The 94,629-nt window shown below is 65.2% G+C and carries 84 protein-coding genes and 3 tRNA genes (1 of these 87 running past the window's edge); 28 read left to right on the plus strand and 59 right to left on the minus strand.

The genetic code is table 11. From position 1 onward, the window contains the following. From ACZBJS_RS14255 to ACZBJS_RS14265, 3 genes are all read right to left on the minus strand, one after another. Positions 1 to 81 carry the 5' portion of a TRAP transporter substrate-binding protein gene (locus tag ACZBJS_RS14255; RefSeq protein WP_018271684.1) on the minus strand. The gene continues 939 nt to the left of window position 1, outside the view, so the window shows 81 of its 1,020 coding nt (coding positions 1-81); its start codon is at positions 79 to 81; its stop codon lies off the left edge, out of view. A gap of 559 nt (positions 82 to 640) precedes the next feature. Then, positions 641 to 1,249: a cysteine hydrolase family protein gene (locus ACZBJS_RS14260; RefSeq protein WP_316398951.1), complete on the minus strand. Its 609-nt coding sequence runs from the start codon at positions 1,247 to 1,249 to the stop codon at positions 641 to 643. A gap of 101 nt (positions 1,250 to 1,350) precedes the next feature. Further along, on the minus strand, positions 1,351 to 1,554 hold the full coding sequence (locus ACZBJS_RS14265; protein ID WP_028331989.1) for a CsbD family protein: 204 nt from the start codon (positions 1,552 to 1,554) through the stop codon (positions 1,351 to 1,353). 238 nt (positions 1,555 to 1,792) lie between these two features. On the opposite strand from ACZBJS_RS14265, the gene ACZBJS_RS14270 reads away from it, so the two are divergent. The 5 genes from ACZBJS_RS14270 to ACZBJS_RS14290 all read left to right on the plus strand — a co-directional run bounded on the left by ACZBJS_RS14270 (position 1,793) and on the right by ACZBJS_RS14290 (position 5,204). After that, positions 1,793 to 2,281: a YciE/YciF ferroxidase family protein gene (locus ACZBJS_RS14270; RefSeq protein WP_028344048.1), complete on the plus strand. Its 489-nt coding sequence runs from the start codon at positions 1,793 to 1,795 to the stop codon at positions 2,279 to 2,281. A gap of 88 nt (positions 2,282 to 2,369) precedes the next feature. Continuing rightward, positions 2,370 to 3,617: a DUF763 domain-containing protein gene (locus ACZBJS_RS14275; protein WP_168856393.1), complete on the plus strand. Its 1,248-nt coding sequence runs from the start codon at positions 2,370 to 2,372 to the stop codon at positions 3,615 to 3,617. Positions 3,618 to 3,650: 33 nt separating this feature from the next. Beyond that, entirely contained in the window at positions 3,651 to 4,403 is a 753-nt protein-coding gene (locus ACZBJS_RS14280) for a DUF72 domain-containing protein (protein ID WP_316398950.1), read from the plus strand. A gap of 64 nt (positions 4,404 to 4,467) precedes the next feature. Next, on the plus strand, positions 4,468 to 4,644 hold the full coding sequence (locus ACZBJS_RS14285; protein WP_158074202.1) for a hypothetical protein: 177 nt from the start codon (positions 4,468 to 4,470) through the stop codon (positions 4,642 to 4,644). 128 nt (positions 4,645 to 4,772) lie between these two features. Further along, complete coding sequence (locus tag ACZBJS_RS14290; protein ID WP_316398949.1) at positions 4,773 to 5,204, plus strand: CBS domain-containing protein; 432 nt, start codon at positions 4,773 to 4,775, stop codon at positions 5,202 to 5,204. A gap of 192 nt (positions 5,205 to 5,396) precedes the next feature. On the opposite strand, the gene ACZBJS_RS14295 is transcribed toward ACZBJS_RS14290, so the two are convergent. The 13 genes from ACZBJS_RS14295 to ACZBJS_RS14355 form a co-directional block, all read right to left on the minus strand. After that, on the minus strand, positions 5,397 to 5,726 hold the full coding sequence (locus ACZBJS_RS14295) for a four-helix bundle copper-binding protein (protein WP_316398948.1): 330 nt from the start codon (positions 5,724 to 5,726) through the stop codon (positions 5,397 to 5,399). Between the two features lie 9 nt (positions 5,727 to 5,735). Continuing rightward, entirely contained in the window at positions 5,736 to 5,960 is a 225-nt protein-coding gene (locus ACZBJS_RS14300; protein WP_028331984.1) for a hypothetical protein, read from the minus strand. Between the two features lie 53 nt (positions 5,961 to 6,013). Beyond that, positions 6,014 to 7,099: a YihY/virulence factor BrkB family protein gene (locus tag ACZBJS_RS14305; RefSeq protein WP_168856395.1), complete on the minus strand. Its 1,086-nt coding sequence runs from the start codon at positions 7,097 to 7,099 to the stop codon at positions 6,014 to 6,016. A gap of 2 nt (positions 7,100 to 7,101) precedes the next feature. Continuing rightward, on the minus strand, positions 7,102 to 7,674 hold the full coding sequence (locus ACZBJS_RS14310; RefSeq protein ID WP_463438840.1) for a hypothetical protein: 573 nt from the start codon (positions 7,672 to 7,674) through the stop codon (positions 7,102 to 7,104). A gap of 35 nt (positions 7,675 to 7,709) precedes the next feature. Further along, positions 7,710 to 8,153: a hypothetical protein gene (locus tag ACZBJS_RS14315; RefSeq protein WP_233475468.1), complete on the minus strand. Its 444-nt coding sequence runs from the start codon at positions 8,151 to 8,153 to the stop codon at positions 7,710 to 7,712. A gap of 5 nt (positions 8,154 to 8,158) precedes the next feature. Continuing rightward, positions 8,159 to 8,380 (minus strand): hypothetical protein, encoded by a 222-nt coding sequence (locus tag ACZBJS_RS14320; protein WP_050385371.1) that lies wholly within the window; start codon positions 8,378 to 8,380, stop codon positions 8,159 to 8,161. Positions 8,381 to 8,413: 33 nt separating this feature from the next. Then, positions 8,414 to 9,262 (minus strand): hypothetical protein, encoded by an 849-nt coding sequence (locus ACZBJS_RS14325; protein ID WP_168856398.1) that lies wholly within the window; start codon positions 9,260 to 9,262, stop codon positions 8,414 to 8,416. Positions 9,263 to 9,507: 245 nt separating this feature from the next. Then, positions 9,508 to 9,762, minus strand: a complete 255-nt coding sequence (locus ACZBJS_RS14330) for a hypothetical protein (RefSeq protein WP_168856399.1) — start codon at positions 9,760 to 9,762, stop codon at positions 9,508 to 9,510. A 356-nt stretch (positions 9,763 to 10,118) separates the two neighbouring features. Further along, positions 10,119 to 10,319, minus strand: coding sequence for a hypothetical protein (locus ACZBJS_RS14335; protein ID WP_028331978.1), 201 nt, complete (start codon positions 10,317 to 10,319; stop codon positions 10,119 to 10,121). 303 nt (positions 10,320 to 10,622) lie between these two features. Continuing rightward, a complete protein-coding gene (locus tag ACZBJS_RS14340; RefSeq protein ID WP_076828811.1) occupies positions 10,623 to 11,369 on the minus strand; it encodes a Crp/Fnr family transcriptional regulator in 747 nt (248 codons plus the stop codon). Next, on the minus strand, positions 11,370 to 14,540 hold the full coding sequence (locus ACZBJS_RS14345) for a CheR family methyltransferase (RefSeq protein ID WP_316394370.1): 3,171 nt from the start codon (positions 14,538 to 14,540) through the stop codon (positions 11,370 to 11,372). A gap of 364 nt (positions 14,541 to 14,904) precedes the next feature. After that, the gene (locus tag ACZBJS_RS14350; RefSeq protein ID WP_076828806.1) at positions 14,905 to 15,174 is read right to left on the minus strand and encodes a hypothetical protein; all 270 of its coding nucleotides are present in this window, start codon (positions 15,172 to 15,174) and stop codon (positions 14,905 to 14,907) included. Beyond that, entirely contained in the window at positions 15,174 to 16,184 is a 1,011-nt protein-coding gene (locus ACZBJS_RS14355; RefSeq protein WP_316394366.1) for a chemotaxis protein CheB, read from the minus strand. The genes ACZBJS_RS14350 and ACZBJS_RS14355 overlap by 1 nt, the downstream gene beginning before the upstream one ends. On the opposite strand from ACZBJS_RS14355, the gene ACZBJS_RS14360 reads away from it, so the two are divergent. Together ACZBJS_RS14360 and ACZBJS_RS14365 are read left to right on the plus strand one after the other, a co-directional pair. Then, the gene (locus tag ACZBJS_RS14360) at positions 16,078 to 16,698 is read left to right on the plus strand and encodes a response regulator (RefSeq protein ID WP_316394384.1); all 621 of its coding nucleotides are present in this window, start codon (positions 16,078 to 16,080) and stop codon (positions 16,696 to 16,698) included. The two genes, ACZBJS_RS14355 and ACZBJS_RS14360, sit on opposite strands and share 107 nt — an antisense overlap. A gap of 87 nt (positions 16,699 to 16,785) precedes the next feature. Beyond that, positions 16,786 to 16,965: a hypothetical protein gene (locus ACZBJS_RS14365; RefSeq protein ID WP_244558852.1), complete on the plus strand. Its 180-nt coding sequence runs from the start codon at positions 16,786 to 16,788 to the stop codon at positions 16,963 to 16,965. Between the two features lie 310 nt (positions 16,966 to 17,275). Here the strand turns inward: ACZBJS_RS14365 and ACZBJS_RS14370 are convergent, their stop codons facing one another. The 3 genes from ACZBJS_RS14370 to ACZBJS_RS14380 all read right to left on the minus strand — a co-directional run bounded on the left by ACZBJS_RS14370 (position 17,276) and on the right by ACZBJS_RS14380 (position 18,531). Beyond that, positions 17,276 to 17,455 carry a hypothetical protein gene (locus tag ACZBJS_RS14370; RefSeq protein WP_076828803.1) on the minus strand — a complete coding sequence of 60 codons (180 nt, stop codon included), beginning with the start codon at positions 17,453 to 17,455 and terminating at the stop codon, positions 17,276 to 17,278. Positions 17,456 to 17,679: 224 nt separating this feature from the next. Then, positions 17,680 to 17,877, minus strand: coding sequence for a hypothetical protein (locus ACZBJS_RS14375; RefSeq protein ID WP_076828802.1), 198 nt, complete (start codon positions 17,875 to 17,877; stop codon positions 17,680 to 17,682). A 306-nt stretch (positions 17,878 to 18,183) separates the two neighbouring features. Beyond that, positions 18,184 to 18,531: a response regulator gene (locus ACZBJS_RS14380; protein WP_076828800.1), complete on the minus strand. Its 348-nt coding sequence runs from the start codon at positions 18,529 to 18,531 to the stop codon at positions 18,184 to 18,186. Between the two features lie 662 nt (positions 18,532 to 19,193). Here ACZBJS_RS14380 and ACZBJS_RS14385 point away from each other — a divergent pair. From ACZBJS_RS14385 to ACZBJS_RS14395, 3 genes are all read left to right on the plus strand, one after another. After that, positions 19,194 to 21,599 (plus strand): phosphoketolase family protein, encoded by a 2,406-nt coding sequence (locus tag ACZBJS_RS14385; protein ID WP_168856403.1) that lies wholly within the window; start codon positions 19,194 to 19,196, stop codon positions 21,597 to 21,599. A gap of 3 nt (positions 21,600 to 21,602) precedes the next feature. Beyond that, positions 21,603 to 22,787, plus strand: a complete 1,185-nt coding sequence (locus ACZBJS_RS14390) for an acetate/propionate family kinase (protein WP_316394363.1) — start codon at positions 21,603 to 21,605, stop codon at positions 22,785 to 22,787. A gap of 112 nt (positions 22,788 to 22,899) precedes the next feature. After that, complete coding sequence (locus tag ACZBJS_RS14395; protein ID WP_076828795.1) at positions 22,900 to 23,403, plus strand: DUF6496 domain-containing protein; 504 nt, start codon at positions 22,900 to 22,902, stop codon at positions 23,401 to 23,403. Between the two features lie 233 nt (positions 23,404 to 23,636). Here the strand turns inward: ACZBJS_RS14395 and ACZBJS_RS14400 are convergent, their stop codons facing one another. After that, a complete protein-coding gene (locus tag ACZBJS_RS14400; protein WP_076828793.1) occupies positions 23,637 to 24,443 on the minus strand; it encodes an enoyl-CoA hydratase/isomerase family protein in 807 nt (268 codons plus the stop codon). 74 nt (positions 24,444 to 24,517) lie between these two features. On the opposite strand from ACZBJS_RS14400, the gene nthA reads away from it, so the two are divergent. Genes nthA through ACZBJS_RS14415 form a run of 3 tightly spaced genes read left to right on the plus strand, consistent with a single transcriptional unit; the run spans position 24,518 to position 26,180 of the window. Next, complete coding sequence (gene nthA / locus ACZBJS_RS14405) at positions 24,518 to 25,147, plus strand: nitrile hydratase subunit alpha (protein ID WP_316394359.1); 630 nt, start codon at positions 24,518 to 24,520, stop codon at positions 25,145 to 25,147. After that, the gene (gene nthB / locus ACZBJS_RS14410; protein ID WP_076828791.1) at positions 25,144 to 25,803 is read left to right on the plus strand and encodes a nitrile hydratase subunit beta; all 660 of its coding nucleotides are present in this window, start codon (positions 25,144 to 25,146) and stop codon (positions 25,801 to 25,803) included. Before nthA ends, nthB begins: the two co-directional genes overlap by 4 nt. After that, positions 25,803 to 26,180 (plus strand): nitrile hydratase accessory protein, encoded by a 378-nt coding sequence (locus tag ACZBJS_RS14415; RefSeq protein ID WP_050419707.1) that lies wholly within the window; start codon positions 25,803 to 25,805, stop codon positions 26,178 to 26,180. The genes nthB and ACZBJS_RS14415 overlap by 1 nt, the downstream gene beginning before the upstream one ends. 462 nt (positions 26,181 to 26,642) lie before the next feature. Here ACZBJS_RS14415 and queC read toward each other — a convergent pair whose 3' ends face one another. Next, positions 26,643 to 27,362 (minus strand): 7-cyano-7-deazaguanine synthase QueC, encoded by a 720-nt coding sequence (gene queC, locus ACZBJS_RS14420; RefSeq protein WP_316394356.1) that lies wholly within the window; start codon positions 27,360 to 27,362, stop codon positions 26,643 to 26,645. A 128-nt stretch (positions 27,363 to 27,490) separates the two neighbouring features. Between queC and mazG the strand changes: the two genes are divergently transcribed. Further along, on the plus strand, positions 27,491 to 28,336 hold the full coding sequence (mazG, locus tag ACZBJS_RS14425) for a nucleoside triphosphate pyrophosphohydrolase (protein WP_057016581.1): 846 nt from the start codon (positions 27,491 to 27,493) through the stop codon (positions 28,334 to 28,336). 168 nt (positions 28,337 to 28,504) lie between these two features. Here mazG and mgtE read toward each other — a convergent pair whose 3' ends face one another. From mgtE to dusB, 8 genes are all read right to left on the minus strand, one after another. Next, positions 28,505 to 29,875, minus strand: a complete 1,371-nt coding sequence (gene mgtE / locus ACZBJS_RS14430; RefSeq protein ID WP_463438841.1) for a magnesium transporter — start codon at positions 29,873 to 29,875, stop codon at positions 28,505 to 28,507. Positions 29,876 to 30,030: 155 nt separating this feature from the next. Then, the gene (gene hflX / locus ACZBJS_RS14435) at positions 30,031 to 31,413 is read right to left on the minus strand and encodes a GTPase HflX (RefSeq protein WP_229191859.1); all 1,383 of its coding nucleotides are present in this window, start codon (positions 31,411 to 31,413) and stop codon (positions 30,031 to 30,033) included. Between the two features lie 11 nt (positions 31,414 to 31,424). Next, positions 31,425 to 31,673: an RNA chaperone Hfq gene (gene hfq, locus ACZBJS_RS14440; protein ID WP_006020546.1), complete on the minus strand. Its 249-nt coding sequence runs from the start codon at positions 31,671 to 31,673 to the stop codon at positions 31,425 to 31,427. Positions 31,674 to 32,047: 374 nt separating this feature from the next. Then, on the minus strand, positions 32,048 to 33,418 hold the full coding sequence (gene ntrX / locus ACZBJS_RS14445; protein WP_028331957.1) for a nitrogen assimilation response regulator NtrX: 1,371 nt from the start codon (positions 33,416 to 33,418) through the stop codon (positions 32,048 to 32,050). 17 nt (positions 33,419 to 33,435) lie between these two features. After that, complete coding sequence (locus tag ACZBJS_RS14450; protein ID WP_057016578.1) at positions 33,436 to 35,922, minus strand: sensor histidine kinase NtrY-like; 2,487 nt, start codon at positions 35,920 to 35,922, stop codon at positions 33,436 to 33,438. Positions 35,923 to 36,110: 188 nt separating this feature from the next. Next, positions 36,111 to 37,553 carry a nitrogen regulation protein NR(I) gene (gene ntrC, locus ACZBJS_RS14455; RefSeq protein ID WP_463438842.1) on the minus strand — a complete coding sequence of 481 codons (1,443 nt, stop codon included), beginning with the start codon at positions 37,551 to 37,553 and terminating at the stop codon, positions 36,111 to 36,113. 9 nt (positions 37,554 to 37,562) lie between these two features. Then, on the minus strand, positions 37,563 to 38,738 hold the full coding sequence (locus ACZBJS_RS14460; RefSeq protein ID WP_026192783.1) for a two-component system sensor histidine kinase NtrB: 1,176 nt from the start codon (positions 38,736 to 38,738) through the stop codon (positions 37,563 to 37,565). Next, positions 38,735 to 39,688, minus strand: a complete 954-nt coding sequence (dusB, locus tag ACZBJS_RS14465; RefSeq protein ID WP_233475472.1) for a tRNA dihydrouridine synthase DusB — start codon at positions 39,686 to 39,688, stop codon at positions 38,735 to 38,737. Before dusB ends, ACZBJS_RS14460 begins: the two co-directional genes overlap by 4 nt. A 333-nt stretch (positions 39,689 to 40,021) precedes the next feature. Between dusB and ACZBJS_RS14470 the strand changes: the two genes are divergently transcribed. From ACZBJS_RS14470 to ACZBJS_RS14480, 3 genes are all read left to right on the plus strand, one after another. Beyond that, a complete protein-coding gene (locus tag ACZBJS_RS14470; RefSeq protein ID WP_316394311.1) occupies positions 40,022 to 41,233 on the plus strand; it encodes a bifunctional 2-C-methyl-D-erythritol 4-phosphate cytidylyltransferase/2-C-methyl-D-erythritol 2,4-cyclodiphosphate synthase in 1,212 nt (403 codons plus the stop codon). A gap of 1 nt (position 41,234) precedes the next feature. Next, positions 41,235 to 41,834: a CinA family protein gene (locus tag ACZBJS_RS14475; RefSeq protein WP_316394310.1), complete on the plus strand. Its 600-nt coding sequence runs from the start codon at positions 41,235 to 41,237 to the stop codon at positions 41,832 to 41,834. A gap of 165 nt (positions 41,835 to 41,999) precedes the next feature. After that, the gene (locus ACZBJS_RS14480) at positions 42,000 to 42,395 is read left to right on the plus strand and encodes a BA14K family protein (RefSeq protein ID WP_168856409.1); all 396 of its coding nucleotides are present in this window, start codon (positions 42,000 to 42,002) and stop codon (positions 42,393 to 42,395) included. Positions 42,396 to 42,480: 85 nt separating this feature from the next. Here ACZBJS_RS14480 and ACZBJS_RS14485 read toward each other — a convergent pair whose 3' ends face one another. The 3 genes from ACZBJS_RS14485 to lipA all read right to left on the minus strand — a co-directional run bounded on the left by ACZBJS_RS14485 (position 42,481) and on the right by lipA (position 44,537). Beyond that, entirely contained in the window at positions 42,481 to 42,948 is a 468-nt protein-coding gene (locus ACZBJS_RS14485; protein ID WP_076828775.1) for a type II toxin-antitoxin system RatA family toxin, read from the minus strand. Beyond that, positions 42,948 to 43,487 carry a P-loop NTPase family protein gene (locus ACZBJS_RS14490; RefSeq protein ID WP_253623861.1) on the minus strand — a complete coding sequence of 180 codons (540 nt, stop codon included), beginning with the start codon at positions 43,485 to 43,487 and terminating at the stop codon, positions 42,948 to 42,950. Before ACZBJS_RS14490 ends, ACZBJS_RS14485 begins: the two co-directional genes overlap by 1 nt. A gap of 90 nt (positions 43,488 to 43,577) precedes the next feature. Continuing rightward, complete coding sequence (gene lipA / locus ACZBJS_RS14495; protein WP_316394306.1) at positions 43,578 to 44,537, minus strand: lipoyl synthase; 960 nt, start codon at positions 44,535 to 44,537, stop codon at positions 43,578 to 43,580. Between the two features lie 165 nt (positions 44,538 to 44,702). Here lipA and ACZBJS_RS14500 point away from each other — a divergent pair, with 165 nt between their 5' ends. Then, positions 44,703 to 45,308 (plus strand): DNA-3-methyladenine glycosylase, encoded by a 606-nt coding sequence (locus ACZBJS_RS14500; RefSeq protein WP_076828770.1) that lies wholly within the window; start codon positions 44,703 to 44,705, stop codon positions 45,306 to 45,308. Positions 45,309 to 45,326: 18 nt separating this feature from the next. On the opposite strand, the gene ACZBJS_RS14505 is transcribed toward ACZBJS_RS14500, so the two are convergent. From ACZBJS_RS14505 to ACZBJS_RS14535, 7 genes are all read right to left on the minus strand, one after another. Continuing rightward, positions 45,327 to 48,194: a valine--tRNA ligase gene (locus tag ACZBJS_RS14505; protein WP_463438843.1), complete on the minus strand. Its 2,868-nt coding sequence runs from the start codon at positions 48,192 to 48,194 to the stop codon at positions 45,327 to 45,329. 192 nt (positions 48,195 to 48,386) lie between these two features. After that, positions 48,387 to 49,124, minus strand: coding sequence for a PopZ family protein (locus tag ACZBJS_RS14510; protein WP_168856413.1), 738 nt, complete (start codon positions 49,122 to 49,124; stop codon positions 48,387 to 48,389). Between the two features lie 333 nt (positions 49,125 to 49,457). Beyond that, a complete protein-coding gene (locus tag ACZBJS_RS14515; RefSeq protein ID WP_050385334.1) occupies positions 49,458 to 50,861 on the minus strand; it encodes a TolC family outer membrane protein in 1,404 nt (467 codons plus the stop codon). 215 nt (positions 50,862 to 51,076) lie between these two features. After that, on the minus strand, positions 51,077 to 51,742 hold the full coding sequence (locus ACZBJS_RS14520) for a protein-L-isoaspartate O-methyltransferase family protein (protein ID WP_076828767.1): 666 nt from the start codon (positions 51,740 to 51,742) through the stop codon (positions 51,077 to 51,079). 136 nt (positions 51,743 to 51,878) lie between these two features. Then, complete coding sequence (locus ACZBJS_RS14525; protein WP_050404540.1) at positions 51,879 to 52,058, minus strand: hypothetical protein; 180 nt, start codon at positions 52,056 to 52,058, stop codon at positions 51,879 to 51,881. A 135-nt stretch (positions 52,059 to 52,193) separates the two neighbouring features. Next, positions 52,194 to 52,268 (minus strand) — tRNA-Asn (locus tag ACZBJS_RS14530). A 271-nt stretch (positions 52,269 to 52,539) separates the two neighbouring features. Further along, on the minus strand, positions 52,540 to 53,022 hold the full coding sequence (locus ACZBJS_RS14535) for an anthrone oxygenase family protein (RefSeq protein WP_463438844.1): 483 nt from the start codon (positions 53,020 to 53,022) through the stop codon (positions 52,540 to 52,542). Positions 53,023 to 53,116: 94 nt separating this feature from the next. Between ACZBJS_RS14535 and ACZBJS_RS14540 the strand changes: the two genes are divergently transcribed. After that, the gene (locus tag ACZBJS_RS14540; RefSeq protein ID WP_168856415.1) at positions 53,117 to 53,761 is read left to right on the plus strand and encodes a TetR/AcrR family transcriptional regulator; all 645 of its coding nucleotides are present in this window, start codon (positions 53,117 to 53,119) and stop codon (positions 53,759 to 53,761) included. A 396-nt stretch (positions 53,762 to 54,157) separates the two neighbouring features. Next, complete coding sequence (locus ACZBJS_RS14545) at positions 54,158 to 54,340, plus strand: hypothetical protein (protein ID WP_024584196.1); 183 nt, start codon at positions 54,158 to 54,160, stop codon at positions 54,338 to 54,340. 43 nt (positions 54,341 to 54,383) lie between these two features. On the opposite strand, the gene ACZBJS_RS14550 is transcribed toward ACZBJS_RS14545, so the two are convergent. From ACZBJS_RS14550 to ACZBJS_RS14575, 6 genes are all read right to left on the minus strand, one after another. After that, positions 54,384 to 54,457, minus strand: a tRNA-Cys gene (locus ACZBJS_RS14550). 55 nt (positions 54,458 to 54,512) lie between these two features. Continuing rightward, a complete protein-coding gene (locus ACZBJS_RS14555) occupies positions 54,513 to 55,238 on the minus strand; it encodes a tRNA-uridine aminocarboxypropyltransferase (RefSeq protein WP_253608541.1) in 726 nt (241 codons plus the stop codon). A gap of 35 nt (positions 55,239 to 55,273) precedes the next feature. Continuing rightward, positions 55,274 to 58,378: an efflux RND transporter permease subunit gene (locus tag ACZBJS_RS14560; RefSeq protein WP_076828759.1), complete on the minus strand. Its 3,105-nt coding sequence runs from the start codon at positions 58,376 to 58,378 to the stop codon at positions 55,274 to 55,276. After that, positions 58,375 to 61,503 (minus strand): efflux RND transporter permease subunit, encoded by a 3,129-nt coding sequence (locus tag ACZBJS_RS14565; RefSeq protein WP_463438845.1) that lies wholly within the window; start codon positions 61,501 to 61,503, stop codon positions 58,375 to 58,377. The genes ACZBJS_RS14560 and ACZBJS_RS14565 overlap by 4 nt, the downstream gene beginning before the upstream one ends. 48 nt (positions 61,504 to 61,551) lie before the next feature. Beyond that, complete coding sequence (locus ACZBJS_RS14570) at positions 61,552 to 62,997, minus strand: efflux RND transporter periplasmic adaptor subunit (RefSeq protein ID WP_141340595.1); 1,446 nt, start codon at positions 62,995 to 62,997, stop codon at positions 61,552 to 61,554. Next, positions 62,987 to 64,456, minus strand: coding sequence for an efflux transporter outer membrane subunit (locus ACZBJS_RS14575; protein ID WP_316394383.1), 1,470 nt, complete (start codon positions 64,454 to 64,456; stop codon positions 62,987 to 62,989). The genes ACZBJS_RS14570 and ACZBJS_RS14575 overlap by 11 nt, the downstream gene beginning before the upstream one ends. Positions 64,457 to 65,070: 614 nt before the next feature. Here ACZBJS_RS14575 and ACZBJS_RS14580 point away from each other — a divergent pair. Further along, on the plus strand, positions 65,071 to 66,105 hold the full coding sequence (locus ACZBJS_RS14580; RefSeq protein ID WP_076828754.1) for a cysteine synthase A: 1,035 nt from the start codon (positions 65,071 to 65,073) through the stop codon (positions 66,103 to 66,105). 149 nt (positions 66,106 to 66,254) lie between these two features. On the opposite strand, the gene ACZBJS_RS14585 is transcribed toward ACZBJS_RS14580, so the two are convergent. Genes ACZBJS_RS14585 through ACZBJS_RS14605 form a run of 5 tightly spaced genes read right to left on the minus strand, consistent with a single transcriptional unit; the run spans position 66,255 to position 70,986 of the window. After that, positions 66,255 to 66,995, minus strand: coding sequence for an amino acid ABC transporter ATP-binding protein (locus ACZBJS_RS14585; protein ID WP_028331915.1), 741 nt, complete (start codon positions 66,993 to 66,995; stop codon positions 66,255 to 66,257). A gap of 11 nt (positions 66,996 to 67,006) precedes the next feature. Continuing rightward, on the minus strand, positions 67,007 to 68,527 hold the full coding sequence (locus tag ACZBJS_RS14590) for an amino acid ABC transporter permease (RefSeq protein WP_456835094.1): 1,521 nt from the start codon (positions 68,525 to 68,527) through the stop codon (positions 67,007 to 67,009). After that, a complete protein-coding gene (locus ACZBJS_RS14595; RefSeq protein ID WP_463438846.1) occupies positions 68,524 to 69,729 on the minus strand; it encodes an amino acid ABC transporter permease in 1,206 nt (401 codons plus the stop codon). Before ACZBJS_RS14595 ends, ACZBJS_RS14590 begins: the two co-directional genes overlap by 4 nt. 23 nt (positions 69,730 to 69,752) lie before the next feature. Beyond that, positions 69,753 to 70,769, minus strand: coding sequence for an amino acid ABC transporter substrate-binding protein (locus ACZBJS_RS14600; RefSeq protein ID WP_316394279.1), 1,017 nt, complete (start codon positions 70,767 to 70,769; stop codon positions 69,753 to 69,755). Between the two features lie 55 nt (positions 70,770 to 70,824). Next, positions 70,825 to 70,986 carry a hypothetical protein gene (locus ACZBJS_RS14605; protein ID WP_316394277.1) on the minus strand — a complete coding sequence of 54 codons (162 nt, stop codon included), beginning with the start codon at positions 70,984 to 70,986 and terminating at the stop codon, positions 70,825 to 70,827. A 111-nt stretch (positions 70,987 to 71,097) separates the two neighbouring features. Here ACZBJS_RS14605 and metC point away from each other — a divergent pair, with 111 nt between their 5' ends. From metC to ACZBJS_RS14630, 5 genes are all read left to right on the plus strand, one after another. Beyond that, positions 71,098 to 72,294 carry a cystathionine beta-lyase gene (gene metC / locus ACZBJS_RS14610; RefSeq protein WP_316394275.1) on the plus strand — a complete coding sequence of 399 codons (1,197 nt, stop codon included), beginning with the start codon at positions 71,098 to 71,100 and terminating at the stop codon, positions 72,292 to 72,294. 281 nt (positions 72,295 to 72,575) lie between these two features. Next, positions 72,576 to 73,376, plus strand: a complete 801-nt coding sequence (cpaB, locus tag ACZBJS_RS14615; RefSeq protein ID WP_057016555.1) for a Flp pilus assembly protein CpaB — start codon at positions 72,576 to 72,578, stop codon at positions 73,374 to 73,376. 34 nt (positions 73,377 to 73,410) lie between these two features. Then, entirely contained in the window at positions 73,411 to 74,859 is a 1,449-nt protein-coding gene (locus ACZBJS_RS14620) for a type II and III secretion system protein family protein (protein ID WP_038377148.1), read from the plus strand. 33 nt (positions 74,860 to 74,892) lie between these two features. Then, positions 74,893 to 75,633 carry a CpaD family pilus assembly protein gene (locus tag ACZBJS_RS14625; protein ID WP_253590199.1) on the plus strand — a complete coding sequence of 247 codons (741 nt, stop codon included), beginning with the start codon at positions 74,893 to 74,895 and terminating at the stop codon, positions 75,631 to 75,633. Beyond that, on the plus strand, positions 75,630 to 76,898 hold the full coding sequence (locus ACZBJS_RS14630; RefSeq protein ID WP_057016553.1) for a CpaE/TadZ family protein: 1,269 nt from the start codon (positions 75,630 to 75,632) through the stop codon (positions 76,896 to 76,898). The genes ACZBJS_RS14625 and ACZBJS_RS14630 overlap by 4 nt, the downstream gene beginning before the upstream one ends. Before the next feature lie 15 nt (positions 76,899 to 76,913). Here the strand turns inward: ACZBJS_RS14630 and ACZBJS_RS14635 are convergent, their stop codons facing one another. Then, positions 76,914 to 77,738 carry a tetratricopeptide repeat protein gene (locus tag ACZBJS_RS14635; RefSeq protein WP_316394272.1) on the minus strand — a complete coding sequence of 275 codons (825 nt, stop codon included), beginning with the start codon at positions 77,736 to 77,738 and terminating at the stop codon, positions 76,914 to 76,916. Positions 77,739 to 77,878: 140 nt separating this feature from the next. Beyond that, positions 77,879 to 78,124 carry a PilZ domain-containing protein gene (locus ACZBJS_RS14640; protein WP_076828746.1) on the minus strand — a complete coding sequence of 82 codons (246 nt, stop codon included), beginning with the start codon at positions 78,122 to 78,124 and terminating at the stop codon, positions 77,879 to 77,881. Between the two features lie 337 nt (positions 78,125 to 78,461). Between ACZBJS_RS14640 and ACZBJS_RS14645 the strand changes: the two genes are divergently transcribed. Then, on the plus strand, positions 78,462 to 80,162 hold the full coding sequence (locus ACZBJS_RS14645; RefSeq protein ID WP_316394269.1) for a Na/Pi cotransporter family protein: 1,701 nt from the start codon (positions 78,462 to 78,464) through the stop codon (positions 80,160 to 80,162). A 49-nt stretch (positions 80,163 to 80,211) separates the two neighbouring features. On the opposite strand, the gene ACZBJS_RS14650 is transcribed toward ACZBJS_RS14645, so the two are convergent. From ACZBJS_RS14650 to ACZBJS_RS14680, 7 genes are all read right to left on the minus strand, one after another. Beyond that, complete coding sequence (locus tag ACZBJS_RS14650; protein WP_463438847.1) at positions 80,212 to 82,011, minus strand: peptidoglycan DD-metalloendopeptidase family protein; 1,800 nt, start codon at positions 82,009 to 82,011, stop codon at positions 80,212 to 80,214. A 203-nt stretch (positions 82,012 to 82,214) separates the two neighbouring features. Beyond that, a complete protein-coding gene (locus ACZBJS_RS14655) occupies positions 82,215 to 82,553 on the minus strand; it encodes a lipid-A-disaccharide synthase N-terminal domain-containing protein (RefSeq protein ID WP_016845896.1) in 339 nt (112 codons plus the stop codon). Beyond that, positions 82,553 to 83,344 (minus strand): glycosyltransferase family 2 protein, encoded by a 792-nt coding sequence (locus ACZBJS_RS14660; RefSeq protein ID WP_316394265.1) that lies wholly within the window; start codon positions 83,342 to 83,344, stop codon positions 82,553 to 82,555. The genes ACZBJS_RS14655 and ACZBJS_RS14660 overlap by 1 nt, the downstream gene beginning before the upstream one ends. A 66-nt stretch (positions 83,345 to 83,410) precedes the next feature. Beyond that, positions 83,411 to 84,256 carry a phosphatase PAP2 family protein gene (locus ACZBJS_RS14665; RefSeq protein ID WP_316394264.1) on the minus strand — a complete coding sequence of 282 codons (846 nt, stop codon included), beginning with the start codon at positions 84,254 to 84,256 and terminating at the stop codon, positions 83,411 to 83,413. Position 84,257: 1 nt separating this feature from the next. Next, positions 84,258 to 86,003 carry an ArnT family glycosyltransferase gene (locus tag ACZBJS_RS14670; protein ID WP_375166482.1) on the minus strand — a complete coding sequence of 582 codons (1,746 nt, stop codon included), beginning with the start codon at positions 86,001 to 86,003 and terminating at the stop codon, positions 84,258 to 84,260. 82 nt (positions 86,004 to 86,085) lie between these two features. After that, positions 86,086 to 88,212 carry a penicillin-binding protein 1C gene (pbpC, locus tag ACZBJS_RS14675; protein WP_316394262.1) on the minus strand — a complete coding sequence of 709 codons (2,127 nt, stop codon included), beginning with the start codon at positions 88,210 to 88,212 and terminating at the stop codon, positions 86,086 to 86,088. 68 nt (positions 88,213 to 88,280) lie between these two features. Next, positions 88,281 to 93,488 (minus strand): alpha-2-macroglobulin family protein, encoded by a 5,208-nt coding sequence (locus ACZBJS_RS14680; RefSeq protein WP_463438848.1) that lies wholly within the window; start codon positions 93,486 to 93,488, stop codon positions 88,281 to 88,283. Positions 93,489 to 93,776: 288 nt separating this feature from the next. On the opposite strand from ACZBJS_RS14680, the gene ACZBJS_RS14685 reads away from it, so the two are divergent. After that, a tRNA-Arg gene (locus ACZBJS_RS14685) sits at positions 93,777 to 93,853 on the plus strand. Positions 93,854 to 94,629: the final 776 nt, after the last annotated feature.

Consider the following 94,629-nt stretch of genomic DNA (forward strand, 5'->3'; position numbering starts at 1 on the left):
CGCGACATAGGGCGCGCCGATCCCGCCGAGGACGGCGGAAGCGGCGGAAACCTTCAGCAGCGTGCGTCGTGAAAAGCTCATTGGTTGCTCCCTCAAGAGGCTTGTTGTTGTTCTGAGATGCCATCCTATACGGACCTGATGCCGCGGGGTCACCAGCGATCTCTGCACAGCTGGGGCTTATTGCAGCGTCCGTACGCGGCGGCAATATCGGCTTTCAGACGAGATGCGCGCGCGTGCATCGCTGCGGCACCAGCACCGGCTAGGCGACCGTTCAGGACACATCAGCATACACGCCAACTTGCGGACCAGTGCGAAGATTTCCCACTAAATATCTGATCTAATTGTAGATATAAATATTCCATAATATACCTTATGCGAATTATGGATATGGGCGTGGCTACGATCACCGGCAGCTATCCCATAGCTCCGCTCACCTTCGCCGTGACGCCGAGAATCAGGAACCTTGGCTCCGTCTGACAGATCGACGGCCCAGTCCTACCTTCCAGCGGTTGAGCGATGAGCCGGCACGCCTGCCTCGCAGCTACGCATCGCCAGCGTCAGCTCAGCCCCAGGAAGTAGGTATTGCCACCCCTGCTCCGATTGCCCTGATACCGGTACCTCGTTTCGGCCCGTTGTCGCTTCAGTCGTCGAGGGTCCACATCCGGAGGATATCGGCCGTGGATGCCACCTCGATCTGGATGCTGAAGCGTTCGGCATAGAGCTGCAGCAGCGCGTCATGGCTTTGATCGGAAGAGCTGCACAAGGCGTCCTCGGCCACGATCACCCGGTAGCCGATATCGATCGCGGCCAGCACGGTGGCGAGCACGCACACGTCGGTCTCGCCGCCCGACACGATCACCGTATCGATCCCATGCGCATCCAGATGAGCTTGCAGGCGCCCGTTGCCGAACGCGTTGTAGATCGGCCGGTCGACGATGGCGGCCGGCGGCACACAGGCGGCGAGCGCCGGCACGAGCTCGATCAACTCCGGATCGAGCCGCTCGCGGGTCACGCATTCCCATTTCTCATAATAAGCCCGCCAAATCCCTCGCGCGTCGTGCTTCGAGCGCGGCGGAATGAAGCGGGTGAACACGGTACGTTCAGGCGCATGCCGTGCCAGCTCGATGATGCGCGGCAGCACGCGGTCCATCCAGGGCGTCGCCCAGGGCGCTCCGGGCTCGAACAGCCGCTGCATATCGATGCAAAGGTGCGCCGCGCGCGGACCTGGCGGGCTCAGAAGCTGTCCCATCGCTCACTCCTGCGCGCGCCGACCGGATGCCGTCACACGCAAGCTCAGCCGCCCAGGCCGCGAAAGGCCCCGCCGAAGCGGGGCCCGGAACGCGGTCCCGTTCACCATTTCTGGCGGCCGTACCAGTCGTTCACTTCCTTGGCGGCTTGATCCTTGGCATAGCCGTAGCGCTGCTGCAGACGGCCCTCGAGCTGGTCCTGCTTGCCGTCGATCACATCGAGATCGTCATCGGTGAGCTTGCCCCACTGCTCCTTGACCTTGCCCTTGACCTGCTTCCAGTTGCCTTCGACACGATTCCAATCCATTGCGGTTCTCCCTTGAACGATGAGACCGACCAACGGGCCGGCCGAGGCTTCGTTCCGAAGGCACGTTGCGGCAAGACTTCGCAATCCAGACTTCGCAATCCGACCAAGCTCCATCGTGACCCGCTCGAATGTGCGACGGCCGACGAGGCGCTTTGCCACGCATCGATCAAGGATAGGAACTTGCTTTCCGCACTCGTGTTGGCACTCCGGACTATTCACCCAACACACGGAGCGACCAATGCCGGACAAGGATCTCAGCGCCCTCTTCCTCGATACCCTCAAGGACATTTATTACGCGGAAAAGCAGATACTGAAGGCGTTGCCGCGGATGGCCAAGGCCGCCGAGTCCGACGATCTGCGTGCGGCGTTCGAGAAGCATCATGACGAGACCGAAGGACAGATCGAGCGGCTCGAGCAGATCTTCGACCTGATGGGCAAGCCGGCGCGCGGCAAGAAGTGCGACGCCATCGAGGGGATCATCGACGAGGGTAAGGAGATCATGGAGGAGTATGCCGACACGCCGGCGCTCGACGCGGGCCTGCTCTCGGCAGCCCAGGCGGTCGAACATTACGAGATCGCCCGCTACGGCACCTTGAAGGCTTGGGCCAACCGGCTCAGCATGAAGGATGCGGTCAAGCTCATCGACCAGACCCTGGCCGAGGAAAAGAAGACGGATGAAGCGCTCACCAAGCTTGCCGTCAGCGGCATCAACGCCGAAGCCGCCTGACCAGACGCGCGATGAAGCGACGTCCGCTTTGTACACATGCTCGCATTTGCTGGTAGATTGGACGCCGATTCAGCAATCTGGGAGCCCGATGGCCCGACGCACCGGCAGCGCCGATCTTCCGCTCCATGGCGGCCGCGTGCCGCCATGGCTGGCGGCGCGCATGGCGACGCTGGGTGGCATCATCACGCAGGCCGTCGTCCACCATTACGGCCGCGATGCCTTTTTGCAGCGACTGTCGCATCCGTTCTGGTTCCAGTCGTTCGGCGCCGTGATGGGCATGGACTGGCACTCGTCCGGCATCACCACCAGCGTCATCGGTGCGCTGAAGCGAGGTCTGGCGCCGCTGCAGGGCGAGCTCGGAATCCACGTCTGCGGCGGGCGCGGCAAGCACTCGCGCCGCACGCCCGATGAACTGTCCGCCCTCGGCGACCGCGTCGGATTCGACGGTGCCGCCCTAACCCGCGCGAGCCGGCTGGTGGCCAAGGTCGACAGCGCCGCGGTGCAGGACGGATTCGAGCTCTACCTGCATGGTTTCTTCGTCACCGACGACGGCAAATGGACCGTCGTCCAGCAAGGCATGAACGGCGACAAGCGGCAGGCCCGCCGCTATCACTGGCACTCCGAAGGCCTGCGTAGCTTCGTCGACGAGCCGCACAGCGCGATCGACGGCCCGACGCAGGGCGAGATCGTCAATCTCACCGATCACCGCGCCGAAGGCTCGCGCCAGGCGCAGCTCGATCTGCTCGCTGCGCTGGGGCCGGACGGCATCACGCGCGAATATGCCGAGCTGACGGAGAGCGCGACCGCGCAACCGGATCTCCTCCACCTGATCATGCCCGCGCATCACGACGTGCGCTCGAGCGACGTGTTCGTGCGCCGCCTGCACGGCACCCTGGCCGCGGCTGCCGATCGCGGGCCGCTGGATTTTCCCGAGCTGCTGCTGACGCCCGGCGTCGGCGCCCGCACGGTGCAGTCGCTCGCGATGGTCGCCGAGGTCGTTCACGGGACGCCCTATCGCTTCCGCGACCCGGCGCGCTTCTCGCTCGCCCATGGCGGCAAGGACCGTCATCCCTTCCCGGTGCCGATCAAGGTCTATGACGAGACCATCCGCGTGCTGAAGTCGGCCGTGCAGCAGGCAAAGCTCGGCCGCGATGAGGAGATGCAGGCGCTGAAGCGGCTCGACGATCAGGCCCGCAGATTGGAACGAACCGCCACCGGCCCCTCCTTCGAGGCGTTTGTCGCGAACGAGCGGGCCCGTTCTCCTTCGCTCGACGGCCGCTCGGTGTTCGGTTGGGAAGCCGACCTTGCCGAGCGCGACGGGATCACCAAGCCTTAAAGCGAAGGCTTGATCCACCGCTTGGACCATCGCATGGCGCTCGTATTGATTGGCACCTCCGGCTGGCACTATTCGTCCTGGCGCGGTCCGTTCTTTCCCAAGGGCTTGCCGCTCAAGCGGCAACTCGACTACTACGCGACGCAGTTTCCGACGACTGAGCTGAACGGCGTCTTCTACCGCACGCCGACCGAACAGGCGGTGACAGGCTGGCGCGATGCGACCGATGCGGATTTCGTCTTCGCCTGGAAGGCGTCGAAATTCATCACGCACTGGAAGCGCCTCTCCGCGAACTCGGTCAACAGTCTCCAATTGCTGGAAGAGCGTCTGTCGTTGCTGCGCAACAAGGCCGGCCCGGTCCTGTTTCAGCTGCCGCCGAACTTCACGATCGATGCCGATCGGCTAGCCTCGTTCCTGAAGCTGTTGAAGCGGCGGCGGCGCTATGCGTTCGAATTCCGCCACCCCAGCTGGTACGAGCCGCATATCCTGAAGCTGCTGGCGGATCGCAATATCGCGCTCTGCATTTCCGATCACCACGACGCGCCGGCGCCGTGGAAACGGACCGCGGATTTCGTCTACGTCCGCGGCCACGGCCCGGGCGGCCGATATCGCGGGCACTACAAGCCGGCCGAGCTTTCCGACTGGGCCAAACGCATCCGCGGCTGGAAGCGGCAGGGATGCGACATCTATGTCTATTTCGACAACGACCAGAAGAGCGCAGCGCCGGCGGATGCCAAACGGCTTTGCGCGCTACTCGGCGCCACCGTTCCTCGGCGGCGTTCGCAATAGGAACGAACGGTTCCAGCCTGCATTGGCTGCCAAAGAGACGAGCCGACGCGATGCCATCCGATCGTTGAAAGCCATTGCGCTGAACTACACGCTGAAGCGGGGCAAGGATCCCTCCCCGACCCACTACAAGGACCTCAAAAAGCCCTACGACAAGACTGTGCAGACCACCACCATGCTTGCGGCCAACGCGGCACATCCTGCACGCCTGCTGAAGTCGGCGACCTATCCCGGCGTAGCCTAGGCACGGAGCGGGACATGCCGCTTCATCCGACCTGGACCAACATTGCCATCCGCCTCGCCTTGTTAGGAACGCCGTTCCGGGCGGCATCGTTAGGCCGTTGACGCAACCAGCCAAATGGAGAGGCTATCATGAAGGTTTGCGACGCGATGACACCTGACGTCCAGCTGTGCACCCCCGACGATACGCTCCGCGATGCTGCAGAAGCGATGGCAGCGCTTGGCGTCGGCCTGCTGCCGGTTACCGATAGCGAGCGCCTGGTCGGCATGATCACGGACCGCGAGATCGCGCTTCGCGGCATCGGAATGGGGCGCGGCCCCGACTCGCGGGTCGGCGACGCCATGACGGCCGAGGTGAAGTATTGTTTCGAGGATCAGGAGCTCGACGACATCGCGCAGAACATGGGTGCGATCCAGGTTCGGCGCCTGCCGGTGCTGAGCCGGGACAAGCGCCTGGTCGGAATCATCGCCCTCGGGGATATCGCCCTGATCCAGGCCAGCGATGGTACGGGCATGGCGCTCAGCCAGACCTCACGCCCGACCACCCAACACGCGCAACTCTAGACTTACACGGCTCCGCTTCGCGGCCCTGGCTCGCAAAGGCCCGGCTCGCGAAGCGGAGCGTCAGGTGCGCCAATGGCCGACTATGTACCGTGGATCGTGATTGCCGCCGGGGTCATCGCCCTGATCGTCACGGCGCTGCTCTGGCGCGCCCATTACGTCAGCTCCGATTGACCGAACGGGGAGCTCGCGCCGTCAGGCCGCCATCTTGCGGCAGGATTCCGCGCACGCACGGCACATCGCCACGCATTCGTCCATGCCGGCGACGCGCTCGCAATCCTCGGCGCATTCACCACAGATCTCCGCGCATTCCCGGCAGGTGTGCTTGTGGTGCGGGGTGTTGATCAGCATGAAATGGGCCGCCGTCCGGCACATTTCCGCACAAGCCATCATCAATCGGAAATGCGCCGGCTCGACATGCTTGCCGCCGGTGACGAGACAATGGTTCATGGCCGTGCCGAGGCAGGTCCTATAGCAGGACAGACAGGTCTCGACGCATCGGTTCATTTCCTCAGAGAATGCCATGTCGATACCTCACGCCTGCGCCAGCAGCTGGCGCAGGTAGCAAAGTCCATCAAGGGTCAGCTTCGACTCGCGGACTTCGCCCTGCGCGATCTCGGCTTCGAGGAAGGTCTCGAGTTCGGGAAGCGCGCGGTCGAACCTGTCCGCGATGCCCATCAGCTCGCAGGTTTGCTTGATCCGCTCGATCGGTTTTTCCAGCACGTTGATCTCAACCATTTTGGCATAAGCGCGGGTCATGCCGTTGGTTCCTATGCTCATTGCCGGGTGCGCTGCTGCGGGGTCTGCGCCGGCTAAGACGCCCTGCCGACCGTGTCGGCCATGGTTGCGCCACGCGCTCCGAGCGGCTTGCGGCGGCCCTCGGTCGAATCGAGCATGGTCTGATGCTCGATCTCTGAATTCAGCTCTGCCCCGCACAGCACGATGATGGCGGACATCCACATCCACGTCATCAGACCGATGGCCGCCCCCAGCGAGCCATAGGTCGCGTTGTAATCGCCGAAGTTCGCCAGATACCAGGAGAGCAGCACCGAACCGGCCAGCCACAGCACGGCCGCTGCGACGGCGCCGACGCTGAGCCACTGCCAGCGCGGCCTGGTTCGGCTCGGACCATAGCGGTACAGCACCGCGAGCGCGGTGAGGAGCAGGAGCACCAGGATCGGCCACCGTCCGAACCGGATGACGAGCTCGGCGGTCGTGCCCAGTCCGACCTGCTGTAGCAGAAGCGGGACGACGACCACCGCTCCGACCATCAGCATGATGGAAATCAGCCCGGCGATCGTGAACGAGAGGGACATCAGATTCAGTTTGACGAAGCTGCGCTTTTCCTTCTCGTCATAGACGACGTTGAGCGCATCGAAGATCGCCTTCATGCCGGCATTGGCGCTCCAGATCGCGATCAGCAGGCCGGCGGCAAAGGTCAGGCCGAGCGTCGAGGTCCCCTTCGCGAGCACGCGCGCGATCTGGTCCTGGACGATCGCAAACGAGCCTTCCGGCAGCATCAGCGCCAGGCTCTGCAGGTTCGATGAGATCGTGGACGGATCGGCGAACAGGCCGTAGCTCGAGACCAGCGCGGTGATCGCCGGGAAGATCGCGAGCAGGCCATAGAACACGACGCCGGCCGCGGTTGCCAGCAGACGGTCCTCGTCGATCTGCTGATAGGTGCGCAGCAGAATGTCCTTCCAGCCGGCAGTCGGAATCTCGAGCGGCGTGTCGGCGAGCCGTCCACGATCTTGCGTTTCGGCCAGCGCGGGTTCGACGCCCTGCTCCCGAGCGGACGGCCGCTCCGATCGGGACAGCTGGCGAGCGATCGCCAACGTCGCCAGAGCCGTTGCACCGGCGAGCATCAGGTCGTTCGGCCAATTGCGCAGCGTACCCATCGCTAGTCCTGGATCGCATCGCGCTGACGCCGGGCGCGCGATGCAGCAAACCAGCCGACAAGCATGATTGCAGCTCCGGCGGCCAGTGCGCGGGTGGTGGGATCTACGCTCGCCCCTGCTCCCGTCCGCGTGGTGGCGATCAGCCGCGCGGCGACGGGCACTGCGATCGCGCGCTTGAGCATGTCGGCCTGTCGGCCCGGGCGCGGCACGGCCGGCGCAGGACGCGCGAGCAGCACGCGGCCCATGACGAGCCCCAGGATCCCGAGGAGGACAAAGGCGCCGCCGATCGCGGCATATGCGATCCAGATGCCGTAATGCATTTCAAGGGCGTGGAAAGCCGCGCCAACCCCGATCCCGGTCGCGATCAGAAGCGAGACCGCACCCGCCAGCATGAAGCTGCACGCAAATGCGTAGCCGGTCACGAGGCGCGTCATCCATTGTCGCAAGTCCGCAAGGTAGGAGCGGAAGATCAGGCTCAGCGAAGACGACGTGTTGACGCGCATGACGAGGTCCATTGCAAGTCGGCATCCGACAACCCGGCGGGAAGATCGACGTTCCTCCCCGGCAACGCGCAACAGTTTGCGCCATGCGGGACAGCGCGAACCGAGCGCTAACTGACCGGAGGGAGATTTGCGCGTGGCGGCATGGAGCTCGGGAATGGCTTCGCGACCATGAGCGTCCCGCGCTCGTCGGTTTCGAGCGCGATCTTCTGGGCAAGCATCACGTCGCCCGCCGCCAGCGCGCCGACGGGCCGGAAGCACCAGCCCAGCACGATACGATCGCCGCCGTCCATCTCATAGACGTTGGTCGAGGTGCCGTAGCAAATCCGGTATCGCTTGCCGGAGTCCGAGCCGATGACGTCGAAGCGCTTATACTTTTCGAACTGCGCCCGCTGCTCGGGTGACAGCCACGCGGACAGCAGCGCAAGTCCGCGCGCCTCAATTCGCTCATAGGCCTGCCAGCGATCCCAGATCGCGGCCAGCGTCGCACCCAGCGTGCCGGCGGCGCGCCGGAGCACGGACCGCAGGGACATCTCGCGCAGACGGGCGAGCATTGGCGTCAGCCGCCGACCAGCCTCGGATAGAACAGGGTTTCCTCGGCGGTCGGATCGAGCGCGCGGACCAACTTCGCCTCTCCGGTCGCTTGCCGGATTGCGGCGGTGTAGCCGTCCGACGTGAGCTGGGTGAAGCGAGCATTCGCCCAGGCCAGCTGCTCACTGTTGTCGGGGTCGAACTGCTGTCTCGTGTCGCCGGAGTGGTCCATCACCAAGATCGTTGCCATCATCGTCTCCCTTGAAGGACATTCACAACTGCATCAGACAATCGGCACGGCCGTCGTCGGCCTGCCGCCCATCCACTCCGGCAGCGCGGCGCCGTCGCGGTGACGGCCACCCGCGCCGGCCGCGGCCCACGCGGCGACCGCACCGAACAGCAACGCCGCCGCAACCGAGAAAGCCAAGATCACTGCGCTGCGTCGCGACCGCTGGATGGCGGTCCTGGCATCGCCCATCACGCTGTCGACGCGTTTCTCCGCCTCCGCAGCAGGCAGACCGGTCGCGGCCGCCACCTGCTGGATCAGATAGCTGCGATCGTCGGAGCTGACGCCACTGCGGCTGGAGCTCGTCAGCAGGATGCGACCGGCCTCTGCCCGCTCATAGCCGATATCGAGATTGGCCGGACGCCGCACTGACCGGTACAGGCGGTCGAGCTCGGCGCTCAGCAGCGGCTCCGCGGCCGTCGCAGATGGCCGGTTCTGAACCACCGGACGCGCGGTTGACAGGCCAACCAGCGCGACGATCGTAGCACCGAGGATGACGGCGAGCGCCCAGGCGGTCAGGCCGTGAAGCCCGTCGCGGCTGTCGATCTCGTCGGATGGCGTCGCGCCGATCACGCGCTGGGCCCGGCCGGCGATGTAGCCGCCGACGCCGAAGCTCACCAATGCCTGCAGGATCAGATACAGCCCCGACAGCAACGCGAGCGCGGCTGATGCGTCGCGCCATGACGGCGAGCTTGAACTGACACCCAACCCGACCGCCGCGCCGAAGCCGATCAGGATCACCGACAGCGCCGCCGCAGCCAGCGCGCCGGCGATGACCGGACTCCATTGCAGCCGAAGCCCGGTCCTGTTGGCGGCGGACACGGCAAGCCCTCGCTCGTTATCCATGACGCGCCTACCGCAGCCCGAAGAACGACAATATCGCCAAAATGACCACGATCAGTCCGACCAGATAAATCAACTGGTTCATGAAAACCTCCTCCGTCCTTCCCGTCCTGACAATCTGGTGGAGAAGCCAAGGTTCCTACGCGGACGAACCGGCGCGATGCGGCAGGCCAATAAAAAGGGCCCCGCCGAAGCGAGGCCCTCATTGGTCGTCGCGATCTGCTGATCGCGACGTGCGACCAACACCGTTAGTCGTCGTCCCAGTCATGACCACGGATCACGAAGCCGCGGTCGCGGTAGTAGTCGCGATGATGGTTGTACCAGCCGTGGTGCCAGCCCCGGTCATGCCGGTATACGTCGACGCGCGGACCACCATAATATCGATCGCTGTAGTAGCCGTGGTCCCCGCCGACATAGATGCCCACACCCTGCGCGCTCGCAACGGTCGGTGCCGCTATCGAGAGTGCCGCAACCGCGGCAAGAGCGTAAGTAAGCTTCGTCATGGCATCCTCCTTTCTAGTACGCCGTGATAACGACTGGCGTCCGCGCATGTTGCAGGAACAGGACCGGAACTTTCCTGAACGTTCCTTCACCATCATGGCGGCTGGACGTGACCGGAGGACGAGATCGAGGAGCCCTCGACGCTCTACTCGATCGCTGTGGCTCCACTCCCTGTTCGACACAAGTGACCCCAGCTCAGGGATGGAGAGCTGGGGTCGTAGCGGGGTTCTCCTGGTTGCGCTGACGGCCGGTCGGCGCGTCAGCTCGCGAGAGCATGCGCGTCGAAGTCAGTTCCGGCACTAACGTCTGCAAATGTGCGACGCACAATCGTGCCGCTGCGATTGCCCGATCAGACCGCCTAGCGCCACATGCTCGGGGCGGTGCGCAACGCGGCCTGGCCTGCGATGCGCAGCTCATCGATTGACGAGCGTCCCTCGCGAATGGCCTGCAGCAATCCAGAGGCGACGTTGGTCCGCTTCGTCGTATCCGAGCGCGGCACGCCTCCGCAGACCTCGTCGAGCACCGCGCGAAGCACTGCGGCCGTCTCTCCATCGAGCATGATTGCCTCCCTGCCCTCGTGGATCGAACTGCATCGTAGCGCGACACCGCGCGAGAGGAGTTCAAGTATGTTAACAGCCGTATCCAAATCTTGCGCGGCCGACCGTCGCGCTGTCTTCGTCGCGACAAATCACTGTCATGTTCAGATCGTCAGTGCGCTCTGCAAAATGACGCGCCTCCGCGTCAGTCCCGCTGCGACATTTCAAGGATCGCATCAGCGAACGCCTGCGGCGCCTCGCGCGCCCGCCGCACCGGCATCCGTCGCGATTTCAGGGGGAGCAGCATAGAGCCGCCTTGCCGCGTCTCAGCCGCGCCGCTTGGTGTGCAGATAGTCGGCCGAAAACAACGCCGTGTCCTTGAGCAGCTTCAGGTCGTTGATCGTCAGCATGCGGTCGCGCAGCACGATCAGGCCGGAGCCGCGCAGCTCCTGCAGCGTCCTGTTGACGTGGACCACCGACAGGCCGGTGGCATCGGCGAGATCCATCTGCGTGACCGGGAACAGGCAGGAATCGCCGTCGATCATTCCAACCGGCAGCAGGCGCTCATGGAGTTCGCACAACAGATGCGCGACCCGCTCCAGCGCCACGCGCCGTCCGATATTGACCGTCCATTCCCGCTGGATCGCGCTGTTCACCATGGTTTCGCACCACAGCGCCTCCTCCAGCGAACGGTCGCTCGCCAGCAGTTGCTCGAACGCTGGCCGCTTGATGTCGGCATAAGTGACCGGGGTCAGCGCGCCGATCGAATGATCCATCACCGACAAAAGATAAACGCAGGCGTCGCAGCTGTCGCCCGGCAGGATGAAATTGACGATCTGGCGGCGGCCGTCCGGCAGCGTCTTGTAGCGGCAGAGCCAGCCCGACAGGATGATCCTGACGCTCTCGACCGGATCGCCCTCGGTGGCGAGGTCTTCGCCCGGGCGGGCCCGATGCAGCCCTTCCTGGATCGCCTGTTGCAGCAACGCGATCCCGCGTTCGGACAATTGCCGCAGGGCATTGAGCCGCCGGATCACCGGCTGCGCCAGATTTCCCTCGAGGATCGGGGGATGCATCTAGCTCCCCATGCTCGGCGTATGGATGGCTTGCGGGTTCATCGGTATGGCGATCGTGCAGTGCAGTCCCGACGGATTGAACTCGAGCGTGCTCTTGCCCTTGAACTCGAACGCCAGCGTCCGCTCCAGGAGATCGGATCCAAATCCCCTGCGGCGCGGCGGCGCCACCGCGGGCCCGTTGCGCTCGCGCCAGTCGAACAGCAGTTGCCGCGGATCGGCCGCATCATCGATGCGCCATGAGACGTCGATGCGCCCGGCCGTATCGCTCAGCGCGCCATACTTCAAGGCATTGGTTGCGAGCTCGTGGAGTGCCAGCGCGAAGGTCTCCGCGGCCTTGGGCTGGAGCCGGATCCCGGGACCTGCGACCTTCAGTTGCTCGCCTTCCTTCGCGTTGTACGCAAGCAATTCCTCGACCACGAGATATTCGAGGTCGACGCCGCCTTCCGGATCGCGGGTCACCAGCGACTGGGTCCGCGCGAAGGCGTTGAGCCGGCCGTCGAGATGCGATGCGTAGTCCTCGACGTTCGCGCTGGTCTCGGCCGAGCGGCGCGCGATCGAGCGGACCACGCCGAGCGTGTTGCGCACGCGATGCTGCAGCTCGGCAAGTAGCAGCCGCTGCCGCTCCTCGGCCCGCGTGATCGCGGTGACGTCGATGAAGGTGATCACGACGCCGGCGATGAAATTGTCGATGCTGCGGTACGGCAGGATGCGCACGATATAGCGCGTGCCGCTGTCGGGCGCGGTCAGCTCGCGCTCGGCGCTGGCCAGCGTCCGCAGCACGCGCCGCACATCGTCGTAGAGCTCCTCGATCGGGATGCGCGCCTTGATATGCGCGATCGGGCGGCCGACATCGGTCTCGACCAGATGCAGCAAATGCGTGATCGCCGGCGTGAAGTTCATCACCTTCAGATCGTTGTCCAGGAACACGGTCGCGATCTGCGTGCTCTCGAGGAAATTCTTCAGGTCGCTGGTGGCGCGGGTCAATTCCTGCACGCGATGCGCCAGCTCGCCGTTGACGGTCGTCAGCTCCTCGTTGACCGACTGCAATTCCTCGCGCGAGGTCTCCAGTTCCTCGTTGGCGGATTGCAGCTCCTCATTGAGCGATTGATACTCCTCGTTGGAGGATTTCAGTTCCTCATTGGTGCTTTCGAGCTCCTCGATCGTGGCCTGCAACCGCTCGCGGGTGGCGCGCAGCTCGCTTTCCAGCCGCTCGACATGCTCGGTCCTGACCAGAACGTTGGGATTGGTTTCGGCGCGATCCACAGGGCGGATCGGCCCATCCTTGAACAGCACGACGAAATTGCGGTGACCCGCAGGGCCGTCGAGAATTGGTTCGGCCGTGATGTCGACCAGCACGCGATGCCCGTTGACGCCGAGTTGCACCTGCTCGGCATGCGCGGCCTCGTTGGTTTCCGCGGCACGGCTGAGCGCCGTGCGCAGCTCAAGTCTGAGGTCGCGGTGCACGAGTTGCAGCAGGTCGAGGGTCGCCGTGCCTGCGGTCGGCTCGATATAGCGGCCGGTGCGGCCGGAGAAATGCAGGATGTGAAAGTGGTCGTCGGTGATCACATAGGCCGGCGCATAGCGCTCGGCGATGCGCTGGGCGCGGCGCTCGAGGCCGACATCGGGGCCGATGGAGCGGACCGGTGGTATGTCGATCGCGGCTCGCCCGGCCGCCGTCGTGATCGGGAATTCCGGCGGCAGCCGCGTCCCGGTCTCGAGCTTCTTGAAGATGCGTGCGCGCCGGTCGACCGGCGCGAACAGCTTCGGATGCCGGGTGACGTTCTCGGAATTGCCGAGAAACAGGTACCGGTCCGGCAGCAGCGCAAAATGGAACAGCGGGATGACGCGGTTCTGCAGCTCGGCATTGAGATAGATCAGCAGGTTGCGGCACGAGATCAAATCGAGCTTGGAGAACGGCGCGTCCTTGATGACGTTGTGCTGCGAGAAAATGCACATCTCGCGCAGCTCCTTGACGACGCAGTAGGTGTCGCCTTCGCGTACGAACCAGCGCGCCAGCCGTTCCGGCGTCATATCGTTCTCGATGCTGGTGCGATAGCGCCCGACGCGCGCGGCGGCGAGCGCGCGCCCGTCGATGTCAGTCGCGAAGATCTGCACCTGCGGCACCGAGTCGAGACCGGCCATATGCTCGCGCAGCAGAATGCCGATCGAATAGGCCTCTTCGCCGGTCGCGCAGCCAAGCACCCAGACACGCACCTGCTGGCCGACGCCCTTCCCTTCGAATATCTTCGGAATGATCTGGGTTTCCAGGACATCGAACTCCTTCTTGTCGCGGAAGAATTCCGTGACGCCGATCAGGAGGTCGTTGAACAGATGTTGCGCCTCGTCCTTGTCGTTTCTCAGGAAATCGACATAGGCAGAGATATCGTCGATCTGCACCACCTGCATGCGGCGCTGGACGCGGCGCAGGAAGGTGTTCTGCTTGTAGCCGTGGAAATCGTTGCCGGTCTTGTTGCGAAGGATATCCGCAATGCGCGCAAGCGAGGTTGCCGCCGCGGCCAGCACCTCGTCGAACCCCTGCTTCTCCTCGAGCCGGCGCAGGTGGCGGGCATAGACGTCGATATGCTCGGGAATGGCCTCGGGCGGCAGCACAAAATCCGCGATCGCGACGGCCGAATTGCCTTCGGCGTGCGGATCGGGTTCGCCATCCCCGATGCGCTCGGCGATCGCCAGGCCGCCATGATCCTTCAGGGTCGCGACCCCGAGCGTGCCGTCGCCACCGGTGCCGGCCAGCACCACGCCGATCGATTCCTCGGCGCGCTCCTCCGCCAGCGACACCAGGAAACTGTCGATGGTGGCCCGCTCGGCGCGCGCCTGCTCGGCGCGCCGGACCGCGAAACGGTCGCCATGAACGGTGGTGATCATGTCGGACGGACACAGATGGATCGTGCCACCCTCGACGAGCTGTCCGTCGCTGATCTCGGACAGCCGGGCGCCTTCCGATCGCTGCAACGCTTCGCGCAACCGGGTGTCCTCGATGGCATCCCGGTACTGCAACACGAGCACGACGGCCTGGTCCGGATTGAGCCTCAGCTTCGAGAAGAACCGCTCGATGCTGTCGAGGGTGCCGGCGGACGCGCCCACACCTATGATCAGCGGCGCCTTGGACTGGCGCTCTTCGTCTCCGCTCTGGGATTGGCCAACATCATCCATGATTGCAGCGGCTCTCATTCTCCTGCTGGCGTCTCGCCCGCGTCTTTTGATAGCAGAGTTTAGTCCTATCCCAACGGGATAGGTAGGAATTCTCCAACCTCCCGGGAACCTCGACTCCGGGATCGATTGCCCTCCAAAACCGGAAGGGTCATAGTTAGGTGATGGAAGGCGACCCGACGATAGATGGATCCGGAGAGCTCACAGCCCTGATCAGGCGTGCGGAACGGGCGACTGCAGAAGCCCATCGCCTCATCGACGAGAACGACCTCTGGCGCCAGCGCGTCCTGCAGCAGTTTGACCACATGTTCGAACTTGGAGCGGAGTTCAGGGCACTGAGGCGCATCCCCGATCCTCCTCCCAGGCGCTAGTGCGATGTCACCCGCTCCTCGAGATATGCGACCCGCTGCACGATCAGGGTTCGATGCCGCTCCCACTCGATCAAGGTCTGCTTGAGCAAGCCGACCAGCCGCTCGGCTTGCACAGTGTCGTGACCGGCCCGTTGCAGCCAATCCAGCAGATCCTGCTGGCTGCGCAGCCGCCTCCAGCCCTCCTCGATATCGACGTCCGCCTTGACCAGCAGCGCACGTTCGGACCGCAGCTGTTCGGCCCAGTTCGCATGCTCAGCGCTGGCCATCACGGTTCCTTCCGCGCCGGTCGCTTCGGATCGAGCGATTGTAGCATGACTCGCCGGATCATATCGGCGTATTCGCGATATTCAGCGGCGCGCGCGTCATACATTTGCGCGACCGCCGGGCGACCGCTCTGGCGGCCGTCCTCGGCCATCCGGTGCACCAGTTCGGCGCGCTCCTCGATGATGCGGAGTGCGACCCGGAGCGCCTCGTCAACCCGGCCCTCCTGCTCCTTGGCAAGCGCGTCGGCCGTATAGGCGTGACCGACCTGACAGCGAAATCGCAGCGGGTGCCCGACCTTGAGCTCGGAAAGGACGCCACCGCATCCCGGACAAGTCAGCGGTGCCGGATCGGCAATCTCGACCAGCGTATCGCTGCCGACGCGCTCGCCCGCCGCAATTTTCACCTCCAGCACGATCTCCGGCGGAATCGGCAGGATCGCGCCGGGCCGCTCCCGAACCAGATCGGACAGCACATCGCCAAGCCGTGCGCCCGGGATACAGAGATCGACGGTGGTCGCTTCCAATGCCCTGAGCGGCATTTCATCGGACATCGCGTCCTGGGGCTCCTGAACCAGCGCGACCCCACCGCACCGCTTGATCGCGTTCAGGCCTGCCGCGCCGTCGGACAGCAGGCCGCTGAGCACAACGCCAATCACGCGCGGTCCATAGTGCAGTGCGGCCGAGCGAAACAGCGCGTCGATCGCCGGCCGCACCAGATTTTCGCGTGGCCCGCGGCCGAGCATCAGGTGGCCATCCTGGATCAGCAGATGGTGGTCCGGCGCCGCCAGATAGACGTGACCATTTTCGATGACCATGCCGCTTTCCGCCTGCCGGACCGGCAGCTTGCCGGCGGCGTTCGCGACCGTGGAGAGAATGCCGATGCCGTGAGACGGTATGTGCAATACGATGAAGACCGCGGCCGGCAGATCCACCGGCAGCCGGCCCAGAATCTCCTTCAACGGTGCAGTCGCCCCAGCCGAACCGCCGATGACGATGATGTCCCGATTGGACATGGAACCTGCCTTTTCCGATATTGTTTACAACAAGGCGAGCATTCGGCTTATGTTCCAATTTTGCGACGACATCACACCGGGTACGGCCCGAATCGACATGTCTGAATTTGCACCTTTGCGCGAACGCCCTCTCCTGACCGGACGGCGCGTCCTGATTGTCGAAGACGAATATTTCCTTGCCGACGACATGCGCAGCGCGCTGCGTGCGCTCGGTGCCGATATCGCCGGGCCGGCCGGTGACATCGACGATGCGCTTCGTATCCTTCAAGACGGCGGCGTGATCGATGGAGCGGTGCTCGATGTAAACATCCGCAAGCAGATGATCTATCCGGTCGCGCGCGAGCTGCAGGCGCGCGGCGTGCCGATGGTGTTCACCTCGGGATACGACAAGATCGTGCTGAGCAGCGAATTCGCGGACGTTCCGTTGTGGGAGAAGCCGTTCGATCATCGCGCCATGGCGCACGGGCTCGCCGGCATGATCCTGCGCGGCAATGACGCTGCCGGACACGAATAATCCGCTCGAGCATTTGCAAATGTTAGTGCGGAGGTTTGCAGACGGCCTCACGATACTCCGGTCACGATATCGGACCGGGGGTGTGTAATGACCGAGATCGAAAGACGTATCGAGCTGCTGGAGCAGACGGCCGCAGAACGCGCGCTGGTCGCCGACCTCTCAACCGTCACGGAAACCCGCATCCGTAACGCCCAATTGGCAAACGAGTTGCGCCTCGTCGTCGCGCAGCTCAGGACCTTGAGGCCGGGTGACGCTCATACTGTCTGATTGTCTCGGTCCACGATCTCGGGTGAACCGGCGGCGCGATACATCCTCCCATCGTTTTCAGGAAGGACAACGACACTGCACGATTCAACGGATCGGATCGCGGAATGCCGGCAACTGGCCGACGAGGCCGACCGTCTGGCCGCGACGTCCGGCGTCGAAAGGACGCGCAAGGATTACGAGTTGCTGGCCAGGTCCTGGCGACAATTGGCGCTGAGCTACGAATTCTCCATGCATCTCGAACGCTTCATCAACGCCCGCTAGTCGGCCTGCCGACCGATAGGGATATTGCCCGCCCCCACCAGCGAAAGCCTTACGTACTGTTGTCGCGGTGGGCTTTGATCTCCATGCGCGTGCTCGCGGAATTACGCACCGATTGCCGCAACTCGGCGAGCTGATCGTCTCGCTGATCCGCGAGCGATCGCTTCTGTGCGCGCAAAGTGAGACTTTCTTCGATGGCAAGCTGAGCGCGGGCGAACAGGGGATCGATCATCGACGAAACATGTCACCCGATCGCTGCCGCCGCCCTGTCATGTGATAAGTCCGAAGCGGGTTTGCTCCGAGGCATCGCGACAAACGTATCTCATGAGACATCGAAGATTGTTCGAACGCGGTCGTCGCCAGCGTCGGTGCGCCGCTTCATGCTCTGCTCCCTGGCGGGGGTGACACAGTAATCACCCCAACCAGCATGGTTCCGCCTCCGCAGGGTGCGAAAGCTCAACACAGGTCAGGATTCAGGATTCCATATTGGCTTTCCGCCTGCGGGAAGGGTTCCTGCGTCTTGCGGCCCAGAAACGTGCTGGCGCGGCTTTCGGCGAGGAGCTTGCGCGCGTGCTCGACGACCCGGATCATCCGCTCGGTATCGTTGAGATCACGGTAATTGGAAAGACGATAGATTTGCCGCTCGATGGGCATGGTGTACTCCCTGTTATGCAGGCGGGAGCACAATCGGTCTCTCAGCCACCGACGCCTACGGCAGAGCCTTGGCCGGTGATGAGGAGACAACAAACCTCGACCAGGAAAGTTGCCAACAAAGTGCTGTGTTGGGAATCACAGCGCAATACATACGGTGTCGTCCCTGCTTTCGCATGCTTTCGCAGGGACGACGTGTGGAAAGAGCAGCGAACGCTCATTCTCTTTGGTGTCATTGGCACGGGGGCCGGACCCATATCCACCGCTGCGCATCCCGGCGCGCGCACCGATCTGCGTTCAGTTCGCCGGCTATTCGGCGACGCTCATCTGCTTGCACAAGATCCCGAGAGCCTCCGCACACCCGCGCGGCTTGGTCACCACGGGGAGATGCGCATACTTCTCGGGCAGCGCGCTGGGGTCGTAGCCGGTATACAGGGTGACCGGTGTTCCCATCGCAAGCAGGGTATCGATCAACTTGTAGGACGAGGTTCCATTGACGTTGATGTCGATCAGCGCGCCGGACGCTCCGGACGCGTGCGGGCGGGCTTCGTCGATCGAAGCGAACGGGCCGACGACGTGATAGCCGGCCTGTCGTGCCAGCGTGGCACAGTCATCGGCAATGAAATACTCGTCCTCCACGATCAAGATCGTACGCATAGCAGTACCTCTGCCAGTTGATCTTCGCGGATGATCGAGGCGTTAACGTTCTCCCGCCGGTTGGGTTTCCCAGGCGCGTCGTTCCGCGCACCGTTAGGACAGCGGTCATGGCCCATTCAAAGAGCGGGAATTCAAGACGGAGGGTGGTCCCGATTTTCCAGGCGCGCGCCGTCAGCTACCGGCCACCAGCAACCCGAGGTACAGCCAGAGTACAATTGTCACAGTGATCGTTGCGGCGAAAAAGTAGCGGTCGATGAGATTCATCAACTGCACCCTTCGGATGACTATGGCGGATATCGAATCGCGGTCGAAACATCAGTCGCTGCCGCTTGTCATCTCTCTGCCTGGTTCCGGCATTTACATATGAGAGATCGGTGGTCCCGCCCGGAGATGCCTTGTTTGCCGATGTCGAAGAACAAACCAGTCGCCGTCACCGCTAGGGTGTGCGGGTGCGCGGCTCCAAGGCGGCAAACTAAGGAACGAGGGTCGGCGCCTGCGGTTGGAGCCAGCGAACGCAATGCATCAGCCAAGAACCGCAGCCAAGAACCGCCGCCGCTATCGCTGCCCGACGTCCCGCCCGGCCCCGCCATCAGTCGAGCGCGATCATCACCGGCCGGATCAACCTGTAGCTGTTGTGATAGTTTTGGGGAGGAGTTGGCTCCATGAAAGCAACCATCGAACAAAGAACGACCGCCGGCAATCTCGACCTGCTCGACCGCTACTGGCGCGCCGCCAATTACCTTTCGGTCGGCCAGATCTATCTTCTCGACAATCCGCTGCTTAGCGAGCCGCTGCGCAAGGAACACATCAAGCCCCGCCTGCTCGGTCATTGGGGCACCACACCGGGCCTGAATTTCGTCTATGCCCATCTCAACCGTGTCATTCGCGCGCTCGATCTCAACGTCATCTACATTTGCGGTCCCGGACATGGCGGTCCGGGCATGGTGGCGAACACATATCTCGAAGGCTCCTACAGCGAGATATATCCCGACATCGGCCGAGACGCGGATGGTCTGCGAAAGTTGTTCCGGCAGTTTTCCTTCCCCGGCGGTATTCCAAGCCACGCGGCACCGGAAACGCCCGGCTCCATTCATGAGGGTGGCGAGCTCGGCTATTCGCTGGTCCACGCCTATGGCGCGGCGTTCGACAATCCCGATCTGATCGTGGCCTGCGTCGTCGGCGATGGCGAGGCGGAAACCGGTCCGCTGGCTGCATCGTGGCACTCGAACAAGTTCTTAAATCCCGCGCGTGATGGCGCGGTGCTGCCGATCCTGCATCTCAACGGCTACAAGATCGCCAATCCGACGGTGCTCGGGCGGATGGGCGACGAGGAAATCCGCAACCTGTTTCGCGGCTACGGACATGAGCCGCTTTTCGTCGAGGGCGACAATCCGATGCCGATGCATCGCGCCATGGCCGCTGCCCTGGATGAGGCGCTTGCAGCCATTCACAAGATCCAAACCGAGGCGCGCGGCGGCAAACGATCGGAGCGGCCGCGCTGGCCGATGATCGTGCTGCGCAGTCCGAAGGGCTGGACCGGTCCGAAGGAGGTCGACGGGCTGAAAGTCGAGGGCTTTTGGCGCGCGCACCAGGTGCCGATCGCGCAAGTCCGCGACAACCCCGCGCATCTCAGGCTGCTTGAAGACTGGATGCGAAGCTATCATCCAGAGCAACTGTTCGACAAGGATGGTGCGCTGATCCCGGAGCTCCAGGCCCTCGCCCCGACCGCGAACCGCCGGATGGGCGCCAATCCGCACGCCAATGGCGGCCTTCTGAAACGCGAGCTCCGGTTGCCGGATTACCGCGCATTTGCCGTCGACGTGAAGCATCCGGGTCAGACGGTCGCCGCAGCGACCCACGAGCTCGGAAAATACCTGCGCGATGTCCTCAAGCTGAATGCCAATGCCGGCAATTTCCGCATCATGGGGCCTGACGAAACCGCCTCGAACCGGCTGGATGCCGTATTCGAAGCCACAGACCGGGTCTGGATGGAGCCGACCGAGCCGTACGATGTCCATCTCGCTCAAGACGGCCGCGTCATGGAAGTCCTCAGCGAACACCTCTGCCAGGGCTGGCTGGAGGGCTATCTATTGACCGGACGCCACGGCTTCTTCTCCTGCTATGAAGCATTCATCCACATCGTGGATTCGATGTTCAACCAGCACGCCAAATGGCTGAAGGTCTCGCGCCAATTGGCGTGGCGGCGTCCGATCGCCTCGCTCAATTATCTGCTGACGTCGCATGTCTGGCGACAGGATCACAACGGTTTCAGCCACCAGGATCCCGGCTTTGTCGATCTGGTCACCAACAAGAAGGCCGACATCGTCCGTGTCTATTTCCCGCCCGACGCCAACACGCTGCTATGGATCGCCGATCACTGCCTGCAGACCTACGATCGGATCAATGTCATCGTCGCCGGCAAACAACCGTCCGCGCAATGGCTTTCGATGCAGGACGCCGCCACCCATTGCGATGCCGGCATTGGCATCTGGACGTGGGCCGGAACCGGAGATGCCACAAGCGAGCCCGATGTCGTGATGGCTTGCGCGGGTGACGTTCCGACGCTGGAGACGCTCGCCGCCGTTGATCTGCTGCACAAGGCCCTCCCCGACCTCAAGATCCGCGTGGTCAACGTCGTCGACCTGATGACGCTGCAGCCGAGGCAACAGCACCCTCATGGCCTCAGCGATCGCGACTTCGACAGCCTGTTCACGCGCGATCGCCCCGTCATCTTTGCCTACCACGGCTACCCTTATCTCATCCACCGACTCACCTATGGCCGGGCCAATCACGACAACATGCATGTGCGCGGCTTTGTGGAGGAAGGCACGACGACCACACCTTTCGACATGGTCGTTCTCAATGGATTAGACCGCTATCATCTCGCGATCGAGGTGATCGAGCGCGTGCCGGGGCTCGCCACCAAGGCCGCACAGATCAAGCAAGAATACCGGAACGCCTTGATCGCGCATGCGCGATATGTGCGCGAACATGGCGAGGACATGCCGGAGGTTCGAGACTGGGTCTGGCCAAACGGCACTGGCGGCGCCACACCTGCGGGCGGTTGAGCCATGCCGACGTCCGATGCGGTTCTGGTCGTCAACTCCGGCTCGTCGAGCATCAAGTTCGGCGTTTTCGATGCTTCGCATACCGATCCCGCGCTGCTCTGCAAGGCACAGGTCGACGAGCACGAGGGCGCGTCGCGATTGGTCTTCACCGACCCGGCCGGCCGCGCGTCGTTCGCGTTGGAGCAAGCCGAACCAGATGCGTCGCCCGATCGGCTGTTCGCCGACGTCCTGGCACGGATCGAACATCATCTTGGCCAGCGGCTGCGTGCCGTCGGGCATCGCGTCGTACATGGCGGCCGCGAATTTTCGCGACCGGTCGAAGTCAATCGGACGGTGCTTGCCGTCCTCGACGCCCTCACCCCGCTGGCGCCGTTGCATCAGCCTCGCTGCCTGACGCCAATCCGGGCAATCAGCGCGATCCGGCCGGAACTGATGCAGGTCGCATGCTTCGACACGTCGTTCCATCATGGCCTCGCGCCGCCCGTCAATCGGTTTGCGATCCCGAGACATCTCGAACGCGCCGGCATTCGGCGCTACGGCTTTCATGGGCTCTCCTTTGAATATGTCGCAGGCCGCCTTGCCGACATCTCGCCGGAGTTTTCCGCAAAGCGCACCGTGGTGGCGCATCTCGGCAATGGCGCGAGCCTCTGCGCCATGCGCAACGGCCGGAGCATCGACACCACGATGGGTCTGACGCCGCTCGACGGCCTGGTCATGGGGACCCGTTGCGGCACGATCGATCCGGGCGTTCTGCTTTACCTCCAGCAGCAGAACGGCATGTCGGTCGACGACCTTGAGCAACTGCTTTATCACCAATCGGGGCTGCTCGGCGTTTCGGGCATCTCCTCCGACATGCGTGTCTTGCTCGCCAGCCAGGAGCCAGCCGCGAAGGAAGCGGTTGATCTCTTCACGTTCCGCATCGCGCAGCAGGTCGTCGCGATGGCTGGCACGCTGGGCGGACTGGAATGCCTGGTGTTCACCGGCGGTATCGGCGAGCACGCGGGCGAGGTTCGCAGCCAGGTCTGCGAACGCCTGCGATGGCTGGGTGTTGAGCTCGATCCATGCGCCAACGCCGCGGCAGAGCTGCACATTGCTGGCACGGACAGTTCGGTGGACGTGCTCGTCATGGCGACAAACGAGGAAGCAACGATTGCTCGCCACTGCGCAGCCTTGATCTCGGGAACCTAGGATCGCCGAGAGGCGCTCCTGCGGCAGTGGGCTAAATCGATGCTTGAAGGACCGTTTCCTTGAGCCGGACGTTGACGTCCCGGAAACCGAAATCGGCAACGGGAGAACGATAATGCCGGAACGAAAGACGATGCAAAAGGCCAGACAGGACCGGCGCGCGGGAAAGTCGACGACCACCCAGGCGGGCGAGTTCGTGCACGAGGAAATTCGCAAGGTTCGCCGTGGCAAGCACGGCGCGCGATCTTCCAAACAGGCCATTGCAATCGGCCTGTCGAAGGCGAGGCGCGCGGGCGTTCCGCTCCGTCCCCCCAAGAAAGGCGCAGCCAAGGCGACCACCCGCAAGAGCGCGGAGTACGCCTATGAGGCGGGCCAGGGCAAGCGAAAGACCAGACGCAGGCCGCGCGTCTCGCGAGCGGTGTCCAACGTCCTGAAACGGGAACCGCGCAGCGCGGCGTCGCACACGGCGCTGTCGAAACAAACGCGGCGCGCGGCCTCGCGGCGTTCTGCATCGGCCCGCTCGGCCGCGGCACGCAAGGCGGCAAAAACCAAGGGATCGGCCGTTCGTTCGGCCGCAGCAAAGAAAGCAGCCCGCACCAGAGCGCGGCGGCGAAAGTAAGCTCGAGGACGGGGATGGCGATTCACATAGGCAAATGCGGACGCTGTGATGGGCGCATCATACCCGTTACCTGCTTAGTCTCGACAACGGTGCAGGCGGATGACCCCAGCGTCGGCCCCAGGGCCCGCAAAGGTGCTGGGGTCGTCTCCGCACCGCAAAGGCCCTGACGCACCGGCCCGGGCGTCAGGGCCTTCGCCATTCCGAAGCCTGGAAAGGCTCTTGAACGACAAGCATCAGCGCCCCTTAAAGCCCGGCTTCCGCCGTCCGAGGAAGGCCGCGACGCCTTCCTTGTGATCCTCGGTCAGGCTCGCCAGCGCGAACTGGTCGAGGTCCATGTGGCTGGCGAGATCGTCGAGCGCATGTGCGAGCCGGTTGACCGTCAGCTTGGTCATCGCGACCGAGATCGGCGGCTGGGCAGCGACCTTGGCCGCGAGCGCCATCGCGATGTCATATGACTTTCCAGGATCGGTCACCTGCTCCACCAGGCCCCACTCGTAGGCCTCCTCGGCCGAGATCCGGTCGTCGGCCAGGATCACCGCCTGCTTGGTGCGCGCCGGTCCCATCAGATGCAGCATGCGCGGCACGCTCTGCCAGCTCATGTTCATGCCGAGCGCGATTTCCGGCACCCGCATATGCGCGTCGCGCGCCATGACGCGGAAATCCAGCGCGACCGCGAGTGCCACGCCGCCGCCGACGCAAAAGCCCTCGATCGCGCCGATCGTGACCTGCTCCATGTCCTGCCAGGCGCGCGTCAGCCGCGGCCCGAGCTTCAGGTGCCGGCGCAGCGTGCCCATGTCCATGGTCTGGCGAGAACGCCCCTCGGCGTCCTTGAGGTCGAAGCCGGCGCTGAACGATTTGGCGCCGCCGGTCAGCACCACCACCGAGGTCTCGCTATCGTCCTCGAAACTGCGCGCCGCGTCGGTCAGCTGCCGCAGCGCCTCCGGCGACAGCGCGTTGATACCGTCGCCGCGGTCGAACCGCACCACGGCGATGCGGCCCTCCGGCCCGAGGCCTTTCTCGATCGTCACATAGTCAACCACGCATACCTCCCCGCTCGCATTCTTGTGTACTGCCTGCCTCGACATAGCACGACGGTTTCGCCTATTCTGTGGGCATGAGCGAACATGATCATCACCACCACGATCACGACCATTCCGAACTGTCGGAGACCGAACTGCGCGTCCGTGCGCTGGAATCGATCCTGACCGAGAAGGGCTATGTCGAGGCTGCCGCGCTCGACGCCATCGTGCAGGCCTATGAGACCAAGATCGGCCCGCATAACGGCGCCCGGGTCGTCGCCAAGGCCTGGACCGATCCCGCCTTCAAGAAGGCGCTGCTCGAGGACGCCAGCAAGGCGGTCGGCACCCTCGGCCATGTCAGCCGGGTCGGCGACCATCTGGTCGCGATGGAGAATACACCCGGCCGCCACAACATGGTCGTCTGCACATTGTGCTCCTGTTATCCCTGGGAAATGCTCGGGCTGCCGCCGGTCTGGTACAAGGCCTCGCCGTATCGCTCGCGCGCGGTCAAGGATCCGCGCGGCGTGCTCGCCGATTTCGGCGTCAGCCTGCCGAAGGAGACGGAAATCCGGGTCTGGGATTCGACCGCGGAGACGCGCTTTCTGGTGCTGCCGATGCGGCCCGAAGGCACCGAGGGCTGGAGCGAAGACCAGCTCGCCGAGCTGGTGACGCGCGATTCCATGATCGGCACCGGCTTTCCCAAGAAACCGGGGGCGCCGTCATGAACGGCGTCCACGACATGGGCGGCATGGACGGGTTCGGCAAGGTCGAGCCCGAGCCGAACGAACCGATGTTCCATGAGGAATGGGAATCCCGGGTGCTCGCCATGGTCCGTGCGATGGGCGCAGCCGGCGCCTTCAACATCGACGCCTCGCGCTTCTATCGCGAGACCCTGCCCCCGCAGGTCTATCTGTCGAGCTCCTACTACAGGAAATGGCTGCTTGGGCTGGAAGCCCTGCTGCTCGACAAGGGCTATATCTCCAAGGACGACGTCGCCGCCGGGCATTCCGTCGCGCCGGCGAAATCGCTCAAGCACGGCAAGTTCTCCGTCGCCGACATCGAGCGCATCATGGTGCGCGGCAAGTTCGGCCGCGCCGCGCCGGGGCCTGCGAAATTCAAGGCCGGCGATCGGGTGCGGGCGAAGAACATCCATCCCGCGACGCACACACGGCTGCCACGCTACGTGCGCGGTCACGTCGGGGTGGTCGAGCGCGATCATGGCTGTCACGTATTTCCCGATACCGTGGCCAACGACGCCGGCGAACATCCGCAGTGGCTGTACACCGTCGTGTTCGACGGACGCGAGCTGTGGGGCCCGGACTCCGATCCGACCATCAAGGTCTCGATCGACGCGTTCGAGCCGTATCTGGAGGCCGTGTGATGGATGCAGGTGCCGCCGCGCGCGCCACCAGCGCAGTGTCCAGCATTCCCCGCGACCAGGACGGCCCGGTGTTCCGTGCACCGTGGGAGGCGCAGGCGTTCGCCATGGCCTTGACGCTGCATGACCGCGGCGTGTTCACCTGGCCCGAATGGGCTGCGGCGCTTGCCGACCAGATCAAGCGCGCGCAGGCCGCCGGCGATCCCGACACCGGCGAGACCTATTACCAGCACTGGCTCGCGACGCTCGAACATCTCGTCGCCGCCAAGGGCGTCACGACGCATGAGACACTGCACCGCTACCGCGACGCCTGGGACCACGCCGCCGACCGCACCCCGCACGGCCAGCCGATCGTGCTGACGGCCGCGGATTTCGAGTAGCCTCGAATGCCATGATTACCTACATGCGCATGCGCGGGTGATGTCATCGCGTGGTGGGTCGCCTTGAATCGCGAACTCATCCTCATCGTCGTCCCGGCGAAGGCCGGGACCCATAACCCCAAATGCAAATTGTTACGCGATGCTGGAACGACGAGTCCCACCCACAACGCCTGCCGCGGCGTATGGGTCCCGGCCTTCGCCGGGACGACGACGGGGAGAGACCGCGCGCACGGATTCCAGAGACGGGAGTGCTGGAGCCGAGAAGCCGCAGCATACCGGATCGCCCGGTCGAGCCGGGCCTGGGACGATTTCTGGATAATAGAAGAATACCGCTGAGTTGCCCGACGTGTCAAGTTGCCGTGTCGAACGTTGCCGTGTCGAACGCCGGCAGCCGCCGACTCCTTTGCATGGGGTTGTTTTCGATATTTTGGCCGTGCGCCCTGCGGGGCCATCAGTCCACGGTTACGCGCCACCCTGCGCGACGTACTCCCGCCAGCCCTTGGCCCGCAGGCTGCAGGCCGGGCATTCGCCGCAGCCATAGCCCCAATCGTGCTGCGCGCCGCGTTCGCCGAGATAGCAGGTGTGCGAGTGCTCGCGGATCAGGTCGACCAGCCCTGCTCCGCCGAGCTCGTGCGCGAGCCGCCAGGTCGCGGCCTTGTCGAGCCACATCAGCGGCGTGTGCAGCTCGAAATCCCTGGCCATGCCGAGATTGAGCGCGGATTGCAATGCCTTAATGGTCTCGTCGCGGCAATCCGGGTAGCCGGAATAGTCGGTCTCGCACATGCCGCCGATGATGTGGCGGATCCCCCGCCGATAGGCCAGCGCCCCAGCGAAGGTGAGGAACACGAGGTTGCGGCCGGGCACGAAGGTGTTCGGCAAGCCGTCCGCGCCCATTTCGATCGCGACGTCGCGGGTCAGCGCGGTGTCGGAAATCTCGGACAGCGTCGGGATATCAAGCGTGTGGCTGTCGCCGAGTTTCGCAGACCATTCCGGCCGGACCCGCCTGATCCCGGCCAGCAGCTGGTCCCGGCAATCGAGCTCGATCGCGTGGCGCTGGCCGTAGGTGAAGCCGAGCATCTCGACGCGGGCAAAGCGCGACAAGGCCCAGGCAAGGCACGTGGTGGAATCCTGGCCGCCGGAAAACAGCACCAGCGCGGTGTCGGAAGCATTCTGATCGGTCATGAAACGCGATTTAGCATCTGACGGCGCCGTGGCCAATCCGTGGACAGCGTCGCGATTCCGGCGTGTTTTACTGGGATCGGGAGGGGTGTTTTGGCATAAAGCCAATACCTCTTTGATGCCGGTGCCCCATGACCCCATCCCGCGACATTTCCCGCCTGATCGAGATCATGGCTGCGCTGCGCACGCCGGTGACCGGCTGCCCATGGGACCTCGTGCAGAATTTCGAGACCATCGCGCCCTACACGATCGAGGAGGCCTATGAGGTTGCGGATGCGATCACGCGCGGCGATCTCGACGATTTGCGCGAGGAGCTCGGCGACCTGCTGTTGCAGGTGGTCTATCACGCCAGGATGGCCGAGGAGCAGAACGCGTTCGCGTTCGGCGATGTGGTCGAGGCGATCACCAGGAAGATGATCCGCCGTCATCCGCACGTCTTCGCCGACAAGGACGGCAATATCCAGCCGGCCGGCGTCAAGAGCGCCTGGGAACGGATCAAGGCCGAGGAGAAGGCCGAGCGCGCCGCGCGGCGGCCGCCCGAAGAGACTGCGCACAAATCGCTGCTGGCTAGCGTGAAGGCGGGCCTGCCTGCCCTGACGCGCGCGATGGAGCTGCAGCGCAAGGCGTCCACCGTCGGCTTCGACTGGAACGACCCGCGCGCGGTGCTCGCCAAGATCCGCGAGGAGGCCGACGAGATCGAGGCCGCGCTCGACCGCAACGACAAGGCGGAGATCGCGGAGGAAACCGGCGACCTGATGTTCGCGCTGGTCAACCTCGCCCGCCACGTCGACGCCGATCCGGAAGCGGCGCTGCGTGCGACCAACGCCAAGTTCGAGCGGCGCTTTGCCTATATCGAGAAGGCGCTGGCGGCGCAGGGGCGTTCGCTGGAGGGGGCATCGCTGGAGGAGATGGACGCGTTGTGGAATGAAGCCAAAACCGCCGTCGTCCCGGCGAACGCCGGGACCCATACCGCGTGATCTAACGGATAGTCGACGGTATCAATCCCACGCATCGCCAGAGATTCAGCGAGGCGAGCAAGATGCAGAACTTCCGCTGCACTCAACAACGATGGCCGGTGGTCATGGGTCCCTGCTTTCGCATTGCTTTCGCAGGGACGACACCGAGGTTGAGGGCGCAGGCTCAGCCTACAACAGCGTCCCGCGCAGGATCACCGCGGCGACGCCGAAATAGATCACGAGGCCGGTGACGTCGACCAGTGTCGCGACGAATGGCGCGGAGGCGCTGGCCGGGTCGAAGCCGATGCGTTTGAGGATGAAGGGCAGCATCGAGCCGCACAGCGATCCGAAGGTGACGATGCCGATCAGTGCGGTGCCGACGGTCGCTGCGACGAGCACCCAATGCGGGCCGTAGTCGAACAGGCCGAGCGTCTGCCAGAGCGTGATCCTGACGACGCCGATCAGGCCAAGAATGGCGCCGAGCACGATGCCTGTCGGCAATTCCCGCGCGGCGACACGCCACCAGTCGCGCAGCCGCACCTCGTGCAGCGCCAGCGAGCGGATCAACAGCGAGGTTGCCTGGGAGCCGGAATTGCCGCCCGAGCTCATGATCAACGGGATGAAGAGCGTCAGGACGATCGCCTTCTCGAGCTCGCTCTGGTACGACTGCATTGCGGTCGCGGTCAGCATTTCCGACAGGAACAGCGCGCACAGCCAGCCGGCGCGCTTCTTGATCATCTCGCCGAAACCGATCCGCAAATACGGCTCGTCGATCGCTTCCATGCCGCCGAACTTCTGGGCGTCCTCGGTCGATTCCTCGACGATGGCGTCGATGACGTCGTCGACCGTGACGATGCCGAGGATATGGCCGGGGCCGTCGACGACGGCGACGGCGAGCAGGTCGTAGCGCGAGATCAGCCGCGCCGCCTCCATGCGGTCGGCCTCCGGCGAGATCATCAACGGCTTCCGCGCCGGCGCCGCGGTCAGCACATTGGCGTGCGGATCGCCCGAGATCAGGCGGCGCAGCGGCACGGCCTGGATCAGCGTCTTCTTGACCGGGTCGATCACGAAGATCGAGTAGACGGTCTCACGGGTGCGCTCGACCATCCGGATGTGATGCAGGACCTCGGCGATGGTCCAGCTCGAGGGCACGCTGACGAACTCGGTCGTCATGATGCTGCCGGCGCTGCGCTCGGGATAGGCCAACAGGCCCGAGATGACGTTGCGGGTCTCCGGATTGAGCCCGTTCAGCAGCGTGGCGCGCAGCGGCTCGACCAGCTCCTTGAAGATATCGGCGGCACGGTCGTCGGAGACGCCCGACAGCAGCGAGACCGCGGTATCCTTCGGCAGCTCGGCGAGGATCTCGCAGGTGTTGTCGAGTCCGGGCAGGTCAAGCACCTCGATCGCCTTCTCGGCCGGCAGCGATCGCAGCAGCTTCGCGGCATCCGCGGGCTCCCGGGCGTTGAGCGCATCGACGATCTCGGGAGCCCGGACATGGGCAAGGTCACCGCTCTGGCCGGCGAGCGCCTCTTTCGTGATGGTTTCGCTGGTGTCCTGCATCGATCCGCCTCGGCTTTGCGTTCTGCAGCGCAATGAACCAAGGCGGCGCGGATTTCAAACAGAAAGTGCGACGCCGCGTCGCAGGCGCATCGGCGCCCTGCAACGTCACGGCATCGTCATATTTCGGAAGATTGCAGGGCCCGTCTTCGACGGGCTTACGCCTCGTGGGGGACGGCGGCGAACCGGCTCATCACGATGTCGCGCTTGGTCTCGTCGACGCGCACCGTCATGTCGAAACGCTCGCCATGCAGCTCCTTGTTCAGGACCTCGGCATTGCGGTGCAGCCAGCTGATGCCGGCGCCATCGGAGGCGTCGATCGAGAGATTGAGCGTCGAGCGCTTGGCCGCGAGGCGATCCTCGATTGCGGCGAGCAGCGCATCGATCCCCTCGCCTGTTGCGGCCGAAACCAGGAAGCATGGCCGCTCCGGCGGACGGCGCGCGGCGATATTGCGCAAATTGTCCCGCTCCTCGGGATCGAAGCGGTCGATCTTGTTCCAGACCTCGATGATGCGCTGGCCACCGTCGGCATCGGGATCGATGCCGAGCTGGCGCAACACCGCCTCGACGTCGCGCTCCTGCGCCTCCGCGTCCTCATGGGAGATGTCGCGGACATGCAGGATGATGTCGGCTTCCAGCACCTCTTCCAGCGTGGCGCGGAACGCGGCCACCAGCTGGGTCGGCAAATTGGAGATGAAGCCGACCGTGTCCGACAGCATCGCCTTGCCGCCATGCGGCAGGTTGAGCGCGCGCAGGGTCGGGTCGAGCGTCGCAAACAGCATGTCCGCGGCCTGCACGTCGGCGCGGGTCAGGCGGTTGAACAGCGTCGATTTGCCGGCATTGGTGTAGCCGACCAGCGCCACCACGCGATACGGCACGCGCTGGCGGCCGGCCCGATGCAGCCGCCGCGTCGCCTGCACCTTCTTCAACTCGCCTTCGAGCTTGGTGATGCGCTCGCTGATCAGGCGGCGGTCGGCCTCGATCTGGGTTTCGCCGGGGCCGCCCATGAAGCCGAAGCCGCCACGCTGGCGCTCGAGATGGGTCCAGGACCGCACCAGACGGCTGCGCTGATAGTTGAGATGGGCGAGCTCGACCTGCAGCGCGCCTTCCTTGGTCTTGGCGCGGCGGCCGAAGATTTCCAGGATCAGGCCGGTGCGGTCGAGCACCTTGGTGCTCCAGGCCTTCTCGAGATTGCGCTGCTGGATCGGCGACAGCGCGCAATCCATCACCACGAGCTCGACCTGGTTGCTGGCGACGAGGCCGTTGATCTCCTCGACCTTGCCCTTGCCGAGGTAGGTTGCGGGCCGGATCTGGCTGATCGGCGCGATCACGGAGTCCACCACCGTGAGGTCGATCGCACCAGCGAGGCCGGCGGCTTCCTCGATCCGCGCTTCATAGTCGCGGACAGACGAATCTGTTTGCGCATCGCCGTCGCCACGGCGCGTGCGCAGGTACGGGCCGATGACGATCACCCGCCCGGTGCTGCCGTCCCCCGCCGACCGTGCGCGGTCGGCGCCCCCTTCACGATTGAAGGGTTCCAATCAGTTCACTCTCAAGCCGGTGCGTCCTCACCACCTTCGAACAACTGAATCGGAGCTCCGGGCATGATGGTCGAGATCGCGTGCTTGTAGACCAGCTGCGAGTGACCATCGCGCCGCAGCAGCAAGCAGAAATTGTCGAACCATGTGACAATGCCCTGCAGCTTTACTCCGTTGACCAGAAATATCGTCAGTGGCGTCTTGGTTTTACGAACGTGATTAAGGAAGGTGTCTTGTAGATTTTGTGCGCGGTCTGCCGCCATTGTTTTTGTCCCGCAAGCTTGTGCTTCTTTTTATTGAACCGGTTGTTGCTCTCTGACGGAGCCTCCTCCGGCTGCCCACCTGCCACGAGATCCCCCTCCGGCAGGCATAGCGGTAGGATTAGAGGCTACGCGCGGTTTTTAGGCAAGCCAGTTCGCGGTGCAGTCGGTAGGAACACGGTGGCAATTCTAAGAAAGTGCGGGGAAAGAGACGAATATTCTCGTGGAGCGTGGATAAATCCCCGGTTGTACCGGCCCCGCCCTCGCCCCGCCGATCGATCCAAACCGCCCCGAGAGCCGCCTGTCGGCTCCCCGGCGGGTGACCGCCGGGGCTTCGCTTCGAGCCGCCAGCGGACTGCCGGCCTGCCGCGCCGGGGTCAGCCGACCCCGAGCGCCTTCAGCTTGCGATGCAGCGCTGAGCGCTCCATGCCGACGAACTCCGCGGTGCGCGAGATATTGCCGGAGAAGCGGCTGATCTGGGCGATCAGATAGTCGCGCTCGAACACCTCGCGCGCCTCGCGCAACGGCAGGCCCATGATGTGCTCGCCATTGTTGGAGGTCGGCATCGCCGGCACCATCGAGCCGACGTCCTGCGGCAGCATGTCGGCGGTGATGATCGCCTCCGGCCCGCCGCCGGCCAGGATCATCACGCGCTCGACATTGTTGCGGAGCTGGCGGACGTTGCCCGGCCAGACGTGCGACTGCAGGACCGCCATCGCGTCCTGCCCGATCTGCCGCTTCGGCAGGCCGGTGGCGGCCGAGATCTGGTCCATGAAATAGTCGATCAGCTCGGGGATGTCCTCGCGTCGCTCCGACAGCGGCGGCACCCGGATCGGCACCACCGAGAGGCGATGATAGAGGTCCTCGCGGAAGCGGCCTGCGGCGATCTCCTCCTCGAGATTGCGCGCGGTCGAGGAGATGATGCGGACGTCGACATGGACTTTGCCGGTGCCGCCCTGGCGCTGGAAGGTCTGATCGACCAGCACGCGCAGAATCTTGTTCTGGGTCTCGCGCGGCATGTCCGCGATCTCGTCGATGAACAGCGTGCCGCCATGCGCCTCCTCGAGCGCGCCGGCCTTGCGCTGCTGCTCGCCGTTCGATCCCTCGATGCCGAACAGCTCGATCTCCATGCGCTCCGGCGTGATCGCGGCCGCATTGATCACCACGAACGGCCCCTCGGCGCGCCCGGAGGCATGGTGCAGCGTGCGCGCGGCAAGCTCCTTGCCGGCGCCGGAGGGACCGACGATCAGGATGCGGCTGTTGGCCTTGGCGGCGCGGTCGATGGTCTGGCGCAGCTGGTTCATGCAGGCCGAGCGGCCGGTCAGGACGCTCGCCGCCGGAGCCAGCTGCTTGAGCTCCTTCACCTCGCGCTTGAGCCGCGAGGTTTCCAGCGCCCGGGTCGCGACCAGGATCAGCCGGTCCGACTTGAACGGCTTCTCGATGAAGTCGTAGGCACCGCGCTTGATCGCGGCGACCGCGGTCTCGATGTTGCCGTGGCCCGAGATCATCACGACGGGCAGATCGGCATTGTCCTTCTTGATCTGCTCGAGCAGCTGCAGGCCGTCGAGCTTGGAGCCCTGCAGCCAGATGTCGAGGAAGACCAGATTGGGCCGGCGATTGGCGATCTCGGCGAGCGCCGAGTCGCTGTCGCGCGCGGTGCGCGTGGAAAAGCCCTCATCGTCCAGAATACCCGCAACGAGGTCGCGAATGTCAGCTTCGTCGTCGACAATCAGAATGTCACTTGCCATGGGTTACACCTGCCTTGTCAGTCGCTCGTCGCGGCTTTGAATTTTGGCTTTTGCGCATTTGGCTCTTGATTGTTTGGCCCCTGATCAGCGGGATCTCGGATAGGTTCTTGGATTGGTTCTTGGGTCGGTTCTTGGATTTTTGGTTCATTGTTGGTCGCTTGTGCCGGGCCGTTGGTCGGCTCCTCCGGCGGATTTTTTTCACTTTCCGGTTCGGCCTTGTCCGGTTTGACGTCCGGTTTTTGGTCCTTGCTTTCGGGCTTGTTCTCCGGCTTGGCCGCGTGTCCCGTGACGGCAAAGCGCAGCCGCATCCAGGCACCGCGCTGGCCGTCGCGGAAATCGGAGGCATCCTTGAGCTCGATGCGGCCGCCATGGTCCTCCAGAACGCGGCCGACGATCGCCAGGCCGAGGCCGGTGCCCTTCGCCCGGGTCGTGACATAGGGCTCGAGCAGGCGCGCGCGGGCGACCTTGGGCAGGCCGATGCCGTTGTCGACCACGTCGATCAGGATGTCGTCGTTCTCGCGCTGCGCCACGACGTCGATGCGGCCCTTGCCGAGTTCCTCGCGCGGCACCTGCTCGATCGCCTCGGTGGCGTTCTTGATGATGTTGGTCAGCGCCTGCGAGATCAGCCGGCGGTCGAACTGCGCGGGCAGCGGCGACTGCTTGATGTCGGCCTCGATGTCGAGATCGGGATGCGCGACCTTCATCAGGAACACCGCCTGGCGCACCACGTCGGCGACGTCCTCCCCTTCCATCACCGGCTTCGGCATCCGCGCAAAGCGCGAGAACTCGTCGACCATCCGCCTGATGTCGTCGACCTGGCGCACGATGGTATCGGTGCACTGCTCAAAGATCGACTTGTCCTTCTCCTCGGTGATGGTCTTGCCGAACTTGCGGCGGATGCGCTCGGCGGAGAGCTGGATCGGGGTCAGCGGGTTCTTGATCTCGTGGGCGATGCGGCGGGCGACGTCGCCCCAGGCCGAGGTGCGCTGCGCCGACACCAGCTCGGTGATGTCGTCGAGTGTGATGATGTAGCTGTCGCGCGACTGGCTGGTCTGCTCGGCCGAGACGCGGACCGACAGATTGCGCTCATGGCCGTCGCGCAGGATCGTGACCTGCCCCTGCACCAGGCGCTGCGTTCCCTCGCGCGCGGTTTTCATCATCTCGTCGAGCTCGGGCAGCACGTCCGAGAGCGGATGGCCGAGCGTCTCCGATTCGGCGTGCCCGATCAGCTTCTCCGCCGAGCGGTTGAGGACGCCGATGGTGCCTGAGGCGTCGACCCCGATGATGCCGGCAGAGGCCGACGACAGCACCGCTTCGATGAAACGGCGGCGGCTGTCGATGGTCTCGCTGGCGTCGACCAGCTCGTTGCGCTGGGTGCGCAGCTCCTGGGTCATCTTGTTGAAGATTTCGCCGAGCAGCGCGAGGTCGCTTTCCGACTTGTTGACCGGCACCTGGACATTGAGATTGCCGGTCGAGACCTCGCTCGCCGCACCCATCAGCTGGCGAATCGGCGACACCAGCCCGTTGGCGAAGTTCAGCCCGATCAGCACCGAGGCCATCAGGATGGTCAGCGCGATCACCGCGAACATCAGCGCGAACGCGACCTGGATGCCGAGCCTGCGGGTCTCGAGCTGGGCATATTCGGCCGCGCTGGTCTGGGTCTGCTTGAGCTGGGCAACCACCGCCGGATCGAGCAGCCGCGCCACATACAGGAACATGTCGTCATAGGCCCGCAGGCGGACCACGGAGGCGACGTAGTTTTCCGGAAAGACCGAGATCTTCGGCTCGGTCTCGTTGATGTCCTTCAGGATGTCGGGCGGCGGCGCCTCGTAGTTCAGGCGAACGCCGGTCTCGGCGCTGGCGACGATCTTGCCGTCCTTGTCCATCAGCACCGCGACCGGAAGATTGCGCGACTCGGCGCCGGCCGTCATCAGCTGCAGGAACGTCATGCGATCCTGGTCGTAGAGCGGCCGGGCATGGGCGAGGTCATTGGCCATCGCCAGCGTGTCGCCGTTGATGAGCTGGGCGTGCTCCTGCATGTAGGCACTGGCGATGGTCAGCGAATTCTGGATCACCTGCTTGGTGGGACCCGAGAACAGCCGGTCGAGGCCGCGCTCGATGGTGACGTTGGCGACGATCGACACCAGCACGGCGGGCAGCACCGCGATCACCGAGAACAGGCCGACAATCTGCACATGCAGCCGCGCCGCGGCCCGGCCGCGCCGCCTCGCCTGCACCATCTGCCAGACTTCCCGGACGATGATGCCGACCAGCAGCAGGATGGTGCCGGCATTGATCATCAGGAAGGAGCGGACCACCTCGGACGTGGGCTCGATCGGGGTCAGCCCGGTCAGCACCACGAAGGTCAGGAAGGCGGACAGCAGCGCGATGGCCACGGCAAACGGCGCCAGCCAGCGCCGCAGCGGGAAGCCCCGCGCCTCTGCATTGGGCTGCTCGGCCGACGGGGCGCGTAATGTTGAAGCGGTGGTCTCTGCGCTGGTCATACCGGCAATTGAGCTGAGAGCGATCGCCCGCGGGAATTGCGAACTGATGCAATCATATCACAATGTTGCCGAATTGCGACATTTCCGCGGCGCAAACCCCTGGTGCGGCGCCGTGTCCCCAAAACCATTTGTGACTACTCAATACGGTAGCGAGCTTGAAGCGAGGCTTGCGCCCCGCCCTGGCAGCCCTAGCCGCCGCTCCGGTAGACTTGGATGTCGAGGTCGCGGATCTTCTTGCGTAGCGTATTGCGGTTCAACCCGAGCAGGTCGGCGGCCCGGATCTGGTTGCCGCGGGTCGCCGCCAGCGCGGCGGTCAGCAGCGGGATCTCGATCTCCTTGAGGATACGGTGGTAGAGGCCCGGCGGCGGCACGCCGTTCGGGAAGCCGGAGAAGTGCGAGGACAGATAGGCCTCGACCGCGCCGCCGAGATTGTCGACGCCGACGGTCGCCGTGCTGCCCGAGGTGACCGCGGGCGGCGCCAGCTCGCCGTCGATGACGGAAGACGTGATGACGTCCTGCGGATAGAGGGCGGCGAGCCGCCGCGCGAGGTTTTCCAGCTCGCGGACGTTGCCCGGCCAGCGGTGCTGCTTGAGCCGCTCGAGTGCCTGGGCGTCGAGCTTCTTCGGCGGCAGGCCGTCCTTCTCGGCGAGCGAGAAGAAGTGTCTGATCAGGTCGGGCAGATCCTCGATGCGCTCGCGCAGCGGCGGCAGCCGCAGCGGCACCACGTTGAGGCGGAAGAACAGGTCCTCGCGGAACAGGCCCTGCTGGATCAGGATGCGCAGGTCCTTGTTGGAGGCGGCGACGATGCGGACGTCGGTCTTGATCGGGGTGCGGCCGCCGACCGTGGTGTACTCGCCCTGCTGCAGCACGCGGAGCAGCCGGGTCTGCGCCTCCATCGGCATGTCGCCGATCTCGTCGAGGAACAGCGTGCCGCCCTCGGCCTGCTCGAAGCGGCCGGAGGCGCGGGTGTTGGCGCCGGTGAAGGCGCCGCGCTCATGGCCGAACAGCTCCGATTCGATCAGGTCGCGCGGGATCGCCGCCATGTTGACCGCGACGAACGGGCCGTTGCGGCGCCGTCCGTAGTCGTGCAGCGCGCGCGCGACCAGCTCCTTGCCGGTGCCCGATTCGCCCGAGATCATCACGGTGAGGTCGGTCTGCATCAGCCGCGCCAGCAAGCGGTAGATTTCCTGCATCGCCGGCGAACGGCCGACCAGCGGGATCGAGTCGAACTCGCCGTCATCGGCGGGACTGGAGACCCGCTCCTTCGGCTCGGCCAGCGCGCGGCCGACGATGGTGATCAGCTCCTTCAGGTCGAATGGCTTCGGCAGATATTCGTAGGCGCCGCGCTCGGAGGCGCGGATCGCGGTCATGAAGGTGTTCTGCGCGCTCATCACGATGACAGGCAAATTCGGCCGCATCTTCTTGATCCGCGGCAAGAGATCGAATGCGTTCTCGTCGGGCATCACCACGTCGGTGATGACGAGATCGCCCTCGCCCTGGCTGACCCAGCGCCACAGCGTGGCGGCGTTGCCGGTGAGGCGAACCTCATAGCCGGCGCGCGACAGCGCCTGGTTCAGGACGGTCCGGATGGCGGTGTCGTCGTCAGCGACAAGTATGCTACCTGCAGGCATTGGTGTTCCTCATCGTGCATCCTGAGAGGCAGGCGAGGACGTACCCGGAACGTCATCGCGGTTGCTTTGGTCAAGTTGCTTGGCGGCGCTGTACATCGGCATCAGCACGCGGAAAGTGGTTTTGCGCGGCTGCGACTCGCATTCGATGATGCCGCCGTGATCGCCGACGATCTTGGCGACCAGCGCGAGGCCGAGCCCGCTGCCGGTCTGCTTGGTGGTGACGAAGGGATCGAACAGGTTCGGCAGCAGGTCTTCCGGCACGCCAGAGCCGTTGTCCTTGACGCAGAATTCCAGCGGCAGCGAGACCCGCGATTTCTTGCCGGGCACCGACAGCCGCACGCCTGGCCGGAACGCAGTGGTGAGCTGGATCTCAGCATCGGTGCCGAGATCGGCCACCGCTTCGGCCGCGTTCTTCACGAGGTTGAGGAACACCTGGATCAGCTGGTCCTGGTTGGCCAGCACCGGCGGCAACGACGGATCGTAGTCCTCGATGAAGCGGACATTGCGGGCAAAGCCGGACTGCGCCAGGCGCTTCACATGATCGAGCACGGAATGGATGTTGACCGGACCGCGCGCCACCGGGCGGTCGTCGCCGAACACCTCCATGCGGTCGACCAGCGTCACGATGCGGTCCGCCTCGTCGCAGATCAGTCGTGTCAGCAGCCGGTCCTCGGAGGACGCCTGCTGCTCCAAAAGCTGCGCCGCGCCGCGGATGCCCGACAGCGGGTTCTTGATCTCGTGGGCGAGCATCGCCGCCAGCGCGATCACCGAGCGCGCCGCGCTGCGGTGGGTGAGCTGCCGATCCATCTTGTCGGCGATGGTGCGCTCCTGCAGCATCACCACGATATGCCCGGGCCGCTCGGTCAGCGGCGCGACGTGCAGATCGACCTGGCGATCGCCGCCGATCCGCGGCGTGCCGAGATCGACCTTGTATTCGTTGACCGGCGAGCCGCTCGTCCGCACCTGCTCGATCAGCGCCAGCAGCGGGCTGCCGAACGGCACCAGTTCCTTCAGCGATTGCCGGCGCAGGAACTGGGTCGATATCTCGAAGAATGATTCGGCTGCGATATTGGCGTCGACGATCCGCCCGTCGGGTGCGACCAGCAGCACCGGATTGGGCAGCGCATTGAGGATGGCCTCCCCGTCAGTCGGCACCGGCCGGCGGAATTCCATGGCTGACGTCATGCGGCAGCACTCCAGGCAAAATCGTCGTAGGCGTCGGCGAGCGAGCGATGCACGCTGGACGGCTCTTCCGCGGTCAGGATCGCCTGCCGCCAGGTCTTCAAGGTCGCGGCCGGCGCGCAGCTATAGGCCGCAGCAGCCTCCAGCGCCCAGCCCAGATGCTTGCGTGCATGCTTGAGCCCGATGCGCAGGCCATAGTGGCTGCAAACCTCGTCATAGAGCGCGCGAACGTGCTTGAGCTGCTCGGCGAGCGACGGCGCGGCCTCGGCGATCCCGGTCTCGAGGCGACGGCCGATCTGTCCCGGCAGCCAGGGCTGCCCCTGCGCGCCGCGGCCGATCATGACGGCGTCGGCGCCCGACATCTCGAGCGCACTGACGGCCTTGTCGAACGAGGTGATATCGCCGTTGACCACGACCGGGACGGTGACGGCGTCCTTGACCGCGCGCACCGCGTTCCAGTTCGCCTCGCCCTTGTAGAACTGGCAGCGGGTCCGGCCATGCACGGTGATCATCTGCACGCCGGCGGCCTCGGCGCGGCGCGCCAGTTCCGGTGCATTGAGCGAGCGATCATCCCAGCCGAGCCGCATCTTCAGCGTGACCGGCACCCTGACCGCCGACAGCGTCGCCTCGATCAGCGTGACCGCGTGGTCGAGGTCGCGCATCAGGGCCGAGCCGGACTGGCCCCCGGTCACGTGGCGGGCCGGACAGCCCATGTTGATGTCGATGACGTCGGCGCCGGCGCCTTCGGCGATCCGTGCGCCCTCCGCCATCCAGTGGGTCTCGCAGCCCGCCAGCTGGACCACATGCGGCCCGACCCCGGCTGCCTCGCAACGCAGCTTCGACATCGGCTTGCCGTTCACCAGATCGTTGCTGGCGGTCATCTCGGAGACCACCAGGCCGGCGCCCAAAGTGGCAGCGAGTCGCCGGAAGGGCGCATCGGTGATGCCGGACATGGGCGCGAGGAGAACCCGGTTGGCGACAGCAATATCGCCGATCTTCAATGGGTTACGAGGAGTACTTTGCACGCCGGTCACAGCCGTCTCGTCGTTCTGTCAGCCACGCCATTGCAGCTGACGTCGCCTATTCTGCGCACAATTCTTGTGCAGTCAAGGCTCATGCCTACGGTTTAGACATTCCTATCATCAGTGCAGGTGCACCGCAACAAAATCTGCTTTTCCCACAGTCATCGGCAAACGCTCTGTTTTTGCGCAGCGGTCATGCTAAGGGCTGTGCGCGGCGATCCTCGCCGTCCCCCTCATCCCCGATTCGTCTGTCACTGGTTCAAAATGCCGAAGCCTGAGCGTACCGCAGCCATCCTTGTCGCAGCCGGCCGTGGACTGCGCGCCGGCGCAGGCGGGCCGAAGCAATACCGGACGATCGGCGGACAGACGGTGATCTACCGCGCCATGGAGGCGTTCTCCGGACATCCGGACGTGTTTGCGGTGCAGCCTGTGGTCAATCCTGACGACACCGCGCTGTTCGATGAAGCCGTCGCAGGCCTCCGCCATCGGCCGCCGACGCCGGGCGGCGCGACCCGGCAGGCCTCGGTCCATGCCGGGCTCGAGGCGCTCGCAAGCGAAAAGCCGGACATCGTGCTGATCCACGATGCCGCGCGCCCCTTCGTCACATCAGCCGTGATCTCGCGCGCGATCGCCGCGGCCGGCCGGACCGGCGCTGCGATCCCCGTGATTCCCGTCACCGACACCATCAAGCTCACCGGCGATGCCGGCGACGTCGAGGCGACGCCGGAGCGCGCGCGCCTGCGGATCGCGCAGACGCCACAGGCTTTTCGTTTCGACGTAATATTGGAGGCGCATCGTCGCGCAGCGCGCGATGGCCGCTCCGATTTCACCGACGATGCGGCGCTTGCCGAGTGGGCGGGATTGACGGTTGCGACGTTTGAAGGTGATGCTGCCAACATGAAACTCACCACACCCGAGGACTTCGTGCGCGAGGAAGCGCGGCTCGCAAGCCAGCTCGGCGACATCAGAACCGGCACCGGCTACGACGTGCATGCCTTTGGCGACGGTGACCATGTCATGATCTGCGGCGTGCGCGTGCCGCACACGAAGGGATTCCTGGCCCATTCCGACGGCGATGTCGGGCTGCATGCGCTGGTCGACGCGATCCTCGGCGCGCTGGCCGACGGCGATATCGGCTCGCATTTCCCGCCGAGCGACGCCAAGTGGAAGGGCGCCTCCTCCGACCAGTTCCTGAAATACGCGGTCGAGCGCGTCACCGCGCGTGGCGGACGGATCGCCAATCTCGAGGTGACGCTGATCTGCGAGCGGCCGAAGATCGGGCCGTTGCGCGACACCATGCGGGCGAAGATCGCGGAGATCTCCGGCGTCCACGTCTCGCGCGTGGCGGTCAAGGCCACCACCAGCGAGCGGCTCGGCTTCACCGGCCGCGAGGAAGGCATCGCGGCAACCGCGAGCGCCACGGTCCGTCTCCCGTGGGATGATAAAGGCTGGGACGATAAAGGCCGGAGTGCCTGACATGGGCGACAGCGACGCTCGTGCCCTCTCCCGCTCGCTGCTCGACCTGTGCCGGATGCGCAAGCTGACCATCGCGACCGCCGAATCCTGCACCGGCGGCCTGGTCGCGGGTGCGCTCACCGACATCCCCGGCTCTTCCGACGTGATCGACCGCGGCTTCGTGACCTATTCGAACGAGGCCAAGCGGGTCATGCTCGGCGTCAAGGCGGCCACGCTCGAAACGTTCGGCGCGGTGAGCAAGGAAACCGCGACTGCGATGGCGATCGGCGCGCTGGAAAAGGCCGGCGTCGACCTTGCGGTCTCGATCACCGGCATCGCGGGCCCGGGCGGTGCGACACCGGGCAAGCCGGTCGGCCTGGTGCATTTCGCCGTCGCCGCGCGCGACGGCCGCATCATTCATCGTGAGCAGCGATTTGGCGCGATCGGCCGCAGCACGGTGCGGCAGCGCTCCGTGGTCGAAGCATTGCGCATGCTGATGGAGCTTGCGCGCCCGCCGCAGGCCGCCAAGCCGCGTCGCGAGGCGGCCAGCCGGTTGCGGCCAAGGGTGGCCCGGTCGCCGCGGAGCCACGCTGCGAAACGCCGCCGGCCGCCGCGCGGATAGGCCCAACAAGTCGCGCCACGGCCCGCCTTACACGGGCTTGTGTCAACTGCGGCCCGGTGACGCTTAGCTGAAATGGAACTTTGACGCGGCTTCGCCGCTTTATGTTGTTCCAACTCTGCTGTTTCGATTGTTCGTCCAACAGCAAAATCCCACAACAAGGAGAAAATGATGAAGTTGGGAACTTTGGTCGTGGCCGCCATCAGCGCTGGCGCCATGACGCTGTCGACTGTTGTGCCTTCGTCCGCCGCACCACTCGCTCCCGCGCGATTGCAGGATCAGCCTACCTCCGTCGAGCATGTGCAGTATCGTCACTGGCACGGTGGTCCGCGTTACGGCTATCGCGGCGGATACGGCTACCGCGGTGGTTACTATCGCGATCGCGGCAGTAACGGCGCGGCGATCATCGGCGGGCTGGCGGCCGGCGCGATCATCGGCGGCGCGATTGCGGCGAGCCAGGCCAAGGCCAACAACGACGCTTATTGCTCCCAGCGTTTCCGTACCTACGACCCCGCTTCGGGCACCTACATCGCATCCGGCGGCGTGCGGCGATCCTGCCCGTAAGTCGGCGAACGCTCTCCCGCACCATCCGTCGTGCCCGGCCTCGTGCGGGCATTTGCGTTCCAGAGATGTAGACGAGACGGCTTCGCTACGTCGACAGCTGCGGCTTGCCGTAGACCTGATCCGCGCGCTTCTCGAACGCCGCGGCAAAGCGCGAGAATGCGGCGTCGAACATCGAGCCCATCAGCATCGCCAGCATCCGGCTCTTGAATTCGTAGTTCAGGAAGAAGCCGACATCGCATTCGGTTTCTGACTTCGGCTCAAAACTCCAGCGATTCTCCAGATTGCTGAACGGGCCGCGCAGATATTCGACCAGGATATTCAGATTGGCCCGGTCGAGCGTCACCTTGCTGGTGAAGGTTTCCCGCACCAGCTTGAAGGACACCGTCATGTCCGCCACCACGACCTCGGTGCCGTCGTCCTTGGGCGTGCGCTGGCGGATCTTGAGCGACTGGCATAGCGGCACGAATTCGGGATAGCGCTCGACGTCGGCAACCAGATCGAACATTTGGGGTGCGGTGTGCCGGACCCGCCGCTTGCTTGAGAATCGTGGCATCAGTGGATACTCGCACGGTTTTGCCCGAGTGCGAGGCGCTTCAGATAATCATCCGCCTGCGCCCGATCGGTGAAACAGACCAGCGATTGATCGGGCCGCAAGCCGGCAAAATACTCGATCAGCTTCGGCCGCTGCTGCCGGCGATAGGTCCAGACGTAGCGGAAGAATTCGAGATCGATCTTCTCAGGGCAGCCTTCCGCCATCTCCGGGCGGACCTCGCCATAGCTCCCGGCTATCCGCCTGAAGATACCGAGCATACAGGTCGACCGCGGCAGGTCGAACCAGATGATCGTGTCGGAGAGCTCCCGGCGCAATTCCCCTGCACCATGCCTCATGTAGTTCCCATCCATGATCCAGCGCGGCTCCTGGGCTGCTTCGGTCACGCGGCGCTCGAATTCGTCCCTGCCCGACTCGACCCAGCCCGGTTTCCAGAACAGCGCATCGATCGACACGGTCGGAATCCCTGTCATCGCGGACAGCCGCCGCGCAAAGGTCGACTTGCCGGATCCCGACGATCCCATCACCAGAACGCGCTGCATTGGTCCAGTCCAAGATTCGGTCAAGGTTCGGTCAAGGCCCGATCAAGCAACGGCGCGTGACGGCGCCGGCCTACCGCCGTTTGCAAAAATCTAGCGGCCGCGGGCCGTGCGCGCCGCCTGCAGTTTGGCGAAATCCTCGCCGGCGTGATGCGACGAGCGCGTCAACGGGCTCGCCGACACCATCAAAAAGCCCTTGGTATAGGCGACGCGCTCGTAGCCTGCGAACTCGTCCGGCGTCACGTAGCGCATCACGGCGTGATGCTTGCGGGTCGGCTGCAAATACTGGCCGATGGTCAGGAAATCGACGTCGGCCGAGCGCAGATCGTCCATCACCTGCAGCACCTCGTGCCGCTCCTCGCCGAGTCCGACCATGATGCCTGATTTGGTAAAGATGGTCGGATCCATCTCCTTGACCCGCTGCAGCAGCCGGATGGAATGGAAATAGCGGGCGCCGGGACGGACCGTCAGATAGCGCGACGGCACGGTTTCCAGATTGTGGTTGAAGACGTCGGGCTTGGCCACGACCACGCGCTCCAGCGCGCCGTCCTTGCGCAGGAAGTCCGGTGTCAGGATCTCGATCGTGGTGCTCGGGCAGCGCGCGCGGATGGCGCGGATGGTCTCGGCAAAATGCTCGGCGCCGCCGTCGGCGAGATCGTCGCGGTCGACCGAAGTGACCACGACATGACTGAGCCCGAGCTTGGCGGTGGCCTCCGCGACGTATTCCGGCTCGCTCGCCTCGAGCGCGCCGGGCATGCCGGTCTTGACGTTGCAGAACGCGCAGGCGCGCGTGCAGGTGTCGCCCATGATCATGAAGGTGGCGTGCTTCTTGTCCCAGCACTCACCGATATTGGGGCAGCCCGCCTCCTCGCACACCGTGACGAGGCCGTTCTCCTTCACGATCCGGCGCGTATCTGCATAGCCGCGCGTGTTCGGCGCACGAACCCGGATCCAGTCCGGCTTCGGCGGCGACACGGCATCCGGCCGGTTGACCTTTTCGGGGTGCCGCGGGCGGAGCTGAGTGATGGAGATGGTATCGACGATGGTGACCATGGATGCCTGCAAGTCGCGGGAGCATGATCCAGGCAGATCAATGCTCCGAACCAACGGCTTAGCTAATCGGTGTTGACGCGGCTCGCAACCCGCCCCGCGACCCTAGCAGACCTGCCCATATATTGGCAGTCTTGCGGCCCGTTCCATGCCGATTCCCACCTCAAAATGGCTCAAAAACCCCTACCCATCAGCGCGACCGCGCCGCGCCTCGGCAAGGCGCTGAAACGCTCCTTCTTCGATCGCAGCGTCCACGAGGTCGCCCCCGACCTGATCGGCGCGACCTTCCTGGTCGGCGGCGCCGGCGGCATCATCACCGAGGTCGAGGCCTATCATCACACCGACCCGGCGGCGCATTCCTACCGCGGGCCGACCCCGCGCAACCAGGTGATGTTCGGCCCGCCGGGCTTCTCCTACGTCTACCGCTCCTACGGCATCCATTGGTGCGTCAACTTCGTCTGCGAGGAAGCGGGCTCGGCCAGCGCCGTGCTGATCCGCGCGATCGAGCCGACCCATGGGCTCGCGGCGATGCGCCGGCGGCGCGGGCTGGAAGACGAGCGCGCGCTGTGCTCGGGGCCCGGCAAGCTCTGCGAGGCGCTCGGCATCACCATCGCGCACAGCGAATTGCCACTCGACCGCGCCCCGATCGCGCTCCATGCGCGGACCGAAGCCCCCGACATCATCACCGGGGTGCGGATCGGCATCACCAAGGCCGTCGACCTGCCTTGGCGCTACGGGCTGAAGGGATCAAAATTCCTCAGCAAGCGGTTTTGAGCACCACGGCGTTATCAGCTATGACGCCTTCTTCAACCGCTCGATCGCCTCGAGAATCTTGGCGCGGCGCTCCGCTGCTGCCGCGCGCTTTTCCTTCTCTTCCTCGACGAGCTCGTCCGGCGCGTTGGCGACGAACTTGTCGTTGGCGAGCTTGGCATCGACCCGCTTGATGTCGGCGTCGGCCTTGCCGAGCTCCTTCTCCAGCCGCGTGCGTTCGGCCGCGAGATCGATCACGCCCTTCAGCGGCAGCGCGACCGCCTCGCCGCGGACAAGGAGCTGCACCGCGCCTTCCGGCGGGTGATCGGCGAACGAGATATCCGACAATCGCGCGAGCCGCTTGATGGTGTCGTTCCAGCGCCGCGCGCGGTCCCGCGTCTCGTCGGAGGCGCCCGCGATCACCAGCGGCGTCAGTGTCGACGGCGGGATGTTCATTTCCGCCTTCACCGACCGCATCGCAGTGACGAGATCGACCACCCAGCCGATCTCGGCCTCGGCCGCGGGATCGCTGAACTCGTCGGCGTCGAGCGCGGCAATCACCGGCGGAATGATCGGATCGACCACCGGACCGGCGGTCGCGATCGCGGCCAGCTGCTCGCCGGTCACGCCCGACTTGCGCGGCCAGGACGCCAAGACCAACAGGCCGTCGCGCTGTGCGGTCACCGCCCACAGCTCCTCGGTGATGAAGGGCATGAACGGATGCAGCAGCTTGAGGATCTCGTCGCGGGTCCAGGCGATCATGGCGCGGGTCTCGGCCTTGGCCGCGCCCTCCTCGCCCATCAGCACGGGTTTCGCGAGCTCAAGATACCAGTCGCAGAACACGTTCCAGACGTAGCGGTAGATCGCGCCCGCGGCATCGTTGAAGCGATGATCCTCGATCGTCTCGGTCACCTCGCGGGTGACGCGCGAGGTTTCGTGCGCGATCCAGCGGTTCAACGTCTCCTTTGCGCCCTTCGGATCGAAACCGTCCGGCTTGACGCACTCGTTCATCTCGGCGAACCGACAGGCGTTCCAGAACTTGGTCGCGAAATTGCGGTTGGTCTCGACCAGATGCGGCGACAGGCGGATGTCATGGCCTTGGGCCGCCTCGCGGGTCAGCGCGAAGCGCAGCGCGTCGGCGCCGTATTCGTCGATCACGCCGAGCGGGTCGATGACGTTGCCCTTCGACTTCGACATCTTGGCGCCCTTCTCGTCGCGGACGAGGCGGTGGATGTAGACGGTCGAGAACGGCGCCTCCTTCATGAAATGGAGGCCCATCATCATCATGCGGGCGACCCAGAAGAAGATGATGTCGAAGCCGGTAACCAGCGTATTGGTCGGGTAGTAGCGCGCGACCTCCGGCGTGTCGTCCGGCCAGCCCAGCGTCGAGAACGGCCACAGGGCCGACGAGAACCAGGTGTCGAGCACGTCCTCGTCACGCGTGATGAAGCCCTCGCGCTTGGCGGGGTCGACCGCCATGTCGTGGCCCTGCTCCGGCGTGATGACTTCCTGCTCGACGTAATAGCCGAGCGCGTGGCCGACCGCCTCTTCCTCGGTCTCGGCGACGAACACCTTGCCGTCGGGTCCGTACCACGCCGGGATCTGATGGCCCCACCAGAGCTGGCGCGAGATGCACCAGGGCTGGATGTTCTCCATCCACTCGAAATAGGTCTTTTCCCAGTTCTTCGGCACGAACGTGGTTTCGCCGGAGCGCACCGCCGCGATCGCCGGCTGCGCCAGCGTCTTGGCGTCGACATACCACTGGTCGGTCAGATACGGCTCGATCACGACACCGGAGCGGTCGCCATGCGGCACCATGTGGGTGTTGGGCTCGATCCGCTCGAGGAAGCCGAACTCCTCCAGCCTTGCGACGATCTTCTTGCGCGCCGCGAAGCGCTCGATCTTGTCAAACTCGGCGGCGAACTCGTCGGCGCCGACAGGCAGGCCGCGCAGATAGTCCTCGTTGCCCACCAGGCTGAGGCTGCCTTCCTGGTCGAGCACGCTGATCTGCGGCAGGCCGTGACGCTTGCCGATCTCGAAGTCGTTGAAGTCGTGCGCAGGCGTCACCTTGACCGCGCCCGAGCCCTTCTCCGGATCGGAATAGTCGTCGGCGACGATCGGAATCCTGCGGCCGACCAGCGGCAGGATGACGTGCTGGCCGACCAGATCGGCGTAGCGCTCGTCGTCCGGATGCACCGCGACCGCGGTGTCGCCGAGCATCGTCTCGGGGCGCGTCGTCGCGACCACGATGAACGATTTCGGATCCTCGGGGCTGAAGCTGCGGCCCTCGATCGGGTAGCGCAGGTACCAGAGATGGCCCCTGACCTCGACCTGCTGCACTTCGAGATCGGAGATCGCGGTGAGCAGCTTCGGGTCCCAATTGACCAGGCGCTTGTCCTTGTAGATCAGGCCATCGCGGTGCAGCTCGACGAACACCTTGACGACGGCGCGCGACAGGCCCTCGTCCATGGTGAAGCGCTCGCGCGACCAGTCGCAGGAGGCGCCGAGACGCTTGAGCTGGTTGACGATGGTGCCGCCGCTCTCGGCCTTCCACTGCCAGACTCGCTCGAGGAACTTGGCGCGGCCCATGTCGCGCCGGCCCGGCTCCTGCCGTTCCATCAGCTGACGCTCGACCACCATCTGGGTGGCGATGCCGGCGTGATCAGTGCCGGGCTGCCACAGCACGTCGCGGCCGCGCATCCGCTCGAAGCGGCACAGGATGTCCTGCAGCGTATTGTTGAGCGCGTGGCCCATGTGCAGCGAGCCGGTCACGTTCGGCGGCGGGATCACAATGGTAAAAGGCGCGGCGTCCTTGCGTTCAGGCCGGCCGGCCTTGAACGCACCGCTCTCCTCCCAGATCCGGGCCATCCGGTGCTCGATATCGGCGGGCTGGTAGTTTTTCTCGATCATGACAATGCGCTGTGGACCATGGAAAGCGTTAGAAAGCCGCCGGAGCGCACCAAGTCAACCGGACCAGTACGTCAAATCGACGTTTAGGGCATTTGGGGAGCTGATTGAGGGCCGCCAGGCCCAACGGCGGGAGTCAGCCTCGCGCCGGTTGCGTTGCTAGCGCCCACGGCGGAGCTAGCGCCCGCGGCGGAGCTAGCGCCCGCGGGATACCCGCTCGATCTCGGCCTTGACGATCCGCTCGACCAGCCCGGGCAGATTGTCGTCCAGCCAGGACTTCAGCATCGGCCGCAGCATCTCCTTGACCAGATCCTCGAGCGTCCGCGCATTGTTGCTCAGCACGGTGTTGGCCAAAGAGTTGAAGGCCGACTCGACGGCCCGCATCGTGGTTCCCGAGATGATCTGCTGCATGGGCGCGGTCTCGATCGCCGGCGGCTCCCGGGCCGGTTCCGGCGCCCGGCTCCGCGCTTCCGTGAACTCGAGGTCGTCCTGCGGCTCGACCTTGCGGAACGACGGCGCGGCGGCCGGGTCCGGCAGCGCCATCTCGTCGGTGAGTTCGAACACGTCGGCTTCGGGCTGGGCCGCGGGCTGCGGCGACGGCCTGATCTCGGCTGCGGGCGTCGCCTCATCGAGGCTGGCGAGCAGCGAGTCGATATCGTCCTGACTGTTGCTGGCCGCCGGTGCCGGCGCCGCAGGCGGCGGTGATTTCGGCGCCGGCGCGGCGGCCTTCGCGGCCGGTGGCGCTGCGGACGGCGGGCTCTTCATCGCGGGCTTGGCTGCTGGTGCTGGCTCGACCTTCGGCGCCGGGGCTGCAGCGGCGGCCGCAGGCTTCTCGGCCGCGGCCGGCTTCGCCTCGTCGTCGGCAATGATGCGACGGATCGACGCCAGGATCTCCTCCATCGAGGGCTCTTGGACCTTCGCAGGTTGCGTCATCTCCGACTCCACATCGAAACGATTTTACATCAAGCCCGAGAGGATTCGCCGGTTCCGATGATGCGGGCGGAGTTTTGACTGCTCCCGCCCGACTTGTCCCCAGATCAAGCCCGCCCGAGGCTTTGTGCAAGCTTCGTGTCGCCCAATGCAGCGTGCTCACAGGGGGCGTCGCACCTGTCATCACGCTACGCCGGCGCGCCGCGAATCGCCTTGCTGCCCGACAAAACGGTATGTCAGGCCAATTATCGAATGCAAGCAAACGCGCCTGTTTGTGGTCCTGATTAACTCAGAACCACAAACATGACGCGATAAGCGATGACGATGCGAAGGTGTTTAGCGGCCGTCGGGCGTGCGTACGCCGGCCCAGTTGTCACGAACCTGCTGGTAATGCACGCTCGGATCGTAGACGTTGGTCGAAAGCCCGAGCACCTGCGGCGACAAGCGGCCAACCGCGCTCAGCACGTTATAGGACGCGACGACGCGGTCGTGCTGCGCGGTGACCAGCGCGTTGCGCGCGTTGACGAGCGCCTGCTGCGCGTTGAGCACGTCGAGCGTGGTGCGTTGACCGGCCTTGGCCTCTTCGCGCACGCCGTTCAGGGCGATCTCCGACGCAGTCACCTGCGCCTGTGCCGATGCCACCTGCGACTTGCCGGCGACCAGCTGGCCCCACGCGGTGACGACGTTGGCGCGCGCCTGATCGCGGGTCTGTTCGAGCACGAGGCGCTGCTGCGCCAGCGATTCCTTGGACTGGCGGATCAGCGAGTATTCCGCACCGCCCTGGTAGAGTGGCACCGACAGCTGGACCGCCGTTCCCGCGCTGAATGCGCGCTGGCTGATCAGGGTCTGTTCGTATTGCTGCTGCACCGACGTTTGCAGGTTGACCGACGGGAACAGCGCACCCTCGCTGACCTTGACCTGCAGGAAGTTGACGTCGACGCCGTACATCGCCGAGGTGACGTTCGGATTCTGGGTCAGGCTGAGATCGACGGCGGCCGCAAGCGTCGTCGGCAGGAAGCGGTCGACCGGCGAGCCCGGCGCGAGATTCTGCGGCTCGTTGCCGATGATGCGGCGGAAATTCGATCGCGTCGTCGTCAGGTTCGATTCGGCGGTGAGCTGCTGGGTTTTACCTGCCGCGAGCTGCGCTTCGGATTGCGCGACGTCGGTCCGCGTCACTTCGCCGACATTGAAGCGGTCCTGGGTCTGCTTCAGCGTCTGTTCCAGCACGCGCGTGTTGCTGCGCTGAACTTCGACGATGGCGGAGTCGCGGAGATAGTCCATGTAGATCGTAGCCGCGCTCAGGATCACGGTTTGCTCGAGCACACGCAGGCCCTCGCGCGCCGCCGAGACCTGGCTTTCGGCCGCGCGCACCCTGGGCGCGGTCTGCGCGTTGAACAGCGATTGGTTGACCGTGAGGCCTGCGCTGCGCGGCGCGTTGGCGCCATGGATTTGGGTGCGGACAAGATTGTTCGCGTCGCCGCCCTGTGTCGTCAGCGTATCGGTGTATTGGTACCCCGCGCTTGCCGTCAGTGCGACTTTCGGGCGGTAGCCCGACAGTGCCTGCGGAACGTTCTCATCAGTTGACCGCACCTGCGCGCGTTGCGCGTTCAGCTGGGGATTGTTTTGGTAGGACCGCACCAGCGCGGCCTCGATTGTATCGGCGAGTGCGGGCACAGGGCCCATCTCCGCCAACAGAAGGACGGCAGTCGCAGCCGCGGTGACAACCTTCACCCCACGCATCCCCGGAAATCCAATCATTGTAGTCGCCGTCTCCCACACGCAAATCAGTCCGGCGGTCGCTTCAGTCGAAGTGAGTCCCGCCTCACCTTAGTCCGCAGCTAGGGCCAACGGAACTACCCCGCAACGGAACACGGTCGAAACTCTTCACATGGGGCAAACGGGCCACACTTCTGATTCGGAACGGGATTTTATCAGCCGGTGCGCCGCCATCGCGGTCAGAAGACGAAGGCGGGAACTCGCTCGAATCCGGGTAAAACGGGGGCCGAGGCGTCGAACAGCTCGCGATGGCCGAAATCCCCGTGGGAGTGCGTCACCAGGGTGGCGCGCGGCGGCGGCAACAGGCCGAACACCCCGACCAGCCGGCCCCCCTCCTTGAGTTGGCCGAACAGCCCGGTCGGGACGATTTCCGTCGCACCATTGAGGATAATGACGTCAAACGGGGCGCCCGCGGCATCGCCATCGGCGGCCGCGGCCGCTTTGACCGTGATATTCTGGATCCCGAGCTCGGCGAACGCCGTGGTCGCCTTTGCGGCAAGGGCCGGATCGCTTTCGGTCGCGCTGACCTCTGCGGCAAAGCGCGCCACGACGGCGGCGGCGTAGCCGGTCGCGCAGCCGACCACGAGGACGCGGTCGGTGGCCTTGATCTCGGCGGCCTGGAGCATCCGGGCGAGCAGCGCCGGCGTGATCAGGCAGCGCCTCGTCGCACCGCCCTCGGCGACATCGAGGTCGAGGTCGAGATAGGCCAGCGCCTGCTTGCTGGCCGGCACGAAGACCTCGCGCGGCACGGTCAGCATGGCATCGAGAATGCGATCATCGGTCACGTCGCTCGGACGCACCTGACCATCGACCATATACTGGCGCGCGGTCGAAAAACCGGTCATTGGCGGAGACCCTGCAAGTCGCGGCATTGCCGCTGGAGAAGCTAGAACAGGGCCATCTTTTGGAACAAGCTCCGCCAAAACGCAACACGCCGCTGGCGTGCAAAACGCGCTCCCAAAACGCGCTCCAAGGCGCAGTCTATTCGATCGTGACGGCGAGCCGGCCGATCAGGCGGGCAACTTCATCGAGATGCTCGGAATCGTGCTCCTCGACGGCCCTCGCGAGCCGGCGGACGCACTCGTCGTCACTGATGTCGGGGGCATCGCTCGGAACGAGCGTCGGCTGCGGCATCGACAGGTCGATCAGGTTAATGGCCATCAAAATCACCTCTCAAGACCCGGCGGGAGCAAGTGTCGACGGCTATTGAGTCGATTTGACGACGTTTTCGGCCTGTCCGCTGCGGACCACGGGCTTGTGATGGCGATTTGGGGGATCGATGGGGCCAGACCAAACTGGCTCCCCGGGCTGGATTCGAACCAGCGACCATTCGATTAACAGTCGAATGCTCTACCGCTGAGCTACCGAGGAATAGGCGAACATCTGTTCGCGAGCGGGCAGCGTATAACAAAGCCTTTCGGCCTTGCAAAGAACCAAATGGCCCCTCCGGCGAAACTTTAGCGCGCACGGTAAGCCTCTGCGATACAAGGGCTTACCTATCGCCCGGCGTGCAACATGCCCAGCCCGCCGGCCCGGCCGCGCTCCCGCGGGCGCCTGGAAACACCGCCAGCGCGGCGGTCGCACCGCGCCCGCGATTCTGTCAGGGGCGCCACGGCCCAGTTCCTCTCGCAAACGGGGTTGGCTACCGCCTGGCGATGGCAACGATGAACAGCGCGGTCGCGGCCAGCGATGCAATGGTCCGCACGTGGTTCCAGAAGGTCCAGTCGGTCAGATAGCGCGCCCAAACCGACGCCGCCGACGTGCCCGCCGGGTCAGAGGCCGCAAGCTGATCATTCAGCGGCACATTGAAGACGACGGTGACGACGAACATGCCGACCACGTAGAGGCCGCCGCAAATCATCGCAACCGCGCCCGGCTCCTGCCATCTGAGCCCGCCGAGCACGGCCAGCACGGCGCAGGACAGCGTGGTGCCGAGGAACACCAGCATGAACGGCGAGCGGACGATATCGACATTGATCGCGTTCATCGCCGAGATGCCGGCGGCCTGATCGATGCGGCCGAGCGCGGTCATGACGAAAGCCGAGAACGCGAAATAGAGCCCAGCGAGCAGGCCGCAGCCGAGCGCGGAAAACCAAAGCAAGCCCGAGGTCAGGATCTGGCGCATCGTTCCGCCTCCAAATGCGAGATATACTCGTATTTGTGAAATGCGATAAACTCTCGTATTAGAGCCGTCAACCCCGATCGCAGGGAAGCGAAAGATGTCGAGACGAAAGGCCGCATCCGTGGAAGTCGCCCTGCCCGGGCTGGCGCGGCTTGCCCCGACCCAGCAGCGCAGCCGCGAGCGCTTCGAGCGCATCCTCGCCTGTGCGACCGAGATCATGGCGGAAAAGGGCAGCGAGGCTTTCCGCATGAGCGACGTCGTCGCGCGCAGCGGCGTCGCATTCGGCTCGCTCTATCAATATTTCCCGGACAAGGCCGCGATCATCGGCACGCTGGCCGAACGCCATAACGCGGTCGGGCGCGATTGCGTCAGGCGCGATCTGGCCGCGGTGACGACCGCGCGCGACCTGCACCCGGCGCTGTGCAGGATCGTCGACAGCTACTACGAGATGTTCATGCGCGAGCCTGTCATGCGCGACATCTGGCAGGCGACGCAAGCCGACCGCGCCCTGCAGAAGCTCGATGCGGACGACATGGCCGTGCTCTCCGGCCTGTTGTCCGACGCGATCAGGCGGATTGCGCCCGACATGCCGACTGCCGCTCTCGCCACCTTTTCCGCCCTGACCATGACACTGATCGCAGCCGCCGTGCGTCACACGATCACGCTGCCACCGAGGAAGGCGCGGCAGGCGCTGACGCAGTTCAAGACCATGCTGCCGCACGACCTCGCCAGTCTGGCATGACGGCTCCGGCACGAGCGTTGGGAATATTCCCTGTACAGAAACGATAGATACGGGCGCATACGGCTTACGCCGTTCGCGTCAGCAGGAGCCGAGGATCGTGCGGCATGCGACTGGTCCCCACCGTGCGATACTTGCCTCCATTGTCACGTCTCCCTAAAATTCCTGCGATATTTGACGGCTATGAATACCGCCGGGAATCCCGGCAAGAGTTTTTAGAAAGTTGTGATTTGTTTCACACGAGGTGCGGCCATGCCGACCTAGGTTCCCGAAGGGATCACCAACGATTCATTAACCAAAGCGGGCGCCATCGTTCTTTTCATAAAATTCGAACGAATCGCTCAATCCGGACCGAAGACTGTTTTGCGACCATGGCGCTCTCGAACCTCGGAGAGCGTGATGAGCGAAGTCGAATTTGATCTGCTGCTGGACGCCGTGCGAACGGCGATCGCGCCCATTGCTCAGGAGGATTTCGTGGCTCAGCCCTCGCCCCGCATTCAGCCGCCACCGCGCGCGGCCAATGACAACCAGGCGCCGTGGCCGCTGATTCCGTTTCCTGAAGGTTGGTACGCCGCGAGCTAATGCGGCTTCTCATTGACTGGCTGCAAGCCATTGATGAGATGAGTGGAGGCCACGACCAGAATTGAACTGGTGTACACGGTTTTGCAGACCGTTGCGTAACCACTCCGCCACGTGGCCCCTTGCGGCGCACTTCATATACGCCCTCCCCGAGATAGGCAACCAAGCCGGACGGCTAACGCCGGCGTCTGCGAAAGTCCCGCTTCTTCGGTTTTGGCGCCAATTCCGGCATTTTGGCCTGCACTTCGCGGAATCTCGCCAGCATCCGCTCGAAACTATTAGTTAACGTTGCGGCAATATCCGGCCGCTTCTCCAGCCCCGCCAGCAGGATCGCGGCCGCCTCAATGGTGGACAGGCCGTCGCGGCGCGGTTCCCGCCGCAGTCTGCCGTAGAGCGAGGGCCGTTTCGGCCCGAGAATCACCCGCTGACACTTCAGCATCCAGGCATTGCGCCACCACAGCGCCTTGGCCTGGCTCCAGGTGCCGTCGAGCAGCACGATGCCCTCGATGTCGGAGAGGATGGCGCGCTGATGCGGCTCGAGCTCGCCCTTGCGGTTGATCGCAACGATCTCGGCATCGGTATCGAGGTCTTCGACCTTGGCGGAGCCGAGATAGAGCGCCGCCCAGCGTGACGGATCGGGTACCGGCCGGCCGAGCGCCTTGGCCAGGCTCGGCCAGGACAGCCCGATCCGCACCACGGCGTTTTCGAAATGCTGTGCCAACAGTCGCGCGGTGCCGAGCGCCCTGTCCTGCTCCTGCGGATGGATCAGGATCAGGAGCTGGATGCGGCTCTCGATCGGCGTGACGCTGTCGCAGATGCACAGCGGCAACGGCTTGCCGCAATGCGCGCACTCCTCGATCTCGGCGACAATATCGGTTTTTGCTTCGGTCGGTTCGGACATCGCTCCGCTATACGCTTGCAATCGTGCAATTCAAACTATTCCGCGGGTGCGTGCACGCCTGACGGCTCGCGGCGCTGGCGCAGCCGGTCGATCAAGAGATAGATCACCGGTGTCGTGTAGAGCGTCAGGATCTGCGACACGAACAGGCCGCCGATGATGGTGATGCCGAGCGGCCGGCGCAGCTCGGTGCCCGGGCCGGTCGCAATGACCAGCGGAATGCCGGCGAACAGCGCGGCCATCGTCGTCATCAGGATGGGACGGAAGCGCGCGCGGCAGGCCTCGAAGATCGCGTCCCGCGACGACAGGCCCTGATGCCGCTCGGCCTCGAGCGCGAAATCGACCATCATGATGCCGTTCTTCTTGACGATGCCGATCAAGAGGATGATGCCGACGAAGGCGATCACGGTCAGCGGCGTGTTCGTCACCTGCAGTGCGAGCAACGCGCCGAGGCCGGCCGAAGGCAGGGTCGAGATGATCGTGATCGGATGCGCCAGGCTCTCATAGAGCACGCCGAGCACGATATACATCGCGACCAGCGCGCCGAGGATCAGGAGCGGCTGCCGCCCGCTGGTCTTGTTGAAGTCGCCGGCATTGCCGTCGAAGCTGCCGCGAATGCCCTCGGGCATGTGCAGCTCGTCGACCGCCTGCTGGATGTTCGTCGTCGCGACCTCCAGCGGCACGTCCGGCAGCAGGTTGAACGACACCGTGGTCGAGGGGAAGCCGCCGGAGTGATAGACCGCGAGCGCCGACAATCCACGCTGGTAGTGCACCAGCGCCGACAGCGGCACCTGCACGTCGTTGGCGCCGGCAACGTAGATGCGCTCGAGGTTCGACGGATCGCTCTGGAATTTCGGATCGATCTCGAGCACTACCATGTACTGGTTGCGTTGGGTGTAGATGTACGAGATCTGCCGCTGCGAGAAGGCGTTGTTGAGCGCATTGTCGATGTCCTGCACGCGGACGCCGAGGCTGGAGGCGGTCTTGCGGTTGATCACGAGGTTGAGCTGTAGCCCGCCGGGATCGCGGTCGGAGGAGACGTCCGTGATGCCCTCCACCGTCTCCATGCGCTTGGCCACGATCGGCGCCCATTTCTGCAACAGCTCGAGATCGGTCGAGGCGAGCGTGTATTGGTAGTCGGAATCGCTCTGCCGGCCGCCGGTTCGGATATCCTGGGCGGCGAACATGAACAGGCGGATGCCCGGCACCATGTACAGGTTGCGGCGCAGCCGGTCGATCACCTGGGCGGTCGACAGGCCGCCCCGCTCCTCCGGCGGCTTCAGACTGATGTACATGATGCCGCGGTTGGAGGTGGCGCCGCCCGGGCCGCCGCCGGAACCGACTGACGAGCCGATGCCGGCGACAGCGGGGTCGGCCATCACGATGTCGGCGAGCCGCTGCTGCAGCTGAAGCATCGCCTGGAACGAGATATCCGCCGACGCCCGCGTCGAGCCGATCACGAAGCCGCTGTCGTCGGTCGGAAAATAGCCCTTCGGCGTCTTGATGTAGAGCGTCACCGTCAGCGCGACGGTGGCGAAGAACACCACCAGGGTCAGGAAGGGATAGCCGAGCACGATTCGCAGCGTCGCTGCGTAGAACGCCACGACACGGGACAGCGTGCCCTCGATGACGCGATCGTACCAGGTGGCATGATCGGAGGTCGCCTCCCTGATGTAATGCGCGCAGATCATCGGTGTGATGGTCAGCGACACCACGGTCGAAACCGCGATCGCGAACACCAGCGTCAGCGAGAATTCGCGCAGCAGGCGCCCGACGATGCCATCCATGAAGATCAGCGGCGTGAAGGCCGCGATCAGCGACAGCGAGATCGACAGCACCGTGAAGCCGATCTGCTTGGCGCCTTCGACCGCGGCCGGATACGGCGCCATGCCCTGCTCGAGATTGCGGTACATGTTCTCGATCATCACGATGGCGTCGTCGACCACGAAGCCGACGGAGATCGCCAGCGCCATCAGCGACAGATTGTCGATCGAGAAGCCGGCGAGCCACATCCCGGCGCAGGTGCCCGCCAGCGCCAGCGGCACCGACACGCCGGCGGCGATCGTCGGCACCACCCGGCGCAGGAACACGAACACCACGATCATCACAAGCACTGCGGTCGCCAGCAGCGTGAACTGCATGTCCTCGACGCTGGCGCGGATCGTTCCGGTGCGATCGACCAGGGTGGAGATCTCGACGCCCGCCGGAATCCATTTCTTCAGTTCCGGCAGCATCCTGCGAACGCCGTCGACGGTGTCGATGACGTTGGCGTCGCCCTGCTTGGTGATCTGGATCAGCACCGCCGGCTGCTTGTTGAACCAGGCGATCGAGCGCGAGTTGCGCACGGAATCCTCGACCTCGGCGACGTCGGCGAGGCGGACGTAATTGCCGTTCGAGCTTTTGATGACAATGTCGCGGAATTCGGCGGCGGTGCGCATCTGCTTGTTGATCGAGAGCGTCTCGCTCAGCCGGCCGCCATTGAAGATGCCGACCGGCCCCAGCGGGTTGGCATTGATGATCGCGAGCCGGACGTCGTCGGTCGCGATCCCGGCGTTCGCCAGGGACACCGGGTTGAGCGCGATGCGCACCGCTGGCTGGTCGGCCCCGCTGACGGTCACCTCGCCCACTCCCGGCACCTGCGAGATGCGCTGCGCCAGCACCGTGTCGGCGACGTCGTACATCGCGCTAGTCGAGATCGTCTTCGAGGTCAGCGCCAGCACGAATACCGGCGACGCGGCCGGGTTGGCCTTGCGGAACCTGGGCAGCGACGGCAGGTCGCTCGGCAAATCGGCGAGCGAGGCGTTGATCGCGGCCTGCACGTCGCGCGCGGCGCGGTCGATATTGCGGCCGATCGAGAACTGCACCTGGATGCTGGTGGTGCCGAGCGAGCTCGTCGAGGTGATCTGGTCGACGCCCGAAATGGTGCCGAGCTTGCGCTCCAGCGGTGCGGCGACGGTCGCGGCCATTACGGAGGGATCGGCCCCTGGCCTGGACGCCGACACCCGGATGGTCGGGAAATCGACATTCGGAACCGACGACACCGGCAGGAACTGGTAGGCGACGATCCCGACCAGGAACAGCCCGATCGCAAGCAGTGTGGTGCCCACCGGCCTGCGGATGAAGGGCTCCGAGATCGAGATCACTGCATGCCCTCGGTGGCGCCCGCGATCGGCGGGCCGCTGGGACCCGGCTCCGGCACGGCCCGCTCGATCCGGCGGTTGAGGCGGTCGAGCGCCAGATAGATCACCGGCGTGGTGTAGAGCGTCAGCAGCTGGCTCAGCAGCAGGCCGCCGATGATCGAGATGCCGAGCGGGAAGCGCAGTTCGGCGCCGGTGCCGCTTTCGATCGCGAGCGGCAGCGCGCCGAACAACGCCGCCAGCGTCGTCATCATGATCGGGCGGAAGCGCAGCAGGCAGGCCTGCACGATGGCGTCATAGGACGACATGCCCTGGCGACGCTCGGCCTCCAGCGCGAAGTCGATCATCATGATCGCGTTCTTCTTGACGATACCCATCAACAGGATGATGCCGATCAGGCCGATCACCGAGAGGTCCTGCCCGCACAGCATCAAGGCGAGGATGGCGCCGACGCCGGCCGAGGGCAGCGTCGAGAGGATGGTGATCGGATGGATATAGCTCTCATAGAGCACGCCGAGCACGATATAGATCGTGATGATCGCCGCCAGGATCAGCCAGGGCTGGCCGGCGAGCGAGCGCGAGAATTCGGCGGCGTCGCCGGAATAGATCCCGACGATGCTGCCGGGCATTCCGATCCTGCTCTCGATCGCCTTCACGGCCGCGACCGCGTCGCCCAGCGCTTCGCCCGGCGCCAGGTTGAAGCTGAGCGAGACCGACGGGAATTGCGCCTGGTGCGAGATCGCGAGCGGCGCCGTGGTCCGGACCAGCGTCGCCACCGCCGACAGCGGCACCTGCGCGCCGTTGGCGCCGGGCAGATAGAGCTTGTCGAGAATCGACGGGTCGCGCTGATACATCGGCAGCGCTTCGAGCACGACGCGGTACTGGTTGGCCTGGCCGTAGATCGTCGATATCTGCCGCTGCGCGAAGGCATCGTTCAGCGTGTCGGTGACGCCCTGCAGACTGACGCCGAGCTGGCCGGCACGCTGGCGATTGACGTCGAGCGCCGCGCGCAGGCCGCCCTCCTGCGCCTCCGAGGAGACATCGCGGAAGATCGGGTCGCGCCGCATCTCGGCGACGAGCTTTTGCGCCCATTGCGAGACCTCGGCGGCGTCGGTCGCGGTCAGCGTGTACTGGTATTGCGAGCGGCTCGACTGGGTCGAGATCTGCACATCCTGCACCGGCTGGAAGTACACCGTCATGCCGGGCACCGTCGCGATCTTCTCCTTCAGCCGCTCGATCACCTTGACGACGCCCTCGCGCCGCTGGTCGAGCGGCTTCAGCGTCATCACCAGACGGCCGACATTGGTGGTCGGATTGACCGAGCCCGAACCGATCACCGAGACAACGCCGACCACATCAGGATCGGCCTTGATGATGTTTGAGACCGCGCTCTGCCGCCGCTGCATCTCGGCGAACGAGACGTCGGGTCCGGCCTCGGTCACCGCCGTGATCGATGAGGTGTCCTGCAGCGGCAGAAAACCCTTCGGTGCCAGCACATACATGATCAGCGTCAGCGCGATGGTCGCGAACGTCACCAGCAGCGTCGCGCGCTGGCGCCGCAGCACCCAGAGCAGCGTCCGATGGTAGAACTCCACCATGCGGTCGATGAAACGGCTGACCGCGGCAAGGCCCGGGACCGCCATCTCCTCATGGATGTTCTTGAGCAGCCGCGAGCACATCATCGGCGTCAATGTCAGCGAGACGATCGCCGAGGTCACGACCGCGATCGTCAAGGTGAGCGCGAATTCGCGGAACATGCGGCCAACCAGGCCGGACATGAACAGCAGCGGGATGAACACCGCGATCAGCGACACCGTCAGCGAGATCACGGTGAAGCCGATCTCGCTGGCCCCCTTCAGCGAGGCCTCCATCACCGTTTCGCCGTCTTCCATGTGGCGGACGATGTTCTCGATCATGACGATGGCGTCGTCGACCACAAACCCGGTTCCGATGGTCAGCGCCATCAGCGACAGATTGTCGAGGCTGAAGCCCGCGAAATACATGATGCCGAAGCTCGTGATCAGCGACAGCGGCAGCGCAACGCCGGCGATCAGGGTCGCGCGCAGCGACCGCAGGAACAGGAGCACCACCAGCGTCACAAGCACGACGCTCAGGATCAGCGTGAACTGCACGTCGCGCACCGAGGCGCGGATCGTCACGGTACGGTCGGAGACGATGGTCAGCTTGACGCCGGCCGGGACCGCCCGCTGCAGCCGCGGGATTTCGGCGCGGATCTGCTTGACGACGTCGATGACATTGGCGCCCGGCTGGCGCTGGATGTCGATGATGACGGCCGGCGTGCCCTGGTACCAGCCGCCGGTGCGGTCGTTCTCCAGGCCATCGACGATCTGGGCGACGTCGCCGATCGTGACCGGCGAGCCGTTGCGATAGGCGATGATGATCGGCCGGTAGGCGTCGGCGGCGGCGATCTGATCGTTGGCGGCGATGGTGTAGGATTGCTGGGCACCGTCGAGCGATCCCTTCGGCCCCGACACGTTGGCACCGGCGATCGCGTTGCGGAGATCCTCCATCGCGATGCCGTAGGCCGCGAGCCGGGCCAGATCGGCCTGCACGCGCACCGCCGGCTTCAATCCACCGAGGATCGAGACCCGGCCGACGCCGGAAATCTGGCTCAGCCGTTGACCCAGGATGGTGTCGGCGAGATCGCTCATCGCCCGCAGCGAGATCGTCTCCGAGGTCAGCGCCAGCGTCATCACCGGCGCGTCCGCCGGGTTCACCTTGGCGTAGACAGGCGGATACGGCAGCGTCTTCGGCAAGATGCCGGCGGCCGCATTGATCGCGGCCTGCACATCCTGCGTGGCGCCGTCGATGTCGCGGTTGAGGTCGAACTGCAGCGAGATCTGGCTGACGCCGAACGAGCTCGTCGAGTTCATCGACGACAGCGACGGGATCTGCCCGAGCTGCCGCTCGAGCGGCGCCGTGATCAGCGAGGCAACCACGTCGGGGCTCGCGCCGGGCAGTTGCGTCGTCACCTGTACGGTCGGGAAGTCGACCTGCGGCAGCGCCGAGACCGGCAGCGCCCAATAGCCGAGCGTACCGCCGATCATCAGGGCGATGCCGAGCAGCGAGGTGGCGATCGGCCGGCGGATGAACGGTTCGGAGACGCTCATGGCTGCGTGCTCGCTGTAAGATCGGACATTACGAAGTCAGGATAACGGTCATGGCTGCGCCTTCGGCGCGCCGCCCGACTGTTCGCCCCCTGCCGCCGGCGCGGGCGCCGGTCCGGTCTGCCCCTTCTGATCGCCTTCGCTATGCTCGTGCCGGCCGCGATGCTCGCCGTCCTTGCCCTGCCAGTCTTTCTTACCGTCCTTGCCTTGACCTTCGCCTTGCGCCCCGCGCTTGCCGTCAGGGTTGCGGCTGCGCTTGCGCGGCGCGAGATCGGCGGCCGGCGGCCCGTCGTCCTTGCCGACCACGACCTTCGCGCCATCGGCGAGATTGGCAAAGCCGGTCGTCACGACGCGGTCCGACGTGGTCAGGCCGCTGGCGATCACGGCGTCATGCTCGTTCTGCTGCGTGACCGTGACCGGCTTGGCGGTGACGATATCGCCCTCACCGATCACGTAGCTGAACGTGCCGGCGGGACCGCGCTGCACCGCGGAGGTCGGCACCACGATCGCCTGCGGCAGGGTCTCGACCTTGAGGCGGACATTGACGAACTGGCCGGGCCAGAGCTGGTAGCTGGCATTGGGGAATTCCGCCTTCAGCTTCAGCGTGCCGGTGGTCGGATCGACCTGGTTGTCGATGCCGGTCAGCTTGCCGGTATCGATCACGGTGACGCCGTCATTGCCGAACACGTCGACCGCGAGTTGGCCCTTCGCGGCCGCGGCGTTGACCCGCATGATCTGCTGCTGCGGCAGGCTGAACCATACTGCGATCGGTTGCAGCTGGGTCAGGATGACGAGCCCCGTGGTATCGGCGGCGTGGATGATGTTGCCCTGGTCGACCTGGCGAAGGCCGGCGCGCCCCGCGATCGGCGCGACGATCTTGGTATAGCCGAGCGTGGCGCGCGCATTGTCGATCTGGGCCTGGTCGGCCTTGATGATGGCCTGCTGCTGCGCGACCAGCGCTCGCTGCGTATCGGCCTGCTGCTTCGAGCCCGCGTTGGTGGCAGCGAGCTGCTCATAGCGGGCAAGATCGATCTTCTGATTGGCGAGCAGCGCTTCGTCCTTGGCCTTCGTGGCCACCGCCTGGTCGTATTGCGCCTGATAGATCGCCGGATCGATCTCGCCCAGAACGTCGTCCTTCTTGACGTCCTGGCCCTCGACGAAATTCACCTTGAGCAGCTTGCCGTCGACCTGCGAGCGCACGGTCACGGTATTCAGCGCCCTCACCGAACCGACGCCGTCGAGATAGACCGGCACGTCATGCACCTGCGGCGTGGCCGCCAGCACCGGCACCGGCAGGTCAGGCCGCCCGCCCGCGCCGCGCCCGCCGCCGCCATTTTGCTTGGGCTGGAAGGCGAGCCAGCCGAGATAGCCGAGCCCGCCGAGGATCACGAGCGTGATGAGCAAGGACACCATGCGCCCCAGCACGCGCGAGAGAAGGCTCCGCTTGCGCGGCGCCGTGCGTTTCTCGTCGTCCGTCGAGTCGGGCTTAAAGAGCATCGACCGGTCTTTCCATCTTCGGTTCCCAGCCGCCCCCTAATGCTTGATATAGGCTCACGATCGCCAATAGCCGGGCCAGTTGGGCCTGCGAATAGGCATCTTCCGCCTGGAACAGGGTCAGCTGCGTGTTTAGCACAGTTACGATATCGGCGGTGCCGGCCTTGAGCTGCTGCTCGGCGAGGTCGAAGGCGCGCCGCGACGACGACAGCACGTCGCGCTGCAGCTGCAGCCGGCGCGTGGTCTCGCGGATCGCGACCAGCGCATTGTCGACGTCGGTGAACGACTGCACCACCGTCTTGCGGTAGGTCTGCAGCAACTCGTCCTGCTTGGCCTTGGTGTATTCGAAATTGCCGAGGATCCGGCCGCCGTCGAAGATCGGCTGGGTCATGCTGCCGACCAGGTTGAAGAAGGCGGCATGCGGCTGGAATAGCGAGACCAGCGCCTGGCTCTGGTAGCCGCCCGTTCCGGTCAGCTGGATGCTCGGGAAGAACTGCGCCCGCGCGCTGCCGACATTGGCGGTGGCGGATGCAAGCTGCGCCTCCTGCCGGCGGATGTCGGGACGCTGGGTCAGCAATTCAGACGGCAGGCCCGGCGTAACGCGCGGGATCGCAACGGCGTTGAGCGAGCCGCCGGAGACGCGCACGCTTTCCGGCGGTCGCGACACCAGCACCGCGAGCGCATTGATGCTCTGGTCGAGCGTCTGCCGCAGCGGCGGCACCAGCGCGCGCTGGTTGGCGAGCACGGTCTCCTGCTGCGCGACGTCGAGATCGGAGCCGGTGCCGGCCTTGAAGCGCTCCTTGATCGCATTGAGGATGCGCTCGGCGCTGGCGATGTTGCGCTGCGCGGTGCGCAGCCGGTCCTGCGTCGCGAGCACGCTGAAATAAGCATTGGCGACGCTCGCCAGCGTGGTCAGCGCCACCACCTCGCGGTCGAACCGGTTGGCAACGGCGGTCTCCTCCGCCGCCTGCGCGGCGTCGCGGTTCTGGCCCCAGAAGTCGAGCTGATAGCTGGCGCTCAGCGAGGCGTTGTAGTTCACCACCTCGCGCCCGCCATTGGTGAGGCCGCTGGCGCTGGAGCCGGAGGTGCGCGAGTAGGTTTCCGATCCGTTGAGATTGAGGGTCGGCAGCAGCGCCGCGCCGGCCTGCCGCGCCAGCGCGTCGGCCTGGCGGAAGCGCGCAACCGCAGCGGCGATGTCGAGGTTGACGGTCTGCGCCTCCTCCATCAGCTGCGTCAGCTCCCTGGAGCGGAAGCCCCGCCACCAATCGAGCGTCGGAAGCGCGTCGCCCGGCCGGCCGAGACGCACGGCCTTGTAGCCCTGCGGCACGTCGAGCGCTGGGTCAGGGATGTCCTGGGTCAGAATGCAGCCGGCAGAACCAACGACCAGGCCGAGCGCAACGAGCGAACGTGCCGCGAGCCGGCGCGCGCGGGCGGCGAGGCCGAACCGGCCTCCAGGCACCATCACGGACACCGGCTGGGTCACACCCGTTCTCCGCCGAAGCCAGACTTCGCCCGTGGCGCACGAATGACGCGTTCAGCGATGGTCTGGGTGACGTTCACGGGGGTATGCTTCCAATGGAACCTGCCTGTCCCATCCTACCCTTGGGACAATGGGGCGGACAGCCCCGTCACGATTGCGTGGCGTCGCATCGCAAGCGATTCGTAGCTACCTTGAATGCCGACTTTTCCCTATTTTTTACGGCATTTCCGCGCATTTCGGACCGGTGCCGGAAGTCACGATTCTTACAAAGATTTCATGGGGATTTCTCGGCTGCTGTTGCATTGAATCCGCAAGATGTGCCGGCACGGCGCCAGACTCGCGCCACCGCGCACCGCGCCGTCAGGTCTTGATTGGCCGAGAGCGCGCAACTCACGCGAAACCGCGGACCACAGGATGATTGTGCTGGCCGACCCGACCGCCACAAAACGGAGTTCTCCCCAAGCCCGTGACCTCCGCGCTTGCGAGGTCAAGCGTGTTGAACCCGTGTTTTGCCGCAGTGCAAAAGCCCTTCCCTTTTTCGATCAGCACACTAGGTTCGCCAAGCAAGACCCAGACCGGCAAAGAAATTCCCCGACATGATATTCAACAAAGACGTCATCGAAGCGATCGGCAACACCCCCCTCATCAAGCTGAAACGCGCGTCCGAACTGACCGGCTGCACCATTCTCGGCAAGGCCGAATTCATGAACCCGGGCCAGTCGGTGAAGGATCGTGCCGGCAAATGGATGATCCTGGAGGCCGAGAGGCGCGGCACGCTGAAGCCCGGCGGCCTCGTGGTCGAGTCGACCGCGGGCAATACCGGGATCGGGCTTGCTGTCGTGGCGAGTGCGCGCGGCTACCGCACCCTGATCGTCATTCCGGAGACGCAGAGCCAGGAAAAGAAGGACATGCTGCGGCTGTGCGGTGCCGAACTGGTCGAGGCGCCGGCGCTGCCCTTCGCCAATCCGAACAACTATCAGCATCTCGGCAGGCGTCTCGCGGAGCAGCTGCGCAAGACCGAACCGAACGGCGTGCTGTTTGCCGACCAGTGGAACAACCTCGACAATCCCAAGGCGCATTACGACTCGACCGGACCGGAAATCTGGCAGCAGACCGACGGCAAGGTCGACGGCTTCATCTGCTCGGTCGGCACCGGCGGCACGCTCGCCGGCATCAGCCGCTACCTGAAGGAAAAGAACCCGGCCATCGTCACCGCCTGCGCCGATCCGCACGGCTTCGGGATGTACGAACTGTTCAAGAATGGGCAGGTCAAATCGACGCCGGGCGATTCGATCACAGAAGGCATCGGGCTCGGACGCGTCACGCCTGTGGTCGAGACGGCGAAGGTCGACACTGCGTTCCTGATCTCCGACGAGGAAGCGGTGACCATCATCTATGAGCTTTTGGAGCACGAAGGCCTGTGCCTCGGCGGCTCGACCGGCGTCAACATCGCGGGCGCGATCCAGCTCGCCAAGCAGCTCGGCCCCGGCAAGACCATCGTCACCATCCTCTGCGACTCCGGCAACCGCTATCAGTCCAAGCTGTTCAACCCGGCCTTCATGCGCTCGAAGAACCTGCCGGTCCCGGAATGGCTGGAAAAGCGCAGCAAGATCGAGCTGCCGCTGGTCTAGGGAGCGAATGCGTCCCCGCAGACGTCATTGCGAGGAGCTATTGCGACGAAGCAATCCATGCTTCCGATGCGGAGGATTGGATTGCTTCGCGGAGCCTGTCATCCGGCGGCGCTTTGCGCCGACCGGGTGGCTCGCAATGACGGCAGAAATCACCGCAGAATCTGGCTCAGGAACAGCTTCGACCGCGCATGCTGCGGGTTGGCGAAGAATTCCTGCGGCGTGTTCGATTCGATGATCTGGCCCGCGTCCATGAAGACGACGCGGTTGGCGACCTCGCGGGCAAAGCCCATTTCGTGGGTCACGACCAGCATGGTCATGCCCTCCTTGGCAAGATCGACCATGGTGTCGAGCACTTCCTTGACCATCTCCGGGTCGAGCGCCGAGGTCGGCTCGTCGAACAGCATCACCTTCGGGTTCATGGTCAGCGCGCGGGCGATCGCAACGCGCTGCTGCTGACCGCCCGACATCTGGCCGGGAAACTTGTTGGCCTGATGCGGGATCTTGACCCGCTCGAGGAACTTCATCGCGGTGGCCTCGGCATCCTTCTTCGGGATGTTGCGCACCCAGATCGGCGCCAGCGTGCAATTGTCGAGCACGGTGAGATGCGGGAACAGGTTGAAGCTCTGGAAAACCATGCCGACCTCGCGGCGGACTTCGTCGACACGGCGAAGGTTCGGGCCGAGGTCGATGCCGTCGACCACGATCTCACCCTCCTGGAATTCCTCCAGCGCGTTGATGCAGCGGATTAGGGTCGACTTGCCCGAACCGGATGGGCCGCAGATCACGATGCGCTCGCCCTTGCCGACCTCCAGGTTGATGTCGCGCAGCACGTGGAAGTCGCCGTACCATTTGTTGAGAGCGGAAATGTTGACGATCGGGGTTGTGGACATGGTGACCTTGTTCAGTGGCGGCGGTGAGCGTTGAGCCGGTTTTCGACGAACAGCGAGTAGCGCGACATTCCAAAGCAGAACACGAAGTAGATCATTCCAGCGAAGGCGAAGCCGGTAAAGGCCGTGGTCGGCGTCGACCAGGTCGGATCGGAGAACGTCGCGTGCAACGATCCCAAGAGGTCGAACAGTGCGACGATCGAAACCAGCGAGGTGTCCTTGAACAGGGCGATGAAGCTGTTGACGAGACCCGGAATGACGTGGCGCAGCGCCTGCGGCATCACGATCAGCGACGTGGTCTTCCACCAGGACAGGCCGAGCGCGCTCGCCGCCTCGCCCTGCCCGCGCGGGATTGCGGCAAGGCCGCCGCGCACCACCTCGGCCTGATAGGCGCCGGCAAACAGCGCAATGCCGATCAGCGCGCGGACCAGCCCGTCGACGTTGAAGTTGCCCGGCAGGAACAGCGGCAGCATGTAGGTTGCGAAGAACAGCACGGTGATCAGCGGCACGCCGCGCCAGAACTCGATGAAGGCGATCGAGAATATCCGGATCAGCGGAATGGTCGAGCGGCGGCCCAGCGCCAGCGCGATCCCGATCGGCATCGAGGTGACGATGCCGGTGACCGACACCACCAGCGTCACCAGGAGGCCGCCCCACAGCCTGGTGTCGACGATAGGCAGTCCGCCGCGGTCGAGCCCCATCAGCTTGATCACGATCGCGATGCCGGCGAAGCTCGCCAGGCTCCCGAGCAGCGCCCGTTGTCCGGTTCGCATGCCGCCGCCGAGGAAAAACAGGATCAGCGAGACGATCGCCGTGGTCAGCAGGAAGTCGAACCACAGCGGCTGGATCGACATCTGGAGCTGCTCGCGCAGCCAGGTCAGCGGAAAGATCAGCCAGCCGATCAGGCTGCCGACGAGCACGATGATATTGCCGACGGCCCACAGCAGCGGCCCGATCGCCGAACTCCGGCTGAGATTGACCAGCGCCCGACCGGCATTGACGATGCTGTCGTCGAACAGCTGCAACAGGCTCGCGACCCAACTGACGCCGAAGCCGGCTAGTCCGCCGCCGCGCAGCAGGAAGAAGGCGACCGCCGGGAACGCGAAGAAGAACAGACTCGCATTCAGGCCCTTCGCCGGCAGGCGCGGAATAAGGAGTGGCAGCAACAGGACGGCCGCGAGGACGAAGGTCAGGTTGACGCGCCAGCGTTCGGCTTCCGGATAGAAGCCATAGATCAGCTGGGTGAGCTTGGCCTGGATGTAGGGCCAGCAGGCGCCGACCTGACGGCCGGCGGTTTCGGCGAGACACGCATTGCGGTCCTTGCCGCTCCAGACCGCATCGACCAGCAGGAATTTGAACGCGGGAACGATCGTGTACCAGAGCAGCCCCAGCGCCAGGATCGTCAGCAGGATGTTGGTCGGCGAATTCAAGAGCCGCGTGCGGATGAAACCGACGAGGCCGGTGGTCTTCACCGGCGCCCGGCGTTCAGGCACCAGATCCTGCCGGACGAAGGATGACGCGGTGGCGTCGGTCATGCCCCAAGGCTCCGGTTGATGCGCCAGCCATAGACGCTCATGATCGCGCTGGTGACCAGCGAGATCAGCAGGTACACGCCCATGGTGATGGCGATGATCTCGATCGCCTGGCCGGTCTGGCTCAGCGTCGTTCCGGCAAATACCGAGACCAGGTCGGGATAGCCGATCGCGACCGCCAGCGACGAATTCTTGGTCAGGTTGAGGTACTGGTTGGTCAGCGGCGGAACGATGACGCGCATCGCCTGCGGCACGACGATCAGCCGCAAGGTGGTGCCGCGCGACAGGCCGAGCGACGAGCCGGCTTCCATCTGTCCCCTATGGACCGACAGAATGCCGGCGCGGACGATCTCGGCGATGAAGGCCGCCGTATAGGTCGACAGCGCGACCACCAGCGCAACCAGCTCCGGAATCACCCGCGCGCCGCCGGCGAAGTTGAAGCCCTTGAGTTGCGGCAGCTCGAAGGTCACCGGCAGCCCGAACACCAGCATCGTCACCAGCGGCAATCCGGCCAACAGGCCGAGCACATAGGGCCAGATCCGGATCGCCTGCCCGCGTTGAAACAGCGCCCGCCTTGCGTAGCCGCGCAGCGCCAGCGCGCCTGCGACGCCAATCGCGAGCGCGATCAGAAACGGATCGAGCCCGGGCTCGCCGATCGGCCGCGGGATCACCAGCCCGCGATTGGAGAGGAAGAAGGCGTTGAACAGCGAGATGCTCTGGCGCGGCCCCGGCAGCGCCGCCAGCACCGCGAGGTACCAGAATAACAGCTGGAACAGCAGCGGCAGATTGCGGACGATCTCGACATAGATCTCGCCGAGCCGCGCCAACAGCCAGTTCGGCGACAGCCGGCACAGCGCAATGATGAAGCCGATGATGGTGGCGAAGACGATGCCAATGCCCGCAACCAGCAGCGTGTTGAGCAGGCCGACGAAGAACACCCGCGTATAGGTGTCCGACCCCGAATACGGGATCAGGTTCAGGCTGACATCAAAGCCCGCATTGTTTTTGAGAAACCCGAACCCGGAGGCAATGCGCTGCGTCTCCAGGTTGGCGCGGGCATTGGCCACGATCTCATAGGCGACCCAGGCCAACACCGCCGCGAACACGATCTGCACGGCAAGGCCAGTCCAGCCGGACTGGCCGCCGAGCGCGCGCTTCAGGCGGAAGATGAACTGCAGCGGTGGTTTTCGGGGCTCGGTCGTCATCGCCGCAGCCGCCTCGTCGCCGATCAGCGGATCGGAGGCGCGTACTGGATGCCGCCCTTGTTCCAGAGATTGTTGAGCCCGCGTGCGATCTGCAGCTTCGATCCGACGCCGACGTTGCGATCGTACATCTCGCCGTAATTGCCGACGGCCTTGATGATGCGGGAGAACCAGTCCTTGGTCAGGCCGAGCTGCTCACCGAGATTGCCGTCGGTGCCGAAGGCGCGCTTGAGGTCGGGCTTGTCCGACTTGGCCATCTCGTCGACGTTCTTCTGGGTGACACCGAGTTCCTCGGCATTGATCTGGGCGAACAGCGCCCACTTCACGATGTCGAACCACTGGTCGTCGCCATGGCGAACCATCGGGCCGAGCGGCTCCTTGGAGATGATCTCGGGAAGCACGACGTGGTCGGCCGGGTTGGCGAGCTTCAGTCGCTGCGCATAGAGCTGGGACACGTCGGAGGTGAACACGTCGCAGCGGCCGGTCTCGTAGGCCTTCACGGTCTCGTCGGCACCGGCGAACGCGATCACCTCGTACTTCATGTTGTTGCCCTTGAAGTAGTCGGCGAGGTTCTGCTCGGTCGTGGTGCCGGTCTGCACGCAGACCGACGCGCTGTTCAGCTCCAGCGCCGAGTTCACCTTCAGCGACTTCTTCACCAGAAAGCCCTGCCCGTCATAATAGGTCACGCCGGTGAAGTTGGCGCCGAGCGAGGTATCGCGCGACAGCGTCCAGGTGGTGTTGCGCGACAGCACGTCGATCTCGCCCGACTGCAGCGCGGTGAAGCGATCCTTGGCCGACAGCGGCACGAACTTGACCTTGGACGGATCGTCGAAGATCGCCGCCGCGATGCCACGGCAGATGTCGACGTCGATGCCGGTCCAGTTCCCCTTGTCGTCCGGCGACGAGAAGCCCGGCAGGCCGCCGCTGACGCCGCAGGACAGCTGGCCTCGGTCCTTGACCGTCTTGAGGGTTTGCGCCGAGGCGGCCTGGACCGACAGGGCGGCGGCAGCGGCAAGGGTGACAGCCAGGGTTACGCGTTTCATGGGCGGGGCCTTTCAAGGTCGTCCGGTGGACGTTTGCATTGTGATCGCCTCGCGTTCACGGGCCATCCCAATGATCCCTTGCAGCAAAAATGCCGATTTGACCGGCAGTTTGACTTGCAAACCGGTCAGGCAACGGATCGTAGGTCGCGGCAGGCCCCTCAACGTGCGGCGACTGGTAGTTGCGCAGCATCACATAGCGGCTGACGAGCCGGGTCAAGGGGTTGACGCATGTCTTCTACCTCTTGTTAGTAACACCTCCCGGCCCGGCCCCGTCTTCCCGGCGCGGTACGGCTGCGGCAAAGAGTCTAAAGTTTAACGGCAGCGCTCCATGATCTCCTCCGACGGCTCCACGCCCTCCCACCCGCAACAGGCCGCCACCCGCCTGGTCACGGCCGGCCGCGACACCAAGGCCCAGAAGGGCTTTGTCAATCCGCCGGTGTTTCACGGCTCTACCGTGCTCTATCCGACCGCGGAGGACCTGCACGCCCATCGCGCCGAATTTACCTATGGCCGCCACGGCAGCCCGACCACGCGGGCGCTACAGGACGTGCTGATGGCGCTGGAAGGGCCGCAATGCGCCGGCGTCGGCCTTGCCCCGTCGGGACTGGCGGCGATCAGCACCACGCTGCTCGCCGTGCTCAAGACCGGCGATCACCTCCTGGTGTGCGACAATGCCTATCGGCCGACCCGCAATTTCTGCGACAACATGCTCAAGCGCTACGGCATCGAGACCAGCTATTTCGATCCGCTGATCGGCGCCGGCATCGAGACGCTGTTCAAGCCGAACACCCGCGCGGTGCTGATCGAAGCGCCCGGCTCGCAGACGTTCGAGATGCCGGACGTGCGGGCGATATCGGCCGTGGCGCACGCCCGCGGCGCGCTCATGATCGACGACAACACCTGGGCGACGCCGCTCTATCACCGCTCGCTCGAACAGGGCGTCGACATCAGCATGCAGGCCGGCACCAAATATATCGGCGGCCACTCCGACATCATGTTCGGCACCATCGCAGCCAATGCGAAAGCCTGGCCGCTGATCCAGGAGGCGATCCGCCTGCTCGGCGTCTGCGCCGGCCCCGACGACGTCTATCTCGCGCTGCGCGGGGTTCGCACGCTATCGGTGCGGCTTGCGCAGCACCACCGCTCCGGACTCGAGATCGCGCGCTGGCTCGGCGCGCGGCCCGAGGTCGATCGCGTGCTGCACCCTGCCCTCGACACCGATCCCGGGCACGCGATCTGGAAACGCGACTTCACCGGCGCCTCCGGGCTGTTCAGCATCGTGCTGAAGCCGGTGCCACAGACCGCGGTCGATGCAATGCTGAACACGCTCACTTTGTTCGGCATGGGCTTTTCCTGGGGCGGCTTCGAAAGCCTCGCCATCCCGTTCGACTGCAGCGACTATCGCACCGCGACCAAATGGTCGCCGGGCGGGCCGACGCTGCGGCTGCATATCGGGCTCGAGAATCTCGACGACCTCAAGGCCGATCTCGACCGTGGATTTGCGGCGTTGAAGGCCGCGCTCTGATCCTCGCGCCCTGCCACGTTAGACGACATTAACCACGCTCCACCGGCGCTGACGCCGCGTTGCGACCAACGTCGTACGCCTTAAGCACGCGCGATCTCCGGGATTCTGCGGAGATGCAACAGCGCCGATAACTCGCCGTTCACCATCCCCACCAATCCCTTAATTGTCCGGACCTTCCATCAAGTTCCCTTATACTTTTGCGGCCGTAGTGATGCCTCGGGAAGGGCTGTCAGTGCCGCAAGGACGCGATTGCCCTGTGTGAAGGGCATTCAGACAATCGCATGAAAACGGCACGCATCGTGGTCCTCGGCATCGCCGGCGTCGCAGGCCTCGCGGCCATGTATCTCGCGAGCGTTGGCGATCGCAAACCGGCGCCGGTCGCGCCGCCCGTCGCGCAACTGCCGACCGTCGAAGTGCTGGTCGCTAAGTCCGACATCGGGCTCGGTCAATCGGTCAAGGCCGAAGACATCCAGTGGCAGCGCTGGCCGGCCGAAACTGCAAGCAGCGCGTTCATCCGTCACGACGCCAACGCCAATGCCATGAACGACATCATCGGTTCGATCGCACGCGCGCCCTTCATCGTCGGCGAACCGATCCGCGAGCAAAAGCTGGTCAAGGCCAACGGAAGCGGCTTCATGGCCGCGATCCTGCCCTCCGGCATGCGCGCGATTTCCACCGAAATCTCGCCGGAGACGGGCGCCGGCGGCTTCATTCTGCCGAACGACCGCGTCGATGTGATCCTGTCGCGTCGCGACAAGAATCCCGATCAGCAAGGCGGCCGCGATATCGTCACCACTGAAATCCTGCTGTCCAACGTCCGCGTGCTGGCGATCGACCAGGCGCCGAAGGAGAAGGACGGCAACAACTCCCTCGTCGGCAAGACCGTGACCCTCGAGCTCAAGCCCGAACAGGCCGAGACGCTGGCGCGCGCCCGGCAGAGCGGAACGCTGGCGCTGGCGCTGCGCAGCATCGCCGACGTCAACGAGCAGACCGACGAGACCAGAGACCATGCCCCGAAGCGGGGCGAGAGCATCAAGGTGGTGCGCTTCGGCATCCCGAGCTCTCTGACGACACAGAAGTGATGGGGGCTTCGATATGACGACGGGTGCGAAACAAATGGCGACGTCGACCACGCTGGTCCGCGCGCTGTCATTGTCGGCGATCACCGCGCTGATGCTGATCCCTGCCCTTGCCAGCGCGACCGATCCCGACAAGAACGCGGATGTCGCGGTGACGAGCAGCATCGCCGCCAAGACGCGCTCCGTCTCGCTCGGCGTCGGCAAGTCGGTCGTGGTCGACCTGCCGCGCGAGGCCAAGGACGTTCTGGTCGCCGATCCCAAGATCGCCAACGCCGTGATCCGCTCGGCGCAGCGCGCCTATATCATCGGCGCGGCAGTCGGCCAGACCAACGTGGTGTTCTTCGACGCCGACGGCAACCAGGTCGCCTCCTACGACATCGCGATCAAGCGCGACCTTAACGGAATGCGCGCCGCGCTGAAGCAGATGCTGCCCGGCGTCCAGATCGAGGGCGTCGGCGACAGCGTCGTCCTGACCGGCACGGTGGCAAGCCCGGTCGAGGCCCAGCAGGCCGGCGACATCGCCGCCAAACTGGTCGGCAGCGCCGACAAGGTCGTCAATTCCATCGTGGTCCGCGGCCGCGACCAGGTGATGCTGAAAGTCACCGTCGCCGAAGTCCGCCGGGACGTCGTCAAGCAGCTCGGCGTCGACCTCAGCGCCAACATGAACTACGGCACCGCCGCGGTGGTCTTCAACAACGCCAACGCCTTCACCGCCAATAACGGTGCGCTCGCCCCCAACAACGGGCTGACGGGCGCAGCCCTGAACAAGCTCGGCGTGCCGACCGTCACCGCGACGCTGCGCGCGATGGAGAGCGCGGGCGTGGTCAAGACGCTGGCCGAGCCCAACCTCACCGCGATCTCCGGCGAGTCGGCGACCTTCATTTCGGGCGGCGAGTTTCCGATTCCGACCGGCGTCACCTGCCAGACGACGACGTCGGGCACGATCGGCAATTGCGTGCAGACCGTCAGCTTCAAGAAGTTCGGCATCTCGCTCAACTTCACGCCGGTGGTGCTGACCGAGGGACGGATCAGCCTGAAGGTGATGACCGAGGTCTCCGAAGTCTCGATGGAGAACGCCCTGACCGGCGGCCAGAACGGCACGACCATTCCCTCGATCAAGACCCGCCGCGCCGACACCACGCTGGAGGTGCCCTCCGGCGGCTCGATCGCGATGGCCGGTTTGATCCAGGAGCAGACCAAGCAGGCCATCAACGGCATGCCCGGCGTCGATCAGATCCCGATCCTCGGCCAGCTCTTCCGGAGCCAGGACTTCGTCAACAACGAGACCGAGCTCATGGTCATCGTGACGCCCTACGTGGTGCGCGCCGTTGCGCAGAAGGAGCTGTCCCGTCCCGACGACGGATTTGCCCCGGCTTCCGACGCGCAGTCGGCACTGCTGGCGCGCGTCAATCGCATCTACGGCGTCGCCGCCCGCAGCGAGCCGATCGGCGCCACGCCGGTCAATTTCGGCTTCATCATCGACTGAGGCGCGGACCTGAAGGGGTTGGGGGATCCTATGATGACACGCAACACACAAGCCGGTCGTGCCAGGACGCTGTCGCTGTTGGGCGCCCTCGTCGTCAGCGCGATCGCGCTCGGCGGCTGCAATCTGACGGGCGACAATCTTGCCACCGGCACCGTGGGCGACGACTACCGGCAGCGGCATCCGATCGCGGTGACCGAGGGCGAGCAATCAATCGTCGTCTTCGTCGGCCGCGCCCGCGGCAACCTCACCGAAGCGCAGCGCGACGACGTCATGGGGCTGGCGCGCACCTGGCGCCGCGAAGGCACCGGCGCGATTGCGATCGACGTGCCGGCCGACAGCTCGAACTCGCGCTCGGCACAGGCTGTGTATCAGGAGATCCGCGGCCTGCTGGCGTCGATGGGCGTACCCGCCCATGCCATCACCAAGCGCTCCTACCATCTCGATGATCCGCGCGCGCTTCCGACCATTCGGCTGAGCTATCCGAAGATGGCCGCCGTCGCCGGTCCCTGCGGAGTGTGGCCGAGCGACCTCGGTCCCTCGATCTACAATCCGAACTACAACCAGAACAAGCAGTACGACAATTTCGGCTGCGCCACGCAGCGTAACCTTGCCGCGATGGTCGCCAATCCGTCCGACCTCGAACAGCCGCGAACCGAGACCGCAGCCTATACGCCGCGCCGTACGATCGCGTTCGATAAATACCGCAAGGGTGAGTCGACCGCGACCGCCTACCCCGAAGCCGAGAAAGCCAAGCTGAGCGACGCCGCGAAATGACCGAACAACAAGACGAGCCGCAGCACGCCAACGATTACATCGCGCCGGCGCCGCGGATTTCCGTGCAGGCGTTCTGCGCAAGCGTCGCGACCGCCGCGAACGCACGCGCGGCTGCCGACGACCGCCGGCTCGCCAAGGCTCATCTCTCGGTCCATATGGGCGGCATCGCCGCGGCGATCGACGCCTACCACAAGGCGCCGACGCCCAACGTCATCATGCTCGAGACCGAGCCGGATCATGATTTCCTCGCCGGTCTCGACGAGCTCGCCACGGTCTGCGATCCCGGCACCCGCGTCGTGGTGCTCGGCACGGCCGGCGAGACTGCGCCATATCGCGAATTGGTCCGGCGCGGCGTCAACGACTACGTCATCGGGCCGGTCAAGGTGCTCGACATCGTGCGCTCGATCTGCAGCCTGTTCTCGGCCTCCGAAGCGGTCTCGGTCGGCCGCCTGATCGCGGTCGCGGGCGCCAAGGGTGGCGTCGGCGCCTCGACCATTGCCCACAATGTCGCCTGGACCATCGCACGCGACCTCGGGCTGGATTCGGTCGTCGTCGATCTCGACCTCGCCTTCGGTACGGCCGGCCTGGACTACAATCAGGACCCGGTGCAGGGCATCGCCAACGCCGTGTTCTCGCCCGAGCGTCCGGACTCTGCCTTCATGGAACGCCTGCTCGCAAAGTGCGGCGATCATCTCAGCCTGCTGGCGGCGCCGGCCACCCTCGACCAGGTCTACGATTTCGGCGCCGAGGCGTTCGATGCCATCTTCGATACGATGCGCATGACGACGTCCTGCATCGTGCTCGACGTGCCGCATCAATGGACCGCCTGGACCAAACGCGTGCTGGTCGGTGCCGACGATATCCTGATCGTGGCCGAGCCCGACCTCGCCAACATGCGCAACACCAAGAACATGATGAACCTGTTGAGGACCGCGCGTCCGAACGACCGCCCGCCGCTCTACTGCCTGAATCAGGTCGGCATGTCGAAGCGACCCGAGATCGAGGTCAAGGATTTCGCCAAGACGATCGAGAGCCAGCCGATCGCGGCGATCCCGTTCGACTGCAGGCTGTTCGGTGAAGCCGCCAACAACGGCCAGATGATCGCGGAAGTCTCCGCGCGTCACCGCACCACAAGGACTTTCCTGCAGATCGCGCAGCGCCTCACCGGCCGTCCCGATCTCGCCGAAGCCCGCGAGTCGTTCCTGTCGCCGATCCTCAGGAAGCTGCAGTCGCGCCGAAATGACGGGCGCCGGGCCGCCGGCTAGCGTCCCGCTAGCGCTCTAGTCGCGGCGACTGGCTGCGACCGGGATCTTCTCGGCGTCGGTGCGGCTCGCATCCCTGCGCGCCAACAGTCGCTTCAGCGCGGCGACGTTGGCTGAGCCCTGCTCCGCCGGCAAATCGGCCTTCATGATGGTTTCCGCATCGGACTGGCGGCCCTGCAAGCCAACCACGACGGCGAGATTGGTTCGCACCCGCATGTCGCCGGGGGCGCGCTCCCGCGCGCGGCGCAGCGTCTCCTCGGCCTTCGGCAGGTCCTTCGACAGCAGATAGGACAGCCCGATATTGGAGAGCACTGACGGATCGTCAGGCACGATCTTCAGCGCACTCGCATAATACTGCCGCGCCTCGTCGTGGCGATCGAGTTGGTCGAGCACGGCGCCCTGCGCCGACAGGATGCGCCAGTCCGGATCTTCCGGGGTATGCGCGCGCCCGAGCACGTCGAATGCCTGCTGGAAATTGCCGTTGTCGGCGAGCGCCCGTCCGTAACCCGCGAGCAGCGCCTTATTGCTGGGCTGCGCCAGCACCGCCTGCTCCATGACGGCGACCGCCTGGGCCCGCTGGCCGGTGGCGCGCAGCGCCCGGGCGTATTTCAGCGCGGCGTCGGTGTCTTTCGGGTTGGCGCGGACCCGCTCGTGGTAGGTCGCGATGTCGCGCCGCGGATCGGCCGGGGCCGGCGTGGCCTCCGCCGTGTCGCCCAATGAGCCGGTGATGTCAGACGGGCCGGAGGTTTGACAGGCAGACAACCCGATCAGCAGGATCGCAGCAGATACCGTGCCCGCGAGACGGCGCACGCGGCCTGAGGGTCGGGGGAATTTCTCAAACATAAAGCGAGACTCGGAACGGCGAAGGTTCCGGGATGCTCACAGCTTAACCCTAAGGTCCGGTTAAGGATGCCATCATGTCGCCGTCATCCGGCCCAGATGCGGTGCCGGACGCCTGGCGAGACAGCAGCCAAATGGCTGATTCAGTCGACGAACTGGGCGCCGAACTCGTGCCCGATTTGCCAGGCCAGCCGGCACTGACGCGGACTGCCGCTCGACAGGATGATGGTAAATTCCGGCGGGATCTCCAGATATTCGGCGATCACCTTGACGCCGCCGGCCGAAATATCCGTGATCATGCAGTCGCGTGGCAGCGACCCTGTGCCCAGCTGAATTTTGGCGACGCTCCGGCACGGGCGGCGTTCGCTCTTGCGGCGATTCATAAACATTCTGATCCCCAAGCCTTTCTGGGCAACTTCCTGGCCTATCGTCATAGCGGGGAAAGATTGGAAACTGCCTAGCGGAACCCATCGCAATTGAGCGGTCGCGTTCGAGATTCGTTTACCGGGGGGCGCCCCCGCCGGGCGACACGAGTTTGATCAATCAAAGATTGAATAGTTGAAGGATATGTGCTGCAGGTCGAATGAGGTCTCCCTGATGGGCCGCCTCACTCGATAGCCTGCGTCGCTCCCGCCGTGGTCGCATGAGAACAAAAAGGGGTTGATCGCCAGTCGATAGGCGATACCTATGTTCATTCGACTCGAATTCGCCGGGATGCCAGGAAGCATGGGAAGCATTGTTCTGCTCGATCTGATGGGGGGCGTGGCGCTCCTGCTGTGGGGCCTGCACATGGTCCATAGCGGGATTCTGCGCGCCTTCGGACCGGATTTGCGGCTGCTGCTCGCCCGGGCGCTGCGCAATCGCTTTACCGCCCTTGGCGCCGGCCTCGGCCTGACCGCCCTGCTCCAGAGTTCGACCGCGACTGCCCTGATCACCAGTTCCTTCGCCGCCGAAGAGATCGTCAGCCTGGTGCCGGCGCTCGCGATCATGCTCGGTGCCAATATCGGCACCACGCTGATCGTGCAGGTGCTGTCGTTCAACGTCGCCGCCATCGCGCCGGTCCTGTTCATTGTCGGCCTCGTCGCGTTCCGCAGCGGGCCGCGCTCCCGGATCAAGGATCTCGGCCGCGTCTCGATCGGCCTCGGCCTGATGCTGCTGGCGCTGCACATCCTGCTCGATACGATGGCGCCCGCCGAGAATGCTCCGGGCGTGCGCGTGTTCCTGGGCGCGATCACCGGCGATCCCGTGCTCTGTATCCTGATCGGCGCCGTCGTCACCTGGCTGGTCCATTCCAGTGTCGCCAGCGTGCTGCTGGTGATGTCGCTGGCCTTTTCCCAGTTCATCTCGCCCTATGCCGCATTTGCGCTGGTGCTCGGCGCCAACCTCGGCAGTGCCATCAATCCGCTGCTGGAGGGCGCGCGTCGCGACAATCCGGCGAGCTACCGGCTGCCGGTCGGCAATCTCGTCAACCGCGTCGTCGGCATCCTGCTGGTGGCGCCGTTCCTGCGCCCGATCACCGAGATCATCTACGCCTGGCAGCCCGATCTCGCCAAGGCGACTGCGCTGTTCCACATCGCCTTCAACGTCGCGACTGCGCTGCTGTTCATCGGCGTGCTCGACCACATGGCGCGGCTGCTCGAGCGTCTGCTGCCGAAGCGAGCGCAGGAGACCGATCCATCACGGCCGCGCTATCTCGACGAGAGTGCGTTGGAGACGCCTTCACTGGCGCTGGCCGATGCGGCGCGCGAGGTGCTGCATATGGGCGATCACACCGAGGCCATGCTGCGCAAGGTGATGGCGGCGATGCTGACCAACGATCGCGCCCTGGTTGACCAGGTGTCGAAGATGGACAACACCGTCGACCGGCTGAACGAGGCGATCAAGCTTTACGTCACGAAACTCACCCGCGGCAGCCTGGACGAGCGCGAGGGCCAGCGCGCGATGGAGATCGTCGCGTTCGCGATCAATCTCGAGCATATCGGCGACATCATCGACAAGAACCTGAGCGAGCTCGCGACCAAGAAGATCAAGCATCGCCTGCAATTCTCCACCGAAGGCGCGGAGGAATTGTCGGCGTTCCACAAGCGCACGATCGACTCGCTGCGGATCGCGTTCGGCGTGTTCATGTCGGGCGATGCCAACGAGGCGCGCAAGCTGCTCACCGAGAAGGCGGCGCTGCGCGCGGCCGAATTGGCCGCCGTCGAGCGCCATCTGGAGCGCCTGCGCGAAGGCCGGCCCGAAACCATCGAGACCACTTCGCTGCATCTCGACGTGCTGCGCGACCTTCGCCGCATCCATTCGCACATCTGCTCGGTCGCCTATCCCGTGCTCGACGCCGCCGGCGAGACCGCCGCCGATCGCGAGAGCATCACCATGGAAGCGACCGACGTTGCGGCGCCAGTGCCTTCGAGCTCTCCGGGCTCCTGACCCCGGCAAGGCCCGCCGCGCCGGCATGGCGTGATGCGATCTGCGCTCGCTATGTCGGCGGCCGATGTTCGGAGCCGAAACGCCGCGGCAGAAGCGCGGAGATGGCAGCGAGTTGGTCGATGCTGTCACGCTGGCGATCGAAAGCCCCGAGCAGATCGCCTTGCAGCAGCCGGCCGCCCGACAGCTTCATCCGAAGCGGATCGACGTTGCGGCCGTTGATCCGCACCTCGTAATAGAGGTGCGGTCCGGTCGAGAGCCCGGTCGATCCGACAAAGGCGATCGTCTCGCCCTGACGAATGCGGTCTCCAATCTTCAGCTCGGGCGGGAAGCTCGCGACGTGGGCATAGGTCGTCTCATAGCCGCGGTCGTGCCGCACGCGGATATATTTCCCGTACCCGCGTTCGTACCCTTCGGTCTCGACGACGCCGGCGCCCGCGGCCGCGATGGGCGAACCATAGGGCGCCGCATAATCGACGCCCTCATGGAAACGGCGGTCGCCAAGGATCGGATGAATCCGCCAACCAAAGCCGTCGCCGAGCCGCCCGCTCACGACCGGCTTGCGCAACAGGAATCTGGTGATGGACTGGCCGGTCTCATCATAGAAATCGGAGCTGCCATCGTCCGGCGCCGTGAAGCGATAGTACCGGCGGGACTGTCCGCCCGCCGTCAAATCGATGAAGACCAACTCCGGCTGACCGATGTCGTTCGGCGCGTAGATGATCTCGGCCACATCGGCGTCGCCGAGCGGCTCGTCGAGATCGAAATCGCGGCCACAGAGCCGCATCAGTTCAGCAACGATCCCCTGGTCGACGTGGTTGGAGCGCGCAAGCGCGTCAAGGCCGTCACGCAGTGTTTCGCCCGGAACGGAATGCGTATCGATCGACTCACGCAGCGGGCTCTCGCTCCGCGCGGCGATGTCGGGCTGTTCCGGCACGATCGGCTGGTATTGGCCGCCATCGGTGCGACCGACGGCGGACACATCCGAGCCGGCCCGTTCGATCGACACCTTCGCGACATGGCCGCGTGGCGAACCGGCGTCTTCGCCCTGTTCGACGACCGTGATTTTCTCGCCACCGGACAGCGTCTCTCGAGCGCCCGGCGACGGGAAGGCGGCAAGGATCGCCGGCGCGTCCTCCGCGGCCGCCGCCAGCGCCCGCAGAATGGCGGCCAGCGTGTCGCCGCTTCTCGCGATAATGACATGTCGGCGGTGACGCGACGACGTAGGCGACTTCGGAAGGTTGGTGACGTTGACAGCCTCGCCGATCGGAGCCGGCGGACGCGGCACGTCTTCACCGTCAGCATAGGCGCTGGTGCCGCCCGGCAGCGGGCGCCGCGCTGGACCTGTCCGTATGATGGCCGGCAGCTCCGACAGCAGGTCGCGTTGCGAGCCCGCTCGCGCGTCGTCCTTTTCGTCTCCCCGCGCTTCCTGGTGTGGCTCGGGATCGATCTCCGCGAGCCGCGCTGACACGCGGGTAAATCGACGGACCGCGCCGGCATCGCTCAGCTGCTCAATCTTGAGCGCAGCGGAATTGCCCTGCGGGCCGAGCCTCCGGTCGAGACGATCGCCGCGTCGCGCCTCGTCAACTACCTGCCCTGCGAAGCGCGGAAGTGACACGACCGGCGCGGCTGCGAATCGCGCGTGATCGCCAAATGCCCCGCGAAGCGCGCCAGCCAGAAGAGCGACGGCGGCGGATCCGATCAGAATCGTCCCCGCCATCCAGCGGAGACTGACGGCGCGCCGGTCAGGCAATTTGCGCTCGCCGGTCAGCGGTGGCTCGTCAAGCGACGGAATATCGCGGACGCTCGATCGATAACCGCCCGCTTTCGTCGCTTCGTCACGGCTGGTCATCAACGCCCCTCATCCCCTGGGGCACGGTCTCGAGATGCCGCCACGCCCACGGCAAGCCGTAGATGCCATGCCGCTTGGGGCGAATGTTTGACCTTGGTTCAGATTCGGTCGCAATTGATCCCGGGCTGAGCCCGATGCTGGAATCTATCGAGATTCCCGAACAAGGCCCGGCATACCGCTCGCCGCTCCGGCGATGACGGCAATCAGCTATCGAGTGTCTTCGACCCGCGGCCGCGGTTCTTCACGATCAGCATGATGTTGCGGATGTAGATCAGCGTGGCGAGACCCTGCCCGATGATGATGACGGGCTCGCGCTTGGCAAGCCCGTAGATCAGCGTCATCAGGCCGCCACCCATCGAAAAGAACCAGAACGCCATCGGCACCACGCTCTGGCCGGCGCGTTCGCTGGAAATCCACTGCACGAGGAAGCGCGCGGTGAAGAACAGTTGCGCGATCAGGCCGAACGCCAGCCAGAAGTCGAACTTGGCGATGAACACGTCGTAGAGATAGGCGCTCAGCGCCTGACCGTACTGAATCAGCATCACTTCACCTCGGTCACGCCTGGCACGCCAGCGACATCGGGCACTTCAGCGACCACTTCAGTGACGACCGGCGTCGGCTTCTTGCGGCGGATCAGCCACCACACGCCGGCGAGATCCATGATCCCGATCCAGAGCCGGTCGAAAAATCCATAGTTCGACACGCCGGAATGGCGCGGCCGGTCGACGACGTCGACATAGGCAATCGCCAGCCCCTCGCGGCGGACCAGTGCCGGAAGAAAACGATGCAGCCCGTCGAAGTAAGGCATCGCCAGAAACACCTCGCGCGGAAACGCCTTCAGGCCGCATCCGGTGTCGCGGGTGCCGTCGCGCAGGATGATGCCGCGCACCGTGTTGGCGATGCGCGATTGCAGCTTCTTGAAGCCGGTGTCCTTGCGCCCGACGCGCTGGCCCGCGGCGAGGCCGACGCGGCCATTGCCGCTCTCGACCGCCGCAATCAGGTCCGGCAGGAAGGCGGGATTGTTCTGCCCGTCACCGTCGAGCGTCGCCACGATCGCGCCGCGCGCGGCGCGCACGCCGCTGCGCACGGCCGCCGACTGGCCCGACGAGACCGCGTGGCGAAGCTGCCGGAGATTGGGCCGCCCGGCCATGACCGCGCTCAGCCGCTCGCCGGTGGCATCCGTCGAGCCGTCATTGACGTAGACGACCTCGTAGGCCCAGCGTCCGTCGAGCGCGGCCGCGATCTCGGCGATCAACGGCGCGATATTGTCCGCCTCGTTGCGCACGGGCACGACGATGGAAACGGCGACCGGCGTCTGGTCGGGAGCAGGCAAATCGGCACTCGTGGTTGGTGTTGTCGGCGATGGAACCAGCCCGATCCGGCCGTCGGGCGACCGCTTTTATGGGGCGAAGGCGCTCCTCGCAACCCTTTTGAGACGCCCGTCCGACGGTCCTGACAGCGCCACCACAGTGCCGTCGCGATGAATGGCAAAACCAAGGCGGCGGGCGGCGAACCAGTAGCGCACGACCATTGCGCCGATCACCCCGACCAGCGCGCCGGCCACCACGTCGCTCGGATGATGCGCCAGCAGCACGAGCCGGGTCGCGGCGATGACCAGCGCATAGACCAGCATCACGAACCGCGCGCCCGGCCACACCGCGGATATGGCAAAGGCCAGCGCGAACGCCGTGATCGAATGTCCCGACGGAAAGCTCGAATAGGCCTCGGTGCCGGCGAAATGCTGGAAGTTGAAGGCATTGGCCTTGCCGCCGACAAAGGGCCGCCCGCGGCCGACGATCCACTTGATCAATTCGCCGACAGCGACCGAGAGCACGACCGACAGAAACAGGTATTGCAGCCTTGTCCCGAAGCCAAGCAAGGTGGCGCGCGGCACGCCGCGCAGCGCAGGCGCCGCCAGCGCGACCACGATCAGCAGCAGGCCAAGCGCGCACAGCACATACTCGTCCTTGCCGAAATCGGTGAGCGTCTTCACCCACCAGAGACCCGGCGTGCCGCGTGGCGGCATCAGACCGATCTCGGTGACATCGAACGCATACATCAGCGTGATGATCACGGCGCCGACGATGACGACGAGCAAAAGTCCGTGGCGCGCGGAGCGGCGCGCCGCCTCGGCGCGGCGCGAATGCGACGGCGCCCGCACGAGCTGGGCAAGGGACAGCCAAACCAGCGTCAGCAATCGTCCGAAATAATTGGCAGAATCCGGGATGGCTGGCGGCGCCGGCATGTCATTCCGTCCCTTCGGAACGGAAGATCGCGATCGAGACCGCCTTGCCCTGCGAGATGTTGTAGCCCTCGACGCGCACCGGCGCGTTGTAGCGCAGGCCAATCGCCTCGGCGCGCTGCACGAAGGCGCGCTCCGAGCGCTGTTCGACCAGCGCGAAGCGGCAGGAGCCCTGCCCGAGGAAATCCGCGGCGCCCGATCCGTCGGTGAGCAGCGTCGAGGTATCGGTCATGAACACGAGGCTCGGCTCGTGGAAGCCGGCGGCTGCCGCCTTCGGGCCGACGCAGGTCACGTTACGCAAGGCGCGCGCGACCTCCTGGCTCGGAAATACGGTGGTGAGCCGCGGCAGCACCACACCATAGGTGCCGGCTGCCATCAGCGCCGCGGCAATCACCGCATTGAGCAGCGAGCGCTCGGCGCGGCTGTCCTCGAACAACCACCACGCGATCAGGCCGAACACCATCGCAACGGCGAACAACGGCCAGGCCGGAAACACCGGCTGATGGATCGCCTTGATGGCGCCGACGATCACCAGCACCGCGCCGAATGCGGGGATCGCGAACCACCAGGCGGCGCCGCGCAACAGCCAGGGCGAGCGCGACAGCACGCGCCGCTCCAGCGCGCCGACGGTCAGGATCGCGATCGCCGGATAGAGCGGCAGCACGTAATGCGGCAGCTTGGTCAGCACGGCCTCGAACACGATCCAGGACGGGATCAGCCAGGCCAGCAGGAACTGCGCACCGGGCTCGCGCCGCGCCCGCCAAACCGCAGGCGCCGCCATGCCGGCCAGCGGCGCACCGGGCCAGAACGTGATCCAGAACAGCAGCAGATAGAGTCCAGGCGGCGCGCCATGGGATTCCTGCGCACCGAGCTTGCTCAGCATGTCGCCGCCGACCGAGTCGGCAAAGAAGGTCTCGCCGGCGCGCAGGAAGATCAGCACGAACCACGGCAGCACCAGCACCAGGGTCCACATCAGGCCCCAGACCGGGCGCATGCGCCAGAACCAAGCCGCCGATCGGTCGAGAATCGCAAGCCCCGCCATCGCAAGGCCGACGAACATCAGGATCAGCGGCCCCTTGAGCAGGATGCCGACCGCCAGTGCCGTCCAGAACACCGCGGGCGGACCCCATGAAGGGTGTGCGGGATCCTCGCCGCGCTGCCACGACAGATAGACTCGCGCCATCGCGCCCATCGCCGCGGTGACGGTCAGCAGCAGCATCGCGTCGGTCTTGGCGAGCCGCGCTTCGACCCCGAGCAGCACGCAGCTTGCCATCATCAGGGCGGCCAGCACCGCCCCCTGCCGCGTCACGAAGGCCAGCGCCGTCCAATAGGTCAGCAAAACGGCGCCGATGGCGCCGATCAGGGACGGCAGGCGGTACACCCAGATGCGGACCTGGGCGCGCGGCACTCCGAGCGCGGAGACGGTCTTCAGCGCAGCCGCCTGCATCCAGTAGATGCCAACCGGTTTCTTGTAACGGACGTCGTCCTGGAAGCGGATGTCGACGAAATCGCCGCTCTCGACCATCTGCTTGGTCGCCTGGGCAAAGCGGACCTCGTCACGGTCGATCGGCGGGATGGTGAAGAAGCCCGGCAGGAACAGCACCAGGCAGGTCAGCGTCAGGAACAGGATCGAACGCCATTGGCTGGCCGTTGCGAACTCGAACGCCATGAACAGCCTGCGGCTCGAATGCGCAGGTTTTACAGACTGTTGCCCTGCTCCGAAGCGCCGGGGTTGGAGGCCATCCACCATGGGTTTCGCATACGATGAAACCGCAGCGCAAACAACTGCGCTGTTCCGCTTTCCGGCCGTGCCGCTCCGCTTTCCCGTGCGATCATTGCACGCGGATCACAACGGTATCCGCGGCCCCCGTGGCGTCGATCACGGTGAGCCGCGCAAAGCCCGGCCCGGGCGGCTCGATCAGGCGCTGGCGCCGGCTGTCGATGTCCCCGGCTGAGACACCATTCACGAGCACCGTCAGCGGCAGCACCCCGCCGGCAACCTTGACCGGCAGCGCGGCATTGCGGCCGCCCTCGGATTGATCGACATCGATGCGCGAGCCGTTCAGCGGAAACTGGATGTGCGGAGCCTGGTCGTTGCCGCTACGGACCAGTTCGCCGAGCGGCCGGAAGCGGCGCAGCGGCGGCGGCAGTTTCGCGTTGGAGGCGACCAGCACGCCGCGTGGCGGCTTCGGCAATGCCGCCGGGATTTTGCCGGTGCGTGCAAAGGCGTCGAACAGGATCGGCGCCGCGGCGGTGCGGCCAACCAGACCCGGCACCGGCGCGCCGTCGGGACGGCCGACCCAGACGCCGATCGTGACGCGGCCGTCGAAGCCGACCGACCAGGCATCGCGATAGCCATAGCTGGTGCCGGTCTTGAACGCGATCCGGTTGTGCACGCCGTTCTCCGGCGGCGGCGTGCCGAGCAGGACGTTGCCGACCTGCCAGGCCGCAGCCTGATCCATCAGCCGCATCGTGTCGCGACTGTCATTCTCCTGCATGATCTCGCGCAACGGTTTAGTCGCGCCGAGCCGTGCCAGGCCGGAATAGAGCTGAGCGAGATCCTGCAACGTGATGCCGACACCGCCAAGACCCATCGCAAGGCCCGGCGCCTCGTCCTTCGGCAGCACGAGACTGGTGCCGGCCTGCTTCAGCCGCGACGACAGCCGGCTGGCACCGACCCGGTCGAGCAGCGCGATCGCCGGCACGTTGAGCGACAATTGCAGCGCCTTGCGGATCGGCACCGTGCCCTGGAACGTCATGTCGAAATTTTCCGGCGCGTAGGTGCCGAAGCGGATCGGCCGGTCCTCGATCAGGCTGTCGGGATGGACAAAGCCATCTTCGAAGGCAAGGCCATAGATGAACGGCTTCAAGGTCGAGCCCGGCGAGCGCACCGCGCGCGTCATGTCGACCTGCCCGGCCCGCCGCTCGTCGAAATAATCCGCCGAGCCGACGCGCGCGAGCACGTCGCCCGTCTCATTGTCGACCACGACGATCGCAACCGAGACATCAGGCCCCTGCGCAATGGCGCGGTCGCGCGCCAGCGCCTCCAGGTTCCGTTGTAGCGCGGCGTCGAGCGTCAGCTTGATGACGGGCGCATCCTTAATCGTCGCGATCGCCTGATCGGACGAATGCGGCGCCAGGATCGGAATCTGCTTGCGCATCTTCGGCACCGCCGTCGCCGTGGCCTGCGCGGCATCGTCCTTCGACACCACGCCATCCTCGACCATGCGCTCGAGCACGCGGTCGCGGGCGGCGTGGGCGGCGTCCGGGTAACGATCGAGCCGCCGCCGCTCCGGCGATTGCGGCAGCGCCACCAGCAGCGCGGCTTCGGCGAGCGACAGCCGCTTCGGCTCCTTGCCGAAATAGGCGATCGAGGCGGCACGGATGCCCTCGAGATTGCCGCCGAACGGCGCCAGCGCAAGATAGAGATCGAGGATCTGGTCCTTCGAGAGCTGCCGCTCCAGTTCGACCGCCCGCACCATCTGCCGCAGCTTTGCGTAGACCGAGCGCTGGTGGCGCGGCTCGATCAGCCGCGCCAGCTGCATCGTGATCGTCGAACCGCCCGAGACGATATGACCGCTGGTGAGAAGCTGGAATGCGGCGCGCGACAGCGCCAGCGGATCGATGCCGCGATGCTCATAGAAGCGCTTGTCCTCATAGGCGAACAAGAGCTTCAGATAGGTGGGATCGACTGACGTCTTCGCATCGACCGGCAGCCGCCAGCGCCCGTCCGTCATCGCATAGGCGCGGAGCAACTTGCCGTTGCGATCGATCACCGTGGTCGAGACCTGCTGCGCCTTGTCGAGCGGCAACGGCCCGAGCGAAACGATCCAGGCGGCGAAGGCGCCGGTGATCGCAATAAGGACGACGGCCATTGCGGCCGCGACGCGGAGCGCCAGCCGCCCGCTGCGCTTGTCATGCCCGGGCTTGACCCGGGCATCCACATCCTTCGTTCGCATGGACGCGCCTATGAATGGCCGGGTCAAGCCCGGCCATGACGAGAAGAGTTTGCGCCGCGCGTCCTTGTTCATTTCGCCGGCTTCACCTCAACCGCACCGCTTCCGCTGCGGCCATAGCGCGAGGGATTGTACATGTCCTCGACATAGGCCTGCGGCAGCACATATTTGCCCGGCGACACCGCGCGCACGACATAGGCGACCGTAAACACCGCTTTGTCGTTGGCGCCCCGATCGATCGCCGCCGTGAAGCGGTCATCGCGGAACTCGGTGTTCTTCGGCTCGACGCCGTCCTCGATCCACGCGAGCGTGCCGGAATCCCCCGATGACACCAAGTTCGGGTTGTCGATCTCGAGCCCGGCCGGCAGATAGTCGGCCACCATGATGTGACCGAACTCCGGTTTGGCTTCCGTCACCTTCAGGACAACCGCGAAGCGGTCATTCTGTTTCGCCTTGGTGACATCGGCCGGCTTGCCGTCGAGCGTGAAATAGCTGCGCTCGATCTTGAAGCCGTTGGAGGCCGCCGGCTCCGGCGTGACCGGCGAGCCCGACACCGAGATCACCGCCTGCACCGGCGCATCGCCGGTATTGGTGATCCTGAGCGGCTGGCCGGTCATCTCCTCGGCCTTGTAGCTGCGATAGACCGCGGTCTTGACCGGCTGGCCGTTGATGTCGAGCGCCAGCGTCTCCTTGGCGAGCGCCCGCGCCGCCAGCACCATCCACGCATTTTCCTGCGTCGAGGTGTAGGGCGACAGTCCCCGCGCCGCCTCGACCCGCAGCACGGCTTGGGTCAGCGTGGTGCGCGGTGCATTGCCTTCGCCAGCGAGCGAGACCAGCGCAGCAGCATCGCGCAGCGCCGAGCCGTAGTCGACCCGACCGAACTCGATCACGGGTTTCGGGTTCAGCGCATCGAGCGCGGCACCATAGACCCGCTCGGCCCTCGCCTTGTCGCCGACCAGCGCCAGCGCCGCCGCAAGCTGGGCCTTGGAGATCGGGGTCGCCAGATTGTTCAGCTTGGTGTCGGCGAGATAGCGCAGATCACCGATCGGCGCCGCGCCGTTGCGCGCGAGCACATAGAGGCCGTAGGCCAGATCGCGGCCGCCGTCCTTCTCCGGCTCGTTGGCATTGACCACCGAGTTCCTGACGCGGTCGAGCGCGTTCTTGAACAGCACGTCCGGCACCGCAAAGCCCTTTTCGCGGGCCCGGGTCAGGAAGTCTGTGACGTAGGCATCGAGCCAGGCGTCGTCGCCGCCCGCCGACCACAGGCCAAACGAGCCGTTGGACCCCTGTCGAGCGAGGAGCCGCTCGATCGCGTCGCGGATGCGCTGGTCGACCGCGGTGTCCATCGCAAGATGGGCACCGGCGGCGAGATCATTGACATAGAGCAACGGCAACGCGCGGCTCGTGATCTGCTCGGAGCAGCCATACGGGTAGCGGTCGAGCGCCTTCAGAATGCTCGCGGCATCGAGCGCGGTCGACAGGCTCGCCGAGACCGAAACGCTGCCGGTACCCGGCACAAGATCGGAGAACATGTCCGAGGTCAGCGTCAGGCTTTCGCCCTTCGCCAGCGTGCGGATCGAACGGCGCGCCAGAACCTGGGTCGCCGGCTTGACGTCGAGCGCATAATGCCGCGCCAGCGTCAGCCCGTTCGGCCCGGAGATGTCGACGTCGAACTCGGCACGTCCGGCGCCGCCGGCCTCGAGGCCCAGCGACAGCGAGGAGCGCTGCTTGGCGGCGAGCTTCACCGTCGTGGTCGAATTGCCGGAAGCCTTGATCGGGCCGCTCGCCTTGACGCTGATGGCATAGTTGCCGGCGGCACCTTCGACATTGTCGATATCCATGCTGATGGTGCCCTTGTCACCGGTCAGCAGGAAGCGCGGCAAGGTCGCGGTCACCACCACGGGATCGCGCACGATCACGTCGACATTGGCGCGGCCGACCTTGGTTGCGCTCCACGCCACCGCCATCACCCGCGCGGTGCCGGCAAATTCCGGGATATCAAAGCTCACCTCGGCCGTCCCGTCAGGCCCGACCGTGAGGATGCCGGAATAGAGCGCGAGCGGCTTCTGCGTTGGCGGCGAGCCCTGCAGCTCGGCGCCGGCAGAGTCGCCGCCGCTGCGGATCTGGCCGCGGGTACCTTGCATGCCGTCGATCAGCTGGCCGTAGAGGTCGCGGATCTCGGCGGTCAGGCGGCGCTGGCCAAGGTAGTAGTCGTCCGGCGCCGGCGGCTTGTAATTGGTCAAATTGAGAATGCCGACATCGACCGCGGCGAGCACCACCTTGGCATCCTCGCCGGGATTGAGCCCGCCGAGCTTGACCGGGATCTTCAGTGTCGAGCCCGGCCGCACCAACGCGGGCGGCGACAGTTCGACGGCAAGCGTGCGCGCTTTCTTGTCGATGCCGAACCATTTCAGTCCGATCGCGCGGCCGGGCATGCGCCCGGCGGCGGCATCGAGCGGACGGCGCAACGTCGTCATGACATACGCGCCGGTGCCCCAGTCCTTGCCGACGGAGAGCTTGACCTGCCGGGTGCCCTCCGTGACGTCGACGCTTTGGGTGGTCAGCAGGCGGTCGCCAAGCACATAGACCGTCAGCTTGCCTGACGTGCGCGCATTGACCGACACGGTCATCGTGTCGCCCGAGGCATATTCCGGCTTGTCGATCGAGGTTTCCAATAGATCGGGCGTGTCGGCGCTGCCGTCGGAATACCAGCCGACGTCGAACTGCACCGAGGTGACGGGGCCGTCGGCGTCGGTCGATTTCACGTCGAGCCGGTAGCGGCCGGGCTGCGGCTGGAAGGCCAGGCGCATCGGCTTGTCGGCCGCGAGGTTGACGTCGCCATCGGCGACGCGGCGGGTCGACTTGACCGGCTCATACTGCCAGGACGAATTCTGCCGGTACCACTGGTAACGCGACTCCAGCTTCAACAGCTCGTAGCGCAGCCCGTTGCGCGGCAGCTGCTTGCCGTCGGGCGCGACGAACACGACGTCGAACTCGGCCTTGTCGCCCTCGGCAACGCTCTTGTCGCCGAACAGCGGCTTGACGCCGATCAGCGAGGCGCCAGGCGCCACCGGCAGCACGATCTTGCGTTCCACCGAGCGGCCGCCGGTCTCCGCCATGCGGATGTAGATCTGGGCCTCCTGTGGCCGCGTCGAGGTCGGCACCTTCTCGAGCTTCACCGGAAAGGTCGCCGCGCCGTTGGCATCGGCCTCCGGCAGGTCCTCGATCGGGGTCCGCTCGTTGCTCGCGGTCTGCTCGTCGTCGACGCCGAACTGATAGCCGGCATAACCGGGCCGGCCGTTCGCCGCGGGCGCTACCAGCATGTCGCCCTCGAGCTGCAGGCCCGAGGCCGGCGCGCCGTAGAGGAAATGGCCGGAGACCTGAAGCTCCACTGGAACTTCAGCTTTGATCACCTTCTCCTTGCTGGTCAGATCGAATTCGACCCGTTCGGGAATGTAATCCTCGACCATGAAGGTGGTCTCGCCGACCGACGAGCCCTTCGGGTCGGTAAAGACACGGGCGCGCCAGGTGCCGGTCGGCACCGCCGAATTGAGCGCCACCGCCAGCAGCCGGCCGCCGGCGCCCTGGTCGGGCAGCACGGCGCGGCGGAATTCGACGCCGTCGGGGCGCTCGATCACCATGGTCAGCGGCGTCCCGGTCAGGGCATTGCCCTGCCCGTCGCGCAACAGCGCGGTCAGATAAACGGTCTCGTTGGAGCGGTAGACGCCACGCTCGGCGTAGACGAAGGCGTCCGCGCCGGCCGGGATCGCCCGGCCCGCGACGCCGCGGTCGGTGAGGTCGAACGCATTGGTCTTCAGGCTCAAGAAGGCATAGTCGGCCTTCTCGCCCGTGACGGTCAGCAGTGCCGGCGACAACCCGCCCTCGCCCCGGGCCAGGCCTTGCTCGAACAGCACATGGCCGGCGGCATCGGTCTTGCGGGTCGCCAGGATCTCATTGTTGCGGGCGACCAGCTTCACGTCGGCGTTGGCGACCGGTTCGGTCGAAGCCAGCGAGTTGACGAAGACGTGGATACCGTCATTGCCGGAAAAGGCCGACAGGCCCATGTCCGAGACGATGAACCATTGCGTCGCCAGCGTGCCGTCGTCGTCGGTCCCCGGCCCCTTGGCCGCGGCGGTCATGACATAGACACCGGGTTGCAGGTCGCCGAGCGCCTGGTCGACCGGAAACGCCGTGACGACGTCCTGGTTCAGCGTGGTCGCAGTCGCAAGCTCGCCGGACCACACCTTGACGCCGCGCTGGTCGCCGAGATCGGAGAGCTGGTAGCGGCTCAGCGTGCTCTGGAAGTCGCTGTCGATCACCGTGTTGATCAGGTTGCGGTCGCCGATCCGGAAGACGTCGACCTTGACCGCCGGCGTGTTGACGCTGACCACCGGGATACCGCGCTGTCCGGTCCGCGGCAGCACATAGGCCCGCCCAGTGAACCGCACGAACGGCTTGCGGTCGCGGACATAGATGTTGAACTCGGCCGATTTCGGCAGGGTCTCCTTGACGGTCGACGGCAGGCCGGCGCGCAGATTGATGTTGTAGCGCTCGCCGTGCTTCAGCCCGTCGACGCAGAGCTGCTGGCCTTCCGCCGACAAGGCCGGCTTGTCGGTGCCGGCGAGCGCGAGATACGGCGCGAAGTCGACGCGCTTGGCGAGTTCCTCCGAGAACTGGAAGCAGGCCCGCGGCGAGGCCGCGTCGGAATCGACGGTATAATCGAGCAGCCGGAAACCGTGCTCGCCGCGCATCTTCTCATACTGGCCGCGGACATCGGCGACCTCGCGCATGTCGAGCGACAGCCGCAAGCTGTCCAGCGCCGGGCGCCACAGCTTGCGCTCGGCAAGCGCTTTGCCGAGCACGGCCAGCGCGTCCGCCTCCTCGCCCGCATTGCCGGCGCGCTGATAGGCGATGTAGGCGGCAGTGGAGGCGCGCTCCATCAGGAACGTCTGTTCGCTGGAGCTCGCCGAGCGGATCTGGAAGATCGTCCTGGCGAGCCGCAGCCAGTTAGCGCCGTCCTCGGGCGTGGTCGCCGCGATCTGGCCGAGGATTTGCAGCCCGCCGCGGAAATCATTGCGCTTGAAGGCGGCGTCGGCGTCGGTGCGCAGGGTCGCGGCCGATTTGTTGACCGCGCCGGCCTCGCTCTTGATCTGGGCTTCCAGCTTGATCGCGGAATCGGCGAGATCGTCGCGCTTGAAGGCCTTGTCCGCGGCCTGGGCGCCCACCAGGGCGAGCAGCAGCGTGGCGCATATCGTGGCGGCACGAACCAATCCGATCATGATGGAGCTCCTGAACGCCCCGCGGTCGAACGCCGCGTTGGGGCCAAAAGTGCGCGAAAAGGTGACGGAGTGAAGGCGCGGACATGAACGGACGAAAACGTCGCAGATCGCATTGCCGACATTCCTTTGACCGGCCCCCGGCTGCAGCGTCGTGCGGCTCGGCAGGCTGGACAGGCCAACGCAGGGCGGGCGCCCTGCTCGCCTTTGTCGTTCGACCACAAAAATCGGTTCGGACGGACTTGGCGGAAAGGCGGATTTTTCATATTGGCGGTGCTACAAGGCCGCCACGGTCCCGTAGCTCAACTGGATAGAGTAGCGGATTTCTACTCCGCGGGTTGCAGGTTCGAATCCTGCCGGGATCGCCACCCTCCCTCCTCGATGAAACCATTTTCCAGAAGCCACGAAGCCGGCCGGAAACAAACCCGGCGTAGTGTCCAGGGGGTTGGACCAAGGGGCTTCGGTCATGTGGGATTTCATCAACGAATTGTATCGGGATTTTTGCCTGGCTCGCCTGCAGGAGATGCGCAAGCTCGAGCATCATATCTGACCGGGCGGAGCATCGGTGGCGATCAGCCGTTCTCGCGCCGCGGCTTGGATCACCCCAGACAATCGGACCTTCGCCAGCGCACAAGCAGCCAACACCAATCCATCGCGGGCCCCCCAGTCCCCGTATGATTACGGGGGCGCTCGAACCTTGGCGCCGGTTTTGCAGACACAAACATGACTGGGATTGCGGGCCCAGATTGGAACAGGCGCCGCCGGGACAATGCATTTCGAGCCCGGCGGCGTAATTTTTCGGGACGGGCTCACCGCCATGATCCGAACGGTCCGGCGTCAGTGCCGGGACCATTCCCTTGCTTCGCCCGCGGCCTTTCCTGCCTGGAAATCAAGCACGCTCGTTCGACGTCGATAGCTCCACCATCGAGGTGTCAGCCGGCACGGCGATGAAAAGGATCGCCGCTGGTTGATCGTCGTCCTCCTGGCCGGTCGCTCGCGAACGTCGACCGTCGGCAGCAATCAAACCAATCTCTAATCTTACTGTGTCATAAGTGGATCGGCGGGTCGCGCCCTTTGATGAGCCGGATGCAGCAAGGACACCTTTGCATGCGGCCGAGGAGCGCGACGCTCAAGCGGCGTCGCA

Source organism: Bradyrhizobium sp. KZN70725 (assembly GCF_055264925.1).

Bases quoted from the DNA above. Each gene is read 5' to 3' on its own strand.
- ACZBJS_RS14260 (WP_316398951.1), bottom strand. From the start codon at position 1,249: ATGGGACAGCTTCTGAGCCCGCCAGGTCCGCGCGCGGCGCACCTTTGC.
- ACZBJS_RS14265 (WP_028331989.1), bottom strand. From the start codon at position 1,554: ATGGATTGGAATCGTGTCGAAGGCAACTGGAAGCAGGTCAAGGGCAAG.
- ACZBJS_RS14270 (WP_028344048.1), top strand. From the start codon at position 1,793: ATGCCGGACAAGGATCTCAGCGCCCTCTTCCTCGATACCCTCAAGGAC.
- ACZBJS_RS14275 (WP_168856393.1), top strand. From the start codon at position 2,370: ATGGCCCGACGCACCGGCAGCGCCGATCTTCCGCTCCATGGCGGCCGC.
- ACZBJS_RS14280 (WP_316398950.1), top strand. From the start codon at position 3,651: ATGGCGCTCGTATTGATTGGCACCTCCGGCTGGCACTATTCGTCCTGG.
- ACZBJS_RS14290 (WP_316398949.1), top strand. From the start codon at position 4,773: ATGAAGGTTTGCGACGCGATGACACCTGACGTCCAGCTGTGCACCCCC.
- ACZBJS_RS14295 (WP_316398948.1), bottom strand. From the start codon at position 5,726: ATGGCATTCTCTGAGGAAATGAACCGATGCGTCGAGACCTGTCTGTCC.
- ACZBJS_RS14300 (WP_028331984.1), bottom strand. From the start codon at position 5,960: ATGACCCGCGCTTATGCCAAAATGGTTGAGATCAACGTGCTGGAAAAA.
- ACZBJS_RS14305 (WP_168856395.1), bottom strand. From the start codon at position 7,099: ATGGGTACGCTGCGCAATTGGCCGAACGACCTGATGCTCGCCGGTGCA.
- ACZBJS_RS14315 (WP_233475468.1), bottom strand. From the start codon at position 8,153: ATGCTCGCCCGTCTGCGCGAGATGTCCCTGCGGTCCGTGCTCCGGCGC.
- ACZBJS_RS14320 (WP_050385371.1), bottom strand. From the start codon at position 8,380: ATGGCAACGATCTTGGTGATGGACCACTCCGGCGACACGAGACAGCAG.
- ACZBJS_RS14325 (WP_168856398.1), bottom strand. From the start codon at position 9,262: ATGGATAACGAGCGAGGGCTTGCCGTGTCCGCCGCCAACAGGACCGGG.
- ACZBJS_RS14330 (WP_168856399.1), bottom strand. From the start codon at position 9,762: ATGACGAAGCTTACTTACGCTCTTGCCGCGGTTGCGGCACTCTCGATA.
- ACZBJS_RS14335 (WP_028331978.1), bottom strand. From the start codon at position 10,319: ATGCTCGATGGAGAGACGGCCGCAGTGCTTCGCGCGGTGCTCGACGAG.
- ACZBJS_RS14340 (WP_076828811.1), bottom strand. From the start codon at position 11,369: ATGCATCCCCCGATCCTCGAGGGAAATCTGGCGCAGCCGGTGATCCGG.
- ACZBJS_RS14345 (WP_316394370.1), bottom strand. From the start codon at position 14,540: ATGGATGATGTTGGCCAATCCCAGAGCGGAGACGAAGAGCGCCAGTCC.
- ACZBJS_RS14350 (WP_076828806.1), bottom strand. From the start codon at position 15,174: ATGGCCAGCGCTGAGCATGCGAACTGGGCCGAACAGCTGCGGTCCGAA.
- ACZBJS_RS14360 (WP_316394384.1), top strand. From the start codon at position 16,078: ATGAAGACCGCGGCCGGCAGATCCACCGGCAGCCGGCCCAGAATCTCC.
- ACZBJS_RS14355 (WP_316394366.1), bottom strand. From the start codon at position 16,184: ATGTCCAATCGGGACATCATCGTCATCGGCGGTTCGGCTGGGGCGACT.
- ACZBJS_RS14365 (WP_244558852.1), top strand. From the start codon at position 16,786: ATGACCGAGATCGAAAGACGTATCGAGCTGCTGGAGCAGACGGCCGCA.
- ACZBJS_RS14370 (WP_076828803.1), bottom strand. From the start codon at position 17,455: ATGATCGATCCCCTGTTCGCCCGCGCTCAGCTTGCCATCGAAGAAAGT.
- ACZBJS_RS14375 (WP_076828802.1), bottom strand. From the start codon at position 17,877: ATGCCCATCGAGCGGCAAATCTATCGTCTTTCCAATTACCGTGATCTC.
- ACZBJS_RS14380 (WP_076828800.1), bottom strand. From the start codon at position 18,531: ATGCGTACGATCTTGATCGTGGAGGACGAGTATTTCATTGCCGATGAC.
- ACZBJS_RS14385 (WP_168856403.1), top strand. From the start codon at position 19,194: ATGAAAGCAACCATCGAACAAAGAACGACCGCCGGCAATCTCGACCTG.
- ACZBJS_RS14390 (WP_316394363.1), top strand. From the start codon at position 21,603: ATGCCGACGTCCGATGCGGTTCTGGTCGTCAACTCCGGCTCGTCGAGC.
- ACZBJS_RS14395 (WP_076828795.1), top strand. From the start codon at position 22,900: ATGCCGGAACGAAAGACGATGCAAAAGGCCAGACAGGACCGGCGCGCG.
- nthA (WP_316394359.1), top strand. From the start codon at position 24,518: ATGAGCGAACATGATCATCACCACCACGATCACGACCATTCCGAACTG.
- nthB (WP_076828791.1), top strand. From the start codon at position 25,144: ATGAACGGCGTCCACGACATGGGCGGCATGGACGGGTTCGGCAAGGTC.
- ACZBJS_RS14415 (WP_050419707.1), top strand. From the start codon at position 25,803: ATGGATGCAGGTGCCGCCGCGCGCGCCACCAGCGCAGTGTCCAGCATT.
- queC (WP_316394356.1), bottom strand. From the start codon at position 27,362: ATGACCGATCAGAATGCTTCCGACACCGCGCTGGTGCTGTTTTCCGGC.
- mazG (WP_057016581.1), top strand. From the start codon at position 27,491: ATGACCCCATCCCGCGACATTTCCCGCCTGATCGAGATCATGGCTGCG.
- mgtE (WP_463438841.1), bottom strand. From the start codon at position 29,875: ATGCAGGACACCAGCGAAACCATCACGAAAGAGGCGCTCGCCGGCCAG.
- hfq (WP_006020546.1), bottom strand. From the start codon at position 31,673: ATGGCGGCAGACCGCGCACAAAATCTACAAGACACCTTCCTTAATCAC.
- ntrX (WP_028331957.1), bottom strand. From the start codon at position 33,418: ATGGCAAGTGACATTCTGATTGTCGACGACGAAGCTGACATTCGCGAC.
- ACZBJS_RS14450 (WP_057016578.1), bottom strand. From the start codon at position 35,922: ATGACCAGCGCAGAGACCACCGCTTCAACATTACGCGCCCCGTCGGCC.
- ntrC (WP_463438842.1), bottom strand. From the start codon at position 37,553: ATGCCTGCAGGTAGCATACTTGTCGCTGACGACGACACCGCCATCCGG.
- ACZBJS_RS14460 (WP_026192783.1), bottom strand. From the start codon at position 38,738: ATGACGTCAGCCATGGAATTCCGCCGGCCGGTGCCGACTGACGGGGAG.
- dusB (WP_233475472.1), bottom strand. From the start codon at position 39,688: ATGTCCGGCATCACCGATGCGCCCTTCCGGCGACTCGCTGCCACTTTG.
- ACZBJS_RS14470 (WP_316394311.1), top strand. From the start codon at position 40,022: ATGCCGAAGCCTGAGCGTACCGCAGCCATCCTTGTCGCAGCCGGCCGT.
- ACZBJS_RS14475 (WP_316394310.1), top strand. From the start codon at position 41,235: ATGGGCGACAGCGACGCTCGTGCCCTCTCCCGCTCGCTGCTCGACCTG.
- ACZBJS_RS14480 (WP_168856409.1), top strand. From the start codon at position 42,000: ATGATGAAGTTGGGAACTTTGGTCGTGGCCGCCATCAGCGCTGGCGCC.
- ACZBJS_RS14485 (WP_076828775.1), bottom strand. From the start codon at position 42,948: ATGCCACGATTCTCAAGCAAGCGGCGGGTCCGGCACACCGCACCCCAA.
- ACZBJS_RS14490 (WP_253623861.1), bottom strand. From the start codon at position 43,487: ATGCAGCGCGTTCTGGTGATGGGATCGTCGGGATCCGGCAAGTCGACC.
- lipA (WP_316394306.1), bottom strand. From the start codon at position 44,537: ATGGTCACCATCGTCGATACCATCTCCATCACTCAGCTCCGCCCGCGG.
- ACZBJS_RS14500 (WP_076828770.1), top strand. From the start codon at position 44,703: ATGGCTCAAAAACCCCTACCCATCAGCGCGACCGCGCCGCGCCTCGGC.
- ACZBJS_RS14505 (WP_463438843.1), bottom strand. From the start codon at position 48,194: ATGATCGAGAAAAACTACCAGCCCGCCGATATCGAGCACCGGATGGCC.
- ACZBJS_RS14510 (WP_168856413.1), bottom strand. From the start codon at position 49,124: ATGACGCAACCTGCGAAGGTCCAAGAGCCCTCGATGGAGGAGATCCTG.
- ACZBJS_RS14515 (WP_050385334.1), bottom strand. From the start codon at position 50,861: ATGCGTGGGGTGAAGGTTGTCACCGCGGCTGCGACTGCCGTCCTTCTG.
- ACZBJS_RS14520 (WP_076828767.1), bottom strand. From the start codon at position 51,742: ATGACCGGTTTTTCGACCGCGCGCCAGTATATGGTCGATGGTCAGGTG.
- ACZBJS_RS14525 (WP_050404540.1), bottom strand. From the start codon at position 52,058: ATGGCCATTAACCTGATCGACCTGTCGATGCCGCAGCCGACGCTCGTT.
- ACZBJS_RS14535 (WP_463438844.1), bottom strand. From the start codon at position 53,022: ATGCGCCAGATCCTGACCTCGGGCTTGCTTTGGTTTTCCGCGCTCGGC.
- ACZBJS_RS14540 (WP_168856415.1), top strand. From the start codon at position 53,117: ATGTCGAGACGAAAGGCCGCATCCGTGGAAGTCGCCCTGCCCGGGCTG.
- ACZBJS_RS14545 (WP_024584196.1), top strand. From the start codon at position 54,158: ATGAGCGAAGTCGAATTTGATCTGCTGCTGGACGCCGTGCGAACGGCG.
- ACZBJS_RS14555 (WP_253608541.1), bottom strand. From the start codon at position 55,238: ATGTCCGAACCGACCGAAGCAAAAACCGATATTGTCGCCGAGATCGAG.
- ACZBJS_RS14565 (WP_463438845.1), bottom strand. From the start codon at position 61,503: ATGAGCGTCTCCGAACCGTTCATCCGCCGGCCGATCGCCACCTCGCTG.
- ACZBJS_RS14570 (WP_141340595.1), bottom strand. From the start codon at position 62,997: ATGCTCTTTAAGCCCGACTCGACGGACGACGAGAAACGCACGGCGCCG.
- ACZBJS_RS14575 (WP_316394383.1), bottom strand. From the start codon at position 64,456: ATGGTGCCTGGAGGCCGGTTCGGCCTCGCCGCCCGCGCGCGCCGGCTC.
- ACZBJS_RS14580 (WP_076828754.1), top strand. From the start codon at position 65,071: ATGATATTCAACAAAGACGTCATCGAAGCGATCGGCAACACCCCCCTC.
- ACZBJS_RS14585 (WP_028331915.1), bottom strand. From the start codon at position 66,995: ATGTCCACAACCCCGATCGTCAACATTTCCGCTCTCAACAAATGGTAC.
- ACZBJS_RS14590 (WP_456835094.1), bottom strand. From the start codon at position 68,527: ATGACCGACGCCACCGCGTCATCCTTCGTCCGGCAGGATCTGGTGCCT.
- ACZBJS_RS14595 (WP_463438846.1), bottom strand. From the start codon at position 69,729: ATGACGACCGAGCCCCGAAAACCACCGCTGCAGTTCATCTTCCGCCTG.
- ACZBJS_RS14600 (WP_316394279.1), bottom strand. From the start codon at position 70,769: ATGAAACGCGTAACCCTGGCTGTCACCCTTGCCGCTGCCGCCGCCCTG.
- metC (WP_316394275.1), top strand. From the start codon at position 71,098: ATGATCTCCTCCGACGGCTCCACGCCCTCCCACCCGCAACAGGCCGCC.
- cpaB (WP_057016555.1), top strand. From the start codon at position 72,576: ATGAAAACGGCACGCATCGTGGTCCTCGGCATCGCCGGCGTCGCAGGC.
- ACZBJS_RS14620 (WP_038377148.1), top strand. From the start codon at position 73,411: ATGGCGACGTCGACCACGCTGGTCCGCGCGCTGTCATTGTCGGCGATC.
- ACZBJS_RS14625 (WP_253590199.1), top strand. From the start codon at position 74,893: ATGACACGCAACACACAAGCCGGTCGTGCCAGGACGCTGTCGCTGTTG.
- ACZBJS_RS14630 (WP_057016553.1), top strand. From the start codon at position 75,630: ATGACCGAACAACAAGACGAGCCGCAGCACGCCAACGATTACATCGCG.
- ACZBJS_RS14635 (WP_316394272.1), bottom strand. From the start codon at position 77,738: ATGTTTGAGAAATTCCCCCGACCCTCAGGCCGCGTGCGCCGTCTCGCG.
- ACZBJS_RS14640 (WP_076828746.1), bottom strand. From the start codon at position 78,124: ATGTTTATGAATCGCCGCAAGAGCGAACGCCGCCCGTGCCGGAGCGTC.
- ACZBJS_RS14645 (WP_316394269.1), top strand. From the start codon at position 78,462: ATGGGAAGCATTGTTCTGCTCGATCTGATGGGGGGCGTGGCGCTCCTG.
- ACZBJS_RS14650 (WP_463438847.1), bottom strand. From the start codon at position 82,011: ATGACCAGCCGTGACGAAGCGACGAAAGCGGGCGGTTATCGATCGAGC.
- ACZBJS_RS14655 (WP_016845896.1), bottom strand. From the start codon at position 82,553: ATGCTGATTCAGTACGGTCAGGCGCTGAGCGCCTATCTCTACGACGTG.
- ACZBJS_RS14665 (WP_316394264.1), bottom strand. From the start codon at position 84,256: ATGCCGGCGCCGCCAGCCATCCCGGATTCTGCCAATTATTTCGGACGA.
- ACZBJS_RS14670 (WP_375166482.1), bottom strand. From the start codon at position 86,003: ATGGTGGATGGCCTCCAACCCCGGCGCTTCGGAGCAGGGCAACAGTCT.
- pbpC (WP_316394262.1), bottom strand. From the start codon at position 88,212: ATGCGAACGAAGGATGTGGATGCCCGGGTCAAGCCCGGGCATGACAAG.
- ACZBJS_RS14680 (WP_463438848.1), bottom strand. From the start codon at position 93,488: ATGATCGGATTGGTTCGTGCCGCCACGATATGCGCCACGCTGCTGCTC.